The sequence below is a fragment of the Cellulomonas olei genome (assembly GCF_039548315.1).
Classification (GTDB): domain Bacteria; phylum Actinomycetota; class Actinomycetes; order Actinomycetales; family Cellulomonadaceae; genus Cellulomonas.
Genome location: NZ_JBCLVN010000027.1, coordinates 1 through 97645, shown reverse-complemented (window position 1 = coordinate 97645; position 97645 = coordinate 1). Strand labels below are relative to the sequence as shown.

General features: G+C 76.2%; 89 protein-coding genes and 1 tRNA gene. 45 read left to right on the top strand and 45 right to left on the bottom strand.

The window, feature by feature from the left end:
- Positions 1–145 precede the first annotated feature (145 nt).
- Positions 146–412, bottom strand: a complete 267-nt coding sequence (locus AAHH18_RS10235; protein ID WP_222170129.1) for a mycoredoxin — start codon at positions 410–412, stop codon at positions 146–148.
- Between the two features lie 119 nt (positions 413–531).
- Here AAHH18_RS10235 and AAHH18_RS10230 point away from each other — a divergent pair, with 119 nt between their 5' ends.
- The 3 genes from AAHH18_RS10230 to AAHH18_RS10220 all read left to right on the top strand — a co-directional run bounded on the left by AAHH18_RS10230 (position 532) and on the right by AAHH18_RS10220 (position 3440).
- Positions 532–2601 (top strand): ATP-dependent helicase, encoded by a 2070-nt coding sequence (locus AAHH18_RS10230; RefSeq protein WP_343301535.1) that lies wholly within the window; start codon positions 532–534, stop codon positions 2599–2601.
- A 153-nt stretch (positions 2602–2754) separates the two neighbouring features.
- Positions 2755–2958, top strand: coding sequence for a hypothetical protein (locus tag AAHH18_RS10225; RefSeq protein ID WP_222170127.1), 204 nt, complete (start codon positions 2755–2757; stop codon positions 2956–2958).
- 134 nt (positions 2959–3092) lie between these two features.
- On the top strand, positions 3093–3440 hold the full coding sequence (locus AAHH18_RS10220) for a WhiB family transcriptional regulator (RefSeq protein ID WP_222170126.1): 348 nt from the start codon (positions 3093–3095) through the stop codon (positions 3438–3440).
- A 22-nt stretch (positions 3441–3462) separates the two neighbouring features.
- On the opposite strand, the gene AAHH18_RS10215 is transcribed toward AAHH18_RS10220, so the two are convergent.
- Together AAHH18_RS10215 and AAHH18_RS10210 are read right to left on the bottom strand one after the other, a co-directional pair.
- On the bottom strand, positions 3463–4440 hold the full coding sequence (locus tag AAHH18_RS10215; protein WP_343301534.1) for a ThiF family adenylyltransferase: 978 nt from the start codon (positions 4438–4440) through the stop codon (positions 3463–3465).
- Between the two features lie 83 nt (positions 4441–4523).
- Positions 4524–4682, bottom strand: a complete 159-nt coding sequence (locus tag AAHH18_RS10210) for a DUF5679 domain-containing protein (protein ID WP_283319617.1) — start codon at positions 4680–4682, stop codon at positions 4524–4526.
- Between the two features lie 255 nt (positions 4683–4937).
- Here AAHH18_RS10210 and AAHH18_RS10205 point away from each other — a divergent pair, with 255 nt between their 5' ends.
- On the top strand, positions 4938–5474 hold the full coding sequence (locus tag AAHH18_RS10205) for a SprT-like domain-containing protein (RefSeq protein WP_343301538.1): 537 nt from the start codon (positions 4938–4940) through the stop codon (positions 5472–5474).
- 7 nt (positions 5475–5481) lie between these two features.
- On the opposite strand, the gene AAHH18_RS10200 is transcribed toward AAHH18_RS10205, so the two are convergent.
- Positions 5482–9387 (bottom strand): nSTAND1 domain-containing NTPase, encoded by a 3906-nt coding sequence (locus AAHH18_RS10200; protein WP_343301533.1) that lies wholly within the window; start codon positions 9385–9387, stop codon positions 5482–5484.
- A gap of 280 nt (positions 9388–9667) precedes the next feature.
- Positions 9668–11191, bottom strand: coding sequence for a zinc-dependent metalloprotease (locus AAHH18_RS10195; protein ID WP_343301532.1), 1524 nt, complete (start codon positions 11189–11191; stop codon positions 9668–9670).
- Between the two features lie 141 nt (positions 11192–11332).
- Here AAHH18_RS10195 and AAHH18_RS10190 point away from each other — a divergent pair, with 141 nt between their 5' ends.
- A complete protein-coding gene (locus tag AAHH18_RS10190; RefSeq protein WP_343301531.1) occupies positions 11333–12517 on the top strand; it encodes a YlbL family protein in 1185 nt (394 codons plus the stop codon).
- 15 nt (positions 12518–12532) lie between these two features.
- Here AAHH18_RS10190 and AAHH18_RS10185 read toward each other — a convergent pair whose 3' ends face one another.
- A complete protein-coding gene (locus AAHH18_RS10185) occupies positions 12533–13144 on the bottom strand; it encodes a PPA1309 family protein (RefSeq protein ID WP_343301530.1) in 612 nt (203 codons plus the stop codon).
- A gap of 258 nt (positions 13145–13402) precedes the next feature.
- Between AAHH18_RS10185 and AAHH18_RS10180 the strand changes: the two genes are divergently transcribed.
- Both AAHH18_RS10180 and AAHH18_RS10175 read left to right on the top strand, forming a co-directional pair.
- Positions 13403–16435 carry a UPF0182 family membrane protein gene (locus tag AAHH18_RS10180; RefSeq protein ID WP_343301529.1) on the top strand — a complete coding sequence of 1011 codons (3033 nt, stop codon included), beginning with the start codon at positions 13403–13405 and terminating at the stop codon, positions 16433–16435.
- A gap of 158 nt (positions 16436–16593) precedes the next feature.
- Positions 16594–16667: transfer RNA gene (locus tag AAHH18_RS10175), tRNA-Met, on the top strand.
- A gap of 133 nt (positions 16668–16800) precedes the next feature.
- Here AAHH18_RS10175 and AAHH18_RS10170 read toward each other — a convergent pair.
- Complete coding sequence (locus AAHH18_RS10170; RefSeq protein WP_343301528.1) at positions 16801–17823, bottom strand: aldo/keto reductase; 1023 nt, start codon at positions 17821–17823, stop codon at positions 16801–16803.
- Between the two features lie 93 nt (positions 17824–17916).
- On the opposite strand from AAHH18_RS10170, the gene AAHH18_RS10165 reads away from it, so the two are divergent.
- Positions 17917–18489 (top strand): TetR/AcrR family transcriptional regulator, encoded by a 573-nt coding sequence (locus tag AAHH18_RS10165; RefSeq protein WP_343301527.1) that lies wholly within the window; start codon positions 17917–17919, stop codon positions 18487–18489.
- Positions 18490–18553: 64 nt separating this feature from the next.
- Here the strand turns inward: AAHH18_RS10165 and AAHH18_RS10160 are convergent, their stop codons facing one another.
- Positions 18554–20209, bottom strand: a complete 1656-nt coding sequence (locus AAHH18_RS10160) for an APC family permease (protein WP_343301526.1) — start codon at positions 20207–20209, stop codon at positions 18554–18556.
- A 39-nt stretch (positions 20210–20248) separates the two neighbouring features.
- Positions 20249–21655, bottom strand: coding sequence for a glutamate decarboxylase (locus tag AAHH18_RS10155; protein WP_343301525.1), 1407 nt, complete (start codon positions 21653–21655; stop codon positions 20249–20251).
- Between the two features lie 240 nt (positions 21656–21895).
- Between AAHH18_RS10155 and AAHH18_RS10150 the strand changes: the two genes are divergently transcribed.
- Both AAHH18_RS10150 and AAHH18_RS10145 read left to right on the top strand, forming a co-directional pair.
- Positions 21896–22228, top strand: coding sequence for a putative quinol monooxygenase (locus tag AAHH18_RS10150; protein WP_283319626.1), 333 nt, complete (start codon positions 21896–21898; stop codon positions 22226–22228).
- Entirely contained in the window at positions 22225–23250 is a 1026-nt protein-coding gene (locus AAHH18_RS10145; RefSeq protein ID WP_343301524.1) for an alpha/beta hydrolase, read from the top strand. Before AAHH18_RS10150 ends, AAHH18_RS10145 begins: the two co-directional genes overlap by 4 nt.
- Positions 23251–23354: 104 nt before the next feature.
- On the opposite strand, the gene AAHH18_RS10140 is transcribed toward AAHH18_RS10145, so the two are convergent.
- Both AAHH18_RS10140 and AAHH18_RS10135 read right to left on the bottom strand, forming a co-directional pair.
- Entirely contained in the window at positions 23355–24167 is an 813-nt protein-coding gene (locus tag AAHH18_RS10140) for an SDR family NAD(P)-dependent oxidoreductase (protein ID WP_343301523.1), read from the bottom strand.
- The gene (locus tag AAHH18_RS10135; protein WP_343301522.1) at positions 24164–24940 is read right to left on the bottom strand and encodes an SDR family NAD(P)-dependent oxidoreductase; all 777 of its coding nucleotides are present in this window, start codon (positions 24938–24940) and stop codon (positions 24164–24166) included. The genes AAHH18_RS10140 and AAHH18_RS10135 overlap by 4 nt, the downstream gene beginning before the upstream one ends.
- Positions 24941–25062: 122 nt before the next feature.
- On the opposite strand from AAHH18_RS10135, the gene AAHH18_RS10130 reads away from it, so the two are divergent.
- The gene (locus AAHH18_RS10130) at positions 25063–25992 is read left to right on the top strand and encodes an AraC family transcriptional regulator (protein ID WP_343301521.1); all 930 of its coding nucleotides are present in this window, start codon (positions 25063–25065) and stop codon (positions 25990–25992) included.
- A gap of 6 nt (positions 25993–25998) precedes the next feature.
- Here the strand turns inward: AAHH18_RS10130 and AAHH18_RS10125 are convergent, their stop codons facing one another.
- Positions 25999–26847, bottom strand: coding sequence for a helix-turn-helix transcriptional regulator (locus AAHH18_RS10125; protein WP_343301520.1), 849 nt, complete (start codon positions 26845–26847; stop codon positions 25999–26001).
- A gap of 101 nt (positions 26848–26948) precedes the next feature.
- Here AAHH18_RS10125 and AAHH18_RS10120 point away from each other — a divergent pair, with 101 nt between their 5' ends.
- From AAHH18_RS10120 to ligD, 4 genes are all read left to right on the top strand, one after another.
- Positions 26949–27707, top strand: coding sequence for an SDR family oxidoreductase (locus AAHH18_RS10120; RefSeq protein ID WP_343301519.1), 759 nt, complete (start codon positions 26949–26951; stop codon positions 27705–27707).
- A gap of 77 nt (positions 27708–27784) precedes the next feature.
- Positions 27785–28444 (top strand): YdeI/OmpD-associated family protein, encoded by a 660-nt coding sequence (locus tag AAHH18_RS10115; RefSeq protein ID WP_343301518.1) that lies wholly within the window; start codon positions 27785–27787, stop codon positions 28442–28444.
- Between the two features lie 180 nt (positions 28445–28624).
- The gene (locus AAHH18_RS10110) at positions 28625–29473 is read left to right on the top strand and encodes a DUF4118 domain-containing protein (protein WP_343301517.1); all 849 of its coding nucleotides are present in this window, start codon (positions 28625–28627) and stop codon (positions 29471–29473) included.
- Between the two features lie 10 nt (positions 29474–29483).
- Positions 29484–31175, top strand: coding sequence for a non-homologous end-joining DNA ligase (gene ligD, locus AAHH18_RS10105; protein WP_343301516.1), 1692 nt, complete (start codon positions 29484–29486; stop codon positions 31173–31175).
- Positions 31176–31330: 155 nt separating this feature from the next.
- Here the strand turns inward: ligD and AAHH18_RS10100 are convergent, their stop codons facing one another.
- The 5 genes from AAHH18_RS10100 to AAHH18_RS10080 all read right to left on the bottom strand — a co-directional run bounded on the left by AAHH18_RS10100 (position 31331) and on the right by AAHH18_RS10080 (position 35752).
- Positions 31331–31504: a hypothetical protein gene (locus AAHH18_RS10100; protein WP_283319636.1), complete on the bottom strand. Its 174-nt coding sequence runs from the start codon at positions 31502–31504 to the stop codon at positions 31331–31333.
- A gap of 837 nt (positions 31505–32341) precedes the next feature.
- The gene (locus AAHH18_RS10095) at positions 32342–33892 is read right to left on the bottom strand and encodes an ATP-dependent DNA ligase (RefSeq protein WP_343301515.1); all 1551 of its coding nucleotides are present in this window, start codon (positions 33890–33892) and stop codon (positions 32342–32344) included.
- A 126-nt stretch (positions 33893–34018) separates the two neighbouring features.
- A complete protein-coding gene (locus tag AAHH18_RS10090) occupies positions 34019–34771 on the bottom strand; it encodes a YoaK family protein (protein WP_343301514.1) in 753 nt (250 codons plus the stop codon).
- Between the two features lie 145 nt (positions 34772–34916).
- Complete coding sequence (locus AAHH18_RS10085) at positions 34917–35405, bottom strand: SRPBCC family protein (RefSeq protein ID WP_283319639.1); 489 nt, start codon at positions 35403–35405, stop codon at positions 34917–34919.
- The gene (locus tag AAHH18_RS10080; protein ID WP_283319640.1) at positions 35402–35752 is read right to left on the bottom strand and encodes an ArsR/SmtB family transcription factor; all 351 of its coding nucleotides are present in this window, start codon (positions 35750–35752) and stop codon (positions 35402–35404) included. The genes AAHH18_RS10085 and AAHH18_RS10080 overlap by 4 nt, the downstream gene beginning before the upstream one ends.
- A 72-nt stretch (positions 35753–35824) precedes the next feature.
- Here AAHH18_RS10080 and AAHH18_RS10075 point away from each other — a divergent pair, with 72 nt between their 5' ends.
- A complete protein-coding gene (locus AAHH18_RS10075; RefSeq protein ID WP_283319641.1) occupies positions 35825–36220 on the top strand; it encodes a DUF1304 domain-containing protein in 396 nt (131 codons plus the stop codon).
- A gap of 28 nt (positions 36221–36248) precedes the next feature.
- Here the strand turns inward: AAHH18_RS10075 and AAHH18_RS10070 are convergent, their stop codons facing one another.
- Genes AAHH18_RS10070 through AAHH18_RS10060 form a run of 3 tightly spaced genes read right to left on the bottom strand, consistent with a single transcriptional unit; the run spans position 36249 to position 39347 of the window.
- Positions 36249–37136 (bottom strand): ABC transporter permease, encoded by an 888-nt coding sequence (locus tag AAHH18_RS10070; RefSeq protein WP_343301513.1) that lies wholly within the window; start codon positions 37134–37136, stop codon positions 36249–36251.
- Positions 37123–38106, bottom strand: a complete 984-nt coding sequence (locus tag AAHH18_RS10065; protein WP_343301512.1) for an ABC transporter ATP-binding protein — start codon at positions 38104–38106, stop codon at positions 37123–37125. The genes AAHH18_RS10070 and AAHH18_RS10065 overlap by 14 nt, the downstream gene beginning before the upstream one ends.
- Positions 38103–39347, bottom strand: coding sequence for a LolA family protein (locus AAHH18_RS10060; RefSeq protein ID WP_343301511.1), 1245 nt, complete (start codon positions 39345–39347; stop codon positions 38103–38105). Before AAHH18_RS10060 ends, AAHH18_RS10065 begins: the two co-directional genes overlap by 4 nt.
- Before the next feature lie 94 nt (positions 39348–39441).
- Between AAHH18_RS10060 and AAHH18_RS10055 the strand changes: the two genes are divergently transcribed.
- Genes AAHH18_RS10055 through AAHH18_RS10035 form a run of 5 tightly spaced genes read left to right on the top strand, consistent with a single transcriptional unit; the run spans position 39442 to position 43801 of the window.
- On the top strand, positions 39442–40095 hold the full coding sequence (locus AAHH18_RS10055) for a response regulator transcription factor (RefSeq protein WP_283319645.1): 654 nt from the start codon (positions 39442–39444) through the stop codon (positions 40093–40095).
- Entirely contained in the window at positions 40092–41456 is a 1365-nt protein-coding gene (locus AAHH18_RS10050; protein ID WP_343301510.1) for an ATP-binding protein, read from the top strand. Before AAHH18_RS10055 ends, AAHH18_RS10050 begins: the two co-directional genes overlap by 4 nt.
- Positions 41457–41512: 56 nt before the next feature.
- Positions 41513–41899 (top strand): peptidase inhibitor family I36 protein, encoded by a 387-nt coding sequence (locus AAHH18_RS10045; protein ID WP_343301509.1) that lies wholly within the window; start codon positions 41513–41515, stop codon positions 41897–41899.
- Between the two features lie 19 nt (positions 41900–41918).
- Positions 41919–42590, top strand: a complete 672-nt coding sequence (locus tag AAHH18_RS10040) for an RNA polymerase sigma factor (protein ID WP_343301508.1) — start codon at positions 41919–41921, stop codon at positions 42588–42590.
- Positions 42587–43801 carry a CU044_5270 family protein gene (locus AAHH18_RS10035; RefSeq protein WP_343301507.1) on the top strand — a complete coding sequence of 405 codons (1215 nt, stop codon included), beginning with the start codon at positions 42587–42589 and terminating at the stop codon, positions 43799–43801. The genes AAHH18_RS10040 and AAHH18_RS10035 overlap by 4 nt, the downstream gene beginning before the upstream one ends.
- Positions 43802–43813: 12 nt before the next feature.
- On the opposite strand, the gene AAHH18_RS10030 is transcribed toward AAHH18_RS10035, so the two are convergent.
- Together AAHH18_RS10030 and AAHH18_RS10025 are read right to left on the bottom strand one after the other, a co-directional pair.
- Positions 43814–44686, bottom strand: a complete 873-nt coding sequence (locus AAHH18_RS10030; RefSeq protein ID WP_343301506.1) for an NAD(P)H-hydrate dehydratase — start codon at positions 44684–44686, stop codon at positions 43814–43816.
- The gene (locus tag AAHH18_RS10025) at positions 44679–45407 is read right to left on the bottom strand and encodes a histidine phosphatase family protein (RefSeq protein ID WP_343301505.1); all 729 of its coding nucleotides are present in this window, start codon (positions 45405–45407) and stop codon (positions 44679–44681) included. Before AAHH18_RS10025 ends, AAHH18_RS10030 begins: the two co-directional genes overlap by 8 nt.
- 177 nt (positions 45408–45584) lie before the next feature.
- Here AAHH18_RS10025 and adhP point away from each other — a divergent pair, with 177 nt between their 5' ends.
- Positions 45585–46604, top strand: a complete 1020-nt coding sequence (gene adhP, locus AAHH18_RS10020) for an alcohol dehydrogenase AdhP (protein ID WP_343301537.1) — start codon at positions 45585–45587, stop codon at positions 46602–46604.
- 201 nt (positions 46605–46805) lie between these two features.
- Here the strand turns inward: adhP and mqo are convergent, their stop codons facing one another.
- Complete coding sequence (gene mqo, locus AAHH18_RS10015) at positions 46806–48416, bottom strand: malate dehydrogenase (quinone) (protein ID WP_459349112.1); 1611 nt, start codon at positions 48414–48416, stop codon at positions 46806–46808.
- 185 nt (positions 48417–48601) lie between these two features.
- On the opposite strand from mqo, the gene AAHH18_RS10010 reads away from it, so the two are divergent.
- Genes AAHH18_RS10010 through AAHH18_RS09995 form a run of 4 tightly spaced genes read left to right on the top strand, consistent with a single transcriptional unit; the run spans position 48602 to position 50881 of the window.
- The gene (locus AAHH18_RS10010) at positions 48602–48793 is read left to right on the top strand and encodes a hypothetical protein (RefSeq protein WP_343301503.1); all 192 of its coding nucleotides are present in this window, start codon (positions 48602–48604) and stop codon (positions 48791–48793) included.
- Positions 48790–49326, top strand: a complete 537-nt coding sequence (locus AAHH18_RS10005; RefSeq protein WP_343301502.1) for a hypothetical protein — start codon at positions 48790–48792, stop codon at positions 49324–49326. The genes AAHH18_RS10010 and AAHH18_RS10005 overlap by 4 nt, the downstream gene beginning before the upstream one ends.
- Positions 49323–50354 (top strand): NAD-dependent epimerase/dehydratase family protein, encoded by a 1032-nt coding sequence (locus AAHH18_RS10000; protein ID WP_343301501.1) that lies wholly within the window; start codon positions 49323–49325, stop codon positions 50352–50354. Before AAHH18_RS10005 ends, AAHH18_RS10000 begins: the two co-directional genes overlap by 4 nt.
- Positions 50355–50371: 17 nt before the next feature.
- Entirely contained in the window at positions 50372–50881 is a 510-nt protein-coding gene (locus AAHH18_RS09995; RefSeq protein WP_343301500.1) for a DsbA family protein, read from the top strand.
- A gap of 16 nt (positions 50882–50897) precedes the next feature.
- Here AAHH18_RS09995 and nhaA read toward each other — a convergent pair whose 3' ends face one another.
- The gene (gene nhaA, locus AAHH18_RS09990) at positions 50898–52286 is read right to left on the bottom strand and encodes a Na+/H+ antiporter NhaA (RefSeq protein ID WP_343301499.1); all 1389 of its coding nucleotides are present in this window, start codon (positions 52284–52286) and stop codon (positions 50898–50900) included.
- Positions 52287–52412: 126 nt separating this feature from the next.
- On the opposite strand from nhaA, the gene AAHH18_RS09985 reads away from it, so the two are divergent.
- Positions 52413–53237, top strand: coding sequence for an SDR family NAD(P)-dependent oxidoreductase (locus AAHH18_RS09985; protein ID WP_343301498.1), 825 nt, complete (start codon positions 52413–52415; stop codon positions 53235–53237).
- 40 nt (positions 53238–53277) lie between these two features.
- Here AAHH18_RS09985 and AAHH18_RS09980 read toward each other — a convergent pair whose 3' ends face one another.
- The 3 genes from AAHH18_RS09980 to AAHH18_RS09970 are packed head-to-tail and all read right to left on the bottom strand — an operon-like array spanning position 53278 to position 54972.
- On the bottom strand, positions 53278–53724 hold the full coding sequence (locus tag AAHH18_RS09980) for an HIT family protein (protein ID WP_343301497.1): 447 nt from the start codon (positions 53722–53724) through the stop codon (positions 53278–53280).
- A 36-nt stretch (positions 53725–53760) separates the two neighbouring features.
- The gene (locus tag AAHH18_RS09975) at positions 53761–54351 is read right to left on the bottom strand and encodes a DUF1697 domain-containing protein (RefSeq protein ID WP_343301496.1); all 591 of its coding nucleotides are present in this window, start codon (positions 54349–54351) and stop codon (positions 53761–53763) included.
- Positions 54352–54408: 57 nt separating this feature from the next.
- Positions 54409–54972 (bottom strand): NYN domain-containing protein, encoded by a 564-nt coding sequence (locus AAHH18_RS09970; protein WP_283319661.1) that lies wholly within the window; start codon positions 54970–54972, stop codon positions 54409–54411.
- A 167-nt stretch (positions 54973–55139) separates the two neighbouring features.
- On the opposite strand from AAHH18_RS09970, the gene AAHH18_RS09965 reads away from it, so the two are divergent.
- The 9 genes from AAHH18_RS09965 (at position 55140) to hemQ (ending at position 64953) form a co-directional block, all read left to right on the top strand.
- The gene (locus AAHH18_RS09965; protein ID WP_343301495.1) at positions 55140–55664 is read left to right on the top strand and encodes a MarR family winged helix-turn-helix transcriptional regulator; all 525 of its coding nucleotides are present in this window, start codon (positions 55140–55142) and stop codon (positions 55662–55664) included.
- Positions 55665–55833: 169 nt separating this feature from the next.
- A complete protein-coding gene (locus tag AAHH18_RS09960) occupies positions 55834–56325 on the top strand; it encodes a flavodoxin domain-containing protein (RefSeq protein ID WP_343301494.1) in 492 nt (163 codons plus the stop codon).
- 67 nt (positions 56326–56392) lie between these two features.
- A complete protein-coding gene (locus tag AAHH18_RS09955) occupies positions 56393–57403 on the top strand; it encodes a LacI family DNA-binding transcriptional regulator (protein WP_343301493.1) in 1011 nt (336 codons plus the stop codon).
- A 388-nt stretch (positions 57404–57791) separates the two neighbouring features.
- Complete coding sequence (locus AAHH18_RS09950; protein WP_343301492.1) at positions 57792–59471, top strand: glycoside hydrolase family 13 protein; 1680 nt, start codon at positions 57792–57794, stop codon at positions 59469–59471.
- Positions 59472–59574: 103 nt separating this feature from the next.
- The gene (locus AAHH18_RS09945) at positions 59575–60966 is read left to right on the top strand and encodes an ABC transporter substrate-binding protein (protein WP_343301491.1); all 1392 of its coding nucleotides are present in this window, start codon (positions 59575–59577) and stop codon (positions 60964–60966) included.
- A 1-nt stretch (position 60967) separates the two neighbouring features.
- Positions 60968–61909 carry a carbohydrate ABC transporter permease gene (locus AAHH18_RS09940; protein WP_343301490.1) on the top strand — a complete coding sequence of 314 codons (942 nt, stop codon included), beginning with the start codon at positions 60968–60970 and terminating at the stop codon, positions 61907–61909.
- Complete coding sequence (locus AAHH18_RS09935; protein WP_343301489.1) at positions 61906–62910, top strand: carbohydrate ABC transporter permease; 1005 nt, start codon at positions 61906–61908, stop codon at positions 62908–62910. Before AAHH18_RS09940 ends, AAHH18_RS09935 begins: the two co-directional genes overlap by 4 nt.
- 85 nt (positions 62911–62995) lie before the next feature.
- The gene (locus AAHH18_RS09930) at positions 62996–64219 is read left to right on the top strand and encodes a ferrochelatase (protein WP_283319669.1); all 1224 of its coding nucleotides are present in this window, start codon (positions 62996–62998) and stop codon (positions 64217–64219) included.
- The gene (gene hemQ / locus AAHH18_RS09925; protein ID WP_343301488.1) at positions 64216–64953 is read left to right on the top strand and encodes a hydrogen peroxide-dependent heme synthase; all 738 of its coding nucleotides are present in this window, start codon (positions 64216–64218) and stop codon (positions 64951–64953) included. The genes AAHH18_RS09930 and hemQ overlap by 4 nt, the downstream gene beginning before the upstream one ends.
- 21 nt (positions 64954–64974) lie before the next feature.
- Here the strand turns inward: hemQ and AAHH18_RS09920 are convergent, their stop codons facing one another.
- From AAHH18_RS09920 to AAHH18_RS09895, 6 genes are all read right to left on the bottom strand, one after another.
- Positions 64975–65340 (bottom strand): META domain-containing protein, encoded by a 366-nt coding sequence (locus AAHH18_RS09920; protein WP_343301487.1) that lies wholly within the window; start codon positions 65338–65340, stop codon positions 64975–64977.
- Between the two features lie 270 nt (positions 65341–65610).
- Complete coding sequence (locus AAHH18_RS09915) at positions 65611–66642, bottom strand: LLM class flavin-dependent oxidoreductase (RefSeq protein ID WP_283319672.1); 1032 nt, start codon at positions 66640–66642, stop codon at positions 65611–65613.
- Positions 66643–66933: 291 nt separating this feature from the next.
- Positions 66934–68235 carry a Glu/Leu/Phe/Val family dehydrogenase gene (locus tag AAHH18_RS09910; RefSeq protein ID WP_343301486.1) on the bottom strand — a complete coding sequence of 434 codons (1302 nt, stop codon included), beginning with the start codon at positions 68233–68235 and terminating at the stop codon, positions 66934–66936.
- A gap of 136 nt (positions 68236–68371) precedes the next feature.
- Positions 68372–69295: a M15 family metallopeptidase gene (locus AAHH18_RS09905; RefSeq protein WP_343301485.1), complete on the bottom strand. Its 924-nt coding sequence runs from the start codon at positions 69293–69295 to the stop codon at positions 68372–68374.
- Positions 69296–69534: 239 nt separating this feature from the next.
- On the bottom strand, positions 69535–70326 hold the full coding sequence (locus AAHH18_RS09900) for an aldo/keto reductase (protein ID WP_343301484.1): 792 nt from the start codon (positions 70324–70326) through the stop codon (positions 69535–69537).
- Entirely contained in the window at positions 70323–71195 is an 873-nt protein-coding gene (locus tag AAHH18_RS09895; protein ID WP_343301483.1) for an AraC family transcriptional regulator, read from the bottom strand. Before AAHH18_RS09895 ends, AAHH18_RS09900 begins: the two co-directional genes overlap by 4 nt.
- 111 nt (positions 71196–71306) lie before the next feature.
- Between AAHH18_RS09895 and AAHH18_RS09890 the strand changes: the two genes are divergently transcribed.
- Positions 71307–74672 carry a proline dehydrogenase family protein gene (locus AAHH18_RS09890; protein WP_343301482.1) on the top strand — a complete coding sequence of 1122 codons (3366 nt, stop codon included), beginning with the start codon at positions 71307–71309 and terminating at the stop codon, positions 74670–74672.
- A 62-nt stretch (positions 74673–74734) separates the two neighbouring features.
- Here AAHH18_RS09890 and AAHH18_RS09885 read toward each other — a convergent pair whose 3' ends face one another.
- The 5 genes from AAHH18_RS09885 to AAHH18_RS09865 form a co-directional block, all read right to left on the bottom strand.
- Positions 74735–75766, bottom strand: a complete 1032-nt coding sequence (locus AAHH18_RS09885) for a LacI family DNA-binding transcriptional regulator (protein ID WP_283319678.1) — start codon at positions 75764–75766, stop codon at positions 74735–74737.
- 112 nt (positions 75767–75878) lie between these two features.
- The gene (locus AAHH18_RS09880) at positions 75879–76808 is read right to left on the bottom strand and encodes a carbohydrate ABC transporter permease (protein WP_343301481.1); all 930 of its coding nucleotides are present in this window, start codon (positions 76806–76808) and stop codon (positions 75879–75881) included.
- A complete protein-coding gene (locus AAHH18_RS09875; protein WP_283319680.1) occupies positions 76805–77902 on the bottom strand; it encodes a carbohydrate ABC transporter permease in 1098 nt (365 codons plus the stop codon). The genes AAHH18_RS09880 and AAHH18_RS09875 overlap by 4 nt, the downstream gene beginning before the upstream one ends.
- A gap of 118 nt (positions 77903–78020) precedes the next feature.
- Positions 78021–79313, bottom strand: coding sequence for an ABC transporter substrate-binding protein (locus tag AAHH18_RS09870; protein WP_283319681.1), 1293 nt, complete (start codon positions 79311–79313; stop codon positions 78021–78023).
- Positions 79314–79553: 240 nt separating this feature from the next.
- A complete protein-coding gene (locus AAHH18_RS09865) occupies positions 79554–80060 on the bottom strand; it encodes a DUF2505 domain-containing protein (protein ID WP_283319682.1) in 507 nt (168 codons plus the stop codon).
- A gap of 120 nt (positions 80061–80180) precedes the next feature.
- Here AAHH18_RS09865 and AAHH18_RS09860 point away from each other — a divergent pair, with 120 nt between their 5' ends.
- Positions 80181–81665 (top strand): sensor histidine kinase, encoded by a 1485-nt coding sequence (locus AAHH18_RS09860; RefSeq protein ID WP_283319683.1) that lies wholly within the window; start codon positions 80181–80183, stop codon positions 81663–81665.
- 403 nt (positions 81666–82068) lie between these two features.
- Here the strand turns inward: AAHH18_RS09860 and AAHH18_RS09855 are convergent, their stop codons facing one another.
- The gene (locus AAHH18_RS09855; RefSeq protein WP_122151410.1) at positions 82069–82317 is read right to left on the bottom strand and encodes a WhiB family transcriptional regulator; all 249 of its coding nucleotides are present in this window, start codon (positions 82315–82317) and stop codon (positions 82069–82071) included.
- Positions 82318–82958: 641 nt separating this feature from the next.
- Between AAHH18_RS09855 and AAHH18_RS09850 the strand changes: the two genes are divergently transcribed.
- Entirely contained in the window at positions 82959–83381 is a 423-nt protein-coding gene (locus AAHH18_RS09850) for a hypothetical protein (protein ID WP_343301480.1), read from the top strand.
- A 155-nt stretch (positions 83382–83536) separates the two neighbouring features.
- Here the strand turns inward: AAHH18_RS09850 and AAHH18_RS09845 are convergent, their stop codons facing one another.
- The 4 genes from AAHH18_RS09845 to AAHH18_RS09830 form a co-directional block, all read right to left on the bottom strand.
- A complete protein-coding gene (locus AAHH18_RS09845; RefSeq protein WP_343301536.1) occupies positions 83537–86212 on the bottom strand; it encodes an ABC transporter permease in 2676 nt (891 codons plus the stop codon).
- A complete protein-coding gene (locus AAHH18_RS09840; RefSeq protein WP_459349111.1) occupies positions 86212–87024 on the bottom strand; it encodes an ABC transporter ATP-binding protein in 813 nt (270 codons plus the stop codon). Before AAHH18_RS09840 ends, AAHH18_RS09845 begins: the two co-directional genes overlap by 1 nt.
- Before the next feature lie 154 nt (positions 87025–87178).
- Positions 87179–87892: a response regulator transcription factor gene (locus AAHH18_RS09835; RefSeq protein ID WP_343301479.1), complete on the bottom strand. Its 714-nt coding sequence runs from the start codon at positions 87890–87892 to the stop codon at positions 87179–87181.
- Positions 87893–87902: 10 nt separating this feature from the next.
- The gene (locus AAHH18_RS09830; protein ID WP_283319686.1) at positions 87903–89192 is read right to left on the bottom strand and encodes a sensor histidine kinase; all 1290 of its coding nucleotides are present in this window, start codon (positions 89190–89192) and stop codon (positions 87903–87905) included.
- 157 nt (positions 89193–89349) lie between these two features.
- Between AAHH18_RS09830 and AAHH18_RS09825 the strand changes: the two genes are divergently transcribed.
- The 3 genes from AAHH18_RS09825 to AAHH18_RS09815 all read left to right on the top strand — a co-directional run bounded on the left by AAHH18_RS09825 (position 89350) and on the right by AAHH18_RS09815 (position 92808).
- Positions 89350–90042: a response regulator transcription factor gene (locus tag AAHH18_RS09825; protein ID WP_283319687.1), complete on the top strand. Its 693-nt coding sequence runs from the start codon at positions 89350–89352 to the stop codon at positions 90040–90042.
- A 3-nt stretch (positions 90043–90045) separates the two neighbouring features.
- Positions 90046–91377 (top strand): ATP-binding protein, encoded by a 1332-nt coding sequence (locus AAHH18_RS09820; RefSeq protein ID WP_343301478.1) that lies wholly within the window; start codon positions 90046–90048, stop codon positions 91375–91377.
- Positions 91378–91578: 201 nt separating this feature from the next.
- The gene (locus AAHH18_RS09815) at positions 91579–92808 is read left to right on the top strand and encodes a hypothetical protein (RefSeq protein WP_343301477.1); all 1230 of its coding nucleotides are present in this window, start codon (positions 91579–91581) and stop codon (positions 92806–92808) included.
- Positions 92809–92816: 8 nt separating this feature from the next.
- Here the strand turns inward: AAHH18_RS09815 and AAHH18_RS09810 are convergent, their stop codons facing one another.
- Positions 92817–93419, bottom strand: coding sequence for a GtrA family protein (locus AAHH18_RS09810; protein WP_343301476.1), 603 nt, complete (start codon positions 93417–93419; stop codon positions 92817–92819).
- A gap of 137 nt (positions 93420–93556) precedes the next feature.
- Here AAHH18_RS09810 and AAHH18_RS09805 point away from each other — a divergent pair, with 137 nt between their 5' ends.
- The 3 genes from AAHH18_RS09805 to AAHH18_RS09795 all read left to right on the top strand — a co-directional run bounded on the left by AAHH18_RS09805 (position 93557) and on the right by AAHH18_RS09795 (position 96658).
- The gene (locus AAHH18_RS09805) at positions 93557–94720 is read left to right on the top strand and encodes a 5-(carboxyamino)imidazole ribonucleotide synthase (protein ID WP_343301475.1); all 1164 of its coding nucleotides are present in this window, start codon (positions 93557–93559) and stop codon (positions 94718–94720) included.
- Positions 94721–94762: 42 nt separating this feature from the next.
- The gene (gene purE, locus AAHH18_RS09800; RefSeq protein ID WP_343301474.1) at positions 94763–95302 is read left to right on the top strand and encodes a 5-(carboxyamino)imidazole ribonucleotide mutase; all 540 of its coding nucleotides are present in this window, start codon (positions 94763–94765) and stop codon (positions 95300–95302) included.
- 126 nt (positions 95303–95428) lie between these two features.
- Entirely contained in the window at positions 95429–96658 is a 1230-nt protein-coding gene (locus AAHH18_RS09795) for an acyltransferase family protein (protein ID WP_343301473.1), read from the top strand.
- Here AAHH18_RS09795 and AAHH18_RS09790 read toward each other — a convergent pair.
- A partial coding sequence (locus tag AAHH18_RS09790) for an LCP family protein (RefSeq protein ID WP_343301472.1) occupies positions 96580–97645 on the bottom strand: 1066 nt, incomplete at its 5' end. The genes AAHH18_RS09795 and AAHH18_RS09790 overlap by 79 nt on opposite strands.

The window sequence follows — 97645 nt, the reverse complement described above, 5'->3', positions numbered from 1 at the left end:
CGGCCCCGCCGGCGCCGGCCGACGGGCGGCGGCCCCGGGGCACGGCGCGCTGAACCCTGCGGGGCGCAGCCGGCCCACCCCTCGGGGCGAGGCGCGCCCACCCCTCGGGCCCGCCGGGGTCCGCCGGCCGTGCCGCGCGGCGGCGTCAGGCGCCGAGGCGCTCCTTCACCTGCACCAGCGACGGGTTCGTCGCCGCGCTGCCGTCCGGGAACAGCACGGTGGGCACCGTCTGGTTGCCGCCGTTGACCTGCTCGACGAACGCCGCGGCGTCCGGCTGCTGCTCGATGTCGACCTCGCTGTACGCGATGCCCGCGGAGTCGAGCTGCGTCTTGAGCCGGCGGCAGTAGCCGCACCAGGTCGTCGAGTACATCGTCACGGTGCCCGCGGCGGGCAGGTCCTGCGTGGTGGTCATCGTCAGCCTTCGTCGGTCGGTCGGTCGTGCCACCGGGGCAACGCCGGGGGGCCGCGTCATCTTCCCGGACCTGGGGACGACGGCGCGACCTGTCGGTGCGGGGTGCGAGGATCGGGGCGATGCCTGCCGACGACCTGCTCGACGCCCTCGACCCCGACCAGCGCGAGGTCGCCCGTGCGCTGACCGGGCCGGTGTGCGTGCTCGCGGGCGCGGGGACGGGCAAGACGCGCGCCATCACCCACCGCATCGCGTACGGCGTGCGGACGGGGGCGTACGCGCCGACCAGCGTGCTCGCGGTGACGTTCACCGCGCGCGCCGCGGGCGAGATGCGCACCCGGCTGCGGGACCTCGGCGTCGCGGGCGTCCAGGCGCGGACGTTCCACTCCGCCGCGCTGCGCCAGCTCCGCTACTTCTGGCCGAAGGTCGTGGGCGGGGCCGTGCCGTCCGTCCTCGCGCAGAAGGCGCCCGTGGTCGCCGACGCCTGCCACCGGCTGGGCCTGGCGGTGGACCGCGTCTCGGTGCGGGACCTCGCGTCGGAGATCGAGTGGGCGAAGGTCTCGCGCATCACCGCCGAGGACTACGTGCGCGCGGCAGCCGCCGCGGACCGGCCCGCGCCGGCGGGGCACGACCACCACGCGGTCGCGCGGCTCATCACGGCGTACGAGGACGCCAAGGACGCGCGCGGCGTCATGGACATGGAGGACATCCTCTGGCTGCTCGCCGGGATGCTGGTCGAGAACGGCGCCGTCGCCGACGAGGTGCGGCGCCAGTACCGCCGGTTCGTCGTCGACGAGTACCAGGACATCTCCCCGCTGCAGAAGTTCCTGCTCGAGCAGTGGCTCGGCGGGCGCGACGAGCTGTGCGTGGTCGGCGACCCGAGCCAGACGATCTACTCGTTCGCCGGCGCGACGCCGCACTACCTGACGCGGTTCACCGCCGAGCACCCGCAGGCCCAGGTCGTGCGCCTCGTGCGCGACTACCGCTCGACGCCCCAGGTGGTCGGGCTCGCGAACGAGGTGCTGCGCCGGGCCCCGAAGGACCGCTCCGCGCGCTGGGAGCCGCTGGAGCTCGTCGCGCAGCGGCCGTCGGCGGGCCCGGTCCGGTTCGCCGTGTACGACGACGACGAGGCGGAGGCCGCCGGCGTCGCGACCCGCATCGGGCGGCTGGTCGCCGCCGGGACGCGGCCCAGCGAGATCGCGGTGCTGTACCGCACCAACGCGCAGTCCGAGGCGTTCGAGCAGGCGCTCGCCGCGGTGGGCATCGGGTACGTGCTGCGCGGCGGCGAGCGGTTCTTCGCCCGGCAGGAGGTCCGCGACGCGATCGTGCGGCTGCGCGGCGCGGCGCTCGCGGCGGACCCGGAGACCCCGATGCCGGAGACCGTCCGCGACGCGCTGCGGTCCGCCGGCTGGTCCGACGAGCCGCCCGCGGCGCGCGGTGCGTCGCGCGAGCGGTGGGACACCCTGCACGCGCTGGTGGCGCTCGCGGACGACCTCGCGGCGGCCGCCGCGCGCACCGGCGGAACGGCGACCGTCGCCGACCTCGTCGCGGACCTCGACGAGCGCGCGGCCGCGCAGCACGCCCCCACCGTCGAGGGCGTGACGCTCGCCTCGCTGCACGCCGCCAAGGGCCTCGAGTGGGACGCCGTGTTCCTCACGGGCCTGTCCGAGGGACTGGTCCCGTGGGCGTCGGCCGACACGGCGGGCGACGTCGCGGAGGAGCGGCGGCTGCTCTACGTCGGCATCACCCGCGCCCGCGCGCACCTGGAGCTCTCGTACGCGCGGTCGCGCACGCCGGGTGGGCGGGCCACGCGCCGCCGCTCCCGGTTCCTGGACGGCCTGTGGCCGCAGGAGGGCCGCGCGCGGTTCGGCGACGGACGGGCCCGCTCGGCCCCGCGCCTCACCGGGGACGCGGACCCCGAGCTGCTCGCCGCGCTGCACGCGTGGCGCGCCGACCTCGCGCGCCGCACGTCGAAGCCGTCGTACACGGTGCTCGGGGACGCGACCCTCGCGGCGATCGCGGAGCTGCGGCCGTCGAGCGTGCCCGAGCTCGCGCGCGTGCAGGGCATCGGGCCGGCGAAGATCGACCGGTACGGGCCGGAGCTGCTCGCGCTCGTCGCCGGGCGCGGTGGTGGAGCGGGCGCGTCCGGGGCCTCCGGAGCCCCGGCGGACGGTGTGACGACGTCGCGCTGAGGGGGCCGGACGGGGGACCTGCGGGTCCCGCCGGAAGTTTCTCCGGTAATTCGGTTGTGCGCCCCGGGCGGGCCCCTCTACGGTGATCGAGTCCTGATGGAAGGCCGCGCTGTGCGAGCAGCCGGCCCGCGAACCCGGAGGAGGTGAGGTGCGGTGAAGATCATGATCAACGAGATCGGCGTGGGCGCGTTCGCGCTGCCGTACCTGGCACCGACCCCCGGCACGCACCAGGGGACCACTGTGTCCGCCGCCGTCCGCGGCACCGGCTTCGGCCCGGCGCTCGGCGGCGCTCCCCGGCTGCGCAAGCGCGATCTGTCGCTCGCCCCCGACTCCCTCCCTGGAGGTCCGGTCATCTGAGTCGATGACCGAGCCGACCAGGCCGTGGAGTCCACCGGATTCCACGGCCTTCGTCCTTCTCCCGCTGCGGGAGGGGCGAGACGCGGGATCCACCCGCTCCCTCGTCTCACCTCGTCAGTCATCAGGAGGACACCGTGCGGCTCACCACGCTGCTCGACACGGTCAACCAGGGCGGTTCCGGACCCTGGCCCCCCGCCGAGAACGCCAGCGCCGCCGACGTGCAGTTCGACGCCCTCGTCGCCGGGCTCATCCCGTGCCGGTCGAACGACCCGGAGCTCTGGTTCGCCGAGCGCACCGCCGAGGTCGAGCAGGCCAAGGCGCTGTGCCGGACCTGCCCGCTGCTCGAGGGCTGCCTCGCCGGCGCCGTGGAGCGCCAGGAGCCGTGGGGCGTCTGGGGCGGGGAGGTCTTCGTCGGGGGCCAGGTCGTCGCCGTCAAGCGCGGCCGCGGCCGGCCCCGCAAGGACGCCAGCCCGGCGGCCTGAGAACCGGCGGCCGTCCGCCGTGTCACGTCGCGAGGGCGGCGCACCCGCAGTCCGGGTGCGCCGCCCACCGTCGTCTCCGGGGCTCCACCGCCGGCAGCGCGACCTCGTAGCGGGCGCCCGCCGTCCGCGGCGTCCCGCCGTCCAGGTGGGTCAGCACCTCCGCCGTCGCGAGCCCGGCGGCGACGTGCGCGAGCGCAGCGGGGACGCCCGCGCGGTCGCCCCGCTCGCGGAGGCCGAGCTGGGCGAGCACCAGCGGCCACGCCGGGTCGGCGTCGGCGTGGTGCAGGTCGAGGCAGCGCACGCACGCCAGCCCGGACCCCGGCCGCACGAACGGCCCGACGAGCGCGTCGGCCTCCCGCAGGACGACCGCCAGGTGCGGGACGCCGGTGGTCAGCAGGTGCAGCGCGGTGCCGGGGTCGGCGACGTCCGCGGCCACGGTCACGGCGACGTCGGGTGCCGTGCGACCGGCCGGCCGCAGCCGCACGTGCGGGGCGGCCGCGCGCAGCAGGCCGGCGGCCACCTCGTCCCGGGGCCGGCCGACGTCCGCCTCGCCCGCGCCCGTGCCGACGTCGGACGGGCGGACCGGGGCGGCGTCGTCGAGGACGAGCGCACCGACACCCGCCGCCGCGAGCGACTGCGCCAGGGCGAGGCCCGTGCGACCGAGCCCGGCGACGGCCACCGTCGCGCGGGCCCGGGCACGCAGGACGTCCCCGCCGTCCTCGTGCGCGCGGGTCAGGGCGTAGGCGTGCACGTCCGGCGCCGATGCCGGGAGCACGCGGGCCTCACGCGGGCGCCGGGGCCGGAGCGTGCCGGCCGCGGCGAGGTCCTCGAGCAGCTCGGCGGGCAGCCACGGGTCGAGCCGGCGGTCGCCGGCGCGTGCCAGCCGGTCCGCCTGCTCGGGCGTCAGCCCGCTGACCCGGACCGCCCAGCGGGTGTCCGTGCCGAGCTGCACCTCGTCCGGTGCGCGCCGGACCACGCGGAGCCCCGCTCTGAGCTGCACGGCGTCCCACCCCCGTCCCGTCGGTCACCACCACGGTGGCACGCGGGACGGGGGGTGGAGCCGTCGTCCACAGGACGGGTCGGTCAGGCCTTGCCGAGGATGCGGTTCAGCTTGGTGCCGCACACCGGGCACGTCGCCTTGGCCATGCGGCGCCCGGACTCGGACACGACGACCTCGCCCTCGGCCTGGCGCTTCTCCTTGCACTTCACGCAGTAGAACTCGCCGGCGTAGGTCTCGGCCATGTCGCACTCCTCGTCTCGTGGTGGCACGCCGGGAGCCCGGCGCCCGGGCCAGTATCCACGCCACCGGGGTGGTCCGGCAGGAGTTCCGGCCCGCCGGACCCGGGACGTCGCTCGATCGCCCGACCCCGACCGGCTACCGTGCTGGTCGTGCAGCCGTCGAGGGAGCACCACCCGGTGCCGGGCGTCCCGGCTGCCTCGGCCGCGCCCGGAGCCGCGCCGGCCGGCGACCCGGACCCCCGCCTCGGCCCCGTCGAGGTGCGCCGCTCGCGCCGCCGGTCGCGGACGGTGACGGCCTACCGCGAGGGCGGCCGGACGATCGTCGCCATCCCCGCCCGGTTCACGCGCGCGCAGGAGCGCGAGTGGGTGCGCCGCATGCTCGACCGGCTCGCCACGCAGGAGCAGCGCCGCCGGCCGTCCGACGACCAGCTCGTGCGGCGGGCGTCGGAGCTGTCGGCGCGCTACCTGGGCGGGCGCGCGGTCCCGTCGAGCGTGCGGTGGTCCGACAACCAGGGCCGGCGGTGGGGGTCCTGCACGGTGGCGGACGGCAGCATCCGGCTGTCCGACCGGCTGCGCGGCATGCCGTCGTGGGTGACCGACTACGTGCTGCTGCACGAGCTCGCGCACCTGCTGCACGCGGGGCACGGGCCGGAGTTCTGGGCCGAGCTGACCACGTACCCGCGCACGGAGCGGGCGCGGGGGTTCCTCGAGGGCTACTCGTTCGCCGAGCGCGCCCCCGGCGACCCCGTCGACGGGCCGGACGCGGAGCCCGAGCCGGACCCCGAGGCGGACTGAGCGCCGTTCACCGGCAGGCCTGCGGGCGGTCCACCTCGCCCGCCAGGCGCTCCCACTCGTCGTCGGACAGGGACGTCCCGCGCGTGGCGGTCGCGCAGACCCGGCCGAGCGCCCCCTCGACGGTGAGGTCCCACACCCGCGCCGTGCGGTCCGCGGCCGCCGCGGTGAGGTGCGTACCGTCGGGGGAGAACTCCACGCCGTACACCGTCCCGTCGGCGCCCGACAGGCTCGCCCAGCGGGTGGGGTGTGCGGGGTCCGTCACGTCCCACACCCGCACGGTCCCGTCGGTGCGGCCGACGGCCAGCCGGTGCCCGTCCGGGGAGAAGGCGGAGTTGGTGCCGTAGCCCTCACCCCATCGCAGCGGCGGGCCGAGCGGGTCGGGCGCGGCAGGGTCCTCCACGTCCCACAGCCACACCGTGCCGTCGTTGCCCGTGGCGGCGACGGTGCGGCCGTCCGGGCTGTACGCGGCGGAGTACACGTAGCCCGCCGGTCCGGTCACGGGGTCGCCCAGCGGTCGCGGGGCGGCGAGGTCGCGGACGTCCAGCAGCCGCACGGAGCCCGACAGCACGGCGGCGACCAGCGTGCCGCCGTCGGGGGAGAACGCCACCACGTACACGGCGCCGCCGAGGTCGCCCACCCGCCCGGTGGGCGTGGCGGGGAGACCGTCCGCGACGCCGCCGGAGAGGTCCCACGTCGTGACGGTCCCGTCGTCGGAGGACGCCGCGAGCCGCGTGCCAGTCGCGTCGAACGCCACCGTGTCGACCCAGTCGGTGTGGGCGTGCGCGGAGCCGAGCAGCACGGGGGCGCCGGGGTCGCGCAGGTCGTAGGCGTGGATCCCGCCCGTCGTGTCACCCACGACGGCGATGCCCAGGGCGTCCGAGACGGCCACGGCCCCGTCCAGCCGGGCGTCGCGCGGGGGTGCCGCGGACCCGCGGTGGCGGGCGCGGGCCGGGTCGGTGACGTCCCAGACGTGGACGCCGTCCGTCGTGCTGGTCACCACCAGCGGTGCGCCGGCCACCGTGCCGAAGGCGCCCTGCCCGGGGATGGACGCGAACCCGGCGAGCACCGGGCCCGGCTGCACCCACTCGCGCAGCACGCCGTCGGCCCCCGAGGCGTAGACCGCGCCGCCGTCGGGCGACCAGCGGGCGGCGAGCAGCGTGGTCGGGCTCGCCGCCCCGCCCGCGACGGCGCCCGTCGCCAGGTCCCAGACCCACAGCCGCTGGTCGGAGCCGGCGGCGGCCAGCAGCCCGCCGTCCGGGCTGAACGCCACGTCGTTCACCCACGACGCCGGACCGGTGAGCGTCGTGCCCACCTCGGGTGCCGCCGGGTCGCGGGCGTCCACGACGTGCACCACGCCGGCGGTCGTCCCGGCCGCCAGCGTCGTCCCGTCGGGGGACCACGCGAGGGCGGCGACGGGGGCCTCGCCGAGGGGCAGGCCCGGGGCGGCCGCGGCCGGGGCGGCGGGGTCGCGGACGTCCCAGAGGGTGAGCGCGCCGGTGGACCCACCCGCGGCGAGCACGCCGTCCCGGAGCGCGACCGCCTGGGTGGCGCCACCGGGCGCCACCGGCAGGACGGCGGCGGGCTCGGGCGCCGTCGGGCCGGTGCCGGGGCCGACGGTCCACAGGTGGACCGTCCCGTCGGACGCGCCCGCCGCGACCACCCCGTCGTCGACCGCGAGGTCGTACAGCGTCGCACCCGCCGCCGGCCCCGCGACGGGCAGCGGCCGGGGGTCGTCCGGGTCCTCGACCGACCAGGCGCGCAGCAGCCCCGCGTCGCCCCCGGCCAGCAGCCCGCGTCCGTCCGGCGTGAACGCGACCGCGTAGAGCGCGCCGTCGTCGACGGGCAGCTCGCCCACGGGGTGCGGCTCGTCGCCCAGCGCCCACAGCGCCACGGCCGACCCGTCGGTGGCCGCGGCGAGCAGCGCGCCGTCGGGGCTGACGGCGACGGCGTTGACGAGCGCGCCCACCGACCCGAGCCGGGCGGGGACGGCCGTGCCCGTCGTGGACAGCAGGGCGGACCGTGCCTCGAGGGTGCCGGCCGTCGCCAGCGCCGCGGCGGCCACCTGCGCGGACAGGTCGGGGTCCGTCGCGGCGAGCGACTGCGCCGTGACCGCGAGCTGCCGGGAGACCGCCAGGTCCCGCTCCCGCTCCCGGGTCCGGGACTGGGCCGCGGCAGCGCCTGCGAGCACCGCGGTGCTCACCGTGAGCACGGCGAGCCCGGCCGAGAGCACGCGGAGCCGGCGGGCCGAGCGCCGCTGCGCCGCAGCCTGCCGGTCCCGGGACCCGCGGCTCGCGTCGAGGTACGCGTTCTCGACGGCGGTCGCCGCCCCGCCCCCCGTGCGCCACGCCAGCGCCGCCTCGAGCTGCACACCGCGCAGCTCGAGGTCGGGGTCGCGGCCCGCGTCGTCCCAGTGCCGCGCGGCCTCCGCCAGCCGGCCGTGCAGCCGCAGCGCCTCCCTGTCGTCCTCGATCCACCCGGCCAGGCGGGGCCACGCCGTGAGCAGCGCCTCGTGCGCCAGGCGGACGTGCCCGCGGTCGGCGGTGAGCAGGCGCGCGGCGACGAGAGCGTCGACCACCTCCACGGTGGCGGCCCGGCCCGGGGCGTCCGCGGCGTCGCCGGCCGCGGACGTGCCCGCGAGGTCGTCCAGCGCGACCGGGCGGCCCGCGACGTGGTGGTCGCGCACGTGGACCAGGCCGAGCAGGACGCGCCGGGCGACCGCCAGCCGCTCCGGTGGCCAGCCCCCGACGACGCCCTCCGCCGTCTGGGCGATCGCCCCGCCCAGGCCGCCCACCGCCCGGTACTGCGCGAGCGTGAGCCGGCGACCGGACGCGGCGCGCCACGTCGCGTACAGCGCGTGGGACACCAGCGGCAGCACACCGGGGTCGAGCGTCCCGCGTCCCGCCGCCGAGGCGCCGGACGTCGCGTCGGCGACCAGCACGTCGACCAGGGCCTCCTCGACGTCCAGCCCGACGCGGCGGGCCGGCTCCTCGACGACGCGGCGCAGGTCGGCGGGCGTGAGCGGTGCCACCAGCACCGGCCGGTCCGCCAACCAGCGCGCCAGGCCGTCGTGCGCGAGGGCGCGGTCCACCACGTCGGCGCGCAGGCCGAGCACCACCGTCGTCCCGGCCGCGTGCAGCGCCCCGAGCCCGTCCAGCAGCGCCGCGCCCCCGTCCGGGGCGAGCAGCGCCTCCTCGAGCTGGTCGACCACGAGGACGCGCGCGCCCGTCGCCGCCACGAGGGCGTCCGGCGGCGGGTCGTCGCCCGGCGTGGTCACGACGGCCACGTCACCGGTCTCCCGCAGCCGCGCCACCAGCCCGGCGCGCAGCAGCGACGACTTGCCCGACCCGGAGGCGGCGAGCACCACGACCGGACCGGCCCCGGCGTCCGCGACCCGCGCCACCAGGTCGTCCACCGCGGCCTCCCGGCCGACGAACAGCGCCGCGTGCGCGACGTCGTACGGCGCCAGGCCGCGGTACGGCGCCTGCGCCGACGCCGGGCGCGGACCCGGGGCGCGGCGCAGCCGGCCGACGAGGGCCACCCACCCCGCGCGCTCCGGCTCCGGCACCCCGAGCGCGGCGAGCATCCGCTCGAACTGCCCCACGGTCGCCGGCTGCGGCAGGTGCCGGCCGGACAGGTAGCCTCCGGCGGTCCCCAGGGGCAGGCCGGCCAGCCGGGCCACGTCCCGCACGCTCAGCCCGGCGCGCTCCCGCAGCCCGGTCAGCGCCCGGGCGAGACCCGCGCGGTCGTCGACGGAGCCGGGGCCGCCGGGGAGGCCGCCGGACCGGCCCGACGCGTCCTGCCCGTCCCGGTCCTCCTGCGCGGCGGCGGGCTGCTCCTGTGCGGCGGCGGGGTGCTCCTGCGCGGCGGCGCGGGGCTGCGGCGCGGGTCCCGCGGGCACGTCCTCGGTGTCCATCGCGGCACACCGTACGTCCCGTCACGGGTCGGTCCCCGGGAGGTTGGGCCCAGGCCCGGGTGGCGGGAATGCCCGAACGGTCCCGAACGCCGCGCGAGGTTCCGCGCGCCGGTGCGCGCGGGTGACGCTGGGGGCGGCGTGGCCGGACGCCTGCGCCGCAGGGGGGCGTGGGCGCGGTCCCGTCAGGACGCCGGCAGCGCGCCGCCCGCGGACCGCCGGGCACGTGGCGCGCGGGCCGGGCCGGGGCCCCGCCGGGGACGCTCGTCGCCCCTCGTGACGCTCAGCGCGCCGCTCCGCCCCCGTCGGCGTCGCCGTCGCCGTCGCCGTCGGAGCCTCCGTCGGCGTCCGTGGTGCCGTCCGCCCCGGGCCGGTCCTCGGAGGTGCCCCCGCCGGTGGGTCCCGCGGTGCCCGTCCCGTCCTCGTCGAGGATCTCCGCGAGCGCGCGGTCGAGGTCGGCGTGCTCGTCCTCGGCGGCGGCGCGACGGGTGGCGTAGCCGGTGGGGTCGTCCAGGTCCTCGGCGGTCGGCAGCAGGTCCGGGTGGTCCCACACGGCGTCGCGCGCGGCGGGACCCTGCTCGCGGGCGATGTGCGCCCACAGCGCGGCGGCGTCCCGGGAGCGGCGCGGGCGGAGCTCCAGGCCGACGAGCGTGGCGAACGTCTGCTCGGCGGGACCGCCCGCGGCCCGGCGGCGGCGGATCATCTCGCGGAGCGCGACGCTGTGCGGCAGGTGGGGGAGCGCGGCGGTGGCGACGACCTCGTCCACCCAGCCCTCGACGAGCGCCAGCGCGGTCTCCAGCCGGGCGAGGACGGCCTGCTGCTCGGGCGTGGTCTGCGGCGCGAACACCCCGGACGACAGCGCTCCCTGCAGCGCGGCCGGGTCGGTGGGGTCGATGGAGCGCACCGACTCCTCGAGGCTCTCGAGGTCGATGCTGATCCCGCGCGCGTACGCGTCCACGGCCGCCAGCAGGTGCCCGCGGAGCCAGGTGACGTGCGTGAAGAGGCGGGCGTGGGCGGCCTCGCGCAGGGCGAGGAACAGCCGGACCTCCTCGAGCGGCACGTCCAGCCCGTCGGCGAACTCGGCGACGTTCCGCGGCACCAGCGCGGTCGCGGGCTCCGCGACGAGCGGCAGCCCGACGTCGGTCAGCCCGAACACCTCGCGGGACAGCGAGCCGGCCGCCTGACCGACCTGCATGCCGAACACCAGCGCACCGAGCTGGCGCATCATCGCGGCGGGGTCGAGCGCGCCGCCGCCCATCCCCGCCGGCAGCGCGAGGCCCTCGGGCAGCTGGCCCGGGAGCTGGTCGGCGAGCGTGGTGGCCAGGGCGGTGGACATGGACGTCGCCACCGGCTCGGTGAGCGTCCGCCACGTCGGCAGCGTCTGCTCGACCCACTCGGAGCGGGACAGGGCGCGCACCCGGCCGCCGGCGGGCGGCAGGTCGGTCGCGGCGTCCAGCCAGAGCTCGGCGACGCCGAGCGCGTCCGCGGCGTGGCGGGCCTCGGCGGGGCTGACGGTCGGGTCGCCGCCCTGCACGGCGACCTGCCGCGCCAGGTCGTGCGCGACGTCCCAGTTCACGGGGCCGTCCCCGCTGCCCGCGAGCATCCGCTGCACCTGGGCGACGACCTGGTCCACCAGCGCCGGGTCGTCCGGCAGGCCGGAGGCCCGCGCCATCTCGGCCGGGTCGAGGCCCTGCTCCCGCATCTGGCGCAGCGCCTCGTCCGCGTCGGGGCCGAACATCTGGCGCAGCATCTGCTCCCAGGCGGATCCGCCCGTGGGCTCGGGCTGGCGCGGGTCGTCGGAGGTCATGCGGTGCTCCCGGGGCTCGTGGTGGTGCCACCGTAACCACCGCCTCCGGCAGCGTGACCGGGCAGCCGCCGCGGTTCGCTCAGGGCGCACGGCGCCCGCCCCGGCCGTCCCGCGCACAGCGGGGTGGGGCATGATCGTCCGGTGCACGCCCAGCCCGACCTGCCGCCGGAGCCGTCCGCCGCGGGGGACGACGCCCTCACCGGCCCCGTCACGGACCCTGCCGCCCCCGACGCCGCCCCCGACGTGCCCGCGGCGCCGCCGGTGACCCGGCGCGCGGTGCTGCTGTCCGGGGGGACGCTCGCCGCGGCGGTGCTGCTGGTGGTCCTGCTGCTCATGCCGGTGCCGTACGCGGTGAACTCGCCGGGGCCGACCCTCGACACGCTGGGCTCGCACGACGGCACCGAGCTCATCACCATCGAGGGCGCGCCGACCTACGACGCGACCGGGGAGCTGCGGCTGACCACGGTGTCGACGACCGGCGGCCCGGGGTACCCCTCGAGCGTGCTGGGGGTGCTGGCGGGCTGGGTCAGCCCCTCGCAGCTCGTCGTCCCCGTCGAGACGGTGTTCCCGCAGGACGCCACGCAGGAGCAGCTCGACCAGCAGAACGAGGCCCAGATGGTGTCCTCGCAGGAGAACGCGACGGTCGCCGCGCTGGAGGAGCTCGGGTACGAGGTGCCGGTCACCCTGACCGTGCACGACGCCGTCCCGGGGTCCGGCGCCGAGGGCGTCGTCGAGCCCGGTGACGTGCTGCTCGACTTCGACGGCACGCCGCTCACGTCGTACGGCCAGCTCATCGACCTGCTCGCGGGCACCGAGCCGGGGAGCACCGTGACGCTCGGCGTCCGGCGCGACGGCGCGGACGTCGACCTCGACGTCGTGACCGGCGAGCGCGAGGACGGCGACGGCAGCCAGCTCGGCGTCTTCATCGACCCGGAGTTCGACCCGCCGGTGGACGTGAGCATCCAGATCGACCGGATCGGCGGGTCCAGCGCGGGCACGATGTTCGCGCTGGGGATCATCGACCGGCTGACGCCCGAGGACGAGGCGGCGGGGCAGGTCATCGCCGGCACCGGGACGATGGACCTCAACGGCGACGTCGGTCCCATCGGCGGGATCCGGCAGAAGATGGCCGGCGCGCTGCGGGACGGGGCGCGCTGGTTCCTGGCGCCGGCGGACAACTGCGACGAGGTCGTCGGGCACGTGCCGGACGGCCTGGACGTCGTGCGCATCAGCACGCTGCACGAGGCCCGGGAGGCCGTCGCGGCGATCGGGGCGGGCGAGACCGGCGACCTGCCGACCTGCACGGCGGGCGGCGCCGAGGGCTGAGCGCCCCGGGCGGCGTCAGGCGAAGGTCGCGCGCAGCGCCTCGACCAGCCCCGGCACCACGTCGGCGCCCTGGCCCACCGCGTCGTCCCGGTCGGCCGCCCGCTGGCGCACGGCGCACCAGGACGGCCCGTCGCGCAGCACCCCGACCGCGAGGCGCACGTCCTGCCGCTGCGGGTGCGCGAGGAGGGCGGACAGGGCCTGGTCGGGGTCGGCGGGCAGGTCCCGCTCGGCCTCGGGGGGCAGCACGATCCGCTCGACCGTCAGCGCCGCGCCGTCCACGCCGTCGGGCCACGCGATCGCACCGAGCAGCCCCTCCAGGTCGTCGCTCGCCGGCAGGCCCTCCTGCTCGACGGACGTCAGGTGGTCGGCGTCCGACGCGGCGGCGGCCAGCACCGCCGGCGGGAGCTGCGACGCGAGCGCGGGCTCGGCGTCGAGCGCGGCCTGCGTGCGCACCAGGGCGAACACGCGCACCGGCCCGTCCCAGCCGCCGGTCGCCACGTGCCGCTCGATCTCGGTGACGGCCTCGGCGAGCGCGCGCTGCGCCGGGCCCTCGGGGCCGGCCGGCGCCGGGGCGGAGGCCGTCGGGTCGGGCTGCGGGGCGTCGGGGGTCTGCGGTGCGTCGCTCACGCCCGCCATCCTCGCACCCACGGGTCCCGCACCGGCCCGGGGGCACGGGGGCACGGAGGCCCGGGGAGCGCGGCGCGGGGCGGTGGCCGGTGCCTGCGCGCCGGTGCCGACGCCGAGGGCGGCTGGGGACCACCGGCCCGGGCCGTCCGGCGTGTGGGAACCTGGGTGCCACCTGGCGCGTTGTGCCCAGCGTGTGCGCCGGGTGTGCCCGGTGCGTGCACGCTCCACCCCGTACCCGACGACGAGGACCTCAAGGCCGTGACCTTCGCCAACCCGTCCGCCCGACCACCGCGGGGACCGCGCCCGCCCCGGCCGCCCCGCGGGGCCGGCCGCCGCCGCCCGAGCCCCATCGCCGTCACGGTCGTCGTGCTCGCCCTCGTGGTGCTCGCGGTGCTCGTCCTCGCCCAGGTCTGGACCGAGGTGCTGTGGTTCGACCAGCTCGGGTTCTCCCAGGTGCTGTGGACCCAGTGGCTGACCCGCGCCGCGCTGTTCGTCGCCGGGTTCCTCGTCATGGGCGGGGCGGTGTTCGCCAGCCTCGCGGTCGGCTACCGCACCCGGCCCGTGTACGCGCCGTCCAACCAGGAGCAGATCAGCCTCGACTCCTACCGCGAGGCGATCGAGCCGCTGCGCCGGGTCGTGCTCGTCGCGGGGCCCGCGATCCTCGGCCTGTTCGCCGGCATCGCCGCGTCGCAGCAGTGGAGCACCATCCAGCTCTGGCTGCACAGCACGACGGTCGGCACGAAGGACCCGCAGTGGGGCATGGACCTCTCGTTCTACATGTTCGAGCTGCCCGGCATGCGGTTCGTCGTCAGCTTCCTCATGGCCGTCACCGTGCTCGCCGGCATCGCCGCGGTCGCGACGCAGTACCTGTACGGCGGCTTCCGGGTCGGCGGCTCCAGCGCCGCGCCGCGGATGACCCGCGCGGCCCGCGTGCACCTGTCGTCGATCGCGGCGGTGCTCATGGTCCTCATCGCCGCCAACTACTTCCTCGACCGGTACTCGATCCTCACGCGCGAGGGCGACCGGTTCGAGGGCGCGTCGTACACCGACGTGAACGCCGTGATCCCGTCCAAGGGCATCCTGGCGGTCGTCGCCCTGCTCGTGGCCGTGATGTTCGTGGTCACCGCGGTGCGCGGCACGTGGCGGATCCCGGCGCTCGGCGTCGGCGTCATGGTGGTGTCCGCCATCGCCATCGGCGGCATCTACCCGGCGGTCGTCCAGCGGTTCCAGGTGAACCCGAACCAGCAGGACGCCGAGGCGCCGTACATCCAGCGCAACATCGACGCGACGCTCGCGGCGTACGACCTCCAGGACGTGGAGATCACCGACTACGACGCGAGCGTGACGGCCGAGCCGGGCGCGCTGCGCGAGGACGCCGAGACCACGGCGTCGATCCGCCTGCTCGACCCGCAGGTCGTCTCCGACTCGTTCCGGCAGCTCGAGCAGATCCGCGGGTTCTACTCGTTCCCCGACACGCTGTCCGTCGACCGGTACGACATCGAGGACGAGAGCCGCGACACCGTCATCGCCGTCCGCGAGCTCGACCTGGAGGGCCTGGACGCGCAGCGCCGCAACTGGACCAACGACACCACCGTGTACACGCACGGCTTCGGCGTCGTCGCCGCGTACGGCAACACCACGACGTCGACCGGCGCGCCCGCGTTCTGGGAGGGCGGCATCCCGTCGTCCGGCCAGATGGGGGAGTACGAGCCGCGGATCTACTTCGGCCAGAGCTCCCCGACGTACTCCATCGTCGGCGCGCCCGACGGCCAGGAGTGGGAGCTGGACTACCCGGACGACGAGTCCGGCGGCGCCGTGAACACCTCGTTCCCGACCGACGAGGTCTCGGCCGGCCCGTCCATCGGCTCCCTGTGGAACAAGCTGCTCTACGCCATCAAGTTCGGCTCCGAGCAGATCCTGTTCTCCGAGCGCGTGACCCCCGAGTCGCAGATCCTCTACGACCGCAACCCGGTGGACCGCGTGCAGAAGGTCGCCCCGTACCTGACGCTCGACGGCCGCGTGTACCCCGCGGTGGTCGACGGCCGGGTCAAGTGGATCGTCGACGGGTACACCACCTCGGACCAGTACCCGTACGCCGCCGCGCAGTCCCTCGAGGACGCGACGACCGACTCCCTCACGCAGGCGTCCGCGACGATCGAGGCCCTGCAGCCCGAGACGGTGAACTACATCCGCAACTCGGTGAAGGCCACGGTCGACGCCTACGACGGCTCGGTCACCCTCTACGCCTGGGACGCCGAGGACCCGGTGCTCCAGTCGTGGAGCAAGGTGTTCGACACGTCGCTCTCGCCGGTGTCGGAGATCAGCTCCGAGCTCATGAACCACATCCGGTACCCCGAGGACCTGTTCAAGGTGCAGCGCACCCTGCTCGGCACGTACCACGTGACGGACCCGGGCCAGTTCTTCTCCGGCAACGACGCGTGGCGCACGCCGAACGACCCGACCGCCGGGGACCAGAACGTCGCGCAGCCGCCGTACTACCTGACGCTCGAGATGCCTGGGCAGGACGCCGCGGCGTTCTCCCTCATGTCGTCGTACGTGCCGGCCGGTGCGAACGCCCGCGACGTGCTCACCGGGTACGTGGCGGTCGACGCCGAGGCGGGGTCCACCGCCGGTGAGCCCGCGGACGGCTACGGCCAGATCCGGCTGCTCGAGCTGCCGCGTGACTCCACGGTGCCCGGGCCCAACCAGATGAACAACAACTTCACGTCGAACCCCGAGGTCTCCCAGCAGCTCAACCTGCTGCGGCAGGGCGACTCCGAGGTCATCCAGGGCAACCTGCTCACGCTGCCCGTCGGCGGCGGCCTGCTGTACGTGCAGCCCGTGTACGTCCAGGCGGCCACCGGCACCCAGTTCCCGCTGCTGCAGCGCGTGCTCGTGGCGTTCGGCGACGAGATCGGGTTCGCCAGCACGCTCGACGAGGCGCTGGACCAGGTGTTCGGCGGGGACGACGGCACCGAGGCGGGCGACGCCGGCAACGACATCGCCCCGCCGCCCACCGACGGCGACACCGGTGGGGACACCGGCGGCGACACGGGTGACGGCACCGCCACCCCGGCGCCGACGCCCACCCAGCCCGCGGACGGCGGCGACAGCGCGGACGCGCAGACCCGCCTCAGCCAGGCGCTCGAGGACGCCAACCAGGCGATCCTCGACGGTCAGCGGGCCCTCGCGGACGGCGACTTCGCCGCCTACGGCGAGGCCCAGGACCGGCTCCAGGAGGCGCTGGACGCGGCCGTGGCCGCCGACAACGACCTGAACGCCGGGGGCTGACCGGCGCAGGCGTACGACGACGGGCCGGCTCCTGCGGGGGCCGGCCCGTCGTCGTCCCGGCCGGTGGTGGGACGGCCTGCGGCGGGGGAGCTGTGACCGAGCGCACCACGCCCCGATTTGGCCCTGGCGACACGCTGGCGTAACGTAGACATCACCGACGCGGGGTGGAGCAGCTCGGTAGCTCGCTGGGCTCATAACCCAGAGGTCGCAGGTTCAAATCCTGCCCCCGCTACTCACCAGGACGGCGCGAGCCGGTCTGGACGAAGGCCCCCAGGGACTCCCTGGGGGCCTTCGTCGTGCTCCGACGGTCCCGTCCGTCGGGCTCGCCGATCGTGCCGACGCCACCGCAGCGGCGGCGGACGGTCCTACCTCGCCGCGCGCTCGCTCCCCGGACGGCGCCGCAGGCCGGCGTCGGCGACCTCCGGCCCGCGGTAGACCATGTCCATCGCGCCGATGCTCTCGCCCGGCGGCACGATCGCGTCGATCCGGTCGAGGACCTCGTCGGACAGCGCGACGTCGGCGCCGGCCAGGGTGTCCTCGAGCTGCTCCATGGTGCGCGGGCCGATGAGCGCGGACGTCACGCCGGGGTGGGCGATCACGAACGCCATCGCCAGGTGCGGCAGCGGGATCCCGATCTCGTCCGCGAGGGCGAGGAGCTCCTCCACCGCGGCGAGCCGCCGCTCGTCGCGGAAGTGGCGCATCCCGGTGCCCGCCCGGAAGTTGTCGTTCGCCTGCCCGGCCCGGTACTTGCCGGTGAGGGTGCCGCCCGCGAGCGGGCTGTACACGAGGGTGCCCATGCCGTAGCGCTGCGCCACGGGCAGGATCTCGCGCTCGATCTCCCGGTCGAGGACCGAGTAGTTCGGCTGCTCGGTGCGGAACCGCTCGAACCCGCGGCGCTGCGACGCCCACTGCGCCTCGACGATCTCGGAGCCGCGCATCGACGAGGAGCCGATCGCGCGGACCTTGCCCTGCCGGACGAGGTCGGTGAGGGCGGACAGGGTCTCCTCGATGTCGGTGTCGGGGTCGGGGCGGTGGAGCTGGTAGAGGTCGATGTAGTCGGTGCGCAGGTTCCGCAGCGAGCGCTCGACGGCCTGCACGATCCAGCGTCGCGAGGCGCCTCGGTGGTTCACGTCGTCGTCGACCGGGCCGTAGAACTTCGTCGCGAGGACGACCTGGTCGCGGCGGCCCTGGAGCGCCTCGCCGACGACCTCCTCGGAGTCGCCGTAGCGGTCGGCGGTGTCGACGACGTTGATGCCGGCGTCGAGCGCGCGGTGGATGATCCGGATGCCCTCCCGGCGGTCGGGGTTGCCGAACGAGCCGAGCATCATGGCGCCGAGCGCGTAGGGCGTCACCTTGATGCCCGTGCGTCCGAGGGTGCGGTACTGCATGGGAGCCTCCCGTATGCTGGTCACGGAACGTTGTTCCGCTTCGATCGTCCGACCATACGGAACGTTGTTCCGCTTTGTCCAGCGAGGTGACCCGTGACGCCCTCCGCCGCCAGCCCCCGGCCCCTGCGCGCCGACGCCCGGCAGAACGCCGACGCCCTGCTCGTCGCCGCCCGCACGGTGTTCGAGCGCTCGGGCGTCGACGCGCCGGCGCGCGAGGTGGCCGCCGAGGCCGGGGTGGGCGTCGGCACCCTCTACCGGCACTTCCCGACCCGTGCGGACCTGGTGGCCGCGGTCTTCACCACGGAGATCGACGCCACGGCGGCGGCCGCCGAGGAGCTGCTGCGCCGGCTCCCGCCGGGCGAGGCGCTGGACGAGTGGATCGCCCGGTTCACCCAGTTCGTCGCGACCAAGCAGGGGCTCGCCGCGGCCCTCCGCTCGGGCGACCCGGCGTTCGACGCGCTGCCCACCTACCTGGAGAACGCCCTGGGCCCGGCCCTGCGCGCGCTCATCGAGGCCGCCGCGGCCGACGGCGAGGTCCGGCCGGACGTCGACCCGATGGACCTGCTCCAGGCCATCGGCGACCTCAGCCACCGCGCGCCGTCCCCGGACGGCTCGCCCAACCCGATGGTGCGGCTGCTCGTCGACGGGCTGCGGGTGCGGCGGTAGCCGGAGCCCGTTGCGCGACGAGGGCCCGGACCGGACGGCCCGGGCCCTCGTGCGCGCACCGGCGCTACCCGGTGCCGGAGCCGGTGCCGGTGCCTCCCGCCCCGTCGTCGGCAGCGCGACGCCGCGGCGCCCCGCCCGGGGCCGGCGGGTTGACGAGCACCGTGTCCGCCGTGCGGCGCTCCTCGGCCGTGCGCTGGTCCCACGCCGGCTTGCGGCGGGCGTAGAACAGCAGCGGCGGTCCGCCCAGCACGACGACGACGAGCAGGACGACCAGCGGGTACGTCGCCTCGCCGAGCCCGGTGAACCCGTCGGGGCGCACGAACGCCAGGACGAAGGCCGCCGCGCACGCCACGAACCCCAGCCCGGCCACGAACGTCATGGCCGGCGTGCGGTAGGTGCGCACGACCTCCGGGTGGGTGCGGCGCAGCCGGATCGCGGCCGCGAACATGAGCATGTACATCAGCAGGTACAGGGCCGCCGCCATGTCGACGAGCGCGACGAACGCCGTGTTCCCGTTGGGGATCACGACGAACAGCAGCGCCAGCAGCGTGACGACCGCCCCCTGCGCGACGAGGATGCCGACCTGCACGCCCGCCTTGTTGCGACGCTGGAGCGCCGGCGGCAGCAGCCCGGTGCGGGCTGCGGCGAGCAGGCCGCGTGACGGCCCCGCGATCCATGTGACGACCGACGCGAAGGCGCCGAGCGCGATGAGCAGCGAGATCACGGGGGTCGCCCACCCCAGGCCCCAGTGGTCGAAGAAGTGCTGGAACGCGAGGTTGATGCCGTTGGTCAGGCCGAGCGACGCGCGGGGCACCGCGACGGCGATCGCGATCGTCGGCAGGATGAACACCGCCAGGATGAGCCCGGTGGCGATGGCGATCGACCGGGGGAACCCGCGGCCGGGGTCGCGCAGGTCGTTCGCGTGGACCGCGTTGACCTCCATGCCTGCGAACGCGAGCACGTTGGACACGACGAGCACGATCGACGCGATGCCCGTCCACGGCGGCACGACGGCCGACGCCTCGAGGGTCGTCTCCGACCGCTCGCCCGTCGCGAGCCACACCGCGCCGAGCACGATGAGCAGCGCCGCGGGGAACAGCGTCCCGAGGATGCCGCTCCACGAGCCGACCTTCGCGAACAGCGTGCCGCCCGCGAGGGTGATGAGCGTCGAGCCCCAGTACAGGACGAGGATGACGACGGCGGTGTAGAGGCCGTTGTCCGCGATGCCCTGGTCGCCGATCACGAACGACAGGCTCGCGGCGATGAAGGCGATCTGCGTCGGGTACCAGACGACGTTCTGGATCCACTGGAGCCAGATCGCGACGAACCCGAGCCGCCCGCCGAACGCCTCGCGCACCCAGGTGTAGACGCCGCCCTTCCAGCCGGTCGCGAGCTCGGCGGCCACCAGCGCGGTCGGCACGAGGAACAGGATCGCCGGGACGATGAACAGCGTCACGGAGCCCAGGCCGTACAGGGACATCGCGGGCAGTGAGCGCAGGGACGCGACGACGACGACGGTCAGCATCGCGAGCTGGACCACCGACATGTACGCGGTGGCGCTCGCGGACGGGGCGCCGATCGCGGGCCCGGTGTGGCCCGGTGGCGTCCGGTCGTGCGGCGGCCCGTACGGGTGCGCCGCGACGTGCTCGGCGGACGGTGCCGCGGTGCCGTCGGCGCGCACGGGCGCCGACGTCGCCGGAGCCCGACCGCGAGCGGGCATGGAGGCAGGGCGGTCTGGCTGGTCCATGGCCGTGCCCCCTCAGTGGTGGAAGCCGGGGTGGTGGGCCTCGGCCGGCATGGGCCCGGTGAGGCCGTCGAGGTAGGCGACCTGCTCACCCAGCTCCGCCAGGAAGGCCTCGGCGAGGTCCCGGCTCAGCCCGTTGCGCACCACCACCCGCTGCACCGTGACGTCCGGCAGGTCGGCGGGCATCGGGTAGGCGGGCACCAGCCAGCCCTTCATCCGGAGCCGGTCCGACAGGTGGTAGAGGTTCCAGTTCTCCGTGTGGCCCTCGCGCAGCCGCCAGGCGAACACCGGGATGTCCGACCCGTCGTTCCACAGCTCGAACGCCGGCATCTGCGCGATCTCGCCGGAGAGGTAGAGCGCCACGTCCCGGGACGCGCCCTGGACGCGGGTGTACCCCTCGGTGCCCAGGCGCAGGAACACGTAGTACTGCAGCAGCACCTGGGCCCCCGGCCGCGAGAAGTTCAGCGCGAACGTCGGCATCTCGCCGCCGAGGTAGCTCACGCGGAACACCAGGTCGTCGGGGAGCGCGTCGGCGGTGCGCCAGACCACCCACCCGACGCCGGGGTAGACGAGGCCGTACTTGTGCCCCGACGTGCTGATGGACGCGACCCGGTCCACGCGGAAGTCCCACACCAGGTCGGGCTGCAGGAACGGCGCGATCATCCCGCCGGAGGCGCCGTCGACGTGGATCGGCACGTCCAGCCCGGTGGACTCCTGGATCCGGTCCAGCGCCGCCGCGACGTCCGCGACCGGCTCGTACATGCCGGTGTACGTCACGCCGAGGATGGCGACGACGCCGATGGTGTTCTCGTCGACGTACTGCTCGAGGCCGTGCCCGTCGAGCACCTTGTGCTCCCACGAGATCGGGACGGTGCGCATCTCGACGTCGAAGTAGTTGCAGAACTTCTCCCAGCACACCTGCACCGCGCTGGACATGACGAGGTTGGGCCGGTCCGTCGGCAGACCCGCGGCGTGCCGGGCGTGCTGCCAGCGACGCTTGAGCGCCAGGCCGCCGAGCATGCACGCCTCGGACGACCCGATGGTCGAGGTGCCGATGGTGCGGTCCGGGTCGGGCGCGTGCCACAGGTCGGCCAGCATGGTCCAGCACCGCGTCTCGACGGCGGCGGTCTGCGGGTACTCGTCCTTGTCGATCATGTTCTTGTCGGCGGCCTCCAGGTACAGGCGGCCGGCGTGGTCGTCCATCCACGTGCCGACGAACGTGGCGAGGTTCAGCCGGGCGTTGCCGTCGAGCATCGCCTCGTCGTGGACGATCTGGTAGGCGGTCTCCGGGAGGGACTCGCCGTCGGGGAGCCGGAACTTCGGCAGCTCCGTCGCCTCCCCGGGCCGGGCGAACAGCGGGTTGAGACCCACCGCGTCCTGCTCGTTCTCCTGCCGCTCCACTCTGCGCGTCGTCGTGACCACAGCACTTCCCCCTGTCAGTGCCGATTGCGGAGGCACTGCTCGGGGTGGGCTCAGACGTCGGGCGGACCTGTCACAGCGCCGTGTGACGGATGTCACGTCCTCGACGCTAGACCTGGTTCCCGTCGGCGGCGACCGCCGACCGGGGGTCCCGGGACGCAGGAGCCGACCCGAGCAGGATCGGGCACGGATCGCGGCGGATCCCTCTAGGGCCCCGCGACCCGGCCGTGGCTCGATGGAGGCATGACCTCGCAGAGCGCCGTGACCTACGGCTTCACCTCCACCATGACCGCCCACCCGGGCCGCGGCGACGAGCTCGTCGCCCTGCTGCTGTCCGGCCTCGACCGGGGCAACCCGGCGACGAGCGAGCACTGCCTCGTGTACCTCGTGAGCCGCTCGGCCGCCGACCCGGACGTCGCCCACGTCATCGAGGGCTGGACGACCGAGGTGGACCACCACCGCGTGTTCGCCGGGGAGGCCGCGCAGGCGATCGTCGCCCGGTTCGCGGGCCTGCTCGCGAAGGAGCCGGAGTACACCGACCTCACGCCGGTCGGCGGGAAGGCGCTGCTCCCGTGACCGCGCGGCCCGTGACGGCGCGGCCCGCGACCGCGCGTCCCGCGACCACGCGCCCGGCGCGGCCCGCTGTCGACCCGGAGCTCGCCGCCCTGCTGGCCGGCATGCCGGACCTCCCGACGCTGTCCGCCGAGTCGCTGCCGCTGATCCGCCCGTACGCCGTGGGTCGGCCCGCGACGGTGCTGGCGGGCCGCGCGGTGCGGCGACGGGAGACCGAGGTCGCCGCCGCCGACGGGACGTCGCTGCCCCTGACCGTGCTGTCGCCCGCTGAGCAGGACGCCGCGCAGGACGCCACGCCCTCCGGCCCGGGAGCGCCCGCGGTGCTGTGGCTGCACGGCGGCGGCATGGTGATGGGGGACCGGTTCTCCCAGGTCGACATCCCGCTGGAGTGGCTCGACGCGCTGGGCTCCGTGGTGGTGACCGTCGACTACCGGCTGGCGCCGGAGGTCACGGGCACGACGATCGTCGAGGACGGGTACCGCGCCCTCGTGTGGCTCGCGGACCACGCCGCGGAGCTCGGCGTCGACCCGGACCGGGTGGTCGTCGCCGGCACGAGCGCCGGCGGCGGGCTGGCCGCGGGCGTCGTCCTGCTGGCGCGCGACCTCGGCGGTCCGGCCGTCGCCGCCCAGGTGCTGGTGTGCCCGATGCTCGACCACCGCAGCGCGACCACGTCGGCCCGGCAGTTCACCGGGCCGGGCGTGTGGTCGCTGGAGTCCAACCGGTTCGCGTGGTCCGCGGTGCTGGGGGCGCAGCCGGCGGACGTGCCGGCGAGCGTGTCCCCGAGCGTGGCGGCCGACCTGGCGGGACTGCCGGCCGCGTACCTCGACGCGGGTTCCGCGGAGGTGTTCCGCGACGAGGTCGTGGACTACGCGTCCCGGATCTGGGCGGCCGGCGGGCAGGCGGAGCTGCACGTGTGGGCGGGCGGGTTCCACGGGTTCGACGCGCTGTTCCCGGACGCGGCGGTGTCGCGTGCGGCGCGGGCGAGCCGGCTCGGCTGGCTGCGGCGGGTGCTGCGCGAGGGGTGACGGCGGCGTCGCGACCGGCGGGCCACGGCACCGCCGGGCTAGAGGCCGAGCGACGCCCGGACCGCCGCCTCCGTCGGCCCAGAGACGCGCGTGCTCCTCGGGGCTCAGAACGGCCGCAACCGCGCCCACAGCAGCGCGGCGAGGCGCTCGCGGGTGGCGGCCGAGGTCACGTCGCCGGCCGGTGGCACGACGCGGTCGTCCTCGAGGTAGGACCCGGAGGGGACGTCGGCCGTGGCGGCGTGCAGCACCCGCCGGGCGCCGCGGTCGGGGGACCCGCCGACCGGGCCGGCGAGGGCGGCGCTCAGGGCGGTCGCGTTGAGCCCCGGGCACACCGCCACCACGTCCACGCCCGACGGCCGGAGCTCGTCGGCCAGCGCCAGCGCCCAGGCGAGCATCGCGCCCTTCGCCCGGGCGTACGCGGTCACCGGGGCGTAGCCCCGCACGAGGTCGGGGTCGTCCAGGTCGAGCGGCTCGACCCGGTGCGCGGAGGACGCGACGGCCACCACGCGCGAGCCCGGGTGGAGGGCGGGCACGAGCAGCCGGGTCAGCAGCGCCGGGGCCAGCGCGTCCACCTGCAGAGTCCGCTCGGAGCCGTCCTCCGTCAGGACCCGCTCCGGCGACCCCGGCACCGCGGCGTCGTGCACGAGCAGGTCGATGCGCGGCGCGACCGCCCGCACGCGCCGGGCCGCCGCGACGACCTCGCGCAGGCGCGTGAAGTCGGCCGCCACGTAGTGCACCTCGGCGGGCCCGCCGCGTCGGACGCCCGCCAGCACGTCGGCGACGTCGTCCGGGGGCTCCGGGCCGAGCAGGACGAGCCGGGTGGCGCGCGAGGCGAGCCGGCGCGCCGCCGCCTCGCCGATGCTGCTGGTCGCCCCGGTGAGCACGACCGTGCCCAGGGGGCCGGCGCCGGGGCTCACAGCGCGTACCCGCCGGCGACCTGCACGTCCTGGCCGGTGATCCACCGGGCGTCGTCGGACAGCAGGAACGCGATCACGCGCCCGATGTCCTCCGGCTCGCCGAGGCGTCCCAGGGCGGTGCGGGCCGCGATCGCCTCGGCGATCTCGGGGAACCGCTCGAAGGCGTCGTCCGCGATGCGGGTGCGGGTCGGCCCGGGGGCGACCGAGTTGACGCGGATGCCGCGCGGGCTGAGCTCCCGCGCCAGGTAGCGTGTCGCGACGACCAGCCCGGCCTTCATCGCGGCGTACGCGGAGTAGCCCGCCTCGGTCTCGCCCGGGCGCACGGAGCTGCTCGAGACGTTGACCACCGACCCGCCGTCCGCCAGCAGGGGGAGCAGCGTCTGCGTGAGGAGGTACGGCCCGCGCAGCAGCACCCGGTAGGACGCGTCGAGGTGCTCGGGCGTCGTCTCCTGGAACGGGCGGCCGCCGCCCGCGCCGGCGTTGTTCACCAGGCCGGCGAGCGTCGAGGTGCCCCACCCGCCGAGCACCCGCGCCAGCGCCTCCCGGAACTCCGGGAAGGTCTCGGCGGCGCCGAGGTCCAGCGGCAGGGCGGCGGCCCGGGCGCCGCGCTCGTGCAGCAGCGCGACGGTCCTGTCGGCCTCGTCCGGGCGGGTGCGGTACGTGACGACGACCGCGTGCCCGCGGGCGGCGACCTCGACGGCGGTGCCGCGGCCGATCCCGGCGGTGCCGCCGGTGACCACCACGACCTGCTGGTCCGTGCTCGGGGTGTCCATGCGTCCAGCGAACCCCCGCCGGTGCGCCGGGTGTGAGGGCGATCGTCGCGCGTCCTTGCCTGATCCTGCCGGGGGCGGCCGGAACCGGCGACCCTCGCGCCGACCTCTGCTTGACTCGGGTCATGGTGCTGGAGGAGCCGCGGGCGCTCGACGAGCTGCGGGCGCTGGTCGACCGGCACGCCCGCACCGGCACCACACCGACCGCGGTCCCGGGCGTCGTCGTGTCCCGGATGACCACCTCCGGGTCGCCGGACGAGTCGACCACCGGCACCGTGCTGGCGGTGGTGGCCCAGGGCACCAAGACGCTCTCGGTCGGCGGCACCGTGCACGGCTACGGCCCGGGGCAGTACGTCGTGGCGTCGGTGGACCTGCCCGTGAGCGGCTGGTTCACCGACGCCACGCCGGCCACGCCCGCGCTGGGGATGGGCCTGACGCTGCGGCCCGAGGTCGTCGCGGAGCTCATGCTCGGCCCGGCGGCCACCGCGTTCCCCCGGCCGGCGCCCGGTGCGGTCGCCCCCGCCGTCGCCGTCGGCCGTGCCGGCGACCGCCTGCTCGACGCGTGCGTGCGCCTGCTCCGCCTGCTCGACCACCCGCGCGACATCCCGGTGCTCGCGCCGCTGATCGAGCGGGAGATCCTCTGGCTGCTCATGTCCGACGAGCAGGGCGCCACCGTGCGGCAGCTCGGGCTGGCCGACAGCAGCCTGAACCGCGTCCGGCACGTCGTGCGGTGGATGCGCGAGCGCTACAGCGAGCCGGTGCGGGTGGCGGAGCTGGCCCGGCTCGCCAGCATGAGCCCGTCCGCGTTCCACCGGACGTTCCAGGCGGTGACGGCGATGAGCCCGATCCAGTTCCAGAAGCGCATCCGGCTCCAGGAGGCCCGGCTCCGGCTGCTGGCCCGGCCCGGGGACGTCGCCGGGGCCGCCTACGCGGTGGGGTACGAGAGCCCGTCCCAGTTCAGCCGGGAGTACCGCCGGCAGTTCGGGGTCCCGCCGAGCCGGGACGCGGCGCTGCTGCGGCAGACGCTGGACCCGACGGGGGCGGCGCCCGCCTGACCGGCGCTACGAGCGCGTCGAGACGCGCTCCGACCCCAGCACCGCCAGCAGCGCGAGCTTGCTCGCGGCCTCCGTGCGGGGCGGGGCGGTGAGCACCAGCAGCACCTGCGACGCGTCCTCGGTGAACAGGGCCTGGCAGTCCACCTCGATCTCACCCAGCTCGGGGTGGACGAGCACCTTGTGGTCGGTGAACCGCCGGCTCACCTCCTGCTCGGCCCACAGGGCGACGAACTCGGGACTGCGCCGCGACAGCTCCCGGACGATCTCCGCCGCGCGCGAGTCCGGCCCGGCGGCGCCCAGGGCCGCGCGGAGCGACGCGACCTGCGCGCGGCCCTGCCGGTCGTGGTCGTCCCGCGGGTAGCGGCGGCGCTCGGTCCCGGGGTGGGCGAACCACTGGTAGATGTCGCTGCGCTCGAGGCCGGTCAGCGAGCTGGTGTCCCCGAACAGCGCCCGGGCGGGCTCGTTCTGCACCAGCGTCTCGGCGAGCGCCGTGATGATGAGCGCCGGCGTGTCCGTGAGGCGGTCCAGCACGCGCAGCAGACCCGGGGCGATGTAGTCGGGGGCGGGGTGGCGCTCCGGCGCGCTGTGGCCGGCCACCCGGAACAGGTAGTCCCGCTCGTCGGGCGTCAGCCGCAGGGCGCGCGCCAGCGAGGCGAGCATCTGCGTGCTCGGCTGCGGGCCGCGGCGCTGCTCGAGCCGGGTGTAGTAGTCGGTCGACATGGCGGCGAGCTGCGCGACCTCCTCCCGCCGCAGGCCCGCCGTGCGGCGCCGGACGCCGGCCACGAGGCCCACGTCCGCGGGCTGCAGGGCGCTGCGGCGGCTCACGAGGAACCCGGCGAGGAGGTCACGGTCCACCCGTGCAGTATGGGCGCGGCCCCGCGGGCCAGCCAGGGACCGGCGATCCCCCGACGAGCGCTCTCTGGAGCGGCCCCGGGGCGACGCGGACAGTGGTGGGCATGGACATCTCCGGCAACACGATCTTCATCCCCGGTGCCACGAGCGGCATCGGCCTGGCACTCGCCTTGCGCCTGCAGGAGAAGGGCAACACGGTGGTCGTCGGCGGCCGCCGCGCCGAGCTGCTCGCGCAGGTCGCCGCCGAGCACGGGCTCGGCACCGTCGTCGTCGACACCACCGACCCCGGCAGCGTCCGCGACGCCGCCGCGCAGGTCGTCCGCGAGCACCCCGACCTCAACGTGCTCGTCACGATGGCGGGCATCATGCGCGCCGAGGACTGGACGACCCCGGGGTTCCTCGCCGACGCGGAGCAGACCGTCGTCACCAACCTGCTCGGCCCGATCCGCCTGATCGCGGCCCTCGTCGAGCACCTGCAGTCCCGGCCCGCCGCCACGATCATGACCGTGTCGTCCGGTCTCGCGTTCGCCCCGCTGCGGGTGACGCCCACCTACAACGCCACCAAGGCGGCGATCCACATGCTCAGCGAGTCCATCCGGCTGCAGCTCGCCGGCACGTCCGTGCAGGTGCTCGAGCTCGAGCCGCCGGCCGTGCAGACGGACCTCATGCCCGGTCAGCGGGAGAACGAGCTCGCGATGCCGCTCGAGGACTTCGTCACCGAGGTGGTGGAGCTGATCGAGACGCAGCCGGACGCCACGGAGATCCAGGTCGAGAACGTGAAGTTCCTCCGGTACGGCGAGGCCCGCGGCGACTACGCCCAGGTGGTGGCGACGCTCAACAGCCGGGACCGGCACGCGCGCTGACGAGCCGCCGCCGCGGGGGCGGGGCGGGGTGTCGGTGGGGTCGCGTACGGTCGTGCCCCCGACCCGAGGAGCGCCCCGTGCCCGCGACGACGCCCACCCCCGCCGGTGCGCCGGCGACGCTGACGGTGCCCGACGTCGCCGCGTGGCGGGCCTGGCTCGACGCGCACGAGGCGGACTCCGACGGGGTGTGGCTCGTGCTCGCCAAGAAGGGCGTCACCGACCCGACGTCGCTCACGTACGCGGAGGCGCTCGACGAGGCGCTGTGCAGCGGGTGGATCGACGGCCAGCGGCGCGGCGGCGACGCCACGACGTTCCGGCAGCGGTTCGTGCCCCGGCGTGCGCGCTCGCTGTGGTCGCAGCGGAACGTGGAGCACGTGGCGCGCCTCGTCGCGGAGGGGCGGATGCGGGAGCGCGGGCAGGCCGAGGTCGACCGGGCCCGGGCGGACGGGCGCTGGGAGCGCGCGTACGCCGGCCAGGCGTCCGCCGAGGTGCCGGCCGACCTGCTGGCCGCGCTCGACGCCGTGCCGGGCGCCCGCGCCCGGTTCGACGCGCTCGGACGTCAGCAGCGGTACGCGGTGCTGCACCCGCTCATGACGGCGCCCGGCGACGCGGTGCGTGCCGCACGCCTGGAGCGGGCGGTGCGGGCGCTGAGCGCGCCCGGGGACGGGGGTGTGCCCGGGGAAGGGGGCGTGCCCGGGGACGGGGGCGCGCCCGGGGGCGACCTCGGGCGGTCCTGACGCCCGTGGTCGCCGGGACCGCCGTCAGGGTCCTGTGAGGATCCTGCGCACCCCCGTTCGGATCCCGTCAGGACGTCCGCCGGCCGCGCCCCCCGGGTGTGGGCTGGGCATGAGCCCGGGGCGGGCCGGATCGAGCCGGCCGCTCACGTCCCGGGCGCCTGCGGCAACGGGAGGTCCGCCATGACGAGGACGACAGCGGGGACGGCCGCGCCGGCGGGGGACGCCACGGCGGCACGGCCCGGTCAGGAGCTGGTGCCCCGGCGCTCGGCGGTGCTCGCGTTCGCCGTGCTCGCACCGCCCGTCGCGGCGATCGGGATGCACCTGCTCGACGTCACCGCGGTGACCGCCGTGCTGGTGCTCGTGCTCCTCGTGGTCGCGGCATCCGCCTCCGGGCTGCGTGCGGCCGGCGTGGTGGCCGCGCTCGCCGCCGGGCTGTCGTTCGACTTCTTCCTGGTGGAGCCGGTCCTCAGCTTCACGATCGCCGAGCCGGAGGAGGTCGAGGCCACCGTCCTGCTGCTGCTCACCGGTCTGGCGGTCAGCGAGATCGCGCTCTGGGGCCGCCGCCAGCAGGCCCGCGCGAGCCGCCGCTCCGGCTACCTGGACGGCGTGCTGCGCACCGCGGACGTCGTCGCGGCCCGCCCGGCCGACCCCGGCCTGCTCGCGGTGCAGGTGGCCGACCAGGTCCGTGAGCTGCTCGGCGCCGACGACTGCCGGTACGAGGCCGCCGTCACCGTGCCGGGCCGCCGGCCGTCGTCGTCCGCGACCGTCCTGGAACGCGACGGGTCGGTCACGCGGCGGGGTGCCGTCATCGACGTCGACCGGCAGGGGCTTCCCACCGACGACCTGGTGCAGCTCGAGGTGTCCGGGGGCGGCACGGTGCACGGCCGGTTCCTGGTGAGCGCGGCGACCCGGGTCGTGCGGCCGTCGGTCGAGCAGCGCCGGGTGGCCGCGCTGCTCGCCGACCAGGTGGGTGCGGCCTTCGCCCCGGGGGCGCCGCCCGCGGTCGCGCCGCCGTCCGCGGGCCGCTAGAACGGGGCACGTGCCCGGTCGACGACGCGATCGTGGGCGCCCGCGCGACGCCGGCGCCCGGGACGAGGGTGAGCGGGACGAGGGTGCGCGCGACGGCGGAGCCCGCGGCCTCGAGACCTACCGGTCGATGCGGGACTTCGGGCGCACGCCCGAGCCGGCGGGGGCGCCCGGCGACGCCGGTGCGGGACGGCCGGGGGCGCGGCGGTTCGTCGTCCAGCGGCACCGTGCCCGGCGGCTGCACTACGACCTGCGGTTCGAGATCGACGGCGTACTCGTGTCGTGGGCGGTCCCGCGCGGTCCGACGCTCGACCCGGACGTCCGCCGCATGGCCGTGCACGTGGAGGACCACCCGCTGGAGTACGAGGACTTCGAGGGCGTCATCCCCTCCGGGGGGTACGGCGGCGGCGACGTCGTCGTCTGGGACCGCGGGACGTGGGAGCCGCACGGCACGGACGACCCGGGCGCGGCGGTCGCCGCCGGGGAGCTGCACGCCGACGTCAACGGCGAGAAGCTGCGCGGGCGGCTGGTGCTCGTGCGCCGCGGAGCCGTCGGCGAGGACGGCAAGGAGCAGTGGCTGCTCGTCCACAAGCACGACGACCACGCGGTCCGGGGCTGGGACGCGGAGGACCACCCGCGCTCCGTGGTGAGCGGGCGCACGAACGACGAGGTGAAGGCCGACCCGGACCGGCTGTGGCGCTCCGACCTGCCCGCGGCCGAGGCGTCCGTCGACCTGCGCCCGCCCGACGTCGCGCCGCCGACGCCGGACGAGCTCGCCCGGCTGGACGACCTCGGTCCCGCCGGCGGCACGTGGCCGGTGTTCGGGCGGCGGCTGCGGGTGACCAACCTCGACAAGGTGCTGTTCCCGGCGCGGGACGGGCAGGAGCCGGTGACCAAGCGCGAGCTCCTGCGCTACGCCGCCCGCATCGCGCCGGTCGCGCTGCCGTACCTGCGGGGCCGGGCCCTGAACATGCACCGCTACCCGCAGGGCGCCGCCAGCAGCGGGTTCTGGCACAAGGAGCTGCCGGGGCACGCCCCCGACTGGCTCCCGCGCTGGCGCAACCCCGGGGCCGACCCCGGGGAGACCGCGACGTACCTCGTGGTGGACGAGCCGGCCGCCCTGGTGTGGGCGGCCAACTTCGGCGCGCTCGAGTGGCACGCGTGGACCTCCCGCACCGACGCGCCGCACCGGCCGACGTACGCGCTGGTCGACATCGACCCCGGCCCGTCGACCGCGTGGGAGGACGTGCTGCTGCTCGCGCGCCTGCACCGCGACGCGTTCGAGCACCTCGGCGTCCGCGCCTACCCGAAGGTCACCGGGCAGCGCGGCATCCAGGTGTGGGTGCCGATCACGCCCGGGCCCACGTTCGACGAGACCCGGGCGTGGGTCGAGCGCGTGTCCCGGACGGTCGGAGCCGTCGTGCCCGAGCTCGTGTCCTGGCGCTGGGAGGTGAAGGCCCGCGGCGGTCAGGCGCGGCTCGACTACACGCAGAACGCCGTCAACAAGACCCTCGTGGCTCCGTACAGCCCGCGGGCGCGGCCGGGGGCGCCGGTGTCCGCGCCGATCACGTGGGACGAGCTGGACGAGCCCTGGTTGCGGCCGGACGCGTTCACCGTGCGGACCGTGCTCGACCGGGTGCAGGAGCGGGGCGACCCGTTCCGCGGGCTGCTGCAGGGCGGGCAGACGCTGCCGCGCCTGGGTTGAGGCGGACGGGCCGGCGCGGACGGGCATGCGCGGACGGGCGGCGGCGCGCCAGCGGGGGGTCGTGCTCGGAGGGGCCGGAGCCGCGGACCGGCACGGGGCCGGGTCGCCGGGCGGGCGAGGGGAGGGGACCCCGGCCCGCCGCGGCGGAGGTCGGGTCAGGCCAGTCCGTGGCGCCGTCGCGGCGCCAGGGCGGTGAACGCGGCGGCGGTGCGGCGCGCGGCCCGCGGGCGGGATGCGTCGCGCGTGGCCTGGGAGCGGCGGTGCTCCAGGCGGCTCTCGAGCTCGCGCTCCTGCTGCCGGTAGACGATGAGGTACAGATCCGGGTGCACGGGGTCCTCCTGCACTGGTCGAGGTGGCGGGGTGCGCCACCGGCGGGTCACCGCAGAGGGACGGGTCGCGTCCTTGCGGCCTGTGGACCGGGGGTGGTGGTCCACGTCCACAGCCTCCCGCGTCCGAGCACGTCCGCGGCCCCGCACCACCCGCTCGCCGAGGGTGATTCCGCACTCCACCCCACCCGCCCCCCGCTCCCTCCCCGGAGTACAGGGACCAGAGTCCCAACCCCACCACCCCGCAGCCCGCCCCGCCGCCCACCCCCCCACCCCCACCCAACGGGGAGGAGGGTGTGCGCGCCAGAGCGCAAAGCAGCGCACGGGCCTCCCGCGTGCGACCCCGCCCGCCCACCCACGTGTCTGCGCGCCCGCCCACCCGCGTGCGGGTACCCCCGCATCCCCGTGCGCGCCCGGTCGGAGGCCCCGAGGGGTCATCGTGGTGCTCCGCGGACCACCACGATCCCGCGCGGCCCCCTCCGATCCCGTTCGGAGCCTCCCAACGGGGAGGAGGGTGTGCGCGCCAGAGCGCAAAGCAGCGCACGGGCCTCCCGCGTGCGACCCCGCCCGCCCACCCACGTGTCTGCTCGCCCGCCCACCCGCGTGCGGGTACCCGCGCATCCCCGTGCGCGCCCGGTCGGAGGCTCCGAGGGGTCATCGTGGTGCTCTGCGGACCACCACGATCCCGCGCGGACCCCTCCGATCCCGTTCGGAGCCTCCGAACGGGAGGAGGTGCGCGGGGGTGCGGGCGCCCCGGTGTGCGGGTGTGCCGGCCTGCTGGCGGGCGGGCGCGCAGGGGTGTGCGTGCGGGCGGGAGAGGTGGGGAGGTCGCCGCGGGGGTCAGTTGGGGTCGGGGTCCGGGGAGGGGAGGATCGTGCGGACGGTGTCGATCGTGTCCGCCTCGTCGGCGGGCTTGTCGTCGCGGTAGCGGATGACGCGCGCGAAGCGCAGTGCCAGGCCGCCCGGGTAGCGGGGTGAGCGCTGCACGCCGTCGAAGGCGACCTCGACGACCTGCTCCGGGCGCAGGGTGACGGTCCAGCCGTCGTCGGCGACCTCCAGCTCGCGGAACCGCTGGGTCTGCCACGCCAGCATCTCGTCCGTCATGCCCTTGAACGTCTTGCCGAGCATGACGAAGCCCCCGGCGGGGTCGCGGGCGCCGAGGTGGATGTTCGACAGCGAGCCCACCCGCCGGCCGGACCCGCGCTCGACGGCGAGCACCACCAGGTCGAGGGTGTGGCGCGGCTTGACCTTGACCCACGACGACCCGCGACGGCCGGCCTCGTACGGGGCGTCGGCGTCCTTGACGACGACGCCCTCCTGGCCGGCCGCGACCCAGCCGCTGAACGCCCGTCCGGCGACGTCGGGGTCGTCGGTGACGACCCGCTCGACCACGAGCCCGCCGGCGACCGCGTCGAGGGCGGCGAGGCGCTCGCGCAGCGGGGCGTCGAGGAGGTCGCGGCCGTCGAGGTGCAGCAGGTCGAAGAAGAACGGGCGCAGCTCGGTGGTCGCGGCGAGGTCGGCGTCGCGGGTGGCGCTGCGGGCGGCGGTCTCCTGGAACGGGCGCGGACGTCCCGTGGCGTCGAGCGCGAGCGCCTCGCCGTCGAGCACCGCGGTCCGCAGCGGCAGCGCGCGCACGGCGGCGACCACCTCCGGGACGCGCGCGGTGATGTCGTCGAGGCTGCGCGTGAACACCCCGACCGCGTCGCCGTCGCGGTGCACCTGGATCCGGATGCCGTCGAGCTTGGCGTCCACGACGACCGGCCGGCCGTCGAAGCCGGCCACGGCGGTCGCCACGTCCGGCGCGGAGGCGGCGAGCATCGGGCGCACGGGCCGTCCGACCGTCAGGCCGACCCCCTCGAGCGCGGCGCGGGCAGCCTCCGGGGAGGGCGCGGCCAGCGCGGCCACGGCGACCGGCTCGCTGGCCCCGGCGAGCATCGCGGCCCGGCGGACGACCGGCGCCGGCACTCCGGCGGCCTCGGCCACGGCGTCGAGCAGCAGGGCGTCCAGCGCGCCCTGCCGGACCTCGCCGGTGACGAGGCCCGCGAGGAACCGCTGCTCGGGCCCGGTCGCGGCACCGAACAGGTCGGCCGCCATCGCGGTGCGTGCACCGCCTGAGCCCGGTCCGGAGAGAGTCGCCATGCGCTCGAAGGCGGCGTCGACGTCCAGCACCTCGAGGGACGCCGCCTCCGCCGGGGCAGGCAGGTCGCGCAGGGAGCGCCACCCGAGGCCGGTGCGACGCTGGCGGAGCTCGCCCGCGAGGTACCGGGCCACGACGGGCACCTCGTCGGGGGCGGTGCGGCGCAGCAGGTCGACGAGCAGGGCGCGCTTGGCCAGTCGCGAACGGGTCGCGGCCAGGCCGGCGGAGGTCGCGGCGACGTCGGCGAGCAGCACGGCGCCATCCTGCCGCCGACCACCGACACCCGCCCCCCGACGCCCGCCCCTGACGCCGGTTCGTCCGTGGCAGCCCGCCCGGACGCGGGCCGGGCCGGTCGTCGGGTGTCCCGGGCGCGCGCCGTCTCAGTCCGCGCCGTCGTCCGCGCGTGCTCCGACCCGCGCCGCGGCCCTGCCGGGGGCGGGCGTGAGGACGAGGGTGTGCGGGTGGCGCCGGGTGTGCGTCTCGACGGCGGTCAGCACCCCGGCGAGCACCACGGCCGCGAGCACGGTGGCGCGGGTGCCCAGGGCGTCCGGCCCGCTGGCGAGCGCGCCGGCCCCGGCTCCTGCGGCGAACGCGAGCACGACGGCGGACAGGCGCGCGACGACGGCCCGCTGCGCGGGGTCGTAGCCGGTCAGCCACTCGTAGGCGGCCGTGACGAGCGTGCGCAGGTTGCCGGTGGTCATGGTGGTGCTGTAGCTGGTGTCGCGCACCAGGCGGAACGTCGTGACCTGCAGTGCCGCGACGAACGACACGGCGCAGGTGGTGACGAGGTGGGGCGTGGCGCGGGGGAGCGCGGCGACCGCCAGCAGGACCGCGATCTCGGTGCCGAGCACCAGCCGCGTGGGGTCGTGCAGCCAGCGCCGGTGCCGGTGCGCGGCGAGGACCTCGGCGGCGACCAGACCGAGGACGAACGTCGCGATGATCGGCAGGTAGCGGGCGGCGTGGGCGCCGTCGCCGCGGGCCCAGGCGACCGCGACCAGCACGACGTTGCCCGTCTGGGCGTTGGCGAACACGCCGTCGTGCGCGACGAACGTGTACGCGTCGAGGAACCCGCCGACGACGGCGAGCGCGACGCCCGTGGCCGGGTGCTCGGCGCGCGACCGGACCCTCACCACGAGGTGCCACCGGTCGGGCGGGAGGGCCGGGTGCCGGCCGGGTCGACGTCCACGGGGCCATGGTGCACCCGGTCATCCCATGACTGGCCGGGACCCTCGGCCCAGCCCACCCCGGCCGAGTCGACCCCGGCCCAGCCGGCCCCGCTCAGCCCTCGGCCAGCAGGGCGTCCACCTGCCCGAGCGCCTCGGACATGCCCTCGGCCATGCCCATCGCCACGACCTGCGCCATCTGCGCCGCGTCCGCGAACCGGGACACGATCGTCATGCGCGTCCCGCTGCCGAGGGGCGCGAGGTCCACCCGGATCCGGGTCACGGGCATCGAGTCGTCGGGAGCCCCGCTGCCGTCCGCGAAGCCGTCGTCGAGCTCCAGCGACCGGGGGGCGTCGACGGCGAGGACGCGCCACCACCCGTGGGCCTGCTCGCCGTCGGGGCCGGTCATGACGTACGCGGCCCGGCCGCCGGGGACGAGGTCGTGCGCGGTGAACGTGGCCGGCCAGGTGGGCGGGCCCCACCAGCGCTCGAGCTGCCGCGGGTCGGCCCACACCTGCCAGACGCGCTCCGGTGGCGCGGCGAGCTCGGACACGATGGTGAGCGTCAGGGCGTCGGTGTCCGTGACGGTGTCGACGACGGTCATGGTGCGTCCTCTCCAGGTGCCTCGCCGAGGAGGGCGTCGATGCGGTCGAGTCGGCCGCGCCAGATCTCCTCGTAGCGGTCGAGCAGCCGTGCGGCGGCCCGGACGGTCGTGACGTCGGCGTGGACGACCTGCTCGCGGCCGTGCCGCTGCTTGACGACCAGGTGCGCGCGCTCGAGCACGGCGACGTGCTTCTGCACGGCGGCGAAGCTCATGGCGTAGGACCGGGCGAGCGTGCTGACCGACGCCTCGCGGCGCAGCACCCGGGTGACGATGTCGCGCCGGGTGGCGTCGGCCAGTGCGGCGAACACGCGGTCCACCTCGTCCGGGTCCAGCTGACGTACAACCATGTGGTTGTACGTTACGCCGGTGCCCGGCGCCGCACAACGGGGCACCGGGCACGGGGGAGCACACTGGTGCGCATGATCGCCACCGGACTCGTCCTCGCGACCCTCGCGGCGCTCCTGCACGTGTACATCTTCGTGCTGGAGTCCGTGCTCTGGACCACCCCGCGCGCCCGGCGGACGTTCGGCACCACCCCCGAGCAGGCCGAGGCCACCCGCGAGATGGCCTACAACCAGGGCTGGTACAACCTGTTCCTCGCGGTGGCCACCGCGACCGGGGTGGTGCTGACGGCGCTCGGGCACGGCTCCGCCGGGGCCGCCCTCGTGATCGCCGGCTGCGGCTCGATGGCCGCGGCCGCCGCTGTCCTGCTGCTCAGCTCGCGCGGCACACCCGGGCGCGCCCGGGCGGCCGCGTCGCAGGGCCTGCTCCCGCTGCTCGCCGTGGTGGCGACCGCCGTCGGCCTGCTCACCTAGGTCTGGAGGCACCGGGGCGCCGAGGTCCCTACGACGTCACGTCCGCGGTGGTGAACCGCGCCCACGCCAGCGAGCCGAACACCGCCACCCACGCGACCTGCACCCCGAGCCCCTCCGCGACGACGCCCCAGTCGACCTGCAGCCGCAGGAACTCCGCGAAGTCGAACCAGTGGTGCGTGAGCAGACCCGGGTGGATCGCGGACACCTGGGGCAGCGAGTCGAGCACGGTCGAGACGATCGCGACGACGACCGTGGCGGCCATCGCGCCGACCGGCACCTCGGTGAGCGTGGAGAAGAACAGCCCGACCGCGACCAGCCCGGTCAAAGACAGCCCCACGTAGCCCACGACGCCGAGCACCCGCAGCACGCCGTCGCCGACGGGCACGGTGGTGCCGGACAGCAGGGTCACGTCGTGCAGGCCGAAGTACACCGCGCCCACGACGAGGCCGGTCACCGCCACCGCGAGCACCGCGGCGGCCGCGAACGCCAGCGCCGCGACGGCCTTCACGGTGAGCAGGCGGGTCCGCGGCACCGGCACCACCAGCAGGTAGCGCAGCGTGCCGGCGGACGCCTCGCCGGCCACGGCGTCGCCGGACGCGATGCCGATGCACAGCGGCAGCAGGAACGGCAGGCAGAGGAACAGCGCCGCGACCACCAGGAACAACCCGTTGCCGGTGACCTGGTCGACGAACGACGGCCCCTGTCCCGCCAGCGCGCTGTCGCGCGTGAGGAACAGGACAGTGCCGAGCAGCACCGGCACCAGCGCCAGCCCGGCGAGCAGGACGAGGTTGCGGCGCCGGCCGAAGACCAGCCGCAGCTCCGAGCGCAGCAGCCGGGCCCAGGCGACGGGCGCGGGCGCTGGGGCGGGCGTGGCGAGCGCGGGCAGCGGTGCCGCCGGGGCGTCAGCGCGCGACATCGAAACCCTCCCCGGTCAGCTCCACGAACACCTGCTCCAGGCTCGGGCGGGCCACCTCGAGCCCCACGAGGTCGACCCCGGCGTGCACGAGCGCGGCGGACGCCTTCTCCGGAGGGGTCGGGCCCAGCAGCGCCGTCACGGTCCCGGCGGCGTCCGGCCGGACCTCGTCGAGACCGAGCGCCGCGAGCACGTCCGCGGCCGCGCCGACCTGCGCCGGCCGGGTCCGCACGACCAGGTGGGCGGCACCTCGGCCCAGCAGCTCCGCCCGCTCGCCCTGGAGCAGCAGCCGCCCGCGGCTCATGATGCCGACGTGCGAGCACACCTGCTCGATCTCCGCGAGCAGGTGGGAGGACACGAGCACGGTCGCCCCGCCGTCCGCGAGCTCCCGCACGAGGTGGCGGACCTCGCGCGTGCCCTGCGGGTCCAGCCCGTTGGTCGGCTCGTCGAGCACCAGCAGGTCCCGGGGCTGCAGCAGGGCGGCCGCCAGCCCCAGGCGCTGCTTCATCCCGAGCGAGTACTGCCGGTAGGGCTTCGTCGCGGCCGCCGCCAGCCCGACCCGGTCCAGCGCCGCGTCGGCCCGGCGCCGGGACGTCCGCGGGTCCGCGGTGGCGTCGCCCGCGTCCAGCCGGGCGAGGTTCGCGCGGCCCGACAGGTACGGGTGGAACGCCGGTCCCTCCACGAGGGCGCCGACGCGCGGCAGCACGCGGGCCGCGTCCTCGGGGATCGCCGACCCGAGCAGCCAGGCCCGCCCGGCGGTCGGCCGGGCGAGGCCCAGCAGCATGCGGATCGTGGTGGTCTTCCCCGATCCGTTCGGCCCGAGGAACCCGTAGACCGCGCCCCGCGGCACGGCGAGGTCGATCCCGTCGACGGCGACCTGACCGGACCGGAACCGCTTGGTCAGGCCCGCGGTCCGGACGGCCAGGTCACCGGGCGCGGGGGAGGGCGACCCGGAGTCGGTGGCGACGGTCATGCCGCCGCGCGCAGCACGTCCGCCGGGACGGAGCCCACCAGCACGCGGCCGTCGTCCGTCACCAGGACGCTCAGCAGCGTCGAGGACAGCAGCCGGCCCTCGGGGACCTCGGTCGTGAGCTGCTCGTACAGCGCGGCGCCGTCCAGGCCCGGGCGGGTGACCTTGCCGTCCTCGTCGGTCGGCACGAACTCCTGGACCAGGTCCTGCGCGTGCTCGGAGCCCAGCACCCGGTCGGCGCCGGGGACGGTCGCGAGCGAGCCGGTGTCGCCGCCGACGAGGCCGGCGACGTCGACGTCGGTCAGCTCCACGACGCTCGACCACCCGGACCCGGTGACGGCCACGCCCTCCGGCAGGGCGGCGTGCTCCGGGTCGGGGACGGCGGCGGGGTCGACCTCGGGCAGCGGCACGACGACCTCCTCGGTGCTCGCCCCGGCGGGCGCCGAGAACGCCAGCACCGAGTCGTCCGGGGCGCTGAACGCGACGTCCGTGAACCCGACCTCGAGCGACGGCGCCGCGGCGTCCCCGGTGGCCCAGACCTGCACGCGCAGCGGGGCCGAGGTCTCGGCGTCCACCGCCACGACGACGCGGGACACGAGCGTGGCGTCGTCCTCGGGGCTGACGACGAGCTGGTAGGCGTCGCGGCCCGCGACGGTCGTCGGCCGGTCGACCGTCACCGTGGAGTCCTGCTCCGCGCGGGCGAGCACCTGCGAGGCGGCCTCGTCGGGGGTCGGCAGGTCCGCCGCGGCGGGCGGCGTCGCGCCTGCCTCGAGCTGCCCCGCCAGCGCGTCGTACCGGGCCTGGCCGGCGTCGTCGAGCCGGTAGTGCGTCACGGCGTCGTCGGTGGAGGAGTAGGTCCACGCCTGCGCGCCGTCGCGCACGACGGAGTACTCGGACGTCGCGCCGAGCAGCGCCACCCGGGAGCGGTCGCCGCCGTCGGACCACACGCGCAGCGTCGACGACCCGCCGAGCAGGTTCACCGGGTCCGCGCCGGTCATCTCCGAGACCGGCAGCTCGGGCAGGCCGAGCCGGGCGGTGTAGACGACGGTGCCCTGCACGGGCGTCGGCTCCGCGGCGGCGACCCGGGAGAGCAGCTCCTGCGCGTCCACGTCGGGCAGCCCGGCGGAGTCGGCGGTCGCCAGGGCGGGCACCGCGATCGCGGCGGCCACGGCGGCGACCACGACGCCGGGCACCGCCCAGCGGGCGCGGGGGGACAGGGTGCGGCGGGCACGGGTCTCGGACATGGCACCCACCCTGCCGTGCCGACGCTGAGGGGACGCTGAGAGGCGCCCGGCCGTCGCGCTGCCGGCCCCGCTCGCCGGGTGCCATGCTGCCGGGGTGCGGGTGCTGGTGGTGGACGACGAGCGCGGGCTGGTGAGCGCCCTGCGCCGCGGGCTGACGGCCGAGGGCTTCGCGGTCGACGTGGCGTACGACGGGCAGACCGGCCTGGAGCTGGCGACCGACCGGGACTACGACGTCGTGGTGCTGGACGTCATGCTGCCGCGGCGCAACGGCTACGACGTGGTCACGGCGCTGCGGGAGGCCGGCGTGACCACCCCCGTCCTCCTGCTGAGCGCGAAGGACGGGGAGCACGATGTCGCCGACGGGCTCGACGTCGGCGCCGACGACTACCTGACCAAGCCGTTCTCGTTCGTGGTGCTGGTCGCCCGCCTGCGCGCGCTGCTGCGCCGGCCCGCGCAGGTGCGGCCGGCGGTGCTGACCTCCGGGGACCTCGTGCTGGACCCCGCGGCCCGCACGGTGACCGCCGCGGGGGCGCCCGTCGACCTGACCGCGCGCGAGCTGGCGCTGCTCGAGTACCTCATGCGCAACGCCGACCGCGTCGTGGGCAAGGTCGAGCTCCGCGACCACGTCTGGGACGGCCCGGGCGAGGACGGCAACGTGGTCGAGGTGTACGTCGGCTACCTGCGGCGCAAGCTCGGCCGGGACGCGGTGCGCACGGTCCGGGGCGCGGGCTACCGGGTGGGCGGGTGACCCGCGTCCGCCGCTGGTCGCTGCGCGCGCGGCTGACGGTGGTGACCGCCGGGCTGCTGTGCGTGGCGCTCGCGGTCGGCGCCGTGCTGCTGAGCACGGTGGTGCAGCGCAGCCGGGTGGCGGCGCTCGACGACGCGGTGCGGGCGCGGGCGGCGACGGTCGCGGCGCTCGTCGCGGGCGACCAGGTGCCCGACGCGCTGCCGGTCGCCGAGCCGGGCGAGATCGTGCAGGTGCTGGACGCCCGCGGGCGCGTGGTGGCGACGTCGCCGACGGCGAGCCGCACCCTGCCCGTCCTGCCCGCCGCGGAGGTGGCCGGGCTGCGCGAGCGGGCGCCCGTCGTCGTGGGCACCGCCACGGCGTACGACCGCGCCGCGCGCGTCGCCGTCGCCGACCCCGGTGACGGCTCCGTGGTGGTCGCGACGGTGCCGCTCGCCGAGGTCCAGGGCCTCGTGCGGGCGCTGCGGCTGTCGCTCGTGGGCGTCGTCCCGGTGCTCACGGCCGTGCTCGCGCTCGCCATCTGGGTGGCGCTCGGCCGCGCGCTGCGGCCGGTGGAGCGGCTGCGGTCCGCCGCCGCGCAGGTGGCCCGGGCGGGCGGCCCCGGCGCGCTGCCGGACCCGGGCACGGACGACGAGGTGGGGGCGCTCGCCCGCACGCTCAACGAGATGCTCGACCGGCTCGAGGTGGCGGCCGCCCGGCAGCGCTCGTTCGTGGCCGACGCCGCGCACGAGCTGCGCACCCCGCTGGCGGCGCTCGGCGCGACGCTCGACGTCGCGCGGACCCACCCCGAGGCGTACGAGCGCGACGAGCTGGTGGCGGAGCTCGGCGACGAGGTCGCCCGCATGCAGGCGCTCGTCGACGACCTGCTGCTGCTCGCGCGGGTCGGCTCCCGGCCGCCGGCGTCGCAGCAGGTGGACCTCGGCGACGTCGCGCGCGACGCCCTGGCGCTCGCGGTCACGGCGGCGGGGCGCCCCGGCGTGCGGGCCGAGGTGGTGGGCGCCGGACGCGCGCGCGGCGACGCGGCGGCCGTCGGGCGGGTGGTCCGCAACCTCGCGGACAACGCGCTGCGCCACGCCCGGTCCGCCGTGCGGGTGCAGGTGACGGACGGCCGCGTGGCCGTGGTCGACGACGGGCCCGGCGTCCCGGCGGCCGACCGCGAGCGGGTGTTCGAGCGGTTCGTGCGCCTGGACGACGCCCGGGCCCGGGCCGCCGGGGGCAGCGGGCTCGGCCTGGCGATCGCGCGGGAGGTCGCGCGCGAGCTCGGCGGCGAGGTCGTGCTGGCGGACGGCGACGGCCCGGCAGCCGACGGCCCGGCGGACGACGACGCCCCGGGGCTCCGCGCCGAGCTGCGCATGCCCATGTGACGCATCTCACACCAACGTTCTGTGACCGCTGGACGTCTGCGCGGGATGTGCAGGTCATGGAGACCTCCCGCCGGAACCGTCGCGCCCGCTTCGCCGCGGTCGCCGCCCTCGCACTCGGCCTGACCGCCCTCGCGCCCGTCGCCCAGGCCGACGAGGACGGTCCCGTCGAGCCGCTGTCCAGCAGCCAGTGCGCGAGCGGCCGCTTCTGCGTCTGGTCCGGGACGAACTACAGCGGGACCTTCTGGTCCACGGCCTCCGTCGGCCTGCAGGACACCACCGTCGGCGTCGCCGGCTCCGTCTGGAACCGCATGGGGGTCGACGTCCGCATGTACTCGGGCACCGGCGGCTCCGGCACCATCCGCTGCTGGAACAACGGCCAGCAGAACGGCTCCGTCTCGGTGGGCAGCGCCTCGATCCGTACCATGACAGCCACGACGTGTTAGCGAGCGATCTGAAGGTGGCGTGGGGACGGGCGGCGACGAGGGGGCTGGGCCAGCCGACGCGGCAGGGGACGACGACGCCGCGGCCTTCGCCGCTGCCTACCGGGTGCTCGCGCCGCAGGTCCGCGGGTACGCCCGGCGCCAGGTGCCGGACGGTCTGGCCGAGGACGTCGTCTCCGAGACCTTCCTGGTGGTCTGGCGCCGCTGGCGCGAGGCGCCCCGGGACCCCGAGCAGCTCCGTCCCTGGGTGTTCGGCGTCGCGCGGCACAAGATCCTGCACGTGCGGGAGCAGCACGGCCGCGGGCTCGCGACGCTCTCCCGGGTCGCAGCCCTGGAGCCCACCCGCCCGGCGCCCGGCGACCCGGCCGACGCCCTCGCGGCCGCGGACCGCGCTCGCCGGCTGCTCGCCGCCCTCCCGCCCGCCGAGGGCGAGGCGATGGCCCTGACCGTCTGGGCGGGGCTGACGCCGACCGAGGCCGCCGAGGTGCTCGGCTGCTCGGTCACCGCGCTCACCTCGCGGCTGTCCCGGGCGCGCGCCCGGCTGGGCGCGGTGCTCGCGGCCGACGACCCCGACGGCGCCGGCCTCGGCACCGCCGACCTCACGACGACCGACCGCACGACGACCGACCGCACGACCCGCACCGCCGGCACCGTGTCACCGGGCCGCGCCGACCAGGAGAGGAGAGGCCGATGAGCACCGACGACGACCGGAAGGCCGCCCTCGCCGAGGTGGCCGCCCTGCGCGCCGCCCTGCACGCGCAGGGCCTGGACGCCGTGGTCGACGGCACGGACCCCTCCGACCGCCGGGACCCCGCCGACGACGACGCGGCGATCGCCCGGATCCTCGCCGCGGGCGCGGGCGCGGGCGCGGGCACCGAGGACGAGGCCGCAGCCCCGGCCCCCGGGTCGACGGGCACGGGTGCCGACGGCGAGCCCGCCCCCGTGGTGCCGCTGCGCCGCCGGCGGGTGCGGCCGTGGTGGCTCGCCGCCACGGGTGCGGCGGCGGCCGTCGCGGTCGCGGCGGGCATCGGCCTGTCGGACCTGCGCGACCCCGCCCCGGCGGTCGCCACCGGCTCGCCGCCGATGCTGGCGTACCCGCTGGACCCCGACGACCTGGCGCACGGCGCGGGCGGGTCCGCGCGGGACACCCTGCTGGAGCTCGCGGCGGTCGCCGACGCCCAGGTGGACCCCGCGCCGCGCGGGCAGGTGCAGCGCACGCTCTCGCAGTCGTGGCTGCTGAGCACGAACGCGCAGTGGGACGGCACATCGGACTCCACGGTCGACCCGACGGTGGTCGAGTCGTGGCTGGGGCCGGACGGGTCGCTCGTCTCGGCGGAGTGGCGCGGGACACACCTCGACGCGGGCGGGCGGCTCGGGGCGGTCGACACCAGCCCCTCCGAGGCGGCCGTGGACAGGTTGAGCGCCGGCACCGTCGACCCCGACCTGGTCGCGGAGCTCTCGCTCGACCCGGACACGCTCCGCGCGCAGCTGCGTGCGCCGCTCGCCGCCACCGGCTGCGGGACCGACGCGCCGGCGGACGCCGGGGCGTGGTGCCTCTACCGCGCCGTCACCGACCTCTCCGCGCGGTACGTGCTGCCGTCCGACGTCGAGGCGGCGATGTGGGAGGCGCTCGCGGACGAGCCGGGGGTGACCCTGGCCGGCGAGGTCGTGGACCGCACGGGCCGTCGCGCCGTGGCGGTGTCGGTGCCGGGCGCGCCGACCGACCTGGACCCCACCGTGCGCGTGCTGCTCGTGGATCGCGCGACGGGGCGGCTCTCGGGGCTCGAGGAGGTCGTGCTGTCCTCGCAGCTCCTCGGGTTCACCGAGCCCACCGTCACGCAGTTCCGCTACGTCGTGACGTCGGACTTCGTCGGGGAGGTCGGCGGCCCGGCGGCGCGGCGCTGAGTCAGCGCTGAGTCAGGGCCGCAGCTCCACCAGCACGGCGGGCACCTCGTCGGCGAGCTCGCGGGCCAGGTAGCCCAGCGGGCCCACCCGCGCGGCGAGGCGGTCCCCGGCGGCGCCGTGCACCGCCGTGCCCCAGCACGCGGCCTGCTCGGGCGGGCAGCCCCCGGCCAGGAGGCCCGCGACGGCCCCCGCCAGCACGTCGCCGCTGCCCGAGGTGCCCAGCCCGGCGTAGCCGGTGGCCGAGGCCCACACCCGCCCGTCGGGGTGGGCCACCCGCCCGGCGCAGGTGACGACGGCACCCCAGCGCGCCGCCACCCGCGCGGCGGCCTCCTCCGGGGCGGGGTCGTCGCCGTCGAGCAGGCGCGCGGCCTCGGCGAGGTTCGGTGTGAGCACCACGCGGCCGGGCGGCAGCCGCACGTCGTCCGCCATCCCGGGCAGCACGCCGAGCGCGAAGGCGTCGAGCAGGACGGCGGGGGCGTCGTCGGCGTCCCCGAGCGCGGCGAGCACACCGCGGACCAGCCGGGCGCTGCCCTCGGGCTCGTCCAGCCCCGGGCCGACGACGACGGCGTCCGCCCGGCCGAGCTCGTCGGCGAGGTGCGGCGGCAGCTCGCCGGTCGGGGAGCCGTCGGCGTCCTCGGGCAGCGCGAGCACGCCGGACTCCGGCGTCGCCACCGCGAGGGCCGTCGCGACGGACCCCGCGACGGCCAGCGTCAGCCGGCCCGCGCCGATCCGGAGCGCCGTGAGCCCCGTCAGCGCCGCCGCGCCGGGGGTGCGGCGCGCGCCGCCCACGACGAGGACGCCGCCGCGGTCGTCCTTCGCCCCGTCGCGCGCGGGCAGCGGCCAGCCGCGCAGCAGGTTCGGGGTGAGGGCGGGCGCGTCAGTCATCGCCCTGCCCCGGGTGCTCGGTCACGGGCTCGCCCTGCGCGGCCAGGTGCGTCACGTCGTCGAACGTCTCGACGCGCCACCGGCCGTCCGCGCGGGTCAGCTCCGTCAGCGAGGCGTTGCGCACGCTGTGCTCGGCGACCTCGGCCATGAGCTCCTCCTCGGTCAGGCCCTCCGCCACGTAGCGCAGCAGCCAGATCACGGCGTCGTGGCACACCACGAGCACGGTGCGGTCGGTGCCGGACTCGGCGCGCACCAGGTCCGCCAGCAGCGACCGGAGCCGGAGCGCGACGTCCGCCCACGACTCGCCGCCCGGGGGCCGGTAGTACAGCTTGCCGAGGCGGTCGCGGCGGGCCGCCTCGTCGGGGAACCGGACCTCCACCCCGTGGCTGGTGAGCCCGTCGAGGATGCCGAGCTCCCGGTCGCGGAGCCGCTCGTCGACCACCGGGCGCAGGGCGAGCCCCGCGCCGGCGACCGCCAGCTCCGCGGTGCGCCGCGCCCGCACGTAGGGCGAGCACCACAGCGCCTGCGGAGCGCGGCGCGGGGGCAGCGTCGCGAGGTGCTCGCCGAGCGCGCGCGCCTGCTCCTCGCCGGTCGCGGACAGCGGGGTGTCGGCGTCGCGGGTGGTCACGCCGACGGTCTCGTCGCCGGCGCGCTCGGCGCGCGTCGCGGCGACGTTCCCCTCGCTCTCCCCGTGCCGGACGAGCAGCAGCCTGGCGGTCATGCCCCCACGGTGTCAGGCCCGCAGCGGGGGCGCATCCGCAGGTCGGACGGCGCTCCCGGTGGGCCGGAGGTCCCGTGACGTGGGACACACCCCGGGGCTACGTTGCTCGTGACAGCGTTCACAAAGTCCGCGCTCCTGCGCGACGCGCAGTGTCGAAGGAGATCTGCCGTGCCCGAGATGATGAAGGCCGCCGTCGTCCGCGAACTCGGAGCCCCCCTCGTCGTGGAGGAGCGCCCCATCCCGGTCCCCGGACCGCACGAGGCCCTGGTCCAGGTCGACTACTCCGGCGTGTGCCACACCGACCTGCACGCGGCGCACGGCGACTGGCCGGTGAAGCCGACGCCGCCGTTCGTGCCGGGCCACGAGGGTGTCGGCCGCGTGGTCGCCGTCGGCTCGGAGGTGCACGACGTGCAGGTCGGCGACCGGTTGGGCAACGCCTGGCTCGCCACCGCGTGCGGCACCTGCCGGGACTGCCTGCGCGGCTGGGAGACGCTGTGCACCCGGCAGCAGAACTCCGGCTACTCCGTGGACGGGTCGTTCGCCGAGTACATGCTGGTCGACTCCCGCTACGCCCCGCGCATCCCGGAGGGCGTGGACGCGGCCGGCCTCACGGCCGTGCTGTGCGCCGGCGTCACGGTCTACAAGGGCCTCAAGGTGGCCGACGCCCACCCGGGCGACTGGGTGGTCGTGTCGGGCATCGGCGGGCTGGGCCACATGGCGATCCAGTACGCCGCGGCCATGGGCTACCGGGTCGTGGCCGTGACGGGCTCCGAGAGCAAGCGCGCCTCGGCGCTCGAGTACGGCGCCGAGCTGGTCGTGAACTACCGCGACGGCGACCCGGGCGAGGCCGTGCACGACCTGGTCGGCGGGGCGCACGCCGCACTCGTCACCGCGGTGAGCGAGTCGACGTTCCCGCAGGCGCTGTCGATGCTGCGCCGGGGCGGGACGGTGTCGCTGGTCGGCCTGCCGCCGGGGACGTTCCCGCTGTCGATCTTCGACACCGTCCTGCGCGGGCTCACGGTGCGCGGCTCGATCGTCGGCACCCGGCTGGACATGATCGAGGCGATCGACTTCTTCGCTCGCGGCGTCGTGCACACCAAGTACGAGCTGCGACCGCTGGACGCCGTCAACGACGTCTTCTCGCGGATGGAGACCGGGACGATCGACGGTCGTGTCGTCCTCGACATGGGTCTCTGACAACATGTGACGCACGTCACACGTCTCGCGTGTGACAGATCGAGTCCCCCTGCGGATCTCACGGGTGTACGGCCGGACGGTGTGGAGGGCACCGGTCGGACGTGAGGTGGCCCGTCCGAGCCCGCAGGGGGCGGCTCGGCCGGGCCACCTGTCTGTCCAGGGTCACCCGTCCGTCAGGGGCGCCGGCGACGGCGAGGGCGGTCAGGCGACGGGGGTGTCCCGGCGGCGCGGGAGCGTCGGCCGCGCGGGGCGGCGACCGGTCGTGCGGGCCCGGGGGGCTGCGTCCGCGGCCTCGTCCGGCCCGCCCGGGGTCGCGCCCGCCGGGTTCGCGTCCGCCGTGCCCGCAGCATCCGCCGCGTCCGCCGGGGCGGCCGCGCCGGGCTCCGTCGGGTCGTCGGTCTCCAGGTCCGGGTCCGCGTGCGCCGCGCCCGCGTCCGTGGCGGCCGGGCCGTCCTGCGCGAGGCTCGGCATCATGCGCTCCAGCTCGGGCTCCCAGGCGGCGTAGCGCTGCGGGAAGCAGCGGTGCAGCAGGTCGAGCATCGCGGACGCCGCGGTGGACGCCCCGGGGGAGGCTCCGAGCAGCCCCGCGATGGAGCCGTCGGCCGCGGTGACCAGCTCGGTCCCGAACTCCAGGACGCCGCCGCCGCGGCCCCGCTTGATGACCTGCACGCGCTGGCCGGCCGTGATGAGCTCCCAGCTCGAGTCGCGCGCCGTCGGCATGAAGGCCCGCAGGGTGCGCATCCGGGCGCCGCGCGTGGCGAGGACCTCCGTGACGAGGTACTTCAGCAGGTCGAGGTTGTGCAGCGCGACCGCGACCAGCGGCACGAGGTTCCCCGGTCGGACGGTGCGCAGCAGGTCGGTCCACGACCCCTGCTTGAGGAACTTCATGCTCCAGCCCGCGTACGGCCCGAACAGCAGGGCGGGGGAGCCGCCGACCACCCGCGTGTCGAGGTGCGGCACCGACATCGGCGGCGAGCCGACGGCGGCCTTGCCGTAGACCTTCGCGCGGTGCTGCCCGACGAGCGCGGGGTCGGTGGTGCGCAGGAACTGCCCGCTGATCGGGAAGCCGCCGTAGCCCCGGATCTCGTCGATCCCGGACGACTGCAGCAGCCGCAGCGCCCCGCCGCCGGCGCCGATGAACACGAACCGGGCGTCCAGCGTGGTGCGCCGCGGGCTGGCGTTCCACGAGCGGTCCACCAGGTGCAGGCGCCAGCCGCCGTCACGCCGCCGGCGGATCCGGCGGACCTCGTGCTGCAGGCGGACGTGCGCGCCCCGGGCGACGACGGCGTCCACGAGGTGCCGCGCCAGCGCGCCGTAGTCCACGTCGAGGCCGTCGGACGCCCGCGTGGCCGCGACGGGCTCCCCGGGGTGGCGGCCCTCCATGACGAGCGGCGCCCACTGCGCGATCGTCTCCGGGTCCTCGGTGTACTCGAGGTGGGCGAACCGCGGGTGGGCGGTGAGGGCGGCGTGCCGCCGACGCAGGTAGTCGACGTCGTCCTCGCCGCGCACGAACGTCAGGTGCGGGACCGGCGAGCGGTACCCGTCGTCGGGCAGCATCCCCGCCTCGCGCAGGTGGTCCCAGAGCTCGGTGGAGAGCTGGAACTGCTCGTTGATCGTGACGGCCTTGGCGATGTCGATGCTGCCGTCGGGCCGCTCGGGCGTGTAGTTCAGCTCGCAGAGCGCGGCGTGACCCGTGCCCGCGTTGTTCCAGGCGTCGGTGCTCTCCAGCGCGATCCCGTCGAGCCGCTCGACGACCTCGATGCGCCACGAGGGCTCGAGCTCCGAGAGCAGCGCGGCGAGGGTGGCGGACATGATGCCGCCACCGACCAGGACGACGTCGACCGGCTCAGCACTCGAGGACACCGCTCGATGCTATCCGCCGCGCGGCGGGCCGCGCGCACCATCCCCGGCCCGCGGACACCAGGGACGCAGGTCCCGGGTGGCGGTGGCCGGCCCCACGACGTGCGGGCGGGGGTCCCCGGTGCGACCGTGGGCAGATGAGCACCGACGACACCACCGGCACCGGCTACGACCCCGCCGAGGACCCGGACTCCGACCCGGCCATGCTCAACCCGCGCGAGGGCGCGCAGGCCGCCGGTGACGCCGGCGCCGACGTCGACACGGACGCCGAGCCGGCCAACCTGAACCCCCGCGGCGACGCGGTCGACGGCGACGCGGACATCCCGTGAGCCCCGCGCGCCGGCTCGACCGTTCGCTGCTGCAGACCTACCTCGGGGACCACCTCGCGGGGGCCACCGGCGGCAGCGCGCGGTTCGTCCGCATGGCCGACGCCTACGCGCGGACGCCGCTCGGGCCGGAGCTCGCGCGCATCGCCCGCGAGGTCGTCGACGAGCGCGAGTGGCTGCGCGAGACGGCGTACCGCCTGGACGCGCGTCCCAGCGCGCTCAAGCGCCTCGGCGTGGCGGTGGCGGAGCGGGCCGGCCGCCTGAAGCCGAACGGTCGGCTCACGACGCCGTCGCCGCTGTCGGCCGTGATCGAGCTCGACCTGATGCGGGCCGCCGTCGTCGGCAAGCGGGGCCTCTGGGAGACGCTCGACGCGTGGGCCGACGAGCTGGGGCTGGCACGCGAGCAGCTCGCGCGGCTGCTCGCGCAGGCCGACGAGCAGGCGCAGACGCTCACGCGGCTCGGGGCGGTCGCGCGGGAGCAGGCGTTCACCCGCGAGGCCGAGCCGGGTGGCGGCCGGGACGGCGGCGACCGGTGAGGGTCGTCGTGGTCGGCGCCAGCGGCAACGTCGGCACGGCGCTGCTGCGGCGCCTGCGCGACGACGAGACGGTGACGTCCGTCGCCGGCGTGGTGCGACGCGTCCCGCAGGGTCCCCCGCCGGCCCCGTACGACACGGTGGAGTGGTCGGCGGCGGACGTCGGCGCCCGCGGACCGGACGCGCCCGTCGTGCGCCGGCTGGCCGCCCTGTTCGCGGGCGCGGACGCCGTCGTGAACCTGGCCTGGCTCATCCAGCCCAGCCACGACCGCGACGCCCTGCGCCGCGTCAACGTCGACGGCATGCGCCGGGTGGTCGCCGCGGTCGTCGAGGCGCGGGTGCCGCACCTCGTCGTCGCGTCGTCCGTCGGGGCGTACTCGCCGTCGTACGGCGACGAACCACGCGACGAGAGCTGGGACACCTCAGGGGTGCGGTCGTCCGACTACAGCGTGGACAAGGTCGCCGTCGAGCGGCTCCTCGACGAGGCCGAGCTGCGCCACCCCGCGCTGACGATCGCGCGCCTGCGTCCGGCGCTGGTGTTCCAGCACGCCGCCGGGCACGAGATCCAGCGGTACTTCCTCGGCCCGTTCGTGCCGGGGTGGCTGCTGGGCAACCGGCTGCCGGTGCTGCCGTGGCCCGCCGGGTTCCGGCTGCAGGCCGTGCACGCCGACGACCTGGCGGACGCGTTCCGCGAGGCGGTCGTGCGGCAGGCGGCGGGGCCGTTCAACGTCGCGGGCCCCGGCGTGATCCGGGCCGCCGACGTCGCGGAGGTCGTGAGCCGCGGCCGCTGGCGGGAGGTCCCGCACGCCCCGGTGCGCGCGGCGATGTCGGCCGGCTGGCACGCGCGCGTGGTCCCGGTGGGCCCCGGGTGGTTCGACATGGGCGCGTCGGCGCCGGTCATGGACACCTCGCGCGCCGAGCGGGAGCTCGGCTTCCGGCCCCGGTACCCGGGCGTGCAGGCGATGCGGCAGCTGGTCGCGGGCATCGTGCGCGGCGCCGGGACGGCGAGCCCGCCGATGCGGCCGCGCTGATCGGCGATGCTGATCGCATGTCCGACGCGCGCCTCGTCCTCGGTGACCCTGCCGCCCCGGTGACCATCACCGAGTACGGCGACCTCGAGTGCCCGTACTGCCGGCAGGCCGAACCGGTCCTGCGCCGCCTCGTGGAGGAGTCCGACGGCGGTGTGCGCCTGGTGTGGCGGCACTTCCCGCTGTTCCAGGTGCACCCGCACGCGCTGGCCGCGGCGCTCGCCGCCGAGGCCGCCGCGGAGCACGGCCTGTTCTGGGAGATGCAGCGGGCGCTGTTCGCGCAGCAGGACCGGCTCGCGGAGCCGGACCTGCGCGCCGTGGGGGCCCGGCTCGGCCTGGACCCCGACGCCGTCGCCGGGCCGGGCGCGCAGCGGTTCGCGGACCTGGTGGAGGCCGACTACGTGACCGGGCTCGGGCTCGGCGTGCGGGGCACCCCGACGCTGTTCGTGCAGGACGAGCAGTACCGCGGGCGGCTGGACCTCGACGCGCTGCGCGCGGCCGTCGCCGCCGCGGCGCCCGGCCGGGGCTGAGCGACCCGCGGTGCGGTCAGGCCGTGCCCGGCCCCCACGGCCGCGGCGGCAGCGCCGGCGGCGGGTCGTCGTCGGGGGAGCACAGCGGCAGCCGGTCCCCGAGGATCCGCAGCAGCACCGTCCCGAGCACGGCCGCCACGAGCGAGCCCGCGAGGATGCCGATCTTCGCCTGCTCCCGGAGCTCGCCCTCGAACGCGAGCTCCGCGATGAACAGCGAGATGGTGAAGCCGATGCCCGCGAGCACGGCGCCCCCCACCAGGTGGCCCCAGCGCACCCGCCCCGGCAGCCGTCCCAGGCCGGTCCGGATCGCGAGCGTCGCGGCCCCCGTGATGCCGAGCGTGTTGCCGGCGACGAGCGCGACGGCGACGCCGATCGTGACCGGCGACGTGGCGGCGGCCCGCAGCGCCTCGGAGTCCAGGCGCACGCCGGCGTTCGCGAGCCCGAACACCGGCACGACCACGAACGCCGACCACGGGTGGAGCACGCGCTGCAGCCGCTCGCTCGCCGGCACCGCCGCCCGCGCGGCGAGCTCCGTGAGGTGCTCGCGGTCCGCGGTGGTGTCCGCCACCAGCCCGTCGGCCCACTGCGGCACCTGCTCGACGTGGGCGCGCGGCATCGCCCGCGACGGCAGCAGCAGCCCGACCAGCACCCCGGCGAGCGTCGCGTGCACCCCGGACGCGTTGACCGCGAGCCACAGGGCGACGCCGACCACCGCGTACGGCGCGAGACGCCACACCCGCAGCCACCGCAGCGCGAGCAGCGCCACCACCAGGGCCCCGGCGACGCCCAGCGCCGCCATGTCGACCCCGTCGTTGTAGAACACCGCCATCACGGTGATCGCGCCGATGTCGTCGACGATGGCCAGCGTGAGCAGGAACAGCCGCAGCCGGTCCGGGCACGCGGGCCCGAACAGCGCGAGGATGCCGACCAGGAACGCGGTGTCCGTCGACATCACGACGCCCCAGCCGTGGGCGGCCTCCGTCCCGGCGTTGAACAGCAGGTAGATCAGCGCGGGGACCGCCAGGCCGCCGAGCGCCCCGAGCGCCGGGACCGCCACCGTGCGCCGGTCGCGCAGCTCGCCGCTGGTGACCTCGCGGTTGATCTCCAGGCCCACGACGCAGAAGAACACCGCCATCGCCGCGTCGTTCACCCAGTGGTGCAGGTCGAGGTCCAGGCCGACCCCGCCGACGTGGAACCCGGCCGAGGTCGACCACAGCGCCTCGTACGCCCCCGCCAGCGGGGAGTTCGCCCACACGAGCGCCACGACGGTCGCCCCGAGCAGGAACACCGCGCTGCCCGCCTCGGTGGCCAGGAAGTCCCGCACGGAGGGGCTGACGGACGGCAGCCGCAGGCGCAGCGGGGGTCCCGGGACGGAGCGGGCGGGGTCGATGGCGTCGGTGGCCACGGGCGGCTCCCAGCGGTCGGTGGTCGGGCGGGGGTGCGGGCCGTCCGCGGGCCCGGCGCTCTCGTCCCGAACGTCGCGGGTGGCGCCAGTATGCCGAGGGACGTGCCGGTGCGCGACGATGAGGGCATGACGACCACCCCGCGCACTGCTGTCGTGACCGGAGCCGGACGGGGGATCGGCCGCGGCCTCGCCCTCGGGCTGGTGCGGGCCGGCTGGGACGTGGCGCTGCTCGGCCGCAGCCCCGGGCCGCTGGCGGCCGTCGCGGCGGAGGCGGCTGCCGCCCGGCCCGGCGCCCACGTCGTGACGGAGGTCGTCGACGTCGTGGACCGCGCGGCGGTGGAGGCGGCCGTCGCCCGCGTCGAGGCGGCGTTCGCGGCGCAGGGCGGGGTGGGGCTGCTCGTCAACAACGCCGGCGTGATCGAGCGCCAGGAGGTCGACCTGGTCCGCGACGACCCGGACGACGTGTGGCGCGTGATCGAGACCAACGTGCGCGGCCCGCTGCTGCTCAGCCACGCCGTGCTGCCGGGGATGCTCGCGCGCGGCGCCGGGTACGTCGTCAACATCAACTCCGGGTCGGGGCACCGCCCGTCGCCGGTCTACACCGGCTACGGCATCAGCAAGGGCGCGCTGGCCCGGCTCACCACGATGATCGACCGGCAGTACGCGGACCGCGGCGTGCGGGTGCTGGACGTCGCTCCCGGCGTCGTCGTCACCGACATGACCCGGGGGATGCCGCTGCACGACGACCGCACGCAGTGGACGCCGGTGGAGGACACCGTCGTGCTCGTGGACGCGTTCGGGTCCGGGCGGCTCGACGCGCTGTCGGGGCGGTTCGTGCGCGCGGGGACGGACACGGAGGAGTCGCTCCGGGAGGTCGCCGCCCGGGTGGTGGAGGCCGACGCCCGGACGCTGCGGCTCGTGCCCTACGGCCCGGACGACCCGGTGGCGTAGGGCAGCCAGCGTCCCGGTCGCCGCGGGGCTGAACCCGGGGTCAGAGCGCGGCGGAGGTGAGCGTCGGCGGCACGTGCGCCCCGTGCCCCGCCGCCCGCAGCGCGTCCCGCAGCCGCTCGGCGGCCGCGTCGAGCTCGTCGCCCGGCACGTCGTGCCGCGCGGCCGAGAAGCTCAGCTCGGCCTCGCCCCAGGCCGGCAGCACGTGCAGGTGCAGGTGCGGCACCTCGAACCCGGCGACCAGCAGCGCCGCACGCGGGGCGTCCCACGCGGCCTGCTGCGCCCGCCCGACGGTCTTCGCGACGCGCACCAGGTGGGCCAGCAGGTCGTCGTCGGCGTCGGTGAGCTGGGCGACCTCCTCGCGGGGGACCACCAGCACGTGCCCGTCGGAGATGGGGGCGATCGTCGCGAACGCCACCGCGCGGTCGTCGGCCCACACGAACCGGCCCGGGAGCTCGCCGTCGATGATGCGGGTGAACAGCGTCGTCATGCCGCCCACGGTACCGACGGGCGGGCCGCCGCGGGGTCAGCCCGCGAGCCGGTCCCGCAGCGCCAGCACCGTGCGCCAGTTGCGCGCGGTCCCCGAGCGGCCTGCGAGCCGGTCGAGCACCGCCGCGGTGACCTTCGAGCGCCCGATCCCGTCGGGGTAGTGCACGTAGCCCTCGGTCCCGCTCCAGGTCGCGCGCTCGCGGCCGTACCGCGCGAGGTCCGCGGGCCCGTCCGCGGGGGCCGGTCCGTCGAGGAACACGACCACCAGGTGCGACGGGTCGGTCGCGGCGGCCTCCGCGAACGGGTTGCCCGCGACGACCGCGTCGACCTGCTCCCGGGTGCGCACGGTCAGCGCGAGCGGCCGCCCCAGCCGGTCGGCGAGGTCCGCCGCGAGCCGCTCCGCCAGCGCGCCCGTCGTCGCGGGGGAGCCGGGCGCGGGCACGAGGAGGAGGTTGCCGGTCGCGAGGTGCGTGGCGACGTCGGTGTGGCCCAGGGACGTCGCCGCGTCGCGGAGGTCCGCCATGGGCAGCGCCGACGCCCCGCCGACGTTGACGGCGCGCAGCAGCACCAGGACGCGCTCGCCGTCGGGGACGGGCCGGTCGTGCGCGGCGGTCCGGGTCGGGGCCACGGGGTCCTCCTCGGTCGGGGCCGGCGGGTCGCCCCGCGGGGTCCGGGCAGCGGCGGCTCAGAGGTAGCGCAGCGGGTCGAACTCGTCGAGCGGGATGATCCGCAGACGCGGCAGCGTCACGTTGAACGCCTTGACGTCCGACTCCAGGTCGAACGCCTCGAGCCCGCGGTCGGCCAGGTGCGCCAGGGACGTGCTCGTGAACTCCCGGAACGCCAGCAGCCCGACGCGCCGGTCGGTGCCGAGCAGCGCCTCGACCTCCGGGGCGAAGTCGCCGTCGTGCGACGCCAGCATCACGTCGCCGTCACGGCCGGCGAGCGCCTCGAGCGTCCGCTTGATGCCGATGTCGACGACCTTGCCCTCGCCGGCCAGCGGGATGGGCTGGTAGCCGATGGCCAGCAGCGCCTGCACGAACGACATGGGCAGCGTGCCGCTGGTGGCGTTGAGGAAGAACAGCCCCTTGGTCGGGCGTCCCCAGGTGCGCTCCGCGAAGTCCAGCACGCGCTCCCACCGCGGGCGCTGCTCCGGCGTCGGGCGCCCGTTGAGGATCGACGACCCGAGCGTCGCGTCGATGTTCTCGCCGTCGACCAGCACGTACGTCGAGCGCACCCCGTCGTTCTGCATCCCGTCAGCGTAGCCGCGCCCCTCCGCCCCCCGCCCGCCCGGTCCCCGGACGTGCAGCGCGGCCGGGCGCGACCGGACGCCCGCGCCCGGCTCAGGGCGGGAACAGGGGCGGGCGCCGCGCGGTTGGGCAGGTGTATGCAGACGCATGGACCGAGCGGGGAGCGCGCGTGATCGAGCAGGCGGAGCGGGCCGGAACGGACCCGAGGGTCGGGGCGGACGTGCGGGCGGCCGCGACCGCGTGGGAGGAGCTGTTCCGCGCGCAGGTGGCGATCATGCGCCGGCTGCAGCGCGACCCCATCTGGGACCGCATCTCGCTGCGCGAGTACGACGTGCTGTTCACGCTGAGCACCGCGCCGGACGGCCTGCGCCTGCGCGACCTGGGCGAGTCGAGCCTGCTCAGCCAGCCGAGCCTCAGCCGCATGGTCGAGCGCCTGGAGGACGCCGGGTGGGTGCGTCGGACGCCCGCCCCCGGGGACGGCCGCGGCGTGGTCGTGGCCCTGACCGACGCCGGTGCGGCGCTGCAGCGCGAGGTCGGCCGGCGGCACGTGCAGGCCATCGCGCACTACGTCGGCGGCGCCCTCCCGGCGGAGGACCTCGCGGAGCTGACCCGGGTCGCCGGGGCGCTGCGGGGCGCTCAGGCGGGCATCGCGGACCTGGACCGCGGGACGCCGCCGGCGCCCGCCGCCCGGTGATGACGCTGGTCACACCCGTGAGGTGCGGCCGGGGGGACCTCCGGCCCACGACTTCCGCGCAGGCGCCGCCGACGATGGATCAGGCGATCAGGGGCACGGGCCGGGGGTCCCGCGTCGATTCGCCGGACGAGCAGCCGTGGAGGGCAGAGCGATGAGGATCCTGGTGACGGTGGCCTCGCGTCACGGCGCCACCGCGGAGATCGGCTCGGCGGTCGCGGACGTGCTGCGGGCCGACGGGCACTCCGTCGACGAGGTGGCACCGGACGAGGTCACGGACGTGACGCCGTACGACGCCGTCGTGCTCGGCTCGGCCGTCTACACCGCGCACTGGCTCCCGGCCGCCCGCGAGTTCGGGTCCCGGTTCGCCCCGGACCTCCGGCACCGGGTGGTGTGGGTGTTCTCGTCGGGACTCGCCACGCAGCCGGCGGCGTCCGCCAACAGCCCGCACGAGCTGCTGGCGCTCATGCAGAACATCGGGGCGCTCGGCCACCGCGCGTTCGCGGGCCGGCTGCTGCGCAGCGAGCTGGCGTTCGCCGAGCGCGCCCTCATCGCCGGTGCGCGTGCGAAGGAGGGCGACCACCGGGACTTCGACGCGGTGCGCGCCTGGGCCGGGCAGCTCGCCGAGCACCTGCGCACGCTCGCCCCGGCGGCGACGGCCTGACGCGGCCCCGCCCGGGGCTCGCACGTCGCGCAAGCGGCTTGCGTGATCACGTCGTAGACTTGCGCTCATGGCTGGCAGGCTGGCGGAGGTCGCGCAGAAGGTCGGGGTGTCTGAGGCGACGGTGAGCCGCGTGCTCAACGGCCGCACGGGGGTCTCCGAGCAGACGCGCCAGGCCGTGCTCACCGCCCTCGACGTGCTCGGGTACGAGCGGCCGACGAAGCTCCGCGGCGAGCGCGCCCGGCTGGTGGGCCTCGTGCTGCCCGAGCTGCAGAACCCGATCTTCCCCGCGTTCGCCGAGGTCGTCGGCGGCGCGCTCGCGCAGCAGGGCTACACGCCCGTGCTGTGCACGCAGACGGCGGGCGGGGTGTCCGAGGCCGACTACGTCGACCTGCTGCTCGCGCAGCAGGTGTCGGGCATCGTGTTCGCCGGCGGCAACTTCGCGCAGCGCGGCGCCGACCACGACCACTACGGCCTGCTCGTCGACCGCGGGCTCCCCGTCGTGCTCATCAACGCGGCCATCGAGGAGCTGCCCTTCCCGCGCGTGTCCTGCGACGACGAGGTGGCGGTCGAGCAGGCCGTCGGCCACCTCGCGTCCCTCGGCCACACCCGCATCGGCCTGGTGCTCGGCCCCGTCGACCACGTGCCGTCCGAGCGCAAGCTACACGCCGCGCGCGCCGCGGCCGAGCGGCTCGGGCTGGCGCTCGACGACGACGTCGTGGCCCGCAGCGCGTACTCCCTGGAGGCCGGGCAGGCGGCGGCGACCCGGCTGCTGCGCCAGGGCGTGACCGGGCTGGTGTGCGCCTCCGACCCGCTCGCGCTCGGGGCCATCCGCGCCGCCCGCCGTGCGGGACGGCGCGTCCCGGACGACGTGTCCGTGGTGGGGTACGACGACTCGCTGTTCATGAACTGCACCGAGCCGCCGCTCACCACCGTGCGGCAGCCGATCGAGCCCATGGGGCGCGCCGCGATCGACCTGCTCGTCGGGCAGATCGGCGGGCACCCCGTGTCGACGGACGAGCTGCTGTTCGAGCCGGAGCTGGTGGTCCGCGGCAGCACGGGGCCGGCAGCCGGGGCCTGAGCGGAGGCGGCGCCGGGGCGCCCGGGCGGCCTGCGCCGTCCGTGCCGGCCCCTGCGCCGTCCGCGCCGGGCTGCCCGGGTCTCCGCGCCGGGCTGCCCGGGTCTCCGCCCCGCCCGCGCTCGGTCCCGCACCTGCCCCGCCCTGCGCGGGGCGGGTTCCGTCGTCGCGCCTCCCGCGCGCCTCCCGCGCGCCGTCCGTGCCGGCCGCGCCGCGCTCGTCGCACCCCGGAGCGCCGACACCCGGACGACGGTCGCGTTTTGATAACGCTCCTGTCGAGTTCTTGCGCGCAACACGTTGCAGGATTTAGTGTCCCTGCTGCGCGGCCGACGACGGTCGCGGACGGAGATGCCGCAGCTCGACCCCGCGGCCGGCGAGAACGAGGCACGACGTGGTGCACCCCCCGACCGACGACCCGACCTGGTGGCGCGACGCGGTGATCTACGAGGTCTACCCGCGCTCCTTCGCGGACGGCGACGGGGACGGCACCGGGGACCTGGCGGGCGTCCGCAGCCGGCTGCCGTACCTGGCGGACCTCGGGGTCGACGCGATGTGGTTCACGCCCTGGTACGTGTCGCCGCTGGCCGACGGCGGGTACGACGTCGCGGACTACCGGGCGATCGACCCGGCCTTCGGCACCCTCGAGGAGGCCGAGGCGCTGATCGCGGACGCGCTCGCGCTCGGCATCCGCACGATCGTCGACGTGGTCCCGAACCACGTCTCGGACCAGCACCCGTGGTTCCGTGCCGCGCTGGCCGCGGGCCCGGGTTCGCCCGAGCGGGAGCGGTTCTGGTTCCGGCCCGGGACGGGCGCCGACGGCGACGGGATCCCGACGCACTGGGTGTCGAGCTTCGGCGGGTCGACGTGGACGCGGACCACCGACCCCGACGGCGCGCCGGGGGAGTGGTACCTGCACCTGTTCGCGCCCCAGCAGCCGGACCTCAACTGGACGCACCCCGACGTCTGGGCGGAGCACGAGGACGTGCTGCGGTTCTGGTTCGACCGCGGCGTCGCCGGCATCCGCATCGACTCCGCGGCGCTGCTGGTGAAGGACCCCGCGCTGCCGGAGCTGCCGCCGGCGGGGTCGGTGCCCGCCCCGGGCGCCCACCCCCACGTCGACCGCGACGAGCTGCACGACGTCTACCGGGCGTGGCGGAAGGTCGCCGACTCCTACGCCGGCACCCGCGTGCTGGTGGGCGAGGTCTGGCTGGAGGACACGGCCCGGTTCGCGGCGTACCTGCGCCCCGACGAGATGCACACCGCCTTCAACTTCGACGTCATGACCCAGCCGTGGGACGCCGCGGCGCTGCGGGCGTCGGTCGACAGGACGCTCGCCGCGCACCGGGAGGTCGGCGCGCCGGCCACCTGGGTGCTCTCGAACCACGACGTCACGCGCCCCGTGACCCGGTACGGGCGCGCGGACTCGGCGTTCAGCTTCGCCACCAAGCGGGCCGGCACCCCGACCGACCTCGCGCTCGGCACCCGGCGGGCACGCGCCGCCGCGCTGCTCACCGCCGCGCTGCCCGGGTCGCTGTACGTCTACCAGGGCGACGAGCTCGGGCTGCCCGAGGTCGAGGACCTGCCGCCGGAGGTGGTGCAGGACCCCATGCACGAGCGCTCCGGCGGCGTCGACCCCGGGCGGGACGGCTGCCGGGTCCCGCTGCCCTGGTCCGGCGACCGGCCGCCGTTCGGCTTCGGTCCCGGGACGGGCCAGCCCTGGCTGCCGCAGCCGGAGTCGTGGGCCGCGCTCACCGTCGAGGCCCAGCAGGCCGACCCGGCGTCGATGCTCGCGCTGTACCGCGCGGCCCTCGCGCTCCGGCGGGCCGAGCCCTGCCTGGGCGACGGGGAGCTGCGGTGGCTGGACGCCGGCCCGGACGTGCTGGCCTTCAGCCGCGGCGACGTGCTCTGCGTCGTCAACCTGTCCGACCGCCCCGTCCCGCTGCCCGAGCACGCGGGCGTGCTGCTCGCGTCCGACGGCACGGGGAGCGCGGGCGCGGCGGGCGTGGCGGACGACGCGGACGGCGCCGCGCTGCCGCCCGACACCGCCGTGTGGCTCCGCGCCGCGTCCTGACCCGACCCCGACCCCACCTCCCACCCGACCCCGACCCCGACCCGACCCCCGAGACCACCCGCACGACCGCCCATCCCCGCACCACCCGACACGAGGAGTGACGATGAGGTCCTCACGCACCACCGCGATCGCCCTGAGCGGCGCGCTGTCCTTCACCCTGCTGGCCGCGTGCAGCAGCGGCTCCGACGACGCCGGCGACGGCGAGAGCGCGGGCGGGAAGACCGTCCTGCGCGTCGTCTCCCTGCTGCCCGGCTCGGAGCAGGAGGCGTTCGACGCCTTCGACGAGCAGGTCGCGCAGTTCGAGGCCGCGAACCCGGACATCGACATCCAGCCGGAGGAGTACGAGTGGAAGGCGACGACGTTCGCCGCCCAGCTCGCCGGCGGCACGCTGCCGGACGTGTTCGAGATCCCGTTCACCGACGGCAAGACGCTGATCGAGAACGGCCAGCTCGCCGACATCGACGCGCAGTTCCGGGAGCTGCCGTACGCCGGCGACTTCAACCCGAACGTCCTGGACGCGGGCACCGGGGCGGACGGCAAGGTCTACGCGATCCCGGCGAAGTCGGTGTACGGCATCGGCCTGCACTACAACCGCGCGCTGTTCGAGCAGGCCGGGCTGGACCCGGACGACCCGCCGACCACCTGGGACGAGGTCCGCGACGACGCGAAGGCGATCGCCGACGCGACCGGCCAGGCGGGCTACGCGACCATGACGCAGAACAACACCGGCGGCTGGCAGCTCACCGTCGCGACGTACGCCCGCGGCGGTCGCGTCGAGACGACGGGCGACGACGGGACCTACACGGCCACGCTCGACAACGACGGCACGAAGGCCGCCTTGGAGTACCTGCACGACCTGCGCTGGGAGGACAACTCCATGGGCGCGAACTTCCTGCTCGACTGGTCGTCCATCAACCAGGCGTTCGCGGCCGGCCAGATCGGCATGTACACGTCCGGGTCGGACGTCTACACCTCCCTGGTGCAGACCAACGCGATCAACCCCGACGACTACGGCCTGACCGCCGTCCCGCTCGAGGGCGACGACGCGGGCGTGCTGGGCGGCGGCACGCTGGCCGCGGTGAGCACGTCGGCCTCCGACGCGCAGAAGTCCGCCGCCGTGAAGTGGATCGACTTCTACTACCTGCGCAAGCTGACCGACCAGGACGCGGCCGTCAAGGACGCCGAGACGCTCGTCGCCTCCGACCAGCCGGTCGGCACCCCGGTGCTGCCGATCTTCAGCCAGGAGCAGTACGACCAGTCCCAGGAGTGGATCGCCGACCTCATCAACGTGCCGCTCGACCAGATGACCGGGTTCACCGACGTCATCTTCGACCAGCCGCTGATCCCGGAGCCGTCCGGCTCCACCCAGGAGCTGTACGGCGCGCTCGACACCGTGGTGCAGGCGGTGCTGACCGACGAGAACGCCGACATCGACCAGCTCCTGGCGGACGCGAACGCCTCCGTCCAGGCGATCCTCGACAAGAACGCGGGCTGACGTGACGTCCCTCCCTCACGGGGCCCGCACCACCCGGCGGACCCAGGCGCGGCGGACCCCCGCCGCCTGGGTCCGCCGCGGCGGCGCGAGCACGCTCGTCTTCGCGCTGCCCGTCCTGGTGGTGTTCGGGCTGTTCTCCTGGCTGCCCATCGGCCGCGCCGTCGTGATGAGCCTGCAGGAGACCAACCTCGTCACGACGGCCTGGGTCGGGCTCGAGAACTTCCGCACGGTGCTGGCCGACCCGCTGCTCGCGACCGCCGTGAGGAACACGCTGTGGTTCGCGGCCCTCGCGCTGCTGCTCGGCTACCCGGTGCCGCTGCTCGCGGCGGTGCTCATGAGCGAGGTCCGGCGCGCCAAGGGCCTGTTCAGCGCCCTCGCGTACCTGCCGGTCGTCGTGCCGCCCGTCGTCGCCGTGCTGCTGTGGAAGTTCTTCTTCGACGCGCGTCCCGAGGGCGTGTTCAACACGATGCTCGGCTGGGTCGGCCTCGGGCCGGTGCCGTGGCTGCAGGACGCGTCCTGGGCGATGCCGTCGCTCGTGCTCGAGGCCACGTGGGCGGGCGCGGGCGGCACGATCATCATCTACCTGGCCGCGCTGACGTCCGTGCCCGGCGAGCTCTACGACGCCGCCGAGGTCGACGGGGCGTCCGTGTGGCGCAAGATCTGGCACGTGACGATGCCGCAGCTGCGCGGCGTCCTGCTCATCACGTTCATCCTGCAGATCATCGGGACCGCGCAGGTGTTCCTCGAGCCGTACCTGTTCACCGACGGCGGCCCCGCGAACGCCACCATCACCGTGCTGCTGCTGGTCTACCGCTACGCGTTCGGGCAGAGCCTCGGCGGGGACTACGGGGCGGCGACCGCGCTGAGCCTCATGCTCGCGGTCGTGCTGGCCGTGCTGTCCGTCGTGTACTTCCGCCTCACCCGGTCCTGGAGCCAGTCATGACGACCTCGACGACCTCGACGACCCCGGCCGGCGGCGCGACGCCCGCGCTCGCGGTGCCAGCGGCCGGCGACCCCGTGCCGGCCCGCACCCGCGCCCCGGGCCGGCGCCGCCGCCCCCGCGACGAGGAGGACCGCGGCGCGCTCTCGCCCGCGGACTGGCGCCGCCCGGCGGTGCGCCGCTCGATGCGGCTGTCGCACGGCGTCCTGCTCGCGCTGCTCGTGCTGTGCGGCCTCGGCCCACTGGTGCTGCTCGCGAAGTTCGCGGTCACCCCGACGCAGGACATCCTGCGCACGCCGCTCGCCGTCTTCCCGCACGGCATCGCGTGGGAGAACCTCGGCGCGGCGTGGAACGACGTGCAGGTCAGCCGGTACTTCCTCAACACGGTCGTCATCGCGGCCGGGTCGTGGGCGAGCCAGATCCTCGTCGCCACCACCGGCGGCTACCTGCTGTCCGTGCTGCGCCCGCGGTACGCCCGGCTCGTGCAGGGGGCCGTGCTGGCCACGCTGTTCGTGCCCGCCGTCGTGCTGCTCGTGCCGCTGTACCTGGTGATCCTCGACCCGCCGGTGCTCGGCCGGTCGCTGATGAACTCGTACTGGGCGGTGTGGCTGCCCGCGGGGGCCAGCGCCTTCAACGTGCTGCTGGTGCAGCGCTTCTTCGACTCCCTGCCGCGGGAGGTGTTCGAGGCGGCGCGCGTCGACGGCGCCGGACCGTTCCGGCTGTTCTGGTCGATCGTGCTGCCGATGAGCCGGCCCATCCTCGGCGTGGTGTCGGTGTTCGCCGTCATCGCGTCGTGGAAGGACTTCCTGTGGCCGCTGCTCGTGCTGCGCGACCCGGACATCCAGCCGCTGTCCGTGCGGCTGCCGTCCCTGCAGGCCACCACCGACCTCGGCGTGCTCATGGCGGCCCTGGCGATCTCGACGCTGATCCCCGTGCTGCTGTTCCTGGTGTTCCAGCGGCTGTTCCTGCGGGGCGCCGGGCTCGGCGGGGCGGTGAAGGGCTGATCTGACGGCGCGTCGTGACAACGTCACGCCCCGGGGCGCCGCCGCCCGGCCGCGGCCGCCGCGGGGGCGATGGGATGATGGATCGGTGCCTGCCCCCACCCTGACGGCGTCGTCGCTCGCCCCGTACGACGCGGTGATCCTGCTCTCGTTCGGCGGCCCGGAGAAGCCCGAGGACGTCCTGCCGTTCATGCGCAACGTGACGCGCGGCAAGGGCATCCCGGAGGAGCGGCTCGTCGAGGTCAGCCGCCACTACGCCCTGTTCGGCGGGCGGAGCCCCATCAACGACCAGAACCGCGCCCTGCTCGCCGCGCTGCGGGCCGAGATGGACGCCCGCGGCCTCGACGTGCCGCTGGTGTGGGGCAACCGGAACTGGGAGCCGTACACCGAGGGCGCCCTGGCGGACCTGCGCGGGCGCGGCGCCGGCCGGGTGCTGGCCCTCGTCACGTCGGCCTACGGGTCGTACTCCGGGTGCCGGCAGTACCGCGAGCACGTCGCGGCGGCGCTCGCGGGCGTCGCCGGCGCCGACCCCGTGCCGGCCGACGCGGAGGCCGTCGCGGGCGTCCGCGTCGACAAGCTGCGGCACTACTTCAACCACCCCGGCTTCGTCCGGGCGAACGCCGACGCCGTCGTCGAGGCGTTCGGCGAGCTCGCCGAGCGCACCGGCCGGCCGGTCGCGGACGTCGTCGCCGACGCCCCGCTGCTGTTCGTCACGCACTCCATCCCGCTCGCCATGGAGGCCGGCTCCGCCGCCGCCCGCCCCGGCTACGTCGCGCAGCACGAGGACGCGTGCACGCAGGTCGCCGCGCTCGTCGCCGCCGAGCTCGGCGTCGAGCCCTCGTGGAGCCTCGCGTTCTGCTCCCGGTCCGGGCCGCCGTCGCAGCCGTGGCTCGAGCCCGACGTCAACGACGTGCTGACCGAGCGCGCCGCGGCCGGCGTCACCGGCGTCGTCATGTCCCCGATCGGCTTCGTCTCCGACCACATGGAGGTGGCCTACGACCTCGACACCGAGGCCATGGCGACCGCCCGCGAGCTCGGCGTGACCGCGGTGCGCGCCGGCTCGGCGTCCACGCGCGCGCCGTTCGTCGCCGGGCTCGTGGACCTCATGGTCGAGCGCGCCGCCGCCGAGCGCGGTGAGCAGCCCGAGCGCGTCACCGTCGGCGCCCTGGACGCCTGGCCCGACCGGTGCGCCGTCGGCTGCTGCTTCCAGCGCGCCGGCGTCGACACGGGCATCCCCGCGGTCTCCGGCTCGGACGAGCCGCGACCCCGGCCCCAGCAGCAGGACGGCAGCGAAGGAGCAGCAGCACGATGACCAGCACCACCCCCCCGGTCGGCGGGCACACCCCCGAGGTCGCGGACGAGATCAACAGCTCGATCCACTACGCCATGTACGCGGTGTTCGAGACGGCGTCCGCGCTGCCCGCCGACGCCGACGTCCGCGCGCGCCTGGTCGCCGAGACCCTCGACGCCCTCACCGGGCCGGACGCGCCCGAGGGCCTCGTCGTGCGCGGCTGGTACGACGTCGCCGGCCTGCGCGCCGACGCCGACCTCATGGTGTGGTGGCACGCCCCGACGGTCGAGGCCGTGCAGGACGCGTTCCACCGGCTGCGCGCCGGCGGCCTCGGCGAGCACCTGCTGCCCGTGTGGTCCGTCGCCGCGATGCACCGGCCCGCCGAGTTCAACCGCGGGCACGTCCCGGCGTTCCTCGCCGGCGAGGAGCCGCGCGCCTACCTGTGCGTGTACCCGTTCGTGCGGTCCTACGAGTGGTACCTGCTGCCCGACGCCGAGCGCCGCGAGCTGCTGCGCGAGCACGGCCACGCCGCGCGCGACTACGTCGACGTCCGCGCGAACACCCTGTCGTCGTTCGCCCTGGGCGACTACGAGTGGATCCTCGGGTTCGAGGCCGACGAGCTGCACCGCATCGTCGACCTCATGCGCGACCTGCGGAACACCGGCGCCCGCCGGCACGTCCGCGAGGAGGTGCCGTTCTACACCGGCCCGCGCGTCGAGCTCGCCGAGTGGGCCGAGCGGCAGCCGCGCGACTGACGCGGACCGCGTCCCCGGGGCTCAGACCTCGGACTCCCCGGGCGGGGCGGGCAGCAACCGGCTGACCCGCCCGCCCGGGTCCGTCAGCACGAGCGCGTCGCCGTCGACCCGCGCGTGCAGCCGGACCCCGAGCAGCTCCAGCACCGCGCGCTCCCGGGCGGTGTGCTCCGGCGTGCCGGCCATCAGCGTCGTCACCACCGGCCCGAACGTCAGCGTGCCGTCCTCCCAGGACCAGGTCCCGCGCAGCCGGTTCACGCCGCCCGTGCCGTAGACCTGCCCGTCCCCGGCGAACGTCAGCGCCGGCCGCGACCTGTGCGGCTCGTCCGGCGGCACCGGCACCCCGGCGACCTCCACGAACTGCCACGTGCGCCCGACGACGTCGTCCATGCCCCCGATCATGGCACCCCCACCCGCCACGCACCCCGCGGCCCCCGACCCCTCGGAGCGCCCCGTGATGTTCGGAGCCTCCCGCGCGGCGTTCGGCGCCTCCCGCGCGACGTTCGGAGCCTCCCACCCCACCCCCCCGTCGGAAGCTCCGACGGTGCTCGGAGGGGTGCGCGCGGGATCGGAGGTGTCCGCGGAGGCCTGCGAGCCCGCGCGATGACCACCGATGCCCGTCGGAGCCTCCGAAGGGGGAGCGGCCCGAGCCCGAGCCGGTCACCAGGAGGCGGCGAGGGCCTCCAGGGTGGCGACGCGGTCGGCGACGTCGTGCGTGGTGGCGGTGACGATCAGCTCGTCGGCGCCGGTGCGGTCGACGAGCTCGCGCAGCGCGGCGACCGCGCGGTCGGCAGTCGTCGCGTGCTGCGTGCCGGGCACGCGGGAGAAGAAGTCCCGGGCCTGCTCCGGATCGAGGGCGTCGAGCATCGCGGCGGCGTCCTCGGGCGTCTCGATCGGCGCGAGTGCCCCACGGCTGCGCAGCCGCAGGGCCATGACCTTGCTCGGTCCGGCGAGCCAGGCGGCGCGCTCCTCCGACTCGGCGACGACGACGGAGGCGGACACCATGAGGTGCGGGGCGTCGAGCACGGCGGAGGGGCGGAACGCCGACCGGTACACCTCGGCAGCCTGCGTGGTGATGCCGGTCCCGAAGTGGTGGGCGTACGAGAACGGCAGCCCGAGCTCTCCGGCGAGCTGCGCGCTGAACGTCGACGACCCGAGCAGCCACACCTCGGGGGTCCCGGCAGCGGCCGGCGTGGCGGTCAGCCGCGCGGCGGTGGCGCTCGCCGCGCGGCCCTCCGGCAGCTGACCGAGCAGCGCGAGGACGTCCAGCAGCTCCGCGGGGAAGTCCTCGGCGCCGAGCCCCTCCACCGTGCGGCGCAGCGCGGCGGCGGTCGCGGGGTCGGCGCCCGGCGCCCGCCCGATGCCGAGGTCGACGCGGCCGGGGTGCAGGGCCTCGAGCATCGCGAACTGCTCCGCGACCACGAGCGCCGGGTGGTTCGGCAGCATGACGCCGCCGGAGCCGACGCGGATCCGGTCCGTGGAGGCGGCGAGGTGCGCCAGCAGCACGGCGGGAGACGTCGACGCCACCGCGGGCATGCTGTGGTGCTCGGCGACCCAGAACCGTCGGTAGCCGAGCCGGTCGGCCGCGCGGGCGAGCGTGGTGGAGTCGGCGAGGGCGTCGGCGCTGGTGCGGCCGGTGCCGACGGGGGCGAGGTCGAGGACGGACAGCGGGACGGCGTGGTCGGTGCTCACACCGGGGCCAACGCGGCCGGGCGGCCGAGGCTTCCCCCGCCTCCCTCCGGCGCCGGCCCCACACCCCCCGCCGTCGGAGGCTCCGACGGGTGCCGGAGGTCGTCGCGCGGGCTCGGAGGTCTCTGCGGGGACCTCCGAGCCCGCGTCGAACCCTCCGATGCCGCGTCGGAGCCTCCGAGCATGGTGGGGGTTCCGGGCGCCCGGGGAAGGCTTCGGCGGGCGAGCCGGAGGAGCCCGGGGCGCGCCGCCGCCCGCGTCGCCGGAGCGGTCAGGCTCCCGACGGCGCCGCCGTCACGGGTACAGGCCGCGCAGGCGGTGCGCCTCCGCGACGCGCCGGACGCCGATGACGAGCGCGGCGTCGCGCAGCGTGATGCCGTCCGCCCGGGCCCGCTGGGCGACGGCGGCGTAGGAGGCGCGCATGCGCTGCTCGAGGCGGTCCTCGATCTCCCGCTCGGTCCACCAGTACGCCTGCTGCGCCTGCACCCACTCGAAGTAGGACACGACGACGCCGCCGGCGTTCGCGAGGATGTCGGGCACGACCGTGATCCCGCGCTCGGCGAGCACGCGGTCGCCGGCGCTGGTGGTGGGGCCGTTGGCGCCCTCGACGACCCACCGCGCCTTGACCGTGCGCGCGGTGTCCTCGTCGAGCACGTCCTCCACGGCTGCCGGGATGAGCACGTCGACGTCGAGGCCGAGCAGCTCGGCGTTCCCGACGGGGTCGCCGCCGGGGAACCCGACGACCGAGCCGGTCTCGGCGACGTGGGCGGTGAGCGCCGCGACGTCGAGCCCGCCGGGCGCGTGCACGCCGCCGTACTGGTCGCTGACCGCGACGACGCGCGCGCCGCCCTCCGCGAGGAACCGGGCGGCGTGGGACCCGACCTTGCCGAAGCCCTGCACCGCGGCGGTGACCTCGGACAGGTCGGTGCCGGCGTCGGCGAGCGCGGCGGCGGTGACGTGGACGACGCCCCGCGAGGTCGCGGTGGCGCGCCCGAGGGAGCCTCCGACGGCGAGCGGCTTGCCGGTGACGACGGCCGGGATCGTGTACCCGGAGTTCACGGAGTACGTGTCCATCACCCAGGACATCGTCTGCTCGGTGGTGCCGACGTCGGGCGCCATGATGTCGCGCTCCGGCCCGATGATCGGCATCACCTCGGACGTGTACCGCCGCGTCAGCCGCTCGAGCTCCGCGGTGGAGCAGCCGCGCGGGTCGATCGCGACGCCGCCCTTCGCCCCGCCGTACGGCAGCTCGACGACCGCGCACTTCCACGTCATCCACATCGCGAGGGCACGGACCTCCTCGATGTCGACGCCCGGGGCGTACCGCAGGCCGCCCTTGCCCGGACCCCGGGAGATGTTGTGCTGGACCCGGTAGCCGGACACGAGCTCGATCCGCCCGTCGTCGCGGCGCAGCGGGACGGCGACGTGCAGCTCGCGCCGCGGGGTCGCGAGCATCTGGTGCATGCCGTCGTCGTAGCCGAGCAGCTCGACGGCCGACGACAGCTGCGCGAGTGCGGTGGTGAGCGGGGACGTGCGCGGGGTCGCGGTCGTCGCGGGGGTGGGCGACGGGGCGGACCCGGACACTGGTGCGGACATGCAGGCGCCTCCTGGGCATCCGGTCCGGCGGCCCGGGCGCGGCCTCGTCGCCGCCCCCGCGGAGGACCGCCGGGTCCCGGACACTGTGCCACACGCGCGACGCCCGGGCGCCCGCGGCCGGGTCGCGTCGGCGAGGTCAGGACGTGCGGCCCGGCCCGTACTCGAAGTGCCAGTACTCGGCGTAGGGCTGCCCCTCGCGGACCCGCTCCGGTGCGTACCAGCCGTACGCCGGGCCGTTCGCGACGAGCCAGTCGTACCGGGCGGTCCCGAAGCCGTACGTGTCGGGCCACTCCTGGACGTCCAGCGCGGTGCCCAGGCCGTGCGAGGAGGTACCGGGTGCCGCCGCCAGCCCGCCGAACGCGGCCTTCATCGCGACCTGGTCGTCGTACGACCGGTACGTGAGGTCGAGGTCGAGCGGCGCCCCGAACTGCGCCCGGAACGCGTCGTTCAGCGCCGTCAGCGCGTCCGCCGCGTCGCAGCGCAGGTACTGGGCGAACCCGAGCTGGTCGGTGCCCCAGGGGATCACGCACATCGCGCTCGCGGGCATGTGGCCGTTGGAGCCGTCGCCGTCCGCGGTGGGCACGGACGTCACCCAGAGCACGTTGCCGTCGGCGTCGACGGGGCGGCCGTCCACCCAGCCGGCGATGCGCGGGTGCGTCGGGGCGCCCGGCGGTGCGCCCGAGGCCGCGGAGCCGGCCTGCGCCTCCTGCGCCGCGCGCGCGTCCGCGGCGGCCCGGGCCTCCGCGTCCGCCTGTGCCTGCGCCTCGGCCTGCGCGTCGGCGGCCGCCTGCGCCTCCGCGGCGGCGCGCGCCTCGGCCTCGGCCTGCTCGGCGGCGGCCTGCTCGCGTGCGGCCCGGGCGGCCTCCTCGGATCGCGTCGCGGCGTCGGCACGGGCGGTCGCGCGCCGGTCGGACAGGAACTCGGCCTCCTGCGCCGCGAGGCGTGAGGTCAGCGCCAGCGACTCCGCCGCGCGCTGCTGCTCGGCGGCCCGGTCCCGCGCCGCCTGGAGCTGGAGGGCGCCGATGACGGACGCGGCGAGCAGGGCGAGGCTGGTGACCACGGCGACGACGGCCCGCGCGCGCCCTCCGGGCCGGGCAGCGGACGTCCGCCGGTCGCGGCGCGTCGCGCGGCTCCCCGGGCCGTCGTGCCCCGGACCGTCGCGCCCCGGACCGTCGCGCCCCGCGCCGCCGTCCCGCACGCCGTCGTCCCGCACGCCGCCGTCCCGCACGCCGTCGCCCCCGGGCTCGCCGCCCCCCGGCGTGCCCGGCCCCGGCGCGCCCGGCCCGGGCGCCGCTGCGGTCACCGCCCGCCCAGGCCGTCGATCCGCGCGAGCTCGTCCGCGTCGAGCGAGAACGTCAGCACGTCGAGGTTCTGGCGGATGCGGTCGGGGTGCGTCGACTTCGGGATGACGACGACGCCGTGGTCGAGGTGCCAGCGCAGCACGACCTGCCGGGTGCTCACGCCGTGCGCCTCCGCGATGGCGGTCAGCACGGGGTCGTCCAGGTCGGTGCGCTTGAAGGGGCTGTAGCCCTCGATCACGACGCCCCGCTCGGCGTGCGCCGCCACGAGGTCCGCGTCGTAGTCGCCGGGGCTCCACGGGATCTGGTTGACCGCGGGCGCCTCGCCGGTGGCGGCGATGAGCTCGTCGATCTGCGCGATCGAGTAGTTGGAGACGCCGATGGACCGCACCAGGCCCTCGTCGCGCGCGGCGATGAACGCGGCCCAGGTCTCGGGGGTCGCCTGCTTGTTCGGCGGCCAGTGCACCAGCCACAGGTCGAGGTGGTCGGTGCCGAGCTTCGCGAGGGACTCCATGAGCGTCTGGCGCTCGCGCCCGGCGTGGTCCGGCGGCAGCTTGGTCGTGACGAAGACGGCGTCGCGGTCCACGTCGACGGCGGCGAGCGCGCGCCCGACCTCCGCCTCGTTGCCGTAGCCGGTGGCCGTGTCGACGTGCGTGTAGCCGAGCTCGAGCGCGGCGATGACGGCGCGCTCGGCCTCGGAGCCCTCGGACTGCCAGGTGCCGAGCCCGAGCAGCGGCATCTCGCCGCCGGGCAGGGTCACCGTCGGGATGGTGGGGGTGTGCGCTTCGGTCATGCCTCCATCGTCACCCAGGCGGGCTCGTCGGGCCACGGCTGGGAGGGCACCGCCCGCGGTGCGGGTGCGGGTCCGCGCCGCGCCGCGCGCCTGAACTGCGCGGGCGTCTCCCCGGCGAGCCGCCCGAACGTCCGCGTGAACGACGCCTGGTCGTAGAACCCGCACGCCGCGGCGACCTCGGCGAGCGGCAGGTCGGTGCCTCCGAGCAGCGCGGCGGCGTGGTCGAGGCGCGCCCGCAGCACGTACTGCTGCGGCGACAGGGCGAACACGCGCCGCACGCGGCGGTCCAGCGTGGACGGCGCGCACCCCGCGGCGGCGGCGAGCTCGGCGACCGTCGGCGGCGTGGCGAGGCGCTCCCGCACGAACGCGGCGACGCGCGACAGCGCCGTGACGGTGGCCTCGTCGGCGTCGCCGGTGCGCAGGGCCTGCGACACGCTGACGAGCCCGACCACCTCGCCCTCGGCGTCGTGGACCGGCACCTTCGACGTCAGGTACCAGCCGGGCGCGCCGCCGGGCCGGCGGATCAGCTCGAGCTCGCGGTGCAGGGACCGGCCGGTCTCCAGCACCGCGCGGTCCTGGGCGTCGTACCGCTCGGCGAGCTGCGGCAGGAACAGCTCCGCGGCGGTCCGCCCGACCACGGCGCGGCGGGACCTCTCGGAGGTGCGGCGCACGAACGCCTCGTTGACCGCGACGTAGCGGCCGGTGACGTCCTTGGCGCAGAACATCGTGCCGGTCAGGTCGTCGTGCAGCCGCAGGAGCGCCGGGGTGAGGGCAGCCAGCAGCGCGGCGGCCGCGGGGTCGGCGGTCGCCGGGGTGGTCGTGGCAGAGCCCGGCGGAGCTCCCGCGGGCCGGGGTGGACGGCTCGGCATGTCAGGGGGAGCGTAGGTGCTGCGCGTGACGCGCACGTGTCACGCATCCGGGGCCGTGGCGCGCAGGATCGGTGCAAGACGGTCCCCGGGACGATCGGGGACGATGCCGCCATGACCACCACCCAGCCCTCCGCGCCGTCGCAGCACCCCGCGCCCGCGGGCCCGGCCGCGACCGGTCCCGACGACCTGACGCGCGCGGCCGTGGACCTCGCGCACCGCTGGATGGCCGCGACCGCGGCCGACGAGACCCCCGCCGAGCGCCGCGCGACCGGGCGGCTGGCGGCGCTGGTGGCGGACCCCGTGGGCCTGGAGCTCGCGGTGCGGTTCGTCGACCGGGTGGCGCGCCCGCAGGACGTGCGGGTGGCGGCCGCGGAGCTCGCGGCGCTGGGGGACCGCGCGGCCGACGCGTCCGGGTTCCTCGGGCTGGGCGACCGGGCGCTGCTCGGCGTCGGCGCGCGCCTCGCGCCGCTGCTGCCGGCCGCCGTGGTCCCCGCCGCCCGGGTGCGGCTGCGCCAGCTCGTCGGGCACCTCGTCGCCGACGCGGGCCCGGGCCTCGGCGCGCACATCGCCCGCGCGCGCCGCGACGGGTTCCGCCTCAACCTCAACCTGCTCGGGGAGGCCGTGCTGGGGGAGGACGAGGCGACCCGCCGGCTGCGCCGCGTCACAGCGCTCGTGGAGAGGCCCGACGTCGACTACGTCTCCGTGAAGGTCTCGGCGGTCGCGAGCCAGCTCTCGACGTGGGACACCGAGGGCAGCGTCCGGCGCGTCGTCGAGCGTCTGCGCCCGCTGTACCTGACGGCCGCGGCGCACGGCACGTTCCTCAACCTCGACATGGAGGAGTACCGGGACCTCGCGCTCACCGTGCGGGTGTTCGAGGCGCTCGTGTCGGACCGGGCGCTGCGGGACCACGAGGCCGGGATCGTGCTGCAGGCCTACCTGCCGGACGCCTCCGCCGCGCTCGAGGAGGTCACCGCGATCGCCCGCCGCCGCGTCGAGGCCGGGGGCGCGCGCCTCAAGGTGCGCCTCGTCAAGGGTGCGAACCTCGCGATGGAGCAGGTCGAGGCCGAGCTGCACGGCTGGGAGCAGGCCCCGTACGCCGGCAAGCCGGACGTCGACGCGCACTACGTGCGGCTGGTCCGGACGGCGCTCGACGCGGACCGCACCGGTGCGCTGCGGGTCGGCGTCGCGAGCCACAACCTGTTCCACGTCGCGTACGCGCACCTGCTGGCGGGGGAGCGGGGCGTGTCCGAGGCGCTCGACGTCGAGATGCTGCAGGGGATGGCGCCGGCGCAGTCCCGGGCGGTGCAGCGCGACGTCGGCCAGGTGCTGCTCTACACCCCGGTGGTCGCGAAGCAGGACTTCGACGTCGCGATCTCCTACCTGGTGCGGCGGCTCGAGGAGAACGCCGCGCACCAGAACTTCCTGCACGCGCTGTTCGCGGAGGGCGACGACGCCGGCGCCGCGCACGGGATGCCGTCGCAGGAGGCCGCGTTCCTCGCGTCCGTGGCGGGCGCGGCGACGGTCGACGTGACGCCGCGGCGGCTCCCGCGCGCCGCGGACGCGCCCGCCCCCGGCCCGGGGGAGTTCCGCAACGCCGCGGACACCGACCCGGCCGTCGCGGAGTCGCGGACCTGGGCCGGGCGCCTCGTCGCGCACGACGTCGAGCCGCCCGCCGGGGCCGTCGAGGTCGCGACCACGGCGGAGGTCGACGCGGTGGTCGCGCGGGCGGTGTCCGCCGCTCCCGCCTGGTCGGCGCGTCCGCCGGCCGAGCGCGCCGCCGTGCTGCGCCGGGCCGCCGACGCGCTCGAGGCCGCCCGCGGCGACCTGGTCGCCACGATGGTGCACGAGGGCGGAAAGACCATCGCGGAGGCCGACCCCGAGGTCAGCGAGGCCGTCGACTTCGCCCGGTACTACGCCGACCGGGCCGAGGACCTCGCCGACGGCCGCGTCCCCGGGGCGGTGTTCCGCCCGGACGGCGTCACCGTCGTCACCCCGCCGTGGAACTTCCCGGTGGCCATCCCCGTCGGGTCGACGCTCGCCGCGCTCGCGGCCGGGTCGCCCGTGCTGGTCAAGCCGGCCCCGCAGACGCCGCGCTGCGTGCGGGTCGCGATGGCCGCCGTGCAGACGGCGCTCGACGCCGCCGGGGTCACCGAGCCGGCGCTCCAGGTGGTGCTGTCCCCGGAGGGCGACGTGGGCCGGCACCTGGTCACCCACCCCGACGTCTCCCGCGTGGTGCTGACGGGGTCGCTGGAGACCGCCCGGCTGTTCGCCGGCTGGCGCCCCGACCTCGACGTGCTGGCCGAGACGTCCGGGAAGAACGCCCTGGTCATCACGCCGTCCGCCGACGTGGACCTCGCGGTGGCCGACCTGGTCCGGTCCGCGTTCGGCCACGCCGGCCAGAAGTGCTCGGCGGCGTCGCTGGCGATCCTCGTCGGGTCCGCCGGCACCTCCGACCGGCTGCGCCGGCAGCTCGCGGACGCCGTGACGTCGCTGCACGTCGGGTGGGCCGACGACCTCGGCACCACGATGGGCCCTCTCGTCGAGCCGGCGTCGGGCAAGCTGCTGCGCGCCCTGACGACGCTGGACGAGGGCGAGGGCTGGCTCGTGCAGCCCCGCCGGCTCGACGAGGAGGGCCGGCTGTGGACGCCCGGCGTGAAGCACGGCGTGCGGCCCGGGTCGTGGTTCCACCTGACGGAGTGCTTCGGGCCGGTGCTCGGCGTCATCCGCGTCGACACCCTCGACGAGGCGATCGAGGTGCAGAACGCCGTCGCGCTCGGGCTCACCGGCGGGCTGCACTCGCTCGACGAGGACGAGATCGCGCACTGGCTCGACCGGGTGGAGGTCGGCAACGCGTACGTCAACCGGCACATCACCGGCGCCGTCGTGCAGCGGCAGCCGTTCGGCGGCTGGAAGGCCTCGGTGGTCGGCCCCGGCGCGAAGGCCGGTGGCCCGTCGTACGTGGCGCAGCTGGGCACCTGGTCCGACGCGCCGGACGTCGCCGCGCTGGACGACGACGCGTGGGTGGCCTGGGCGCAGCAGGACGACGCCCGCTGGTGGGCGTCCGAGTTCGGGGCGTCCCACGACCCGTCCGGCCTGGCCGCCGAGGAGAACACGCTGCGCTACCGCCCCGTGCCGCACCTGACCGTCCGCGTCGGGGCGGACGCGCGCGAGCGCGACGTGCGCCGGGTGCTCACCGCCGCGCGCACGGCCGGCGTCGGGGCGACGGTCAGCCGCGCCGCGGACGAGTCCGACGAGGCGTTCGCCGCGCGGGTCGCCGACGGGGCCGTCAGCGGCCGGGTGCGGGTGGTCGGCACGGCGCCGGGGCTGCGCGCGGCGGCGGTGGCCCGCACCGGGGAGGTCACGGTGCTCGACGGCCCGGTGCTCGCCAGCGGGCGCCGGGAGCTCATGACCGTCGTGCGCGAGCAGGCGGTGAGCCGGACGCGGCACCGGTTCGGGCACGTCGACCCGACGCGGTAGTCCGGGCGGGGCGCGACGCCGGCGCGGGGACGCGGCCCGGCGCCGCGCCCCGCGCCCGTGCCTCAGGCCGAGCCGCGGACGACGAGCTCCGGCGCGAAGATCAGCGGCTCCGTCCGCGCCGCGCGGCCGTGGAGCTGCGCGACGAGCTCCTCGCCCGCGGCGCGCGCCATCGCGATGATCGGCTGCACCACGGTCGTCAGGTTCGGCTTCGTGGTCGACGCGAGCCCCGAGTTGTCGTAGCCCACGATCGCGACGTCCCCCGGGACCTCGCGCCCGAGCTCGGCGAGCACGGGCAGCGCGCCCGCGGCCATGAGGTCGGACGCCACGAAGACGGCGTCGACGTCGGGGTACCGGGCGAGCAGCTCGCGCGCGCCGGCGGCACCGCCCTCGATCGTGAAGTCCCCGCTGACCACGGCGTCGGCCGGGAGCCCCGCGGCGGCGAGCGCCTGCCGCCAGCCCGCGAGGCGGTCGAGGCCGGCGGACATGTCGGCGGGGCCCGTGATGGTCCCGATGCGGCGCCGGCCGAGGGCGATGAGGTGCTCCGTGGCGATCCTGCCGCCGCGGACGTTGTCGGTGTCGACGAACGCCGAGCGCCGCTCGGTCAGCGGCCGGCCGATGAACACGTTGGGCAGCCGCGAGTCCTGCAGCGCCCGGTCGATCGAGTCGTCGCGGTGGTGCGAGACGACGATCGCCCCGTCGACGTGCCCGGCGCGCAGGTAGCGGATGGTGCGCTCGGAGTCGCCGGGCCGGGCGATGAGCAGCAGCAGCTGCAGGTCGGAGTCGGCGAGCGCCGAGGAGACGCCGTTGAGCACGCCCGCGAAGAACGGGTCGGACAGCACGCGCTCGTCGGGCTCCGGGACGACCAGCGCGACGGAGTCGGTGCGGCGGGTCACGAGCGAGCGGGCGGCGCGGTTCGGCGTGTAGCCGAGGTCGGCGACGGCGGCCGCCACGGACTCCATGGCCTCCGGCGAGACCCGCAGGCCGCCGTTGATGGCCCGCGAGGCGGTGGACCGGGAGACGCCGGCGCGTTCGGCGACCTGCTCCAGCGTGGGCGCCGGGTGGGTCGCGACGGGGATGGCTGACTGGTCGACCACGGTGGATCGCCCCCTTGCCTTGACGACGGGCTGGCCGGCGCGCGGGGCACCGGCGGACGGGCGCGCCCCCCAGCGCGGGGACCGGTTCCGGTCCCCGCGCGGAAGCGTAGCGTCAGCCCTTGACGGCTCCGGCCATGATGCCGGCGACGAGCTGGCGGCCCGCCACGAGGAACAGCACCAGCAGCGGGATGATGGACAGCACGACACCCGCCATGATCAGCGGCATGTCCTGGAAGAACCCGGCCTGCAGCAGCTTCAGCGCCACCGGCAGCGTGGGGTTCTGGGTGCCCAGCACGATCGAGGGCCAGAAGAAGTTGGTCCACGACGTGATGAAGGTGAACAGCGCGAGCATCGAGGCGGCGGGCCGGGCGGCCGGCAGCGCGATCGACCAGAACGTGCGGAACATCGACGCCCCGTCGACGCGCGCGGCCTCGATGAGCTCGTAGGGGAGCGCGGAGTCGAGGTACTGGGTCATCCAGAACACGCCGAACGCCGTGACCAGCGCCGGCAGGATGACCGCCAGCAGGTTGCCGGTCAGGCCGAGCTGCCGCATGACGATGTACAGCGGCACGACGCCGAGCTGCGTCGGGACGGCCATCGTGGCGATGACGAACACCAGCAGCGGGCCGCGCCCGCGGAACCGCAGCTTCGCGAACGAGTAGCCGGCCAGCGTCGAGAAGAACACCACGGAGGCGCTGGTCACGAGCGCGACGATCAGCGAGTTGCCGGTCGCCCGCACCAGGTCGATGTCGGCGTCGAAGACGCGCTGCAGGTTCGTGAGGAACTCGCCGCCGGGGATCAGCGACGGCACCGGGTTCTGCGCGACGTCCGCCGAGGTGGAGGACGCCAGCAGGAACGTGAAGTACAGCGGGTAGGCCGAGACCAGGATGAAGACGGACAGGATCGTGTACGTCAGCCACCCGGGCCGGCGGTCGGCGCCGCCGTGGCCTCCGCCGCGCTTGCGGCCGGCGTTGCGGCGGGCCGCGCGGGCCGCGGCCCTGCCGGCGGTCTGCTCGATGACGGGGATGGAGGGGGTGCTCATCGGGGGTTCACCTCGGTCGGGGCGGCGGCGGTGACGGCGGAGTCGGACGTCCGCCTCATCGACCGCTCGAGCGTGCGCGCGTTCCTGCGGCTCTGCTTGCGTGCGGCCTTCGCCGCCCGGCTCATGTCGTCGGCGGACGAGATCTTCCGTGTCAGCCAGTTGTTCACCAGGGCGAACACGATGATCACGAGGAACAGCAGCCAGGCGACCGCGGCTGCCCGTCCGAGCTGCTGCTTGTTCCAGCCCAGCTCGTACAGGTACAGCGTCACGGTCTTCCACTGGCCGTTCGACCCGCCGAGGCCGGTCTGGTCGTACATGCGCGGCTCGTCGAAGATCTGCAGGCCGCCGATGGTCGACGTGAGGATCACGAAGATCATGGTCGGGCGGACCATCGGCAGGGTGATCGAGAAGAACTGCCGCACCCGGGTGGCGCCGTCGATGGTGGCGGCCTCGTACAGGTCGCGCGGGATGGCCTGCATCGCGGCCAGCAGGATGAGCGCGTTGTAGCCGGTCCAGCGGAAGTTCACCATCGACGCGATCGCGATGTGCGCGGGGAACGCGTCCTTGTGCCAGCCGATCGGGTCGATGCCGATGTAGCCGAGCATCGTGTTGATCATGCCGGAGCCGTCGGCGAACATCTTCGAGAACACCAGGCCGACGGCGACCGGGGCGACGACGTACGGCAGCAGGACGCCCATGCGCCAGAACGTCTTGGACCGCAGGTTCGCGTCGAGCATGGCCGCGATGACCAGCGCCACGATGATCTGCGGGACGGTGGACAGCAGGAAGATGCTGATGGTGTTGCGCAGGGCCTTCCAGAAGAACGCCTGCCCGAGCACGAACGTGAAGTTGTCGAGCCCGACGAAGTCGCCCTGGCCGCCGATGAGGCTCCAGTCGTGCAGCGAGACCCACGCGGTGTACAGCAGCGGGAACAGGCCGACGACCGCGAACAGCAGGAAGAACGGCGAGATGTACAGGTAGGGCGAGACCTTCACGTCCCACCGGCCCAGCGTCTGGCGGAAGCCGATCTTGCGGTGCGGGCGGTCGTCGGTGCTCGGAGCCGCGCCCTTCGGGGGCGCCGTCTGCGTGGCCATGGAGTTCCTTCGTGCGGGACGAGGCGGGTCGGGCGGTGCGGGTGCGGCGGACTCTGCCCGCACCGGGCGGACCGGACCGCCGGGGAGCTCAGTCCCCGGCGGTCCGGTCCGGTGGGGGTCAGCCGATGGCGGCGACCGCCTCCTCGAAGCCCTTCCAGGACTCGTCGGGGGTCATCGACTTGTCGACGTCGACGCGGTTGAACGCGTCGGACAGGCCGGTGCGGACCGTGAAGTAGTTCTCACCCTTGAACGGCTGGGTGGAGATGGCCGCGGCACGGTTCGTGTAGATCTTGCCGGTGGGCGCGTCGTTGAAGAACTCGCGGGTCATGCCCTGGAGCTCGTCGGACTGCTGGGCCTCGATCTGGCTCGGGAAGTTGCCGTTGACGGCGAACGCCTTGAGCTGCTGCTCCGGGGCGGTCAGCCAGTCGGCGAGCGCCTTGGCCTCCTCCTGGTGCTGCGACATCGTCGGGACCGTCAGGAACGAACCGCCCCAGTTGCCACCGCCGCCGGGGAAGACGTCGGCGATGTCCCAGCCCTCGACGCCGGACGCGTTGCCCTCGATGTTGCCGAGGAACCACGCCGGGGCGAGCGCCACCGCGAAGCCGTCGTTCTGGAAGGAGTTCGTCCAGTCCTCCTCCCACTGCTTGAGGCCGGCCGACTGGTCCTCGTGCGACAGGATCGTGTCGTACATGTCGCGGATCTCGGGGTTGTCGAGCGCGGTGATCTCACCGGTCTCCGGGTCCTCGAACGGGGCCTTGATCTGGTTGATCATGCCCTGGGCGAGCGCGTCGGCGGAGTCGAAGAACTTCGGGCCCGTGCCGGCGGCCATGAACTTGTCGCCGACCTCGAAGAAGTCGTCCCAGGTCGCGTTCTCGCCGCCGAACAGCTCGGCGACCTCCTCGCGGTCCGTCGGCAGGCCGGCGGCCTCGAACAGGTCGGCGCGGTAGGCGATCGCCTCGGGGCCGATGTCCGTCGGGTAGCCGAGCAGGCGGCCCTCGGAGTCGGTGGCCTGGTCGGTGGTCCACGCGTTCCAGCGGCCCTCGACGGAGTCGGAGTTGAGGTCCGAGAACTGGTCGGAGTACTGCAGGATCTGCGGCATCCAGTCGACCTCGGCCGCGACGACGTCGGCCAGGCCGGAACCCGCGCCGAGCGCGGTCTGGAACTGCTCCTTGGCGTCGTCCGACTTCGCGAACTTGTTGTGCTCGATCGTGATGTTCGGGTGCTCGTCCTGGTACTGCTCGAGCAGGTCCTCGTAACCGAACTGGTTGAAGGTGGAGATCGTCAGCGTGATCTTGCCACCGTCGTCGCCGGCGTTGTCGTCGGACGAACCGCCGCCGCACGCCGTCGCGAGCAGGGCGATGCCCGTCGCTCCGGCCACGGCCATCCAGGTCTTGCGCGTGCTCCTGCGCACTGTGACTCCCTCGTCAGTCGGACGGCGGCCTCGCCGTCGTGGTGGACGCCGTCGTCGACGTCCGGCGTGGAAGCGTTCCCAAACCGCACTGCGGGAGCGCTCTCACGACCTGCCACGCACTCTCGCCGCACCGCTCGGCCGAAGTCAAGCCGCGATGCCGCCGAACGGGCGTGGAAGCGGTCCCACGGGCGCGTTCGCGCAGGTCAGCGGACTGGAGGGCGTCGACGCGTTACGGAATCGTTACGCCTGTGCGCTGTCCTCGACCCACGCCCGGGCGACAGCCTCCTCGGCCTCCAGCGCGCCGCGCACGGCACCCGCCGCGGCCTGCTCCACGGTCGCCCCGAACAGCGGCACGTGCGCCTTGAGCTCGCCCTCGTACGTGATCGTCGAGCCCCCCGGGCCGCCCGTCAGCGCCACGGTGCCCGTCAGCCGCACCGGCGCACCCGCGATCTCCACCGCCACGGTCCCGCGCCGGGCACCGTCCTCCTGCGGGCCCTCCCACGCCTCGGCCTGGCGGACCTCCAGCGTCGAGCCGACGAACGCCCGGATGTTCGGCGGGATGAGGTCGGTCGGCAGCGCGCGCCGGGTCGTCACCGTGAACGCACCCGCGTCGCCCGGGGTGACGTCGACGTGCAGGTCGTCCGCGCCGCTGGCGCGCACCTTCGCGCGCACGTAGTCCGGGTCGGCCAGCATCGTGCCGGCCGTCCGGGGGTCCGTCGGGACGGAGAGGGTGACCTGGAGGTGCACGGGCGTCGGGTCCTTCCGGGGGCGGCGCGGCGGCGCGGGGGTGCGGGTCCACCGACTTTATCCGCGCCGGAGGCCGGACGCGGCGCGGAGCGCGGGCGGACGTCGACTTAGGCTGGGCCGGTGTCCACCCTGAGCGAGCTCGCGCAGCGCCACGCCCACCTCGACGCCGCGGACCTCGAGTGGCTCCACCTGCTGGTCGGCGACTGGCAGGTCATCTCCGACCTCGCGTTCGCCGACCTCGTGCTGTGGCTGCCGACGGACGACGACGACTTCGTCGCGATCGCCCAGTGCCGGCCCAGCACCGGCGCGACCGTGCACTACGACGACGTCGTCGGCTCCCGCCCGCCGGACGGGCAGCGCCCGCAGCTCGAGCGCTCCCTGACGGAGGTTCGCGCGCAGCGGTCCCGCGAGCCCCGGTGGTTCGGCTCGTACGCCGTGCGCGAGGAGGCCGTGCCGGTCGTGCGCGACGGCCGCGCGATCGCCGTGATCGCCCGGCAGACCAACCTCGGCGGCGCGCGCACCCCCAGCCGACTGGAGCTGAACTACGTCGAGGCCGCCGACGACATCATGGGCATGATCGCGCGCGGCGAGTTCCCGATGCTCGACGCCGCGACCGGTCCGCGCCGGGGCGCACCCCGCGTGGCCGACGGCCTCGTCCGGCTCAACTCCGAGGGCGAGGTCCTGTACGCCAGCCCCAACGCGCTGTCCTGCTTCCACCGGTTCGGCGCCATGGACGACCTCGTGGGTCGCTCGCTCGTCGAGCTGGTCGCCGACCTCGTCGAGCAGGAGTCGACGGTCGACGAGTCCATGCCGCTCGTGCTCATGGGCCGCGCGCCGTGGCGCACCGACATCGAGGCGCACGGCGTCGCGCTGTCCCTGCGCGCCGTCCCGCTGACGGAGGAGGGCGAGCGCATCGGCGCGGTGCTGCTCTGCCGCGACGTGTCCGAGCTGCGCCGGCGGGAGCGCGAGCTCATCACCAAGGACGCGACGATCCGCGAGATCCACCACCGCGTGAAGAACAACCTGCAGACCGTCGCCGCGCTGCTGCGCCTGCAGGCCCGCCGCATGGACGTCCCCGAGGCGCGCGCGGCCCTCGAGGAGGCGATGCGCCGCGTGGCGACCATCGCGCTGGTGCACGAGACGCTGTCGCAGACCCTGGACGAGACCGTCGTGTTCGACGAGCTCGTCGGGCGGTCGCTGCGGCTCGCCGCCGACGTGGCGTCCGCCGGCGCGTCCGTCCGCACCGTCGTGCGCGGGACGTTCGGGCCGGTGTCCGCGGAGGACGCCACGGCGCTCGCCCTCGTGCTCACCGAGCTGGTCACGAACGCCGTCGAGCACGGGCTCGCCGGGCGGGAGTCCGGGTCGGTGGAGGTCACGGCCGAGCGGCTCGAGGACGACCTGACCGTCACGGTCGCGGACGACGGCGCCGGCATCCCCGCCGACGCCGGCGCGGGCACCGGGCTGGGGACGCAGATCGTCTCGACGCTGGTGACCAACGAGCTGCGCGGGTCGATCGCGTGGGCGCCGCGCGCGGGCGGCGGCACGGAGGTCGTGCTGCGCGCGCACCTGCGGGCCCCGGGCCGGGAACCCAACACGGTCGCCTGACCCGCGACGCACGCCCTCCGCGACGCACGCCCGCGACGCCCGACCCGCGACGCCCGACCCCGGTCGGCGAGAGGCCACGAGAAGGGCGTCCGGACGAGGCGCGAGTCCCGGTTGCTGGCCTCTCGCCGAGGGCGGTGGGGTTGCGGGGGTGCGTTCGGACCGTTCGGGGCCCTGGTCGGCGAGAGGCCACGAGGAGGGCGTCCGGACGAGGGGCGAGCCCCGCTTGCTGGCCTCTCGCCGAGGGCGGTCGGGTTGCCGGGGTGCGTTCGGCGGGTTCCGGGGCTGCCGGTCGGCGAGCGGCCGTGCCCTAGACGTGCGGGGCGGGCGCCCGGCCCGTCGCCGGACGCGACGACGCCCGCCGCCCCGGACGGGGTGGCGGGCGTCGGTCGCGCGTGGCGCGAGATCAGCCTGCGCGGCGCTGGCGCGCGGTGCGGCGCTTGAGGGCGCGGCGCTCGTCCTCGGAGAGGCCGCCCCAGACGCCGGCGTCCTGGCCGGACTCCAGCGCCCACTTCAGGCAGGTGTCCACCACGTCGCAGCGGCGGCACACGGCCTTGGCCTCCTCGATCTGCAGCAGGGCCGGGCCGGTGTTGCCGATCGGGAAGAACAGCTCCGGGTCCTCGGTCAGACATGCTGCGCGGTGGCGCCAATCCATCGAACACTCCTCAGCACAGGGGCGGGCCACGACCAGGGGGCTGGGTGGCACGGAAGGGGCGCAGAGCACACGTCGACGCACGAGCTTTCGCGGGGGGCGGCGTGAGCGTCGGCGCTCGGATTCGAACTGCTGCGCACAAGATTCACATGGCGACGGGCAGCGCACAAGGGGTTACGCGCAGGTTTCTGGCGCGTAACAGATGAGGCGTCGGTCACACCTGTGTGGATCCTGGACGCTTGGGCGGCACGCTACTCCCTCCGTGCCGCTCGACGCCAACCGGGACCGGATGCCGGGACCAACGTCCCTTCCCGGCGGGGCGCGCGGTGCGGACCTGCACCGATGCACGGGCGATTCACCCGGGTGCCGGGCGCCGCCGTGACCAGGACCTTCGTACCGGCGACGGCGGGAGCCCGCCGGGGCGCTGCGGACGCCGGGGCGCCGCGGACGCCGGGTCGCGCCCGCCGTCGCACGCCGGCCCGGCGCGGCGTCACCCGACCGGCGGTGCGCCCGCGCGACGTCGTCGCCCGCCCGCACGCGCCGACACCCGACCGGCCGCGCGGGGGCGCGCGACGTCGTCGCGCGCCCCCGCGCGGTGTCACGACGGCGCCTCGGCGGGCCCGCGGCCGTCGTAGGGTCGCGTCGTGACCACCCCGCGGCCCGCCCCCGTCCCCGAGCGACCGTCCCCGGGCCGCGCCCCGGCCGCCGTCCGTGCCGTGACCGCCCTGGTGCTGCTGCAGGCGCTGGCCCTCGCCGTCGCGACCGTCGCCCTGCTGGTCGCGCTGGTGCGGGGCACCTCGATGCCCGGGCCGGTCGTGTTCATGGCGGTGCTGGCGGCCGGGATCGCCGCGGTGCTCGCGGGTGCGGCCGTCGGGCTGCTGCGGGGTCGGCGCTGGGGCCGCGCCCCGGTGATGACGGTGCAGATCCTGCTGGTCGTCCTGGCGGTCGGCTGGGTCGGCGTGGAGCTCGCCGCCTGGTCGGTCGTCGTGCTCGCGGTCGCGGGTGCGACGGGTGTCCTGCTCGTACTGCCCGCGGTCGTGGCCTGGACGGCCGGCGACCGCACCTGACGCGGCGACCGCCCGCCCCGGCGCGCGTCGCGGGAAGGCCCGCCCGGCACGCGACGGGACAGCCGCCCGTCGCTCGACGCGGGAGGGCCCGCCCGGCGACCTGTGCCGGACGGGCCCGCCCGCCTGCCCCGGCCGCTGGTCGCGGCCGGGCGTGCTCACTCCACGCCGAGCGCCGCGACCGGCGGGGTCCGGGCGGCGTTGCGCGCCGGCAGCACCGAGGCGAGCACCCCGGCCACCACGGCGATGCCGAGCACGATCCCGAGGTCGGACCACGGGACGCGCAGCTCGAGGTCCGCGAAGTCCGCGAGCACCGCGGTGGACCCGAGCCAGCCGTACGCGAGACCGAGCAGCACGCCGACCACGGCGCCGACCCCGGCGATCAGCGCGCCCTCGACGGCCATGGAGGCCCGCAGCTGCCGGCGCGTGAGGCCGAGCGCCCGGAGCGTCGCCGACTCCCGCCGCCGCTCGATCACCGAGAGCGACAGGGTGTTCGTGACGCCGATGAGGGCGATGACGACCGCGACGGCGAGCAGCCCGACGACGACCGCGAGCACCGTGTCGATGGCCCGCTGGTAGAGCGCGCGCTCGACGGCGGCTCCCGAGATGTCGAGCGCGGTGTCCTCGGTGAGGTCCTCGACCTCCTGGACGACGTAGCCGGAGTCGTCGACGTCGGCGACGCGCACCCACGCGGTGCTCGGCGACCCCGACGACCCGAGCCGCTCGAGCGCCGCCGGGGTCACGATCACGGACCAGTCGTCGAAGTCGACGACGCGTGCGGTGAGCGTCACGGGGGTCGACCCCGAGGCGGCCTCGCCGGTGCTGTCGTCCGCGAGGGTCACCGGGACCTCGTCGCCGTCGCTCACGCCGGCCGCCCCCGCGAGGGTCGAGCCCATCACGACCGTGTCGTCCGACAGCGCCGCGGCGACCTCGGGGTTGCGCATGACCGTGGACGCCTGGTCGCCCGCGACGGCGAGGGCGCCCGCGAACGTGCCGGTGCCGTCGCCCACCACGACGTCGTCGCGCCGCACGACCGCGACCGCCTCGACGCCGTCGACGCCGGCGATCCGGTCGGCCGTCCCCGCGGGCAGCGGCTCGTCGACGCTGCGGCCCTCGGAGTCGACCGTCGTCGGTGCGGAGACCTGGAGGTCGACCGGGAACCGGGTGTCGAGCTCGCCGTCGAGGGTGGCGCGCGCCGTGGCGGCGCCGGTGCTCATCATCGCGACGAGCGTCACGCCGATGAGCAGCGCGGTGCTGGTGGCGGCGGTGCGCGCCGGGTTGCGCCCCGTGTTCGCGGCGGCGAGCCGCGCGGGCATCCCCGCGCGCCCGGCCAGCCGGCCGGTGGCCGCGACCACGCGCGGCATCCAGAACACCGCCCCCACGAGCAGCCCGACGAACGACAGCAGGCCGCCGAGGATCGCGACGCCCACGGCCGCGGCCACGTTCACCCGGGACAGGGCAAGACCGCCCGCGAGCAGCGCCACGCCGCCCACGACCAGCAGCAGGCTCAGCACGAGCCGGACGCGGCCGGCGCGGCTGCCCGCCGCCGGGGCGTCGGCCGGGCGCAGCGCGGCGATCGGGGCGACGCGGGTCGCGACCCGGGCCGGCGTGAGCGCGGCCAGGACCGTCACCAGCACGCCGACGGCGAGGGGCGCGAGCACCGCGGCGGGCGTGACGTGCACGGCGGCCGGCACCGGGAACGGCAGGTCGGCGCCCTGCATGATCCAGAGCGCGACCTGGACGAGGAGCGTGCCGAGCAGCGTGCCCGCCACGGAGGCGACCAGGCCGAGCAGCGCGGCCTCGAGCAGCACCGACCGCCGCACCTGCGACCGGACGGCCCCGACGCAGCGCAGCAGCGCCAGCATGCGGGTGCGCTGCGCGACCAGCACCTGGAACGTGTTCGCGATGACCAGGCCCGCGACGATCATCGCGACCGCCGCGAACGCGAGCACCACGACCACCACGGGGCCGGTCGAGTCCCCGGAGATCGAGCGCTCGGCGGCCTCGTCGCGCGTCAGCACGACGGCGTCCGAGGAGCCCGTGCCGAGCACGTCGGCGACGGACTGCCGCACCGTCTCGGTGTCCGCTGCCGGGTCGAGCGCCAGCAGCAGCTGGTCGACGCCGAGGTCCGCGATCGTCGGGACGCCCGGGCCGGTCGCCGCGCCGGACCAGCGCAGGGCGTCCGTGGTGGTCGACATCGCGACGCCGCCGTACTCCGCCCAGGCGGACGTCGGGTCGGTGGTCAGGCCGACGACCGTGACCTGCTCGGTCTGCTTCCGGACGGTGCCGGTGTCGTCGGCGGACGTGCCGTCGCCCGCGGCCGCGTCGTCCGCGGCCCCCGCGTCGTCACCGCCCGCGTCGCCCGACTCCCACACGTACGACCCGACGGTCACCTCGTCGCCCACCGCGACGCCGAGCCGCTCGGCGGCCCGCTCCGGGAGGGTGATCTGGCCGTCGCCCGCGGGCAGCGCGCCCTGCGTGACGTGCTGGGTGTCGAACGCCTCGTCACCCGGCACCGGGACGAGAGCCTGCGTGATGACCTTGTCCCCGGAGGACAGCTCGACGGAGGGCACGACGACGCGGGGGTCGGCGGCCGACACGCCCTGGAGGCCGCGCACCGCGTCGACGTCCGCGTCGGTGACGGTGCCGGACGAGACGGCGATCAGGTCGGCCTTCCCGTACGAGGCGGTGATCGAGTCGTACGAGATGCGCTGCATGACGTCACCGGCGAGCAGCGTCGCGGCGACGAACGCGGTGCCGATCGCGACGGCGATCCCCGCGGCCGTGAGCCGGCCGAGCGAGCGGCGCATCTGCGCCAGCGTCAGCCGCCACATCACGCACCCGCCTTCGCCGCGCCGACCTCGGAGACCTCGAGCTGGCGCAGGGCGTCGAGCCCGGTGAGGACGGCCTCGGGGGTGGGGTCGACGATGTCGCCCGCGATGCGCCCGTCGGCCAGCATCACCACGCGGTCGGCGTAGGCGGCGGCCGTCGGGTCGTGCGTGACCATGATGACGGTGCGCCCGAGCTCGCGGACGGAGCGGCGCAGGAAGCTCAGCACCTCGGCACCGGCACGGGAGTCGAGGTTGCCGGTGGGCTCGTCCGCGAAGACGACCTCGGGCTTGGCGATGAGGGCGCGGGCGATCGCGACGCGCTGCTGCTGGCCGCCGGACAGCTCCGACGGGCGGTGCGTGAGGCGCTGGCCGAGGCCGAGCGTGGCGACGAGGGTATCGAACCAGGCCCGGTCGACGGCCGCGCCGGCGAGCTCGAGCGGCAGCAGGATGTTCTGCTCGGCCGTGAACATCGGCAGCAGGTTGAACGACTGGAACACGAACCCGACGCGGTCGCGGCGCAGGCGCGTGAGGGAGTCGTCGTCGAGGGTCGTCACGTCGGTGGGCCCGAGGAACGCCGATCCGGAGGTCGCGGCGTCGAGGCCGGCGAGCACGTGCATCAGCGTCGACTTGCCGGAGCCGGAGGGCCCCATGATCGCGGTGAACTCGCCGGCGGCGAAGTCCACGTCGACGCCGGCGAGGGCGCGGACGGACGCCTCGCCGCGGCCGTAGACCTTGGTGAGGGCGCGGGCGCGCACGGCGGCCGAGGTGGCGGACGGTGCCGGCGGTGCGGCGGGGGCGGGCTGGATCGGGTCCACGGTGGTGCTCCTGGTGGTCGACTGGCTGATGCCCTCGACGCTACGGAGCCGGCCACCCCGCCGTCGTCCACCTCCGGTCCGGACCCGGCGTCATCCCGGGGTCGGACCCCGGCCCGGCGGGCCCCACCGGGGCGGGAGCGGCGGGCGCGGCCCGTCAGGCCCCGGGGACGACCAGCCCGGTCTCGTACGCCAGCACGACGGCCTGCACCCGGTCGCGCGCCCCGAGCTTGGCGAGGATCCGTCCGACGTGGGTCTTCACGGTCGCCTCGGCGACGTAGAGGTCCTGCCCGATCTCGGTGTTCGACCGCCCGCGCGCCATGAGGACGAGCACCTCGCGCTCCCGCTCGGTCAGCGACGCCAGCGCCTCGTCCGCCGCCTCCGACCGCGGGTGCTCGGCGGGCAGCGCGGTGACGAGGTGCTCGAGCAGGCGGCGCGTGGACGACGGCGCGATGACGGCGTCCCCGGCGTGCACGGTGCGGATGGCCGTCAGCATGTCCTCCGGCGGCGCGTCCTTCAGCAGGAACCCGCTCGCGCCGGCGCGGATGGCGGACATCACGTACTCGTCGAGGTCGAACGTCGTGAGCACGATGATGCGCGGCGCGGGGTGGTCGGGCGTGCCGGCGGCGACGATGCGCTCGGTGGCGGCGAGCCCGTCGAGCGTGGGCATGCGGACGTCCATCAGCACGACGTCGACGGGCCCGACGAGGCGGGACTGCGACGTCCCGGGCGTCAGGGCCTGCACGGCCTGGGCGCCGTCGCCGGCCTCCAGCACCACGGACAGGTCGGGCTGCGAGTCGATGACGAGCCGGAACCCCGCCCGCACGAGCTGCTGGTCGTCCACCACGCCGACGCGGATCGTCTCGGTCATGGCGGTCAGCCTAGGCCGCGGCGCCGGCCGGCCCGGACGGCCCGGACGCCGGGGCGCCGGGCAGCGGCAGCTCGGCGCGCACCCGGAACCCGCCGCCCGGTCGCGGTCCGGCGCTGAGCCGGCCACCGACCATGGTGGCCCGCTCCCGCATGCCGAGCAGCCCCTGGCCGGCGCCGTCGGAGTCGGCCGCGGCGCCCCGGCCGTCGTCGGTGACCTCGAGGACGAGCGCGGCGGGCTGCCACTGCACGAGCACGGTGACGGCCGGGTCCGGCCCGGCGTGCTTGAGCACGTTCGTCAGCGCCTCCTGGCAGATCCGGTACACGGTCAGGCCGATGCCCGGCGGCAGCGGCCGGGCCGTGCCCATCCGGACGAGCGAGGCGCGCACCCCCGAGGCGCGCACCTGCTCGACGAGCTGCTCGACGTCCTCGGCGGCGGGCTGCGGGGTGTACGGCGCGCCCCCCGCCGTCGTCGTGCCCGGTGCCGTGCCCGCCGCGCCGCCCGCCGCGTCCGGCTCCCGCAGCACCCCGAGCAGCCGGCGCATGTCCGCCAGCGCCGCCCGCCCGGTCTCCGCGATCGTGGCGAGCGCCCGCGTGGCGGCCTCCGGGTCGCCGGCGGCGGCGTACCGGCCGCCGTCCGCCTGCGCGACCACGACCGACAGCGAGTGCGCGACGATGTCGTGCATCTCGCGGGCGATGCGGGTGCGCTCGGCTGCGGTCGCGATGCGTGCCTGCTGGTCGCGCTCGAGCTCCAGGCGCTCCGCGCGGTCCCGCAGCGCGGCGATCGTCTCCCGCCGGGAGCGCCGCATGAGCCCGAACGCCCACGTCGCCACCGCGCACGCCGAGCAGAACACCCACATGAGCAGCGCGCTGCCCGCGAGCTGCGCGGGGTCGCTGGCCCAGGCGTACTGCAGGGCCATCGTGCAGGCCAGGACCAGGCTCCCCACGATCGCCGAGACGATCGCGGTGCGGTGCGCCCAGCGCGGGCCGTGCACCGTGACCGAGTAGAGGGCGACGAGGACGGCGAGGTCCGCGATGAGGAACGACGGCGTGCCCAGCACGAGGTGCGCCAGTCCGGCGGCGTAGACCGCGACCACGGACGCGACCGGGCTGCGGCGGCGCCACGCGAGCGGCGCCCACAGCAGGCAGGACCACACCAGCCCCGCCGCGAACCCCGTCCCGCCGCTCTCGGACGCGGCCGCGGAGAGCGGGATGACGAACAGGCCGGTCGCCACCGTGAGGGTCAGGTCGATGCCGAGGCGGTGGCGGTGCTCCCACCGCGTGAGGCGCTCCCACCAGGTCATCGCGCCAGCGTAGGGGCGGCCCGGCGGCGTCCGCGTGCCCCCGGGGGCGGACCGAGGTCCCGGTCGGCGTCCCTCCGCGGGCGGACAGAGCAGGCTCGACCGGATCGTGACCCGTGTGCACCACGCCCTCGACCGTTCCGTGACCTAACATGGCGGAATGACCCAGGTGCTGCTGGCCGAGGACGATCCCGCGATTGCCGAGCCTTTGGCGCGGGCCCTCGGGCGTGAGGGCTACGACGTCCGGGTGCAGGGCACCGGGCAGGGTGCGATCGACCGCGCGAGCGAGGCGGACCTCGTCGTGCTGGACCTCGGCCTCCCGGACATGGACGGGCTCGACGTCGCCCGGGCGATCCGGAACCAGGGGCTCACCACCCCGGTGCTCGTGCTGACGGCCCGCGCGGACGAGGTCGACCTCGTGGTGGGGCTGGACGCCGGCGCGGACGACTACGTCACGAAGCCGTTCCGGCTCGCCGAGCTGCTGGCCCGCGTGCGCGCCCTGCTGCGGCGCACCGGCGGCGACGCGCCCGACGAGGACGAGCTGCGCTCGCAGGACGTGCGCGTGGACGTCGCCGCGCACCGGGCGTTCCAGGGCGAGCGCGAGCTGCACCTCACCGCGAAGGAGTTCGACCTGCTGCGCGTGCTGGTCGGCGCGGCGGGCACCGTGGTCGCCCGCGAGACGCTCATGCGCGAGGTGTGGGGGTCCGACCCGACGGGGTCGACCAAGACGCTCGACATGCACGTGTCGTGGCTGCGCCGCAAGCTCGGGGACGACGCGAGCGCCCCGCGGTACATCAGCACGGTGCGGGGGATGGGCTTCCGGTTCGAGTCCGGCGAGGGCACCCGGGGCTGACCCGTGCGCCGCCGTGTCCTGCAGGCCACGATCGCCGCCGTCACGGTGGCGGTGGTGCTGCTCGGGTTCCCGCTCGCGTTCCTCGGCGCGCAGTACGTCCGCGACAACGAGATCGGGTCCCTCGAGACGCGCGCGTCCGACCTCGCGCGGTCGATCGACAACCGCGTCCAGGAGGGCGCGCCGCTGTCCGACGACATGCTGGGGCCGTACGTGGAGCGGGGCGGCGGCATCCCCGTCAGCATCTTCGTCGTCGCGGAGGACGGCGCGCGGTACCAGGCCGGCCCGGAGGTGCCCGAGCGCACCATCACCATCACGGAGACGTCGACGTCGGGCGCGCGGATCACGATGTACGCCCCCTGGTGGGACATCTTCCTCATGAGCGCGCAGATCATGGGGCTCGTGGTGGCCGCCGCGGTCGTCGCGTTCGCGGCGGGGATCGCGATGGCGATCTGGCAGGCGAACCGGCTCGCGGCCCCGCTGGTGTACCTCGCGGCGTCCGCCGAGCAGCTCGGGTCCGGCCAGGTGCGCCCGCAGCTCGAGCCGTCGGGCGTCGAGGAGATCGACCTGGTCGCCGCCGAGCTCGCCCGCAGCGCCGACCGGATGGCCGGCCGGCTCGCCGCGGAGCGGCAGTTCGCGTCCGACGCCTCGCACCAGCTCCGCACGCCGCTCACGGCGCTGTCGATGCGCCTGGAGGAGATCACGCTCGCCTCGGACGACCCCGCCGTGCGGGAGGAGGCCCGCATCTCGCTGGAGCAGGTCGAGCGGCTCGTGACGGTCGTCGACGACCTGCTGACCCGCTCGCGGCGCGCGCAGGGGGGGACCACCGAGGCGGTGCGGCTGGTGGACGTGGTGCACCAGCAGGAGGAGGAGTGGCGGCCCACCTTCGAGGCCGAGGGGCGCCGGCTCGTCGTCGACGTCGACCCGGCCGCGCAGGTGCTGGCGACGCCGGGGGCGCTGGCGCAGGTGCTGGCGACGCTCATCGAGAACTCCCTGCGGCACGGGGGAGGGACGACGACCGTCCGGTCGCGCCCGGGGGCCTCCCGTGCGGTGGTCGTCGAGGTCGGCGACGAGGGCGAGGGCGTGCCCGACGAGCTCGCGCCGCGGATCTTCGAGCGCGAGGTGACCTCCGGCAAGGGCACCGGGCTCGGGCTCGCGCTGGCCCGCGACCTGGCGTCCGCCGACGGCGCGCGCCTGGAGCTCGCGCAGCGCCGGCCCGCGGTGTTCGCGCTGTTCCTCACCGGTCTGCCCGCGATGATGGCGCCGGACGTGGTGCTGCCGCGCGGGTCCGTCATCTCGCCGCGCGTCGACGGGTCGCGGCGGCGGCGCCGGGGCTGAGGTCCCGGGCCGGGTTCTCCCGCGCGGGGCGTCCGCTCGGGAGGGCAGCCGCTCGGGGAGGCCCGCGCGGCCGCCGCGGGTGCGCGCGTCCCTGCGCGAGGGGGTGCCGCCGGGGTGCCGGGGGCGCGTAGGTTCGCCGGTGAGGCGTGCGGCCGGGCGCGGTGGGCGTCCGGCGGGCCGCCCGGACGGGAGCGGTGGCCGGTGGCGTCTGCCGTGCGGGGTCGGGACGAGGACGGGCGCGGCCCGGACGCGTCCGCTCCCGACGCGCCCGCCCCCGACGGGCGCGCTCCCGACGGGCGCGCTCCCGACGCGCCCGCCCCCGGCGCCCGGCGCCGTGCCCCGCGGGCGCGGGCGGCGGCCGCCGTGGTGCTGGTGGTGCTGGGTGCCCTGCTCGCGCCCGTGGCCTTGGCGGCGTCCTGGGGGCGCGGACTCGTCGCCGACACCGACCGGTACCTCGCGGCCGTCGGCCCGCTCGCCGAGGACCCGCAGGTCCGGGAGGCGGTGACCGACCGCGTGACGGCCGCCGTGGTCGACGGGCTGCGCCTCGAGCGGCTGGCCGCGGACGCGACGTCCGCGATCGCCGCCCTGGACCTCCCCCCGCGCGCGTCCGAGGCGGTGGAGTCGCTGCGCGGGCCGCTGGTGGACGCGGCCACCGGCTACGTCCGCGGGGTGGTCGGCCGGGTCGTCGACTCCGACGCGTTCGCCACGGTGTGGACGACGGCGAACCGGGAGGTGCACCGGCAGCTCGCGGCGGTGCTGCGCGGCGACCCGGGGGCCCTCGCGCGCATCGACGCCGACGGCACGCTGACGGTCGACCTCGGCGGCGTCGTCGACGCGGTCCGCCGGCGCCTGTCCGCCGCGGGGTTCGCGGTGGTCGACCGGCTCCCGGCGGTCGACGCGACGTTCGCCGTGCTGCGCAGCGCGGACCTGGTGCGCGCCCAGGAGGCGTACCGGGCGCTCGACGCCGCGGCGACGTGGTCCCCGTGGGCGGCGGTGGCCCTGCTCGCGGGTGCGGTCGCGCTCGCCCGGGACCGGGTGCGGGCGCTGGCCGTCGTGGGCCTGGCCGTCGCGGGTGCGGTCGCGCTCCTGCTCGTCGCGCTGGTGGCCGGGCGGTCCTGGTACGCCGGGTCGCTGCCGCCCGCGGTGCAGCGCCCGGACGTCGCCGTCGTCGTCTACGACCAGGTGCTGTCCGGTCTGCGGGCGGCGCTGCTGCGCGTGCTCGCCGCCGCGGTGGTCGTCGCCGCCGCGGGCGCGGTGGGCCTCGCGGCGCGGGGCGGCAGGGCGGGGCGGGCGCTGCGGGCGCTGCGGGGACGCGGCCCGGCGCGACCGGGCGACGGGGGAGACGACCGTCCCGCGGCAGCCGGTCCGGTCGCCGGGGGAGCCGGGGGAGGCGACCGCGCCGCGGGGGCGGAGCCGGTCGCCGGGGCGTGACGCCCCGCCTACGCGGGTTCGGCGTCCCGGCCGGTGCGCGGGTACGGCACCGTGCCGAGCGGCACGGCGTGGTGCTCGTGCTCGCGCGCCTCGTGCCCCACCTCGGCGAGCGCGACCGGGAGGGTCGCCGTGCCCGTGAACACGAAGAGCTTGTAGCCGACGTACCGCCCGATGGTGCCGAGCACGATGCCGGCGACGTTCGCCACGTTGTCGGCGAACGGGCCGGTGAACCCCAGCACGTAGTGCGAGAACGCCAGCGAGCCGACGGTCAGCCCGATGCCGACCACGTTGATGAGCGCGAACAGCACGAACTCCCGGCCGCGCCGGGCGGTGCGCTGGTCGGCGAACGTCCAGTGCCGGCTGCCGACCCAGGACACGAGCGTCGCGAGCAGCACCGCCACGATGCGCGCGGTGAGCGGCTTGCCGTGCAGCAGGTCGACCGGGCCGAAGCGCAGCAGGTTGTACGTGCCCATGTCCACGACGAACGCCACCGTGCCCACCGACCCGAACCGCGCGAGCTCCAGCGCCCGCGCCCGCAGGCCGTCGCGCCGGCTGCTGCCCCCGGGTGCGTGCCGGGGCGCCACGAGGCCCGGCGCGCTGGAGGAGGTCACCGGGACACGGTAGTCCCCGCGGCTGGGGGCTCGCTGTGCGTCGGTGGGCGGAACGACCCGCCCGGCGTGCCGGGCGGTCCCACCCGGCGGTGGTCGCGCGGGGACCGCCGGCCGCGGGTCGGTTAGGCTCCACGCTCGTGGCAGCACCCGTGGTGGCAGTGGTCGGTGGCGGTCAGCTCGCGCGCATGATGGCGCCGGCGGCGACCTCGTTGGGGCTCCACCTGCGGGTGCTGGTCGAGGACGCCGCGTCGTCGGCGGCCCAGGTGGTCGTGGACGCCCCGGTGGGCGCGGCCGCGGACCCGGTGGCCGTCGAGGCGCTGGTCGTGGGGGCGGACGCCCTGACCTTCGAGCACGAGCACGTGCCCGGCGGGCTGCTCACGGAGCTCGTGGACCGAGGCGTCGCGGTGCGGCCCGGGCCGGACGCGCTGGTGCACGCGCAGGACAAGATCGTCATGCGGACCCGGCTGACGGCCCTCGGCGTGCCGTGCCCGCGCTGGGCGGCCGTGGGCTCCCGCGAGGACCTGGCGGCGTTCCTCGCGGCGGGTGACGGCACGGCCGTCGTGAAGACCGCGCGCGGCGGCTACGACGGCAAGGGCGTGCGGGTGGTGCGCGACGCCGGCGGGGCGGACGACTGGCTGTCCGCCGCGGCCGACGGCACCGGAGCGCCGCTGCTCGCGGAGGAGCGGGTGCCCTTCACGCGCGAGCTGGCCGCCCTCGTCGCCCGCTCGCCGTCCGGCGAGGTCCGCACGTGGCCGGTCGTCGAGTCGGTGCAGGTCGACGGGGTCTGCTCCGAGGTGGTCGCGCCGGCGCCGGGCCTGGACCCGCGCACCGCCGCCCGGGCCGAGGGCATCGCCCGCGCGGTGGCCGAGGGGCTGGACGTCACGGGCGTGCTCGCCGTCGAGCTGTTCGAGGTGCCGGACCCCGACGGCGGCGCCCCGCGGGTGCTGGTGAACGAGCTCGCGATGCGCCCGCACAACTCCGGGCACTGGACGATCGACGGCGCCGTCACGAGCCAGTTCGAGCAGCACCTGCGCGCGGTCCTCGACCTGCCGCTCGGGTCCACGGACGCCCGCGCGCCCTGGACCGTCATGGCGAACGTCCTCGGCAGCAGCCGGGAGGCGCTCACCGACGGGCTGGCCGCGGTCGCCGCGCTCGACCCGGGCGCCAAGGTGCACCTGTACGGCAAGGGCGTGCGCCCCGGCCGCAAGCTCGGCCACGTCACGGTGACCGGCGACGACCTGGACGACGTCCGCCGCCGGGCCGCCGCCGCCGCAGCCGTGCTGCGCGGCGACACCGCCTGACGTCCCGCGAACCCGACCCGCAGCAGCACCCCGGAGGTGGAGATGGACCCGCTCGTCGGCATCGTCATGGGCTCGGACTCGGACTGGCCCGTCATGGAGGCCGCGGCGCAGGCGCTCGCGGAGCTCGAGGTGCCGGTGGAGGTCGACGTCGTGTCGGCCCACCGCCAGCCGGACAAGATGGTCGCGTACGGCCGCGGGGCGGCGGACCGCGGCCTGCGGGTCGTCGTCGCCGGGGCGGGCGGCGCCGCCCACCTGCCGGGCATGCTCGCCGCCGTGACGCCGCTGCCGGTGGTCGGGGTGCCGGTGCCGCTCTCCCGGCTGGACGGGCTGGACTCGCTGCTGTCGATCGTCCAGATGCCCGCGGGCGTGCCGGTCGCGACCGTCTCCATCGGGGGTGCGCGCAACGCCGGCCTGCTCGCGGCGCGCATCATCGGGTCCGGCACGGACGACACCGCCCGCAGGGTCGCCGCCGCCATGCGGGCGTTCCAGGACGACCTGCGGGCGCAGGCCGACGCCAAGGGGGAGCGGCTGCGCGCCCAGCACGGCGACGGGCGCCGGCCGGCCGTGGGCTTCGGGGGCTGACCGGCGCGGGAGCGCGCGGGGGTCGCGCGGGGGCCGCCGTCAGGCCCCGTGAAGGTCTCGTCGAGACGTCCGGGACCACGCCCGCTCGACAGGCGGACGTCGCGGGGCCCGCTTAGCGTCGAGCGGGTGACGACCACCGCGCCGGCCCGGAGCCACCTCCCCGCCACCGCCGACCCGTCGCCCGCCGCCCCCGGGCGCGGGCCGCGCCTCGCCGCGCTCGACGGCCTGCGGTTCCTCGCCGCCGTCGGGGTGCTGGCGTACCACTTCACGACCCGGCAGACCGACGCCTGGGGCCGGGACCTCGCCGAGGTGGCGCCCGCGGTGTCGTCGTGGGCGGTCTACGCGTCGCTGGGCCCGGAGCTGTTCTTCGTGATCAGCGGGTTCGTCATCCTCATGACGGCGTGGGGTCGCTCGGTGCCGGACATCGTCGGGTCCCGCGTCGGTCGCCTGTACCCGGCGTACTGGGTCGCGGTCCTGGCCACCGGGGCGCTGCTGCTGCTGATCTGGCCCGGCAAGGAGGTCACCGGCGACCAGGTGCTGGTGAACCTCACGCTGCTGCAGAGCCTGGTCGACGTCAACCACGTCGACGGCGTCTACTGGACGCTCTGGGTGGAGCTGCGGTTCTACCTGCTGATCGCGCTGTTCGCCGCGTTCGGGATCACCCGCCGCCGGGTGCTGTGGTTCGCGGCGCTGTGGCCGGCGGCCGCCCTGCTGGCCCGGGTGGCGGGCCTCACGGACGCGGTCGTGTGGCTGGTCGCGCCGTACGCGCCGCTCTTCGCCGCCGGGATGGTGCTGTACGTGATCCACCGCACGGGCCACGCGCTGGTGCCGTGGCTGCTGGTCGCGGGCAACGCCGCCCTGGCCACCGCGGCGCTGGTCCCGGCGCGCATGGCCTCGCTCGGCGAGAACTCGGTGGTCGCGCCGCGGCCGGCCCTGCTGACGGCGTCGCTGCTCGGCTGCGTCGCGCTGGTCGCGCTGGTGTCGCTGACGCCCGCCGCCCGGTGGCGGTGGGCCGGGCTGACCGCGGCCGGGGCGCTCACGTACCCGCTGTACCTGACGCACGAGTACTGGGGGCTCTGGGTGGTGCACCTGCTGTCCGGGCGGGTCCCGGTGTGGGTCGTGCTCGCGGCGGCGACCGCGCTGTCGCTCGTCCTCGCGTGGCTCGTGCACCGGTTCGTGGAGAAGCCGTTCGGCCCGCGCCTGCGCCGGGCCACCACCGTGGCGTGCGAGCGGCTGCGGGACCGCGCGGTGGCCGCCGCCGCGGCGGTGCGGGCCCGCTACGAGCCCGGCACGCCGCCGACGACGCCGGGCGGCAGGGAGCCGTCGCGGATGCCGGCGAAGAACGCCGGGGTCTGATCCGGGTCGAGCAGCACGGTCGAGCCGATGCCCCCGGGCCGGTAGTCCATGCTCGCGATGGGCGGCGTGCCGGTGATCCCGTCGGGCCCCGACGCCGAGCGGAACGCCAGCGCGAGCCGGCCCAGGTCGACCACGTCGGTGCCCTCGCTCGCGGTGAGCGCGCCGGTCCCGGCGTCGACGAGCGCGACCTGCTTGCCCGGCTGGAGCAGCAGCGCGGGGTCCTCCGCCTTCGACGCGACGGCCGAGATGAGCTGCCGCTGGCGCATCCCGCGGCCGATGTCGCCGGACGGGTCCGCGTAGCGCATCCGGGAGAACGCGAGGGCCTGCACGCCGTCGACGGTCTTGCAGCCGGGCGCGTCCCAGACGAGGCCGGACTTGGGCTCGTTGACCGGGAACGTGATGCCGGTGCTGCCGTCCAGGCACAGCTCCACGCCGCCGACGGCGTCGACGAGCTGCTCGACCCCGCCGAACCCGACCTCGACGTAGTGGTCGACCGTCAGGCCGGTGAGCTGCTCGACGGTCTGCACCAGCAGCGGCGCACCGCCCCAGGAGAACGCCGCGTTGAGCTTGCTCGGGCCGTGACCGGGGATCTCGACGTATGTGTCGCGGGGGAGCGAGATCAGCGCGGCCGGCCCGGACTCCGGCACCTGCAGCAGCAGGATCGTGTCCGTGCGGGCGCCGACGGTCTCGGTGTCCTCGATCACGCCGTCCTCGCGGGAGTCCGAGCCCGACAGCAGGTAGGTGGCGCCCGGCGTGCCGGCCGCGCCGGACAGCGCGTCGACGTGCTGGACCTTGCCGTTGGCCCACAGGACGAGCCCGACCGGCCAGGCGACGAGCAGCAGCAGCACGAGGACCGTGACGAGGGCGATCACGCGGCCGCGGCGCCGGCGGCGGGGTGCCGGCGGGGCGGCGGGTCCGGGCGCACCGGGACCGGGCGCACCGGGACCGGCGGGGCCGACGCGGCCGGCCGACCCCGCGGGACGGGCG

Bases quoted from the DNA above. Each gene is read 5' to 3' on its own strand.
- AAHH18_RS10235 (WP_222170129.1), bottom strand. From the start codon at position 412: ATGACCACCACGCAGGACCTGCCCGCCGCGGGCACCGTGACGATGTAC.
- AAHH18_RS10230 (WP_343301535.1), top strand. From the start codon at position 532: ATGCCTGCCGACGACCTGCTCGACGCCCTCGACCCCGACCAGCGCGAG.
- AAHH18_RS10210 (WP_283319617.1), bottom strand. From the start codon at position 4,682: ATGGCCGAGACCTACGCCGGCGAGTTCTACTGCGTGAAGTGCAAGGAG.
- AAHH18_RS10200 (WP_343301533.1), bottom strand. From the start codon at position 9,387: ATGGACACCGAGGACGTGCCCGCGGGACCCGCGCCGCAGCCCCGCGCC.
- AAHH18_RS10195 (WP_343301532.1), bottom strand. From the start codon at position 11,191: ATGACCTCCGACGACCCGCGCCAGCCCGAGCCCACGGGCGGATCCGCC.
- AAHH18_RS10170 (WP_343301528.1), bottom strand. From the start codon at position 17,823: ATGCAGTACCGCACCCTCGGACGCACGGGCATCAAGGTGACGCCCTAC.
- AAHH18_RS10160 (WP_343301526.1), bottom strand. From the start codon at position 20,209: ATGCCCGCTCGCGGTCGGGCTCCGGCGACGTCGGCGCCCGTGCGCGCC.
- AAHH18_RS10150 (WP_283319626.1), top strand. From the start codon at position 21,896: ATGACCTCGCAGAGCGCCGTGACCTACGGCTTCACCTCCACCATGACC.
- AAHH18_RS10135 (WP_343301522.1), bottom strand. From the start codon at position 24,940: ATGGACACCCCGAGCACGGACCAGCAGGTCGTGGTGGTCACCGGCGGC.
- AAHH18_RS10130 (WP_343301521.1), top strand. From the start codon at position 25,063: ATGGTGCTGGAGGAGCCGCGGGCGCTCGACGAGCTGCGGGCGCTGGTC.
- AAHH18_RS10120 (WP_343301519.1), top strand. From the start codon at position 26,949: ATGGACATCTCCGGCAACACGATCTTCATCCCCGGTGCCACGAGCGGC.
- AAHH18_RS10110 (WP_343301517.1), top strand. From the start codon at position 28,625: ATGACGAGGACGACAGCGGGGACGGCCGCGCCGGCGGGGGACGCCACG.
- AAHH18_RS10085 (WP_283319639.1), bottom strand. From the start codon at position 35,405: ATGACCGTCGTCGACACCGTCACGGACACCGACGCCCTGACGCTCACC.
- AAHH18_RS10080 (WP_283319640.1), bottom strand. From the start codon at position 35,752: ATGGTTGTACGTCAGCTGGACCCGGACGAGGTGGACCGCGTGTTCGCC.
- AAHH18_RS10075 (WP_283319641.1), top strand. From the start codon at position 35,825: ATGATCGCCACCGGACTCGTCCTCGCGACCCTCGCGGCGCTCCTGCAC.
- AAHH18_RS10070 (WP_343301513.1), bottom strand. From the start codon at position 37,136: ATGTCGCGCGCTGACGCCCCGGCGGCACCGCTGCCCGCGCTCGCCACG.
- AAHH18_RS10065 (WP_343301512.1), bottom strand. From the start codon at position 38,106: ATGACCGTCGCCACCGACTCCGGGTCGCCCTCCCCCGCGCCCGGTGAC.
- AAHH18_RS10060 (WP_343301511.1), bottom strand. From the start codon at position 39,347: ATGTCCGAGACCCGTGCCCGCCGCACCCTGTCCCCCCGCGCCCGCTGG.
- AAHH18_RS10045 (WP_343301509.1), top strand. From the start codon at position 41,513: ATGGAGACCTCCCGCCGGAACCGTCGCGCCCGCTTCGCCGCGGTCGCC.
- AAHH18_RS10035 (WP_343301507.1), top strand. From the start codon at position 42,587: ATGAGCACCGACGACGACCGGAAGGCCGCCCTCGCCGAGGTGGCCGCC.
- AAHH18_RS10030 (WP_343301506.1), bottom strand. From the start codon at position 44,686: ATGACTGACGCGCCCGCCCTCACCCCGAACCTGCTGCGCGGCTGGCCG.
- AAHH18_RS10025 (WP_343301505.1), bottom strand. From the start codon at position 45,407: ATGACCGCCAGGCTGCTGCTCGTCCGGCACGGGGAGAGCGAGGGGAAC.
- adhP (WP_343301537.1), top strand. From the start codon at position 45,585: ATGATGAAGGCCGCCGTCGTCCGCGAACTCGGAGCCCCCCTCGTCGTG.
- mqo (WP_459349112.1), bottom strand. From the start codon at position 48,416: ATGTCCGCCACCCTCGCCGCGCTGCTCTCGGAGCTCGAGCCCTCGTGG.
- AAHH18_RS10010 (WP_343301503.1), top strand. From the start codon at position 48,602: ATGAGCACCGACGACACCACCGGCACCGGCTACGACCCCGCCGAGGAC.
- AAHH18_RS09995 (WP_343301500.1), top strand. From the start codon at position 50,372: ATGTCCGACGCGCGCCTCGTCCTCGGTGACCCTGCCGCCCCGGTGACC.
- AAHH18_RS09985 (WP_343301498.1), top strand. From the start codon at position 52,413: ATGACGACCACCCCGCGCACTGCTGTCGTGACCGGAGCCGGACGGGGG.
- AAHH18_RS09980 (WP_343301497.1), bottom strand. From the start codon at position 53,724: ATGACGACGCTGTTCACCCGCATCATCGACGGCGAGCTCCCGGGCCGG.
- AAHH18_RS09970 (WP_283319661.1), bottom strand. From the start codon at position 54,972: ATGCAGAACGACGGGGTGCGCTCGACGTACGTGCTGGTCGACGGCGAG.
- AAHH18_RS09955 (WP_343301493.1), top strand. From the start codon at position 56,393: ATGGCTGGCAGGCTGGCGGAGGTCGCGCAGAAGGTCGGGGTGTCTGAG.
- AAHH18_RS09945 (WP_343301491.1), top strand. From the start codon at position 59,575: ATGAGGTCCTCACGCACCACCGCGATCGCCCTGAGCGGCGCGCTGTCC.
- AAHH18_RS09935 (WP_343301489.1), top strand. From the start codon at position 61,906: ATGACGACCTCGACGACCTCGACGACCCCGGCCGGCGGCGCGACGCCC.
- hemQ (WP_343301488.1), top strand. From the start codon at position 64,216: ATGACCAGCACCACCCCCCCGGTCGGCGGGCACACCCCCGAGGTCGCG.
- AAHH18_RS09920 (WP_343301487.1), bottom strand. From the start codon at position 65,340: ATGGACGACGTCGTCGGGCGCACGTGGCAGTTCGTGGAGGTCGCCGGG.
- AAHH18_RS09910 (WP_343301486.1), bottom strand. From the start codon at position 68,235: ATGTCCGCACCAGTGTCCGGGTCCGCCCCGTCGCCCACCCCCGCGACG.
- AAHH18_RS09900 (WP_343301484.1), bottom strand. From the start codon at position 70,326: ATGACCGAAGCGCACACCCCCACCATCCCGACGGTGACCCTGCCCGGC.
- AAHH18_RS09895 (WP_343301483.1), bottom strand. From the start codon at position 71,195: ATGCCGAGCCGTCCACCCCGGCCCGCGGGAGCTCCGCCGGGCTCTGCC.
- AAHH18_RS09890 (WP_343301482.1), top strand. From the start codon at position 71,307: ATGACCACCACCCAGCCCTCCGCGCCGTCGCAGCACCCCGCGCCCGCG.
- AAHH18_RS09880 (WP_343301481.1), bottom strand. From the start codon at position 76,808: ATGAGCACCCCCTCCATCCCCGTCATCGAGCAGACCGCCGGCAGGGCC.
- AAHH18_RS09875 (WP_283319680.1), bottom strand. From the start codon at position 77,902: ATGGCCACGCAGACGGCGCCCCCGAAGGGCGCGGCTCCGAGCACCGAC.
- AAHH18_RS09855 (WP_122151410.1), bottom strand. From the start codon at position 82,317: ATGGATTGGCGCCACCGCGCAGCATGTCTGACCGAGGACCCGGAGCTG.
- AAHH18_RS09845 (WP_343301536.1), bottom strand. From the start codon at position 86,212: ATGTGGCGGCTGACGCTGGCGCAGATGCGCCGCTCGCTCGGCCGGCTC.
- AAHH18_RS09835 (WP_343301479.1), bottom strand. From the start codon at position 87,892: ATGACCGAGACGATCCGCGTCGGCGTGGTGGACGACCAGCAGCTCGTG.
- AAHH18_RS09830 (WP_283319686.1), bottom strand. From the start codon at position 89,192: ATGACCTGGTGGGAGCGCCTCACGCGGTGGGAGCACCGCCACCGCCTC.
- AAHH18_RS09825 (WP_283319687.1), top strand. From the start codon at position 89,350: ATGACCCAGGTGCTGCTGGCCGAGGACGATCCCGCGATTGCCGAGCCT.
- purE (WP_343301474.1), top strand. From the start codon at position 94,763: ATGGACCCGCTCGTCGGCATCGTCATGGGCTCGGACTCGGACTGGCCC.